104 protein-coding genes, 5 pseudogenes, 3 riboswitches and 1 other annotated feature (1 of these 113 running past the window's edge) are annotated in these 115,343 nt (G+C 42.4%); of the genes and pseudogenes, 92 read left to right on the top strand and 17 right to left on the bottom strand.

The annotated features are described in order from the left end of the window. From recG to WMO28_RS09825, 3 genes are all read left to right on the top strand, one after another. Positions 1-558, top strand: partial view of an ATP-dependent DNA helicase RecG gene (gene recG / locus WMO28_RS09835; RefSeq protein WP_349056850.1) — the 3' end only. 1,503 nt of this gene lie to the left of the window's left edge; 558 of the gene's 2,061 nt are visible here — the last part of the coding sequence; its start codon lies off the left edge, out of view; its stop codon occupies positions 556-558. An 81-nt stretch (positions 559-639) separates the two neighbouring features. After that, a complete protein-coding gene (locus WMO28_RS09830) occupies positions 640-1,200 on the top strand; it encodes a DUF6465 family protein (RefSeq protein ID WP_349056849.1) in 561 nt (186 codons plus the stop codon). Positions 1,201-1,357: 157 nt separating this feature from the next. After that, positions 1,358-1,981: a GDSL-type esterase/lipase family protein gene (locus WMO28_RS09825; RefSeq protein WP_349056848.1), complete on the top strand. Its 624-nt coding sequence runs from the start codon at positions 1,358-1,360 to the stop codon at positions 1,979-1,981. A gap of 122 nt (positions 1,982-2,103) precedes the next feature. On the opposite strand, the gene WMO28_RS09820 is transcribed toward WMO28_RS09825, so the two are convergent. Further along, positions 2,104-2,340 carry an alpha/beta-type small acid-soluble spore protein gene (locus tag WMO28_RS09820; protein ID WP_349056847.1) on the bottom strand — a complete coding sequence of 79 codons (237 nt, stop codon included), beginning with the start codon at positions 2,338-2,340 and terminating at the stop codon, positions 2,104-2,106. Between the two features lie 399 nt (positions 2,341-2,739). Between WMO28_RS09820 and WMO28_RS09815 the strand changes: the two are divergent. The 5 genes and pseudogenes from WMO28_RS09815 to WMO28_RS09795 all read left to right on the top strand — a co-directional run. Beyond that, a pseudogene (locus tag WMO28_RS09815) lies at positions 2,740-3,381 on the top strand (DNA/RNA non-specific endonuclease); the annotation flags it as partial. Between the two features lie 176 nt (positions 3,382-3,557). Then, a complete protein-coding gene (locus tag WMO28_RS09810) occupies positions 3,558-3,953 on the top strand; it encodes a methylglyoxal synthase (protein ID WP_349056846.1) in 396 nt (131 codons plus the stop codon). Then, positions 3,950-4,498: a 16S rRNA (guanine(966)-N(2))-methyltransferase RsmD gene (gene rsmD / locus WMO28_RS09805; RefSeq protein ID WP_349056845.1), complete on the top strand. Its 549-nt coding sequence runs from the start codon at positions 3,950-3,952 to the stop codon at positions 4,496-4,498. Before WMO28_RS09810 ends, rsmD begins: the two co-directional genes overlap by 4 nt. 15 nt (positions 4,499-4,513) lie before the next feature. Then, positions 4,514-5,008, top strand: coding sequence for a pantetheine-phosphate adenylyltransferase (gene coaD / locus WMO28_RS09800; RefSeq protein WP_349056844.1), 495 nt, complete (start codon positions 4,514-4,516; stop codon positions 5,006-5,008). Between the two features lie 12 nt (positions 5,009-5,020). Then, positions 5,021-5,659 carry an ATPase gene (locus WMO28_RS09795; protein ID WP_349056843.1) on the top strand — a complete coding sequence of 213 codons (639 nt, stop codon included), beginning with the start codon at positions 5,021-5,023 and terminating at the stop codon, positions 5,657-5,659. On the opposite strand, the gene WMO28_RS09790 is transcribed toward WMO28_RS09795, so the two are convergent. Then, the gene (locus WMO28_RS09790; protein WP_349056842.1) at positions 5,636-6,571 is read right to left on the bottom strand and encodes a hypothetical protein; all 936 of its coding nucleotides are present in this window, start codon (positions 6,569-6,571) and stop codon (positions 5,636-5,638) included. The two genes, WMO28_RS09795 and WMO28_RS09790, sit on opposite strands and share 24 nt — an antisense overlap. 82 nt (positions 6,572-6,653) lie before the next feature. Here WMO28_RS09790 and WMO28_RS09785 point away from each other — a divergent pair, with 82 nt between their 5' ends. The 20 genes from WMO28_RS09785 to putP all read left to right on the top strand — a co-directional run bounded on the left by WMO28_RS09785 (position 6,654) and on the right by putP (position 28,905). Beyond that, the gene (locus WMO28_RS09785; RefSeq protein WP_349056841.1) at positions 6,654-8,099 is read left to right on the top strand and encodes an aminoacyl-histidine dipeptidase; all 1,446 of its coding nucleotides are present in this window, start codon (positions 6,654-6,656) and stop codon (positions 8,097-8,099) included. 289 nt (positions 8,100-8,388) lie between these two features. After that, positions 8,389-9,201, top strand: coding sequence for a GTP pyrophosphokinase family protein (locus WMO28_RS09780; protein ID WP_178645509.1), 813 nt, complete (start codon positions 8,389-8,391; stop codon positions 9,199-9,201). 64 nt (positions 9,202-9,265) lie between these two features. After that, a complete protein-coding gene (locus tag WMO28_RS09775) occupies positions 9,266-11,230 on the top strand; it encodes a YgiQ family radical SAM protein (RefSeq protein ID WP_349056840.1) in 1,965 nt (654 codons plus the stop codon). Beyond that, positions 11,193-11,813 carry a hypothetical protein gene (locus tag WMO28_RS09770; protein ID WP_349056838.1) on the top strand — a complete coding sequence of 207 codons (621 nt, stop codon included), beginning with the start codon at positions 11,193-11,195 and terminating at the stop codon, positions 11,811-11,813. The genes WMO28_RS09775 and WMO28_RS09770 overlap by 38 nt, the downstream gene beginning before the upstream one ends. A gap of 12 nt (positions 11,814-11,825) precedes the next feature. Next, on the top strand, positions 11,826-12,794 hold the full coding sequence (locus tag WMO28_RS09765; RefSeq protein ID WP_349056837.1) for an RluA family pseudouridine synthase: 969 nt from the start codon (positions 11,826-11,828) through the stop codon (positions 12,792-12,794). Continuing rightward, complete coding sequence (gene lepB / locus WMO28_RS09760; protein ID WP_349056836.1) at positions 12,778-13,335, top strand: signal peptidase I; 558 nt, start codon at positions 12,778-12,780, stop codon at positions 13,333-13,335. The genes WMO28_RS09765 and lepB overlap by 17 nt, the downstream gene beginning before the upstream one ends. Positions 13,336-13,350: 15 nt before the next feature. After that, a complete protein-coding gene (locus WMO28_RS09755; RefSeq protein ID WP_349056835.1) occupies positions 13,351-13,884 on the top strand; it encodes a Holliday junction resolvase RecU in 534 nt (177 codons plus the stop codon). Between the two features lie 111 nt (positions 13,885-13,995). Next, positions 13,996-15,117 carry an ATP phosphoribosyltransferase regulatory subunit gene (hisZ, locus tag WMO28_RS09750; RefSeq protein ID WP_349056834.1) on the top strand — a complete coding sequence of 374 codons (1,122 nt, stop codon included), beginning with the start codon at positions 13,996-13,998 and terminating at the stop codon, positions 15,115-15,117. Next, positions 15,117-15,755, top strand: a complete 639-nt coding sequence (hisG, locus tag WMO28_RS09745; protein ID WP_148447866.1) for an ATP phosphoribosyltransferase — start codon at positions 15,117-15,119, stop codon at positions 15,753-15,755. Before hisZ ends, hisG begins: the two co-directional genes overlap by 1 nt. Positions 15,756-15,804: 49 nt before the next feature. Further along, positions 15,805-17,115, top strand: a complete 1,311-nt coding sequence (hisD, locus tag WMO28_RS09740; protein ID WP_178643505.1) for a histidinol dehydrogenase — start codon at positions 15,805-15,807, stop codon at positions 17,113-17,115. Next, positions 17,115-17,702 (top strand): imidazoleglycerol-phosphate dehydratase HisB, encoded by a 588-nt coding sequence (gene hisB, locus WMO28_RS09735; RefSeq protein WP_178643507.1) that lies wholly within the window; start codon positions 17,115-17,117, stop codon positions 17,700-17,702. The genes hisD and hisB overlap by 1 nt, the downstream gene beginning before the upstream one ends. A 15-nt stretch (positions 17,703-17,717) precedes the next feature. Beyond that, positions 17,718-18,998 (top strand): bifunctional phosphoribosyl-AMP cyclohydrolase/phosphoribosyl-ATP diphosphatase HisIE, encoded by a 1,281-nt coding sequence (gene hisIE / locus WMO28_RS09730; RefSeq protein WP_349056833.1) that lies wholly within the window; start codon positions 17,718-17,720, stop codon positions 18,996-18,998. A 136-nt stretch (positions 18,999-19,134) separates the two neighbouring features. After that, positions 19,135-20,094 (top strand): M14 family metallopeptidase, encoded by a 960-nt coding sequence (locus tag WMO28_RS09725; RefSeq protein ID WP_349056832.1) that lies wholly within the window; start codon positions 19,135-19,137, stop codon positions 20,092-20,094. A gap of 269 nt (positions 20,095-20,363) precedes the next feature. Beyond that, a riboswitch (cobalamin riboswitch) is annotated at positions 20,364-20,550 on the top strand. A gap of 189 nt (positions 20,551-20,739) precedes the next feature. After that, positions 20,740-21,678, top strand: a complete 939-nt coding sequence (gene nikB / locus WMO28_RS09720) for a nickel ABC transporter permease (RefSeq protein ID WP_349056831.1) — start codon at positions 20,740-20,742, stop codon at positions 21,676-21,678. Then, positions 21,679-22,506, top strand: coding sequence for a nickel transporter permease (gene nikC, locus WMO28_RS09715; RefSeq protein WP_349056830.1), 828 nt, complete (start codon positions 21,679-21,681; stop codon positions 22,504-22,506). It abuts the gene before it with no gap. A 70-nt stretch (positions 22,507-22,576) separates the two neighbouring features. Then, complete coding sequence (locus WMO28_RS09710; protein ID WP_178643517.1) at positions 22,577-24,145, top strand: ABC transporter substrate-binding protein; 1,569 nt, start codon at positions 22,577-22,579, stop codon at positions 24,143-24,145. A 14-nt stretch (positions 24,146-24,159) separates the two neighbouring features. After that, positions 24,160-24,945, top strand: coding sequence for an ATP-binding cassette domain-containing protein (locus tag WMO28_RS09705; RefSeq protein ID WP_178643519.1), 786 nt, complete (start codon positions 24,160-24,162; stop codon positions 24,943-24,945). Next, positions 24,938-25,903, top strand: coding sequence for an oligopeptide/dipeptide ABC transporter ATP-binding protein (locus tag WMO28_RS09700; RefSeq protein ID WP_349056829.1), 966 nt, complete (start codon positions 24,938-24,940; stop codon positions 25,901-25,903). Before WMO28_RS09705 ends, WMO28_RS09700 begins: the two co-directional genes overlap by 8 nt. Positions 25,904-25,919: 16 nt before the next feature. After that, complete coding sequence (locus WMO28_RS09695; protein WP_349056828.1) at positions 25,920-27,167, top strand: hypothetical protein; 1,248 nt, start codon at positions 25,920-25,922, stop codon at positions 27,165-27,167. 205 nt (positions 27,168-27,372) lie between these two features. Beyond that, positions 27,373-28,905 (top strand): sodium/proline symporter PutP, encoded by a 1,533-nt coding sequence (putP, locus tag WMO28_RS09690; RefSeq protein ID WP_349056827.1) that lies wholly within the window; start codon positions 27,373-27,375, stop codon positions 28,903-28,905. A 249-nt stretch (positions 28,906-29,154) separates the two neighbouring features. Here the strand turns inward: putP and folK are convergent, their stop codons facing one another. From folK to WMO28_RS09660, 6 genes are all read right to left on the bottom strand, one after another. After that, a complete protein-coding gene (gene folK / locus WMO28_RS09685; RefSeq protein WP_349056826.1) occupies positions 29,155-29,976 on the bottom strand; it encodes a 2-amino-4-hydroxy-6-hydroxymethyldihydropteridine diphosphokinase in 822 nt (273 codons plus the stop codon). Positions 29,977-29,987: 11 nt separating this feature from the next. Continuing rightward, on the bottom strand, positions 29,988-30,794 hold the full coding sequence (folP, locus tag WMO28_RS09680; RefSeq protein ID WP_178645336.1) for a dihydropteroate synthase: 807 nt from the start codon (positions 30,792-30,794) through the stop codon (positions 29,988-29,990). 11 nt (positions 30,795-30,805) lie between these two features. After that, positions 30,806-31,282 (bottom strand): HD domain-containing protein, encoded by a 477-nt coding sequence (locus WMO28_RS09675; protein WP_178645337.1) that lies wholly within the window; start codon positions 31,280-31,282, stop codon positions 30,806-30,808. Then, a complete protein-coding gene (gene folE, locus WMO28_RS09670; protein ID WP_178645338.1) occupies positions 31,282-31,839 on the bottom strand; it encodes a GTP cyclohydrolase I FolE in 558 nt (185 codons plus the stop codon). The genes WMO28_RS09675 and folE overlap by 1 nt, the downstream gene beginning before the upstream one ends. Before the next feature lie 145 nt (positions 31,840-31,984). Beyond that, a riboswitch (THF riboswitch) is annotated at positions 31,985-32,081 on the bottom strand. Between the two features lie 185 nt (positions 32,082-32,266). After that, the gene (locus WMO28_RS09665; RefSeq protein WP_349056824.1) at positions 32,267-32,542 is read right to left on the bottom strand and encodes a hypothetical protein; all 276 of its coding nucleotides are present in this window, start codon (positions 32,540-32,542) and stop codon (positions 32,267-32,269) included. Beyond that, positions 32,539-32,895: a hypothetical protein gene (locus tag WMO28_RS09660; protein WP_349056823.1), complete on the bottom strand. Its 357-nt coding sequence runs from the start codon at positions 32,893-32,895 to the stop codon at positions 32,539-32,541. The genes WMO28_RS09665 and WMO28_RS09660 overlap by 4 nt, the downstream gene beginning before the upstream one ends. Before the next feature lie 144 nt (positions 32,896-33,039). Here WMO28_RS09660 and WMO28_RS09655 point away from each other — a divergent pair, with 144 nt between their 5' ends. Next, positions 33,040-33,198 (top strand): hypothetical protein, encoded by a 159-nt coding sequence (locus tag WMO28_RS09655; protein WP_178643608.1) that lies wholly within the window; start codon positions 33,040-33,042, stop codon positions 33,196-33,198. A gap of 81 nt (positions 33,199-33,279) precedes the next feature. On the opposite strand, the gene WMO28_RS09650 is transcribed toward WMO28_RS09655, so the two are convergent. Further along, a complete protein-coding gene (locus WMO28_RS09650) occupies positions 33,280-33,588 on the bottom strand; it encodes a hypothetical protein (RefSeq protein ID WP_349056822.1) in 309 nt (102 codons plus the stop codon). Positions 33,589-33,770: 182 nt separating this feature from the next. On the opposite strand from WMO28_RS09650, the gene WMO28_RS09645 reads away from it, so the two are divergent. From WMO28_RS09645 to miaB, 7 genes are all read left to right on the top strand, one after another. Next, entirely contained in the window at positions 33,771-35,048 is a 1,278-nt protein-coding gene (locus WMO28_RS09645) for a cell wall hydrolase (RefSeq protein WP_349056821.1), read from the top strand. A gap of 35 nt (positions 35,049-35,083) precedes the next feature. Continuing rightward, positions 35,084-35,563 carry a ribonuclease HI gene (gene rnhA, locus WMO28_RS09640; RefSeq protein WP_349056820.1) on the top strand — a complete coding sequence of 160 codons (480 nt, stop codon included), beginning with the start codon at positions 35,084-35,086 and terminating at the stop codon, positions 35,561-35,563. An 81-nt stretch (positions 35,564-35,644) separates the two neighbouring features. Then, positions 35,645-35,914: a binding site (T-box leader), on the top strand. 48 nt (positions 35,915-35,962) lie between these two features. Beyond that, entirely contained in the window at positions 35,963-37,189 is a 1,227-nt protein-coding gene (gene tyrS / locus WMO28_RS09635) for a tyrosine--tRNA ligase (RefSeq protein ID WP_349056819.1), read from the top strand. Positions 37,190-37,201: 12 nt separating this feature from the next. Then, complete coding sequence (gene alaS, locus WMO28_RS09630) at positions 37,202-39,844, top strand: alanine--tRNA ligase (protein ID WP_349056818.1); 2,643 nt, start codon at positions 37,202-37,204, stop codon at positions 39,842-39,844. A 166-nt stretch (positions 39,845-40,010) separates the two neighbouring features. Beyond that, a complete protein-coding gene (rpsU, locus tag WMO28_RS09625; protein ID WP_004222305.1) occupies positions 40,011-40,187 on the top strand; it encodes a 30S ribosomal protein S21 in 177 nt (58 codons plus the stop codon). A gap of 83 nt (positions 40,188-40,270) precedes the next feature. Then, on the top strand, positions 40,271-41,833 hold the full coding sequence (gene cls, locus WMO28_RS09620) for a cardiolipin synthase (protein ID WP_349056817.1): 1,563 nt from the start codon (positions 40,271-40,273) through the stop codon (positions 41,831-41,833). 128 nt (positions 41,834-41,961) lie between these two features. Next, positions 41,962-43,359, top strand: a complete 1,398-nt coding sequence (gene miaB, locus WMO28_RS09615) for a tRNA (N6-isopentenyl adenosine(37)-C2)-methylthiotransferase MiaB (RefSeq protein WP_349056816.1) — start codon at positions 41,962-41,964, stop codon at positions 43,357-43,359. Positions 43,360-43,441: 82 nt separating this feature from the next. On the opposite strand, the gene WMO28_RS09610 is transcribed toward miaB, so the two are convergent. Beyond that, complete coding sequence (locus tag WMO28_RS09610) at positions 43,442-44,452, bottom strand: uroporphyrinogen decarboxylase family protein (RefSeq protein ID WP_119240025.1); 1,011 nt, start codon at positions 44,450-44,452, stop codon at positions 43,442-43,444. Positions 44,453-44,517: 65 nt separating this feature from the next. After that, a complete protein-coding gene (locus WMO28_RS09605) occupies positions 44,518-45,912 on the bottom strand; it encodes an MFS transporter (protein ID WP_349056814.1) in 1,395 nt (464 codons plus the stop codon). A gap of 297 nt (positions 45,913-46,209) precedes the next feature. On the opposite strand from WMO28_RS09605, the gene WMO28_RS09600 reads away from it, so the two are divergent. From WMO28_RS09600 to WMO28_RS09550, 11 genes are all read left to right on the top strand, one after another. Further along, positions 46,210-47,790 (top strand): PucR family transcriptional regulator, encoded by a 1,581-nt coding sequence (locus tag WMO28_RS09600; protein ID WP_349056812.1) that lies wholly within the window; start codon positions 46,210-46,212, stop codon positions 47,788-47,790. Positions 47,791-47,884: 94 nt separating this feature from the next. Continuing rightward, positions 47,885-48,196, top strand: coding sequence for a metal-sensing transcriptional repressor (locus WMO28_RS09595; RefSeq protein ID WP_178642606.1), 312 nt, complete (start codon positions 47,885-47,887; stop codon positions 48,194-48,196). Positions 48,197-48,229: 33 nt separating this feature from the next. Then, positions 48,230-50,797, top strand: a complete 2,568-nt coding sequence (locus tag WMO28_RS09590; protein WP_349056811.1) for a heavy metal translocating P-type ATPase — start codon at positions 48,230-48,232, stop codon at positions 50,795-50,797. A gap of 178 nt (positions 50,798-50,975) precedes the next feature. Further along, positions 50,976-51,443: a TspO/MBR family protein gene (locus WMO28_RS09585; RefSeq protein WP_349056810.1), complete on the top strand. Its 468-nt coding sequence runs from the start codon at positions 50,976-50,978 to the stop codon at positions 51,441-51,443. 176 nt (positions 51,444-51,619) lie between these two features. Further along, positions 51,620-53,032, top strand: coding sequence for an amidophosphoribosyltransferase (locus WMO28_RS09580; protein WP_349056809.1), 1,413 nt, complete (start codon positions 51,620-51,622; stop codon positions 53,030-53,032). Positions 53,033-53,165: 133 nt separating this feature from the next. Further along, positions 53,166-53,822, top strand: a complete 657-nt coding sequence (locus WMO28_RS09575) for an HAD hydrolase-like protein (RefSeq protein WP_178643177.1) — start codon at positions 53,166-53,168, stop codon at positions 53,820-53,822. Positions 53,823-53,849: 27 nt separating this feature from the next. Next, positions 53,850-54,662: a bifunctional hydroxymethylpyrimidine kinase/phosphomethylpyrimidine kinase gene (gene thiD, locus WMO28_RS09570; protein ID WP_178643175.1), complete on the top strand. Its 813-nt coding sequence runs from the start codon at positions 53,850-53,852 to the stop codon at positions 54,660-54,662. Next, complete coding sequence (locus WMO28_RS09565; protein ID WP_349056808.1) at positions 54,659-56,449, top strand: aminopeptidase P family protein; 1,791 nt, start codon at positions 54,659-54,661, stop codon at positions 56,447-56,449. The genes thiD and WMO28_RS09565 overlap by 4 nt, the downstream gene beginning before the upstream one ends. A gap of 100 nt (positions 56,450-56,549) precedes the next feature. Beyond that, positions 56,550-57,551, top strand: coding sequence for a DUF362 domain-containing protein (locus tag WMO28_RS09560; protein ID WP_349056807.1), 1,002 nt, complete (start codon positions 56,550-56,552; stop codon positions 57,549-57,551). A 66-nt stretch (positions 57,552-57,617) separates the two neighbouring features. Continuing rightward, the gene (add, locus tag WMO28_RS09555) at positions 57,618-58,619 is read left to right on the top strand and encodes an adenosine deaminase (protein WP_349056806.1); all 1,002 of its coding nucleotides are present in this window, start codon (positions 57,618-57,620) and stop codon (positions 58,617-58,619) included. A gap of 20 nt (positions 58,620-58,639) precedes the next feature. Further along, positions 58,640-59,554 (top strand): LysR substrate-binding domain-containing protein, encoded by a 915-nt coding sequence (locus tag WMO28_RS09550; protein WP_178645557.1) that lies wholly within the window; start codon positions 58,640-58,642, stop codon positions 59,552-59,554. A 129-nt stretch (positions 59,555-59,683) separates the two neighbouring features. On the opposite strand, the gene WMO28_RS09545 is transcribed toward WMO28_RS09550, so the two are convergent. Further along, a complete protein-coding gene (locus tag WMO28_RS09545; protein WP_349056805.1) occupies positions 59,684-62,059 on the bottom strand; it encodes a phosphoketolase family protein in 2,376 nt (791 codons plus the stop codon). 575 nt (positions 62,060-62,634) lie between these two features. Beyond that, a riboswitch (cyclic di-GMP riboswitch) is annotated at positions 62,635-62,710 on the top strand. A gap of 79 nt (positions 62,711-62,789) precedes the next feature. Between WMO28_RS09545 and WMO28_RS09540 the strand changes: the two are divergent. From WMO28_RS09540 to WMO28_RS09400, 28 genes and pseudogenes are all read left to right on the top strand, one after another. Beyond that, positions 62,790-63,604: pseudogene (locus WMO28_RS09540) on the top strand (substrate-binding periplasmic protein). After that, entirely contained in the window at positions 63,588-65,750 is a 2,163-nt protein-coding gene (locus tag WMO28_RS09535) for an ATP-binding protein (RefSeq protein WP_349056804.1), read from the top strand. The pseudogene WMO28_RS09540 and the gene WMO28_RS09535 overlap by 17 nt, the downstream one beginning before the upstream one ends. 7 nt (positions 65,751-65,757) lie before the next feature. Beyond that, positions 65,758-67,266, top strand: a complete 1,509-nt coding sequence (locus WMO28_RS09530; RefSeq protein WP_349056803.1) for a response regulator — start codon at positions 65,758-65,760, stop codon at positions 67,264-67,266. Between the two features lie 26 nt (positions 67,267-67,292). Next, the gene (locus WMO28_RS09525; RefSeq protein WP_349056802.1) at positions 67,293-69,143 is read left to right on the top strand and encodes an extracellular solute-binding protein; all 1,851 of its coding nucleotides are present in this window, start codon (positions 67,293-67,295) and stop codon (positions 69,141-69,143) included. Positions 69,144-69,148: 5 nt separating this feature from the next. Further along, positions 69,149-72,112 (top strand): hybrid sensor histidine kinase/response regulator, encoded by a 2,964-nt coding sequence (locus tag WMO28_RS09520; protein ID WP_349056801.1) that lies wholly within the window; start codon positions 69,149-69,151, stop codon positions 72,110-72,112. A 31-nt stretch (positions 72,113-72,143) separates the two neighbouring features. Then, positions 72,144-75,032 carry a transporter substrate-binding domain-containing protein gene (locus WMO28_RS09515; RefSeq protein WP_349056799.1) on the top strand — a complete coding sequence of 963 codons (2,889 nt, stop codon included), beginning with the start codon at positions 72,144-72,146 and terminating at the stop codon, positions 75,030-75,032. A gap of 329 nt (positions 75,033-75,361) precedes the next feature. Continuing rightward, positions 75,362-76,519, top strand: a complete 1,158-nt coding sequence (locus WMO28_RS09510; RefSeq protein WP_349056798.1) for a glycoside hydrolase family 3 protein — start codon at positions 75,362-75,364, stop codon at positions 76,517-76,519. 487 nt (positions 76,520-77,006) lie between these two features. Continuing rightward, positions 77,007-78,344, top strand: coding sequence for a TrkH family potassium uptake protein (locus tag WMO28_RS09500; protein WP_349056796.1), 1,338 nt, complete (start codon positions 77,007-77,009; stop codon positions 78,342-78,344). Positions 78,345-78,357: 13 nt separating this feature from the next. Next, positions 78,358-79,005 (top strand): potassium channel family protein, encoded by a 648-nt coding sequence (locus tag WMO28_RS09495; RefSeq protein WP_349056795.1) that lies wholly within the window; start codon positions 78,358-78,360, stop codon positions 79,003-79,005. Positions 79,006-79,050: 45 nt separating this feature from the next. Continuing rightward, positions 79,051-79,329 carry a hypothetical protein gene (locus tag WMO28_RS09490; protein WP_349056794.1) on the top strand — a complete coding sequence of 93 codons (279 nt, stop codon included), beginning with the start codon at positions 79,051-79,053 and terminating at the stop codon, positions 79,327-79,329. A gap of 72 nt (positions 79,330-79,401) precedes the next feature. Then, positions 79,402-81,375, top strand: a complete 1,974-nt coding sequence (locus tag WMO28_RS09485; RefSeq protein ID WP_349056793.1) for an ATP-binding protein — start codon at positions 79,402-79,404, stop codon at positions 81,373-81,375. Then, positions 81,368-82,075 (top strand): response regulator, encoded by a 708-nt coding sequence (locus tag WMO28_RS09480; protein ID WP_349056792.1) that lies wholly within the window; start codon positions 81,368-81,370, stop codon positions 82,073-82,075. Before WMO28_RS09485 ends, WMO28_RS09480 begins: the two co-directional genes overlap by 8 nt. Positions 82,076-82,174: 99 nt before the next feature. Next, positions 82,175-82,621 (top strand): annotated as a pseudogene (gene tnpA / locus WMO28_RS09475) (IS200/IS605 family transposase). 157 nt (positions 82,622-82,778) lie between these two features. Next, positions 82,779-83,975 (top strand): IS200/IS605 family accessory protein TnpB-related protein, encoded by a 1,197-nt coding sequence (locus WMO28_RS09470; RefSeq protein ID WP_349056791.1) that lies wholly within the window; start codon positions 82,779-82,781, stop codon positions 83,973-83,975. 162 nt (positions 83,976-84,137) lie between these two features. After that, a complete protein-coding gene (locus WMO28_RS09465) occupies positions 84,138-84,671 on the top strand; it encodes a PBECR4 domain-containing protein (protein WP_349056879.1) in 534 nt (177 codons plus the stop codon). A 289-nt stretch (positions 84,672-84,960) separates the two neighbouring features. Then, on the top strand, positions 84,961-85,476 hold the full coding sequence (locus tag WMO28_RS09460) for a sigma-70 family RNA polymerase sigma factor (protein WP_114002663.1): 516 nt from the start codon (positions 84,961-84,963) through the stop codon (positions 85,474-85,476). Continuing rightward, positions 85,476-86,903 carry a DUF4179 domain-containing protein gene (locus tag WMO28_RS09455; RefSeq protein ID WP_349056790.1) on the top strand — a complete coding sequence of 476 codons (1,428 nt, stop codon included), beginning with the start codon at positions 85,476-85,478 and terminating at the stop codon, positions 86,901-86,903. The genes WMO28_RS09460 and WMO28_RS09455 overlap by 1 nt, the downstream gene beginning before the upstream one ends. 361 nt (positions 86,904-87,264) lie before the next feature. After that, positions 87,265-88,467, top strand: a complete 1,203-nt coding sequence (locus WMO28_RS09450) for a L,D-transpeptidase family protein (protein WP_349056789.1) — start codon at positions 87,265-87,267, stop codon at positions 88,465-88,467. 102 nt (positions 88,468-88,569) lie between these two features. Continuing rightward, on the top strand, positions 88,570-89,121 hold the full coding sequence (locus WMO28_RS09445) for a hypothetical protein (protein ID WP_227235009.1): 552 nt from the start codon (positions 88,570-88,572) through the stop codon (positions 89,119-89,121). Between the two features lie 77 nt (positions 89,122-89,198). Continuing rightward, the gene (locus WMO28_RS09440) at positions 89,199-91,085 is read left to right on the top strand and encodes a beta-N-acetylhexosaminidase (protein WP_349056788.1); all 1,887 of its coding nucleotides are present in this window, start codon (positions 89,199-89,201) and stop codon (positions 91,083-91,085) included. A gap of 299 nt (positions 91,086-91,384) precedes the next feature. Further along, complete coding sequence (locus WMO28_RS09435; protein WP_349056786.1) at positions 91,385-92,050, top strand: response regulator transcription factor; 666 nt, start codon at positions 91,385-91,387, stop codon at positions 92,048-92,050. Between the two features lie 281 nt (positions 92,051-92,331). Continuing rightward, complete coding sequence (locus WMO28_RS09430; protein WP_349056785.1) at positions 92,332-93,468, top strand: sensor histidine kinase; 1,137 nt, start codon at positions 92,332-92,334, stop codon at positions 93,466-93,468. A gap of 99 nt (positions 93,469-93,567) precedes the next feature. Further along, on the top strand, positions 93,568-95,052 hold the full coding sequence (locus WMO28_RS09425) for a DUF6034 family protein (protein ID WP_349056784.1): 1,485 nt from the start codon (positions 93,568-93,570) through the stop codon (positions 95,050-95,052). A 118-nt stretch (positions 95,053-95,170) separates the two neighbouring features. Then, the gene (locus WMO28_RS09420; protein WP_227574037.1) at positions 95,171-95,944 is read left to right on the top strand and encodes a hypothetical protein; all 774 of its coding nucleotides are present in this window, start codon (positions 95,171-95,173) and stop codon (positions 95,942-95,944) included. Between the two features lie 18 nt (positions 95,945-95,962). After that, complete coding sequence (locus tag WMO28_RS09415) at positions 95,963-96,691, top strand: ABC transporter permease (protein WP_349056783.1); 729 nt, start codon at positions 95,963-95,965, stop codon at positions 96,689-96,691. Between the two features lie 46 nt (positions 96,692-96,737). Continuing rightward, a complete protein-coding gene (locus tag WMO28_RS09410) occupies positions 96,738-97,385 on the top strand; it encodes an ATP-binding cassette domain-containing protein (RefSeq protein ID WP_167515474.1) in 648 nt (215 codons plus the stop codon). 2 nt (positions 97,386-97,387) lie between these two features. Beyond that, positions 97,388-98,698, top strand: coding sequence for a COG1361 family protein (locus tag WMO28_RS09405; RefSeq protein ID WP_349056782.1), 1,311 nt, complete (start codon positions 97,388-97,390; stop codon positions 98,696-98,698). Next, positions 98,695-99,402 carry a hypothetical protein gene (locus tag WMO28_RS09400; RefSeq protein WP_242982004.1) on the top strand — a complete coding sequence of 236 codons (708 nt, stop codon included), beginning with the start codon at positions 98,695-98,697 and terminating at the stop codon, positions 99,400-99,402. The genes WMO28_RS09405 and WMO28_RS09400 overlap by 4 nt, the downstream gene beginning before the upstream one ends. Here WMO28_RS09400 and WMO28_RS09395 read toward each other — a convergent pair. The 4 genes from WMO28_RS09395 to WMO28_RS09380 all read right to left on the bottom strand — a co-directional run bounded on the left by WMO28_RS09395 (position 99,391) and on the right by WMO28_RS09380 (position 102,567). Next, positions 99,391-99,639, bottom strand: a complete 249-nt coding sequence (locus WMO28_RS09395) for a hypothetical protein (protein ID WP_435376241.1) — start codon at positions 99,637-99,639, stop codon at positions 99,391-99,393. The two genes, WMO28_RS09400 and WMO28_RS09395, sit on opposite strands and share 12 nt — an antisense overlap. Before the next feature lie 199 nt (positions 99,640-99,838). Beyond that, complete coding sequence (locus WMO28_RS09390) at positions 99,839-100,369, bottom strand: hypothetical protein (RefSeq protein ID WP_118071963.1); 531 nt, start codon at positions 100,367-100,369, stop codon at positions 99,839-99,841. 97 nt (positions 100,370-100,466) lie between these two features. Next, on the bottom strand, positions 100,467-101,918 hold the full coding sequence (locus WMO28_RS09385; RefSeq protein WP_349056781.1) for a sensor histidine kinase: 1,452 nt from the start codon (positions 101,916-101,918) through the stop codon (positions 100,467-100,469). Beyond that, positions 101,902-102,567, bottom strand: a complete 666-nt coding sequence (locus WMO28_RS09380) for a response regulator transcription factor (RefSeq protein ID WP_349056780.1) — start codon at positions 102,565-102,567, stop codon at positions 101,902-101,904. The genes WMO28_RS09385 and WMO28_RS09380 overlap by 17 nt, the downstream gene beginning before the upstream one ends. A gap of 173 nt (positions 102,568-102,740) precedes the next feature. Between WMO28_RS09380 and WMO28_RS09375 the strand changes: the two are divergent. The 14 genes and pseudogenes from WMO28_RS09375 to WMO28_RS09310 form a co-directional block, all read left to right on the top strand. Further along, a pseudogene (locus WMO28_RS09375) lies at positions 102,741-102,986 on the top strand (hypothetical protein); the annotation flags it as partial. A 522-nt stretch (positions 102,987-103,508) separates the two neighbouring features. Further along, on the top strand, positions 103,509-103,763 hold the full coding sequence (locus WMO28_RS09370) for a hypothetical protein (RefSeq protein WP_349056779.1): 255 nt from the start codon (positions 103,509-103,511) through the stop codon (positions 103,761-103,763). 228 nt (positions 103,764-103,991) lie between these two features. After that, the gene (locus WMO28_RS09365; protein WP_349056777.1) at positions 103,992-104,366 is read left to right on the top strand and encodes a hypothetical protein; all 375 of its coding nucleotides are present in this window, start codon (positions 103,992-103,994) and stop codon (positions 104,364-104,366) included. Positions 104,367-104,668: 302 nt separating this feature from the next. Further along, positions 104,669-106,762 (top strand): two-component system response regulator, encoded by a 2,094-nt coding sequence (locus WMO28_RS09360; protein WP_349056776.1) that lies wholly within the window; start codon positions 104,669-104,671, stop codon positions 106,760-106,762. A 173-nt stretch (positions 106,763-106,935) separates the two neighbouring features. Further along, positions 106,936-107,121 carry a hypothetical protein gene (locus WMO28_RS09355; RefSeq protein ID WP_349056775.1) on the top strand — a complete coding sequence of 62 codons (186 nt, stop codon included), beginning with the start codon at positions 106,936-106,938 and terminating at the stop codon, positions 107,119-107,121. 228 nt (positions 107,122-107,349) lie between these two features. After that, a complete protein-coding gene (locus tag WMO28_RS09350) occupies positions 107,350-107,721 on the top strand; it encodes a GntR family transcriptional regulator (RefSeq protein ID WP_055066322.1) in 372 nt (123 codons plus the stop codon). An 80-nt stretch (positions 107,722-107,801) separates the two neighbouring features. Then, a complete protein-coding gene (locus WMO28_RS09345) occupies positions 107,802-108,617 on the top strand; it encodes an ABC transporter ATP-binding protein (protein WP_294414585.1) in 816 nt (271 codons plus the stop codon). After that, positions 108,598-109,230, top strand: coding sequence for an ABC-2 transporter permease (locus WMO28_RS09340; RefSeq protein ID WP_161284356.1), 633 nt, complete (start codon positions 108,598-108,600; stop codon positions 109,228-109,230). Before WMO28_RS09345 ends, WMO28_RS09340 begins: the two co-directional genes overlap by 20 nt. Positions 109,231-109,387: 157 nt before the next feature. Continuing rightward, positions 109,388-109,831, top strand: a pseudogene (locus WMO28_RS09335) (RNA polymerase sigma factor). Beyond that, positions 109,824-110,024: a helix-turn-helix domain-containing protein gene (locus WMO28_RS09330; protein ID WP_148462122.1), complete on the top strand. Its 201-nt coding sequence runs from the start codon at positions 109,824-109,826 to the stop codon at positions 110,022-110,024. Before WMO28_RS09335 ends, WMO28_RS09330 begins: the two are co-directional and overlap by 8 nt. A 436-nt stretch (positions 110,025-110,460) precedes the next feature. Continuing rightward, positions 110,461-110,739: a type II toxin-antitoxin system RelB/DinJ family antitoxin gene (locus tag WMO28_RS09325; RefSeq protein ID WP_349056774.1), complete on the top strand. Its 279-nt coding sequence runs from the start codon at positions 110,461-110,463 to the stop codon at positions 110,737-110,739. Then, complete coding sequence (locus WMO28_RS09320) at positions 110,736-111,026, top strand: type II toxin-antitoxin system YafQ family toxin (protein WP_118252846.1); 291 nt, start codon at positions 110,736-110,738, stop codon at positions 111,024-111,026. Before WMO28_RS09325 ends, WMO28_RS09320 begins: the two co-directional genes overlap by 4 nt. Positions 111,027-111,364: 338 nt before the next feature. Further along, positions 111,365-112,327 (top strand): S1 RNA-binding domain-containing protein, encoded by a 963-nt coding sequence (locus tag WMO28_RS09315; protein ID WP_349056773.1) that lies wholly within the window; start codon positions 111,365-111,367, stop codon positions 112,325-112,327. Between the two features lie 91 nt (positions 112,328-112,418). After that, positions 112,419-112,757, top strand: coding sequence for a zinc-finger-containing protein (locus tag WMO28_RS09310; RefSeq protein ID WP_349056772.1), 339 nt, complete (start codon positions 112,419-112,421; stop codon positions 112,755-112,757). Between the two features lie 99 nt (positions 112,758-112,856). Here WMO28_RS09310 and WMO28_RS09305 read toward each other — a convergent pair whose 3' ends face one another. Then, a complete protein-coding gene (locus WMO28_RS09305; protein ID WP_349056771.1) occupies positions 112,857-113,213 on the bottom strand; it encodes a helix-turn-helix transcriptional regulator in 357 nt (118 codons plus the stop codon). A 164-nt stretch (positions 113,214-113,377) separates the two neighbouring features. On the opposite strand from WMO28_RS09305, the gene WMO28_RS09300 reads away from it, so the two are divergent. Genes WMO28_RS09300 through WMO28_RS09290 form a run of 3 tightly spaced genes read left to right on the top strand, consistent with a single transcriptional unit; the run spans position 113,378 to position 115,282 of the window. After that, positions 113,378-113,566 carry a helix-turn-helix domain-containing protein gene (locus tag WMO28_RS09300; RefSeq protein ID WP_014080203.1) on the top strand — a complete coding sequence of 63 codons (189 nt, stop codon included), beginning with the start codon at positions 113,378-113,380 and terminating at the stop codon, positions 113,564-113,566. Beyond that, a complete protein-coding gene (locus tag WMO28_RS09295; RefSeq protein ID WP_349056770.1) occupies positions 113,559-114,245 on the top strand; it encodes a response regulator transcription factor in 687 nt (228 codons plus the stop codon). The genes WMO28_RS09300 and WMO28_RS09295 overlap by 8 nt, the downstream gene beginning before the upstream one ends. An 8-nt stretch (positions 114,246-114,253) precedes the next feature. Continuing rightward, positions 114,254-115,282 carry a sensor histidine kinase gene (locus WMO28_RS09290; protein WP_349056769.1) on the top strand — a complete coding sequence of 343 codons (1,029 nt, stop codon included), beginning with the start codon at positions 114,254-114,256 and terminating at the stop codon, positions 115,280-115,282. Positions 115,283-115,343: the final 61 nt, after the last annotated feature.

Below are 115,343 nucleotides of genomic sequence, written 5' to 3'. Positions count from 1 at the left end.
CCGGGAGAGATCCGGGTGGATATTCTTCATGGAAAAATGAAGCCAAAAGAAAAGAATAAGATCATGGAAGCATTTGCTTCCGGTGAGATTCAGGTTCTGGTGTCTACAACGGTAGTGGAAGTTGGTGTGAACGTGCCCAATGCAACAGTTATGATGGTGGAAAATGCAGAACGGTTCGGGCTTGCACAGCTGCATCAGCTCAGAGGACGGGTCGGCCGTGGAGAGCATCAGTCATACTGCATTTTTATTCAGGGAAACAATGAGGAAGATACCTCAAAGCGTCTGAAGATCCTTAACGAGTCCAATGACGGATTTTATATTGCAGGAGAGGATCTGAAGCTTCGTGGTCCGGGAGATCTTTTTGGCATCCGCCAGAGCGGACTTATGGAATTTAAGATCGGTGATATTTACAATGATGCGGGGATTCTCAAGAATGCCAGTGAGGCAGCAGGAGAGATCCTGGCACTGGATTTTGATCTCCGTCTGCCGCAGCATGAGGCTCTGAAAGAACGCCTGATGGGATACATGAGCGAAGATCTGGAGAATCTGGGTATATAATTTTTTCTTTACAAAATTTTCAAATCGTAGTATCATTGCATGAGAAAAGATTAACAAAATCCCTTGTAAGGAGGCTATCAAATGGCTAGAACAAAGAAAGCTGCAACCAAGACAACTGTAAAAACGGCTTCAGTAAGCGAGACTCCTGCAAAATCTGTAGTAACCGCATCCGAAGAGAAAGCCGTTAAGGCTGAGACACCGAAGACAGACGATGCAAAAGCTTCTTTAGAGACAAAAGCAGCTGAGAAACCAGTAGAGACCAAGAACGCAGAGGTGAAACCTGTTGAAGAGAAACCGGCAGCTGCCAAGGCAGAAGAACCGGCAAAGAAGACAACAGCTAAGAAAACCACAGCAAGAAAAACGGCTGCTAAAAAAACCACAGCAAAAACAACCACAGCGAAGACAACTGCAACCAGAAGAACTGCTACGAAGAAAGCTGAACCAGCTACAGAGGTATATGTTCAGTACTGGGGCAAAGAAATACATACATCTGAGGTTGCTGACAGAATCAAAAAGATCTGGACAGATGATATGGGCAAAAAAGCTTCTGATCTTAAAGATCTCAAGATCTATATCAAACCAGAAGATAATGGCGCTCATTATGTGATCAATGGAGAGGTTACAGGCTTTATCGGACTGTAATCTAAAAAATTATATCCGTTTCTGACGGCATATGAAATAGCCTGCTATAGTATTAAGCTATAGCAGGCTATTTCTTTTGTGTATTTGACCAATACGCCCATACATGTTATGATTCAATCAACTAATAAACATATAAAACAGATAGGAATAAAAGTATATGAAACAGATATTGTGCTTTGGGGATTCGAATACATGGGGATATGACGGAGAAAGCAAAACAAGACTTCCATGGGGAGTGCGCTGGACAAGCCTTCTTCAGAAAAAACTGAACAGAGATGAATGCAGAGTGATCGAGGAAGGTCTGTGCGGAAGGACAACAGTTTTTGAAGATCCGCTTCGGGATGGCAGAAGAGGCACTGCACTGCTTCCCACTTTGCTGGAAACACATGCACAGGTTGATGTCATAACACTGATGCTGGGAACTAATGACTGCAAAACTGTTTTTGGTGCGTCTGCAGATGTGATCGGAAAAGGAATCATAAGACTTCTGGATCAGATCCAGGAATATGCACCAAAGGCGAAGGTGCTTCTGATGTCTCCAATCTATCTTGGAGAAAAAGTCTGGCAGGAAGGCTACGACCAGAAATTTTCCAGGGAATCTGTAGCTGTTTCCAGAAATCTCCAGGGAGTTTATGAAAAAATAGCGAAGGAACGCCAGATCAGTTTTTTGCCGGCAGCCTCTTATGTGCATTGCTGTGAGGCAGATCAGGAGCATTTAAATGCGGAAGGTCACAGGAAATTTGCGGAAGTAGTATACCGGAAAATTCAGGAACTGCTGTAAAAAAATATTTTTCAGAAATAAAAAAGATGTTGTCCGGCAGCTTTATAAGTACTGTCAGACAGCATCTTTTTTTGCATAAGCTTTGATTAGCTTTGCATGGCAATGGATTTACTTAAAATGGATTAATACTGCTGGCCACCCTGGGAACCGGAACCGCTGGACATCTGGCGCTCCTGCGCTTCAATCATCTTTTTGACCATATAGCCACCTACGGATCCGTTCTGTTTGGAAGTCAGGTTTCCGTTGTATCCGTCTGTAAGCGGAACACCCAGCTCGTTTGCTACCTCATATTTGAAACGGTCAAGTGCGCCCTTTGCTTCCGGTACAACTGCTTTGTTAGAAGAAGTGTTACTTGGCATAATTCATTTCCTCCTTAGTTGTGTTTTGTTTGATGTTACAGTGCTAGTATATGAAAAAACGAAAATAATACACTGGCAGTTAAAGGAAATCAGGATAACAAAAAATCGAATGTATGGTTGCTTTTTTGAAGACAAACGTTATAATGATTTTTACAGCATATAGAATATCGGACATAAAGCGCAAAGGGGGATCCTGTGAAAAAGAAACGTTATCCGACTTACAGACGAAAGACAAAAAAGAAAAAACAACTTATGAAGAAAGTTCTGACAGCCATAGTCCTCTGCGTTGTGCTTGCATTAAGTAATGGCTGGATTCCACCGCGCAGCATTAAGGAAGCGAAAGAACAGGGACAGATTTTTGGCGAGGTACTTTTTTCATATATAGAAGAGAATGCATCGATTCTCTGGGAAGATACGGTCGAAGCTGTTTCGAATGCGATTTCTGATACCTGGAAGAATTCCGAAGATACGATTTCACTGGCACAGATACCGAAATACAGCGGAAATCCGTATGTGGAGCTTGACGGAAATGTTCCGGAGTTTTCGGATGAAAAGAAGAATGGTCCGGCCTATGAATTTTATAGTGAGCTGGATTCCTTAGAACGTTGCGGCTATGCAGAAGCGAAGATCACGACGGAACTGATGCCAACACAAGAGCGTGGAGCAATCGGAATGGTAAAGCCTACGGGATGGCATACGGTGAAATATGACAATGTAGATGGCAGATATCTTTATAATCGTTGTCATCTGATCGGTTATCAGCTTACCGGGGAAAATGCAAACAGAAAAAATTTAATTACAGGAACCAGGTACCTTAATGTAACAGGTATGCTGCCCTTCGAAAATGAAGTGGCTGATTATGTGCGAAACACGGGGAATCCATGCATGTACCGTGTGACACCGGTTTTTGAAGGAGATGACCTGGTTGCAAAAGGTGTGGAGATGGAAGCAGAATCTGTGAAAGATTCCGAAATTTCTTTTCATGTTTTTGTATACAACGTACAACCTGGAATCGGGATCGATTACAGCACAGGAAACAGCTGGAAAGAATGATTGGCTATCGGAGTACTATGAAAATATTAATTTTTCATGAATTTACATGAATTAAATTGCACTTTTTTGGGCGATATGCTAAAATTAGATACAGAGTTACTGGGTTTTAATGATTTACAAGGATAGAAAGGGAAATACCCGAGGGCAGAATGGAGAGGTGAACTATGAATTTAGGAATTATTGCACATAACAGTAAGAAAGTTCTGATTGAAGATTTCTGTATTGCATATAAGAATATCCTTGCCAAACATGAAGTATATGCAACAGGAACAACAGGAAGAAGGATTGAGGAAGCGACCAGCCTCCATGTCCATAAATTTCTTGCCGGAAGTATTGGCGGAGACAAGCAGTTTATGGAGATGGTAGAGCGGCAGGATCTGGATATGGTGATCCTGTTTTATAATCCGGTTATGATTGACCCGGCAGAACCGGACATCATGAGTATTGTTAAACGCTGCGACCAGTATAATATTCCGGTCGCTACGAATATAGCAACTGCGGAGCTCCTGATACTTGGACTGGCCCGCGGTGATCTGGATTGGAGACTGAATCTGAAATGAGAGTAATAGCAGGAAAAGCACGTAGATTAAACTTAAAAACTATTCCCGGAAATGATACAAGACCTACAACAGACCGTATTAAGGAAACTCTTTTTAACATTCTCCAGCCTGAAATACCGGGCTGCAGGTTCCTGGATCTGTTTTCCGGAAGCGGTGCCATTGGAATTGAGGCACTGAGCCGCGGAGCCGAATATGCAGTGTTTGTGGAGAAGAATCCCAAAGCCTGTGCATGTATCCGCGAAAATCTTTCATTTACAAAACTTGCAGAAGGTGGTAAACTGCTGAACATGGATGTGCTGCAGGCTTTACGTTCTCTGGAAGGCGGAGAAACTTTTGATTGTATTTTTATGGATGCGCCGTATGAACAGAATCTGGAACAACCGGTTCTTGAATATCTGTTAGACAGTTCGCTGGCGGATGAGAATACGTTGATCATAATCGAGGAAGAGCTTCACACAGATTTTTCCTATGTTGAAGAAATGGGTTATCATCTGGTTCGCTCCAAGGAATATAAGACCAATAAGCATGTTTTCTTAAAAAAATGAAAGAGAGACAGACATATGATAACAGCAGTATACCCGGGAAGCTTTGACCCGGCAACTTATGGACATCTTGACGTTATCAGACGGGCAAGCGTTTCTTTTGACCGGGTTGTCGTAGGAGTTTTGAATAATTCTGCAAAAAGTCCGTTGTTTTCTGTGGAAGAACGTGTTAAGATACTAGCAAAGGCGACAAAAGATATCCCGAATGTGGAGGTGAAAGCATTCGAAGGTCTGTCAGTGAACTTTGCCAGGGAGAATCATGCCCAGGTGATTGTTCGCGGACTTCGTGCTGTCACGGATTTTGAATACGAGCTTCAGATGGCGCAGACTAACCGTGTTCTTGCGCCGGATGTGGATACTGTTTTTCTCACGACAAGCCTGGAATATGCATACTTGAGCTCCACGATCATGAAAGAGGTTGCTAATTTCGGAGGCGATTTGAGCAAATTTGCTCCGCGTGAGATTATAGAAGCAGTTGAAGAAAAATTGAAAAAAAGAGAAACAGAGAAATAAGGAGAGTGTATTATGAGCAGCAGAATTGAACAGATTATTCAGGAGATTGAAGAGTATGTAGACAGCTGTAAATTCCAGCCTCTTTCTACTACCAAGATTGTAGTGAACAAGGAAGAGATCGAGGAGCTTTTACGTGAACTTCGTCTGAAAACTCCGGATGAGATTAAACGTTATCAGAAGATCATTAGCAATAAGGATGCGATCCTTGAGGATGCACAGTCCAAGGCTGACAGTCTGATCGCAGATGCACAGACCAAGGCTCAGGAGCTGGTTACACAGCATGAGATCATGCAGAAGGCCTATGCACAGGCGAATGAGACGATCAATGCTGCCAACAAGCAGGCTCAGGAGATTCTTGATTCTGCAACACAGGATGCAAACAGCATTCGTCTCAGCGCGATCACATATACAGATGATATGATGGCTAATATCGGTTCTGTCCTGAATCAGACACTGGAAGATGCGGGCGGTAAATATAAGGCATTTATCGATGCTCTGCAGAGTTGTCTTGAGGTTGTAAATCATAACCGTCAGGAGCTGGCTCCTCAGACTGCACAGGCAGCGGCAATTTCCAATACATTCCAGGATGATGACAGCTCCTCTGTAACAAAAGAAGATGAGGATCTGTTAGAGGATATCGGAGAGAACTAAGATCAGAAGTACCACCGCAGCGTTCAGACATTTGGAAATAATGTAGGGAAGCAGGGATAAGCTGTTTTGCAGAACACTTTTGGTCTGAGCCATGATGCAGAGACCGCCGAAGGCTGTCAGCATCATAGAGGAACAGTACTGTATTTTCCACGGGAGCTCTGTAAGAGCGATTCTGTGCAGACCTGTTGTTAATTCAATGGGGGCTGTTAACAGGATTCCGGTCAGAGGCTTGAATGGCCAGTAATAACTGATGCCTGCGAAGATCAGTGAGAACATCAGAATATAGCCCCCGAGACGTGTGATGGTTTCGAAACCGTTCATGATCGAGACATCCAGGATGGCTCCTGCGGAGTCCTGCTGGGATGTCTCTTTTTTTCTCTTTTTGGGTTTGACAGGATTAACTGTATGCCCGCGATATACAAAAAAGCGAAAGAAAAGCATACAGAACACATCGGCAGCAAGAAGAAGGCCTATGATTTTGTCAGGGGGAATACGCTCATCAAGACAATCTCGGGATAAATAAGAGAGAATGAATGCAGGGCTTGCATTACAGGAGAAGGTGAGAAGATATTCTCCCTCTCTTCGGGAAATCTGCTGCTCTATGTAAAGGTCATGTGCAAGTTTGGCGCCCATAGGATAACCGCATAGAAGCCCCAGGATCAGCACATAGAGTCCGGCCGGGGACAGTCCCAGGAGAATTTTTCCAGCGGGAGACAGTGGACGCAGCAGTTTTTGTATGTTGCCGGTTTTTAATAGGATCCCTGTAAGGATCAGAAAAGGCAGAAGTGTCGGGATCATAACGTTTAGCCAGAGACTTAGTCCGTCTTTTGCGGCAGCCAGTGCGTCCTGGGGATGAAGAAGCAGAAAAATCATAAGGCAGAGGCAGAAGAATAAAATTATTTTTTGTTTCATGAAAGCCTGACCTTGCTTTTTTTACAGTATATGATTATTATAGGAATAAATGAATTTAAGAAGTAGAAGGAGGCAGATATTTATGCCAGTATTAGAGAATTGTGAGCCAAAGAGAGTTTTTCATTATTTTGAAGAGATCTGCAAAATCCCGCATGGCTCAGGAAATACGAAACAGATCAGTGATTATCTTGTGAAATTTGCAGAGGATCACGGACTTAAATATGTGCAGGATGAGATGAACAATGTGATCATCTATAAGGCAGGAACGCCTGGATACGAGAATTCACCGACAGTTATCGTCCAGGGCCATATGGATATGGTATGTGAGAAGCGCCCGGATGTATATCATGATTTTACAAAGGACGGACTGAATCTTTCTGTGAAAGACGGTTATGTAACTGCTAACGGAACCACTCTTGGAGGTGACGACGGTATTGCTGTTGCATATGGTCTTGCGCTCCTTGACAGCACAGATATCCCTCATCCACCGCTTGAAGTACTTTTTACAGTTGATGAGGAGATCGGACTTCTTGGCGCGGTAGGACTTGACTGCAGTGCTCTGAAGGGAAGAAGATTCATCAATCTTGATTCAGAGGCTGAGGGAAGCCTGTGGATCAGCTGTGCAGGCGGTCTTTCCGGAATCAGCCATATTCCGGTTCAGCGCGTGGAAGGAGAAGGCGATAAGGTTCAGGTTCGAATCTGCGGACTTATGGGCGGACATTCCGGAGCTGAGATCAATAAGAACAGAGCCAACGCCAATAAGCTTATGGGACGTTTCCTGTATGGCCTTAAGAAAAAAGCAGATTATGCTATTATCTCCCTTGCAGGCGGACAGAAGGATAATGCCATTACAAGAGACTGTACCGTAGAATTTCTCACAGATGCAGCAGAAGAAGTAAAGGCTTACGCGAAAGAGCTTCAGGAGCAGCTCCGTGAAGAGTATGCAGGCTCTGACGAAAACATCACGATTGAAGTGGCAGAAGAAGGAACAGCTTGTGCTCAGATACTTCATCCTACAAGTCAGGAGAAAATCGTATTCTATCTTCAGAACATACTGTTTGGTATTCAGAAGATGAGTGGAACCATCGCTGGTCTTGTGGAAAGCTCCAGCAATATCGGAATTCTCCACCTGGATGAGGATGAGCTTTTTGCAAGCTCCAGCGTAAGAAGCTCTGTAGACGCAGCATGCAAAGCCCTGTCTGACAAGCTTGAATATCTGACCGAATTCCTTGGCGGCGAGTATGAGATCCAGGGAGCATATCCGGCATGGGAATATCGCAAGGAGTCTCCGCTGCGAGATAAGATGGTTGTGATCTTTGAAGAAATGTATGGACATAAGCCGGAGGTTGTTGCAATTCATGCAGGACTTGAGTGCGGTCTCTTCTATAAGAAGATGGAAGGACTTGACTGTGTATCTCTGGGACCGGATATGAAAGATATTCATACTTCTGAGGAAGTGTTAAGTATCGCTTCCACAGAGAGAGTATGGAATTATCTTGTAAAAGTTCTTGAAAATCTGAAAGACTGATATTTTTGATTAAGGGTTATAATGCTCCGAAGTGGATGAAAAAGCATCTGCTTCGGAGCGTTTTGCTTTATGAAAAATAAATGATATAAAAATATTCATAAAATACGGCCCCCTGCATATATATAGATTTGTGGATGCATCACACAATAAGAAAATTTTTCTATGATTTTTTAATAAAAAAATTATAAAGAATCCCTATTTTTTCGAAACATATGTTATAATAAAAAATGTATGCCGCTGTCAACAGGGACAAAATACGGCTGACAGCAGATTATAAGGAGCGAGCAACATGGAAATACAGTTATGGAGAAGTATCCTATGCCCTTACGAGCTGGCTGTCAAGGAACTGACAGTCAAATTTGAACATATGATAGAAGAGTATCGTGAAAATGATCGCTATTCGCCCATTGAGCAGGTCAGTGGAAGAGTAAAAAGTGTCTCCAGTATTCTGGAGAAGATGCAGCGCAAGCATATTCCGATCGAACAGATGGAGACCGAAGTGGAGGATCTGGCAGGTGTAAGGATCATCTGCCAGTTTGAGGAAGATATTGATACTGTAGCAGCGATTATCCGTCGAAGAACAGATATGGAGGTCAAGAGTGAGAAAAATTATCTGACACATATCAAGCAGAGCGGATATCGAAGCTATCACATGATACTTTATTATACCGTAGAGACGATCGATGGACCCAAGAAGCTGCAGGTAGAGATTCAAATCCGTACCATGGCAATGAATTTCTGGGCAACGATTGAGCATTCTCTGCAGTACAAATATAAAGGCGACATGCCGCCTCATGTGGCAGAACGTCTCAGCAAGGCTTCGGATGCGATCATCTCTCTGGATCATGAGATGTCTTCTGTCCGGAATGAGATCATGGATGCACAGAACTCATCACAGATGCAGTCTAATCTGGTGAAAGATATCCTGAATAATATTGAGAATCTTTATCGCGTTTCCAGCGAGCGGGAGGTCAGCAAGATCCAGGATGAGTTTCTGCGGGTATTCAAGACCAAGGATCTCCGGCAGCTGGAGAGATTCCACAGACAGCTGGATATCATTGCCGAAGGTTATCGCGCGCAGGCTGTACATCACAGTATGTGAGCATTTCACAGCGGTATTAACCATTCAGAAATCTGAAAATATACATACATATGAGGAATTATAAATGCAGGATTTTTTACCGGTTACAAGGGAAGATATGGAGTCAAGAGGCTGGGAAGAGGTTGATTTTGTCTATGTGACAGGCGATGCCTATGTAGATCATCCCTCTTTTGGATCTGCCATCATCGGACGGCTTCTGGAAAGCAGAGGCTATCGTGTTGGCATGATCCCTCAGCCGGACTGGCGAAAAAAAGAGAGTATCCAGGTGTTCGGGGAACCACGCCTGGGTTTTCTTGTTACAGCCGGAAACATGGATTCCATGGTGAATCACTATACAGTTTCCAGGAAACATCGAAGCACAGATGCCTATTCTCCGGGCGGGAAGATGGGACTAAGACCAGATCGGGCCTGTGTAGTTTACAGTAATCTGATTCGTCAGATTTATAAGCATACACCGATCATTCTCGGCGGAATTGAGGCGAGTCTTCGCCGACTGGCTCATTATGATTACTGGGAAAATAAGGTTAAGCACAGCATACTGATTGATTCCGGCGCAGATCTGATCTCGTATGGAATGGGTGAACACTCTATCCTCGAGATCGCAGAAGCATTGCAGAGCGGAATTCCGGTTCAGGAGATCACATATGTGGCAGGAACCGTTTTTAAAAGTCATGATATTGGCAGAGTTTATGAACCTTTGATCCTTCCGGATTTTGATCAGGTGCAGACAGATAAAAAGGCTTATGCGGACAGCTTTGCAACGCAGTATCGGAATACAGATCCTTTTACAGCGAAGCCTCTGGCGGAATCCTATGGGAACCGTGGATATGTGATACAGAATCCGCCAGCTCTACCGCTGTCGGAGACAGAAATGGATGATGTGTATGATCTTCCCTATACAGGACAGTATCATCCAATGTATCAGAAAGATGGCGGAATTCCGGCACTGAAGGAGATCAAATTCAGCCTGACCAGCAACAGAGGCTGCTTCGGAAGCTGCAATTTCTGTGCGCTGACCTTTCATCAGGGACGGATCCTTCAGACCAGAAGTCATGAATCCATTCTGAAAGAAGCTGCGCGGATGACGGAAGATCCGGATTTTAAAGGATATATCCACGATGTAGGAGGACCTACCGCTGATTTTCGTCATCCTTCCTGTAAAAAGCAGCTTACAAAGGGCGTATGTAAGGACAGGCAGTGCCTGTTTCCATCTCCCTGTAAGAATCTTAACGTTGATCATAAAGATTATCTTCAGCTTCTCCGGAAAGTCCGAAATCTTCCGAAAGTCAAGAAAGTTTTTGTACGCTCCGGAATCCGTTTTGATTATCTCATGGCAGACCCGGATAAGACTTTTCTCAATGAACTTGTGAAATATCATGTAAGCGGACAGCTGAGAGTGGCCCCGGAGCATGTTTCCGATGAAGTTCTCAAATACATGGGAAAACCGAAGCATGCCGTATATGAGGGATTTCTTAAAGAATACGAAAAAGCTAACGCCAGAACAGGGAAGCAACAGTATGCAGTTCCATATTTTATGTCGTCTCATCCGGGCTGTACGATGAAGGAGGCTGTGAAGCTTGCGGAATATGTGCGGGATCTTGGATTTACGCCGGAACAGGTACAGGATTTTTATCCGACGCCATCAACACTGTCTACCTGTATGTACTATACGGGAATTCATCCCCTTACAGGCGAAAAGGTCTATGTACCGAAGAACCCACATGAAAAAGCGATACAGCGTGCTCTGATGCAATATAAAAATCCGGAGAACCGTGAGCTGGTGCTGGAAGGACTTAAGATGACCGGGCGGATGGATCTGGTAGGATTCGGACCGAAATGCCTGATTCGCCCAAGAGAGCTTCGGGGCAAAAATGAGGACGGCAGAACTTCAGGAAAACGTTCCGGTAACGCAAATAGCAGAAAGGCATCGGGAAAAAATACCGGTCATTTTTCAAAACAGGCACCAAAAACACAGGTAAGGAGTTCCACACATGAAAAATACAAAAAAAACAAAAATAAAAAAAGGTGATTTCGGCTATTTCAGCAGTGAAAAAAAGAGACGCCTTCTGATCACTGCAGGCCTTTTTTCCCTGCCTCTTATCATCTTTTTTACAGCATGGGCGGTTAATGGTACGCGAATGACCGTATGGACAGTGCTGACAGTAGTGGGCTGTCTTCCGGGCTGTAAGTCCATGGTAAGCCTGATCATGATCCTGATGCGCCATCCCATGGATGAGAAACTTTACCGGGAGATCCGGGAGCATGCCAAAGATCTGGTGATGTCCTATGAGATGTATATGACCTTTTATGAAAAGAGCGGTTATCTGGATGCGGTTGCCGTATGCGGAAATACGGTGGTAGGCTATACCAGTGATCCGAAGGCTGATATCGCATATCTGGCAGAACAGTCTCAGAAGATCGTACGCAAAAACGGCTATAAGGTTGATGTGAAGATCCTGAAAGACCTGAAACCATATCTGGAACGTCTGGATTCTATGAATGAGCATAAGGAATCTTTAAGAAGCGGAATTAAATTTACACCGGATGACCGCTATCCGGAGCTTTCCAGGGAAGAGCTGATCAAGCATACGATCCTGGCAATCTGTCTGTAGGAGCATTATATAATGAAAGAATTTATCATTAACGATAACGAGGCCGGACAGCGTTTTGACAAATATCTGGCGAAGCTTCTCAGAGAAGCACCGAAGAGCTTTTTTTATAAAATGATGCGTAAGAAAAATATCACTTTGAATGGAAAGAAAGCAACCGGAAATGAGAAGCTGATCTCAGGAGATCATGTGAAATTATTTTTGAGTGATGAAACCTTTGAGAAATTCAGCGGAAGTATTCCGGCACCGAGAGCGAAGCATTCGTTGGATATCATCTATGAGGATGAGAATATCCTGCTGATCAATAAACCTGCTGGAATGCTTTCCCAGCCTGCAGATGACGGAACTCCGTCGCTGGTGGAATATCTGACGGGATATCTTCTGGACAGTGGAAGCCTTACGGAAGATGATCTCAGAACATTCCGGCCATCTGTGTGCAATCGTCTGGACCGGAACACCAGTGGCCTTATTGCCGCAGGAAAAAGTCTTGCAGGGCTTCAGGAGCTTTCGGATATGTTTAAATCAAGAAACCTGCATAAGTATTATCTGTGCCTTGTGGAAGGGGTTCTGAAGCAGGAAAAACATATCCGGGGACATCTGACGAAAGATAAAAAAAGCAATAAAGTAACGATACATAAAGAAGAAAGAGAAGGCGCGCTGCCCATAGAGACGAGATATTTTCCATTGGGAGATAATGGAAAAAGGACGCTTCTGAAGGTGGAGCTGATTACCGGCCGTGCACATCAGATCCGTGCACATCTCGCTTCAGAAGGTCATCCGATCATCGGAGATCCCAAATATGGAAAAACAGCCGGAAGAGTGAAAAGCCAGCTACTTCATTCTTTCCGTATGGAATTTCCGGCCGTGAAGGGTACACTTTCATATCTTACGGGAAAAGCTTTTACAGCACCGGTACCGGAGATCTTTCTTGAAGTATTAAAAAAGGAACAGTTGGAGGAAAGCTATTATGAAAATCTGGAATGAAATATGGGATTATGTGAAGATGATCATCATTGTGGTGGTCGTAGTCCTGGTTATTAACAATGTGGTGCTGATCAATGCGAAGATTCCGTCTGAATCTATGGAGAATACGATCATGACAGGCGACCGTATCTTTGGTTTCCGGCTGGCCTATGGTTTTAATATGGATCTGTTCGGAAATGAGATTTCCAAGAAATGGAAAGATCCGGAGCGTTTTGACATTGTGATCTTCAAGTATCCGGATGATGAATCCCAGCTTTTCATCAAACGAATCATTGGTCTCCCGGGAGACAAGGTGGAGATCAAAAACGGTAAAGTTTATATTAATGATTCGGAGACTCCGCTGGATGATTCTTTTGTGGCGGAAACGCCGTTTGGAAGCTTTGGCCCATATGAGGTTCCGGAGGACTGCTATTTTATGATGGGTGATAACCGGAACAATTCCAAGGATTCCAGGTACTGGGAAAATACCTTTGTGCGGTTTGACCAGATCGTTGGAAAAGCAGAGATACGATATTTCCCATCGATCAAATTACTGAATTAGAAGGCGGGCTAAGTTATGGCAACATGGAACAGCAGAGGACTAAGAGGTTCCACACTTGAGGAGCTGATCAACCGTACCAATGACCAGTACCGTGAAAAAGGCCTGGCCCTGATCCAGAAGATTCCAACCCCCATCACGCCGGTGAAAATGGACAAGAACAGCCGTCACATTACACTGGCCTATTTTGAACAGAAAAGTACAGTAGACTACATCGGAGCAGTACAGGGCATTCCTGTCTGCTTCGATGCAAAGGAATGCTGTGTAAAGACCTTTCCCCTTGCGAACATTCATCCTCACCAGGTAGCTTTTATGGAAGAGTTTGAAAAGCAGAAGGGGATTGCTTTTTTTCTGATCTATTTCAGCGCAGACAATGTTTTTTACTATCTTACCCTTCGTAAACTGAAGGAATTCTGGAACCGGATGGAAGCAGGCGGAAGAAAAAGTTTTCGCAGGGAAGAGCTGGATGATGAATTTTATCTCCCCGGGAGAAGTGGGTTTCTGGTACCTTATCTGGAGGGAGTCCAGAAAGATCTGCAATTACGGGATTGACTTTTGGAAAAGTTTCCTATATAATCTAATTTAAGTTTTTCCTGTGGTAGCATGGTAGCGAACTAAAGTAAACCACATGGAATTTCAAAATGTTTTACGGAGGAGATCATCATGCAGCGTATTTTTCATACACCTGAAGGTGTGCGGGACATTTATGGAGAGGAATGCAGCCGCAAGAAACGGCTCCAGAAGGAGCTGCACCAGGTGTTTTCAAGATATGGATATGAAGATATAGAGACACCAGGTTTTGAATATTTTGAAGTTTTCAGCAATGAAGTCGGAACGATTCCATCCAAGGATCTTTATAAATTTTTTGACAGAGAGGGTAATACACTTGTCCTCAGACCGGACTTCACACCGTCTGTTTCCAGAGCGTGTGCAACTTATTTTGATCCGGAGAACGGACCGGTGAGTCTCTGCTATACCGGAAATACTTTTATCAATAATTCCAGTTACAGAGGTCAGATGAAAGAGAGCACCCAGATGGGTGTGGAACATATCGGCGATGATTCCGCAGCAGCAGATGCAGAGATTCTTGCCATGACTGTAGAATGTCTGAAGGCAGCAGGCCTTACGGAATTTCAGGTCAGTGTGGGACAGGTAGACTATTACAAGTCTCTTCTTGCTGAGGCTGATCTGGAACCGGAGATGGAAGAACATCTTCGTGAACTGATCTCACAGAAGAATTATTTTGGTGTGGAGGAGCTTCTTAAGGGACAGAATTTAGGTGAGAGCCTTTCCGAAGTTTTTGCAGAGCTTCCACAGATGTTTGGTTCCGCTGAGGTTCTTGAAAAGGCCAGAAAGCTTACCACCAATCCGGAGGCACTGGCAGCTGTCAAGCGTCTGGAAGAAATCTATGAGATACTGAAGATTTATGGCTGCGAGAAATATATTGCTTTTGATTTCGGTATGCTCAGTAAATTCCGCTATTATACAGGAATTATTTTCCAGGCTTATACATATGGAACCGGCGAACCTCTGATCAAAGGTGGTCGTTACAATGAGCTGATGAAGCATTTCGGTAAACCGGCTTCTTCTATCGGTTTTGCTATTGTGGTGGATAACCTGATGCTTGCGCTTTCCAGACAGAAGATTTCTGTTCCGGCTGAAGGCAAAACCGTCGTGATCACATATGGAAAAGATGAACTGAAGGAAGCCATCGAAGAAGCAATGAAGCTTCGAAGCGAAGGGAAAAATGTGGCATTACGCCAGGCAAAGGAGGAGCAGGACTGATGAGATATCTTACATTTGCCCTCACAAAAGGGCGTCTGGCTAATAAGACACTGGATATGTTTGAGAAGATCGGAATCACATGTGAAGAGATGCGCGACAAGGATTCCCGTAAGCTTATTTTTACCAACGAGGAACTGAAACTGAAATTTTTCCTTGCAAAAGGACCGGATGTACCAACCTATGTTGAGTATGGTGCAGCAGATATCGGTATTGTAGGTAAAGATACGATCTTGGAGGAAGGACGTAAACTTTACGAGGTCATGGATCTTGGATTCGGAGCCTGCCGCATGTGTGTATGCGGACCGGAGAGTGCAAGAGAGGTTCTTAACAACAATCAGCTGATCCGTGTGGCAACCAAATATCCGAACATTGCCAAAGATTATTTCTATAATAAAAAGCACCAGACTGTTGAGATCATCAAGCTGAACGGTTCCATTGAGCTGGCGCCTATCGTAGGGCTTTCCGAGGTGATCGTGGATATCGTGGAAACAGGAAGTACGCTTCGTGAAAATGGTCTGAAGGTTCTGGAAGAGGTCTGCCCGCTGTCTGCACGCATGGTAGTCAACCAGGTGAGCATGAAGATGGAAGATGAGCGTATCCGCAAGCTGATCACAGAGCTTCGAAATGTGGTAAAATAATCTCCTATCATACGGAGGATCAAATACAGAAAGAAGGCAGAGATTTATTATGCGTAAGGTAAAACTGACCAAAGAATCCACAAAAGATATTCTGGAGAATCTTTTAAAGAGAAGTCCGAATAATTACGGCAAATTTGAAGATGCAGTAGCTGATATCCTCACAAAGGTAAGAGCCGAGGGAGATGCAGCACTCTTTGAGTATACAAAAGAGTTTGATAAAGTTGAAGTAACAAAAGAAACGATCCGTGTCACACAGGAGGAGATCGATGAGGCTTATACTCTGGTTGATCCATCCCTGATCGATGTGATCCGCAAGGCACTTGTCAATATCCGGAGCTTCCATGAGAAACAGCTTCAGAACAGCTGGTTTACAAGCACAACAGACGGAACCATGCTTGGACAGAAGGTAACAGCACTGAACCGGGTTGGTGTTTATGTTCCGGGTGGAAAAGCAGTGTATCCATCTTCTGTTCTGATGAACATCGTACCGGCCAAAGTGGCAGGTGTTGACCGGATCGTCATGACAACACCTCCTGGAAAAGACGGCAAAGTGAATCCAAGTACACTGGTAGCTGCCAATGAGGCTGGTGCAGATGAGATCTACAAGGTCGGAGGTGCACAGGCAATCGGTGCGCTTGCATATGGAACGGAGAGCATTCAGAAAGTTGATAAGATCGTAGGTCCGGGAAATATTTTTGTTGCCCTGGCAAAAAAAGCAGTTTACGGTCACGTAAGCATTGATTCCATTGCAGGTCCAAGTGAGATTCTGGTTCTTGCAGATGAGACAGCAAATCCGCATTATATTGCAGCGGATCTTCTTTCCCAGGCTGAGCATGATGAGATGGCATCAGCGATCCTGATCACCACAAGTGAGGAATTTGCAGATCAGGTAGATGCAGAAGTAAAAGGCTTCGTGGAGAAGCTTTCCCGAAAAGCGATCATTGAGAAATCTCTGGAGAATTTTGGCTATATCCTGATCGCAGAGGATATGGATGAGGCGATCGAGGCTGCCAATGAGATCGCTTCTGAGCATATGGAGATTGTTACGAAGAATCCATTTGAGGATATGATGAAGGTACGGAATGCAGGTGCTATTTTTATCGGTCAGTACAGCTCTGAACCGCTGGGAGATTACTTTGCAGGACCGAACCATGTACTTCCGACCAACGGAACTGCGAAATTTTTCTCCGCACTTTCTGTAGATGATTTTATTAAAAAGTCCAGCATTGTATACTATTCCAGAGAAGCACTGAAAAAGATTCACAAGGATATTGTTCAGTTTGCCACATCTGAGCAGCTGACTGCACATGCGAATTCCATTGCTGTTCGTTTCGAGGACGAGGATAAGGAGAACGACTGATGCCAAGAGAAGCATTGATTGAGAGAAATACAAAAGAAACCCAGATCAGGCTGAAATTAAATATTGACGGAACCGGAACTTCTGACATTGAGACAGGAATCGGATTTTTCGATCACATGCTGGATGGTTTTACCCGCCATGGCCTTTATGATCTTGATCTGAAAGTTAACGGAGATCTGCATGTGGACGATCATCATACCATAGAGGATACAGGTATTGTTCTTGGAAATGCGATCCGGGAAGCTGTGGGCGATAAAAAAGGTATTAAACGTTACGGCAGCTGTATTCTTCCTATGGATGAGGTACTGGTACTTTGTGCGGTAGACCTTTCCGGCAGACCGTATCTTGGATGGGATGCTGAATTTTCCACAGAGAAGATGGGAGATATGGCAACGGAGATGGTAAAAGAATTCTTCTATGCGGTATCTTACTCTGCTGCTATGAACCTTCATATCAAGGTTCTGTCCGGCGGAAACAGCCATCATGTGGCAGAGGCTATGTTTAAGAGCTTTGCAAAGGCTCTTGATGCGGCTACACAGTATGATTCCCGAATCACAGATGTACTTTCCACAAAGGGAAGTCTCTGATACAAAGGAGAGGTTATGAATAAACAGTTGATTCCCTGCCTGTATCTTCACTCTGAGAAGGCAGTGACAGGATTTGGACAGAGAAATCTTTTCGGCGACGGTGATGTAGAGACCCTTGCAAAGTTTTACAGGGATAACGGAGCAGATGAGCTTCTTGTCTTTGACTTTTCTTCGGCAGATGCAGAGCATGATCGTGCCATCGGAAAAATCCGTGATATCTGTAAAAGTGCGGAGATTCCAGTGATCGCAGCCGGAAATATCAAACGTGTGGAAGATGTAAAGAAACTGATCTATGCAGGATGTGCCCGGGTTGTTCTGAATTTTTCAAAAGAAAGCAATATTGAACTTCTGGAAGAGGTATCCAGACGTTTCGGAAAAGACCGTATGGTGATCAGCATTTCAGATTTTAAAGAATTCACAGAGAATCAACAGCTGATCGAAGAATATGCAGACCGTATCCTGGCACTGGATACACTGCAGGGAGAAATTGCAGCGATCTCAAATATACCGATTATTCTTCATACAGATGAAAGCTCCAACGATAAGATCATGAAGCTTCTGGAAGATCTGGCCGTTTCCGGACTCTGCGGTGCATATGTGAGCAGCATGGAAGTTGATCTCCATGCACTGAAAGAAAGCTGTGAGAAAGCAGGAATCCCGGTCAATACCTTTAAAAGTAATATTGCATGGTCAGACTTCAAGCTGAACAGTGCTGGAATGGTTCCGGTCATTGTTCAGGATTACCGGACAGATGAAGTACTGATGCTGGCGTACATGAATGAGCTGGCTTTCAATACCACACTGAAGCTTGGGAAAATGACCTACTGGAGCCGCAGCAGGAATGAACTCTGGACAAAGGGACTGACCTCCGGGCATGTACAGTATGTGAAATCTCTGACTATTGACTGTGATAATGACACCATCCTTGCAAAGGTGGATCAGATTGGTGCTGCCTGCCATACCGGAAACCGTACCTGCTTCTTTAAGCCTCTGGTGCAGAAGGAATACAATGATACCAATCCTCTTCATGTATTCCAGAAGGTATACGATGTGATCGCAGACCGAAGGGAAAATCCGAAGGAAGGTTCCTATACGAGTTATCTTTTTGACAAGGGAATCGATAAGATCCTCAAAAAAGTCGGAGAGGAATGCACAGAGATCGTCATTGCGGCTAAGAATCCGGATAAAGAAGAAGTAAAATATGAGATTTCGGATTTTCTTTATCATATGATGGTTCTTATGGTAGAAAAGGGCGTCAGCTGGGAAGACATTACCAGTGAGCTTTCCAAGAGATAAAAAATGTTCCTTTTAAAAGTATTTTCGCGAATTCAGAGAAATTCTGGAAGGTTTTCATGTACAAGTTCGGTTAGGCATGATATACTTACTCAAAATGAGTGCGGAAATACAGAGATAAAAGAAAGGAAAACGGCCAATGATCAAAATTGATGACTGGGTGATAGAAAAGGGAGAGAAAGCACAGGGTGAGATCAAAATCACAGGAGGTGGCATGAGCATGCCGGCAACTGTGATCTGCGGAGTGGAGGATGGACCGACGATTCTGATCACAGCAGGTGTACATAGTGCGGAATACGTAGGAATTCAGGCTGCCATGGAACTGGCTAAAGAGTTTCAGCCAGAGGATCTGAAGGGAAATGTGATCGTGATTCCTCTTGTCAATGTCAGCGGATTTGAGCACAGGACCATGAGTATGGTTTACGAGGATGGCAAGAATCTGAACCGTGTATTCCCGGGAGACCCGAACGGAACAGCTGCTGACCGTATCGCCCATACAATGGTAACGAAGCTTTTTTCTATAACAGATTATTATATTGATCTTCACAGTGGTGACGGATATGAACAGCTGCATCCATATGTATATTATGTAGGTGTTGTGGATGATGAAACAGCAGATGCTTCCCTCCATATGGCAAGACACATTGGCGTGAAATATGTAGTTCGCTCTACAACTGCGACAGGTGGTGCTTACAATTACGCAGCTTCTCTTGGAATCCCTAGTATTCTCATTGAACGTGGCGGGCAGAGCTATTGGACCTGGGAAGAGGTGGAACAGGATAAGCGGGATGTACGCCATCTGGTGCTTCACCTTCAGGGAAAAAAATGTCACGGTCTGAAACATTATCGTCAGATGCTTCTTGAGAATGTTGTTTACGAATATGCGCCGTATACCGGATGCTGGTATCCGTCCAAGAAGCCGGGTGAATATTTCTTCAAGGGAGAAGATTTAGGAGAGCTGAGAGATTATCATGGAAACATTCTTTATACTTCCATTGCTACTGAGAATGGAGTAGTACTTTATCAGACAGCAAGTTTAAATATTATCGAGGACGGTCCAATGATCGCATATGCCGCGATCACAGAAACTTTGACCTGATCTTAACCCAAAAACCTATGTTTAACTTTGAAATTCTGTTGAGAATTGAACGCAGTTAAACATAGGCTTTTTTGCTCAGACAGGATATTTTGTGCAATATACATAATGGGGTATCTGTATTTTATGTAAAATACCCAACAGGGTATAGGTATATTTCCGAAAATTCAACGAAAAAGTTAAAAGATTTAAAAAAAATTAACATTTTTCTATAGACAGGAAACATTCTCTATAATATAATAAATCCGTAATTTAATAGCATTTGCTGATTTTTCATATCAGTCGTTGCAAGTTCCGCAAGGATTAATAGGGAAACCGGTGTAAATCCGGTACGATCCCGTCACTGTAATGGGGAATCCTCAGATGAATGCCACTGGCCTGGTGCGCGTAATAGAGCCGGGAAGGTGTCTGAGGGTAAGGAGCCTTAGTCAGGAGACCTGCTTGCAATTGTCCAGGAATGATTCTTACGGAAGATAGGAAGCATGCTTTTTGTGCCCGTTATTTCGTCACGGGCTTTTTTTGTGCGTATTTCTTAATTTTTCATGCAAATTCTGCATATTAGAGTCCCCTATATTTACTGATCTGATACTTACTTTTCGACAGAACGGCTGTGTTAAAAATCGCAACAAATGAGGAAAGGAGTAAAACGTGACAAAGAAACAAGTAGGAAAAAGATTTCTCCAGATCATCATCGTATTATTTGGAATCAGCTTTTTCACATTTGGACTGACCTACCTGTCACCTGGTGATCCTGCGGAGATCATGCTGACAGAGTGTGGTAATCTTCCGACACCGGAGCTTCTGGAGCAAACGAGACATGAGCTTGGTCTTGACCAGCCGTTTCTTGTACAGTATGGTTCCTGGCTGAAAGGTGTTGTTACAGGAGATATGGGACAGTCCTATTCTTTCAAAATGCCGGTAACAGATAAGCTGGTATCCTGTTTCTGGCCAACACTTAAGATGTCGCTTCTGGCACTTCTTATGATGGTCATCATTTCCATACCACTGGGAATTCTGGCAGCTGTATATCAGAATAAATTCCCGGACTATTTTGTAAGAGGTATCACTTTCGTCGGAGTATCCGTACCAAGCTTCTGGCTGGGACTTATTCTTCTCAGTATTTTTGGTGTGCAGCTTCGATGGATCAATGTAGCAGGAGGAAGTACCGATTTTAAATCCATGATCCTTCCGGCGCTGACTCTTGCACTTGCCATGTCTGCGAAATATACCCGTCAGGTAAGAAGTGCTGTGCTTGAGGAACTTCATCAGGATTATGTAACTGGTGCCAGAATGCGTGGAATCAAAGAAAGTGTGATTCTCTGGAAGCATGTTCTTCCGAATGTAATGCTTCCGCTGGTAACGCTTCTGGGACTTTCCCTTGGAAGTCTTCTTGGAGGTACTGCAGTTGTAGAGATCATTTACAACTGGCCTGGAATGGGAAATATGGCTGTAAAAGCTATTTCCTGCAGAGACTATCCTCTTGTACAGGGCTATGTACTGTGGATCGCAATTCTCTACATGTGCATTAACCTGCTTGTGGATCTGTCCTATACTTATCTCGATCCAAGACTTAAGGAGGATAGATAATTGAAAAAGGTATTACAAGTATTTAAAGAAAATAAGCAGTTTACTCTTTTCTTTATTCTGGGTCTTGTGGTGATCGGCGTTGCGATTTTTGCTCCGCAGCTTGCCCCGTATGATCCGCTGGATGCAGTTATGACCGAATCACTGCAGGAACCAAGCTCTGCACATCCTTTTGGAACAGATAAGCTTGGCCGAGATCTTCTGTCCCGTGTTATCTTCGGAACAAGAACTTCTCTTATCATGACCTTATGCCTGGTTGCAGTGATTTTTGTGATCGGTACATTTTTAGGAGTCATCGCCGGATATTTCGGCGGCGTTGTTGACGCAGTTATCATGCGTATCGCAGATATGATGATCTCCTTCCCGGGTCTTGTACTGGCTATCGCCATTGCCGGTATGCTTGGACCGAACCTTGTGAATGCCGTTATCTCCATCGCGGCTGTAAGCTGGACAAAGTATGCCCGTCTTGCAAGAAGTATGGTTTTAAAAGTCAAGAAGAGTCTTTATATAGAGGCAGCAGTTGTAAACGGAACGAAAACATGGAAAATTCTTCTTGTTCACGTTCTTCCGAACATGGTTACACAGATGGTGGTAACTGCGGCAGCAGATATCGGAACCATGATGCTGGAGCTGGCTTCCCTTTCATTCCTGGGATTTGGTGCAACAGCACCGACACCGGAGTGGGGACTGATGCTTAACGAAGGAAGAACCTACATGGCAAAAGCGCCATGGCTTATGATCTATCCTGGTATCGCAATCGTGATCTGTGTTGTTGTTTTCAACATGCTTGGAGACAGCATCCGTGATGTACTGGATCCGCGTCAGGATTAAATAAACCAAACCGTAATTTTATGTAACAAACCAACACCCAATAGTTAGTATTTATCTTTAGGAGGATGAAATGAGAAATAACGTAGTAAAAAAAGTGCTGGCTGCTACACTTGCATGCATGATGACTTTTTCCATGACAACAATGGCTCAGGCGAAAGGTGACAAAAACAGTGATAAAGAGATCACTATCGGAGTAACAAGCTTCGCAGATACACTGGAGCCGACAGAGCAGTATTTCAGCTGGGTAGTTTCCCGTTATGCGATCGGTGAGTGCCTCACAAAATTCGATGAAAACGGTGAGATCGTTCCATGTCTTGCAGAAGAGTGGGAGAACAGTGACGATGGAAAAACATGGACATTTAAGATTCGTGAGGGTGTAAAATTCTCCAATGGAGATGACATGACACCAGAGATGGTTAAGGCTTCCATCGAGCGTACTGCTGAGAAGAGCGATCGTGTTCCAGAGTTCTTTGATCTTGACAGTATCGAAGTTGACGGACAGAACCTTGTGTTCCATCTTAACAGAGCCAATGCAAACATGGCAGGATGTCTTGCAGACCCGTTGTTCCTGATCGTTGATACAAATGTAGATGACTCCACATTTGCAATGGAGGGACCAATCTGTACAGGTCCTTACGCAGTAGAGTCTTTCAGCCCGACAGATTCCTGTGTTGTAGTAAAAAATGAGAATTACTGGGATGGCGAAGTCCCACTTGACAAAGTTACACTGAAATGTGTTGATGACCAGACAACACGTTCTATGGCTCTTCAGACAGGCGAGATCGATATCGCTTACAACCTGAAAACAGAGAACCTGGTAGAGTTCGAGGGAAATGATAACTATGAGATCCAGGAGCTTCAGTCTCTTCGTTCCACATATGCATTTATGAACCAGAGTGAGGGACGTGCTCTCAGCGACAAAGCACTTCGCCAGGCACTTCTTCGCGGTCTTGACAAAGAAACATACTGTAACACTCTTCTTGAGGGTGGCGCAACAGCTGGTAAAGCTCCGGTTCCGCCAACACTTGATTTTGGTTTTGATGAGCTGAATGATGAGAATGCTTATGATCCGGATGGCGCTAAGAAGATTCTTGAGGAGGCTGGATACAAAGATGTTGATGGTGACGGATTTGTAGAGACTCCGGACGGAGATCCGCTTGTTCTTGATTTCGTTATTTATACAAGCCGTGCGGAGCTTGGTGTATATGCACAGGCAGCACAGGCCAGCCTGAAAGAGATCGGTATCAACGTAAACCTTAACACTGTAAGTTACGAGACACTTCTTGACATGAGAGATTCCGGTCAGTATGACCTTCTTATCTGGAACGTACTTGTTGCAAATACAGGTGATCCTGAGAACTACTTAAGAGAGAACTGGTACAGCTCTTCTGCAAACAACACAGCCGGCTACAACAATCCGGATGTAGACAAGCTTCTCGATGAGCTTGCACAGACTTTCGATGAGGACAAGAGAAAAGATCTGATCGTTGACATCCAGCAGGATATCATGGACGATGCAGCAACTGTATTCTTTGGTTATGAGACAACTTACCTCTTCTCCAACAAGAAGGTAACCGGTGTCAAGATGTATCCGATGGATTACTACTGGCTGACAAAGGATATCACTCTTGCTGAGTAAAGGAGCGCTTATTTATGCTTGAAATCAAGGATCTTTCAATCCGGTATGGAAAGCAGACACCTACTGTTGAGCATTTCAACCTTTCTATGAAAAAAGGTGAGATCATTAGTGTGGTAGGAGAGAGTGGAAGTGGAAAAACAACCGTTATCCGTGCTGTTCTCGGCGCACTTGCCGGGGGCGGCCGGGTAAGTGCCGGAGATATTCAGTTTAACGGACATTCCCTGCTTTCCAATACAAAGGATGAATGGAGAAATTTAAGAGGTACCCGCATTTCCATGATTTTCCAGGACTGCGGTGGAACCCTGAATCCGATCCGTAAAATCGGAAGTCAGTATGTGGAGTATATCTGTACACATACTGATGTATCCAAAGCAGAGGCATGGAAAAAAGGATGTACCATGCTTCAGAAAATGCGTCTTCCTGACGCAGAAAATATCATGAAAAGTTATCCGCACCAGCTTTCCGGTGGTATGCGCCAGCGAGTTGGTATTGCGATGGCTATGACCTTTAATCCGGAACTTCTTCTGGCTGATGAGCCGACCAGTGCTCTGGATGTTACCACACAGGCACAGATCGTCCGTCAGATGATGGAGCTTCGCGATGATTTCGGAACCGGTATCATCATTGTTACTCATAATATCGGTGTGGCTGCATACATGGCAGATCAGCTGGTGGTTATGCAGCATGGTAAGGTTGTAGACCAGGGAACAAGGGATGAGGTCATGAATCATCCGACAAGTGATTACACCAAGAAACTGCTGGCTGCAGTTCCGGAGATGGGAGGACAGCGCTATGTTTAAAGAATCCGATATCGTACTCAGTGCGAAACATATCGTTAAGCAGTTCCCTGCATCCGGCGGAAGAACCTTAACAGCCTGCAATGATGTAAACTTAAATGTTTATAAAGGAAAGACCCTCGGAATCGTAGGAGAAAGTGGATGTGGAAAATCAACATTTGTCCGCATGGTCATTTCCCTGGACAAGCCAACCAGCGGTGAGATCCTTTACCATGGAAAAAATCTTGCAGATCTTTCCAAAAAAGAAACCTGGCTGAACCGCCAGAACATGCAGATGGTATTCCAGGATCCGCAGGCATCCTTTGACCCGAAAAAGAAGATCGTGGATATCCTCACAGAGCCGCTTATCAACTATGGTAAACTGAAAAGAAGTGAGAAAGAGGTGAAAGCCAGAGAGCTTCTTGAGATGGTTGAGCTTCCGGGCGATTTTGTAGATCGTTTTCCGCATAACATGAGTGGTGGACAGAGACAGCGTATCAGCATCGCCAGAGCACTTTCTCTGAAGCCGGAGATTCTGGTCTGCGATGAGGCGACATCCGCACTTGATGTTTCCGTGCAGGAATCCGTTATCCGTCTTCTTGTACGTCTCCAGAAGGAAAAAAATATCAGCATGCTGTTTATCTGCCATGACCTGGCATTGATCCGTTCTTTTGCCCATCAGATCGCAGTTATGTATCTTGGAAATATCGTAGAGGTAATTCCGGGAGAGGATGTTGCGGAGCATTCCCTGCATCCTTATACACAGGCACTTCTCGGTGCACAGTTTTCCATTCATATGGATCAGCACAAAAAGATCGAGAGCATCGAAAGTGAGGCACCAAGTCCTCTGGATGTTCCGCACGGATGTCCGTTCCAGAACCGCTGTGAGCATTGTATGGAGAAATGTAAAACCACACGTCCTGTACTCAAAGAAGTGGAGCTGGGACATGAAGTGGCCTGCCATTATGTAACAGAGAAATAAAGAAAGGCAATACAGTATGAAATTGAAAACTTTTAAAGTTCTGGGCTTTTTGCTTTTAGTGCTTGCTGTTTTTGCTGTGGGCGGAAAAAAAGTTTCCGCCGGGGCAGAAGATGGGGATATCCAGTATACAATAGGAGTTGTGGTATATAACCAGGACAGCCCGGAAATGAATATGTTTATGAACTATTACAGGGATTATATCCAGCAGGGATTTCCGGTAAAGTTCTATTTTTCAGGCAGCATCAGTTCTGCGGATGACGAGATCGCTTTTATCCGTGCGATGAAGCTGCAGGGAGTAAAGGGAATCATTTCTTTTTACGGACAGGATATCCAGAAGATCGTTGAAGCATGTGATGAAGAAGAAATGTATTACGTGCTGGGTTCCGGTAGTATCAGCGATGAAGATTATGAGAAGGTAAAAAACAGCTTTTATTTTCTTGGCAGTGTAGGCCCGGATGCAAAGGCAGATTATGAAGCTGGATATAATATGGCAGATTATTTTGCAGATGCAGATACCAGCTCCTACATTGTTCTTACAGGCGGAGCTTCTGTGGGAAACTACATGCACCTTCAGAGAAGCATCGGTGTTCTGGAAGGACTTGCAGAAAAAGAAGGATTAAGTTATTCCGAAGATGTAGAAAAGCTTGCAGCATCTGAAGAGACAACGGTTGTAGATAGCGGAAAAGATGATATCAGTATTACCATCTGCCCGGGTTATATGACAACTCCTAAGGGAATCAACAATCTGAAGCATGCTTTTGTGGACGGTAATTATGATGCAGTTCTCTGCACCTTCAATGTTGATGAGATCATGAAAACGATCACCTCAAAAGAAGAGGAACAGAACTCCAATATCAAGGTTGGAACTGTTGACTGTTTTTCTCAGGAAAATCATGATGCTGTAAATTCCGAAGATTCTTTTGAAAATCCAAAGATCGATTATGTCGCAGGAAAATATGCATCCATGGGCGGCCCTGCATTTGCGATCCTGTATAATGCCATGAGCGGATATCCTGAGGCGAATACAGATGATGCAGATTCCAATACGGTTCGTCTGTACCAGGGCTTCTGGAGTGCATCCGACAAGGATACGTTCAATGAGCTTTACGGTTACACACAGGATATCTATGAGAACGCATACAGCTGTGCAGATCTTATGGAAGTGATCAAGGCTTATACGACAGATACTACACCGGATAAGCTGAAAGTACTGACAGAGGCTTATAAAGTAGAGGATGTAGAAAAGCGAATCACTGAAAATTAAAGATTAAGATAGTAAAAGAGCTGGAATTCTTAAGAAATCCGGCTCTTTTCTTGACTTATAACGTATTTTTATACAAAAAAATGCAAAATCCTCTTTACTTTCTAAAGTTAATATAATAAAATTTATAAATATGTGTATACCTGTGGTGAGATAGAGAATTTTATTGTTTCTCTGTTTCCAGCGGGAACATGGAAGGGAGAGAATTATGACAACAGCACATATTTGTATAATGGCAGCTATCATCGTTTACCTGGGCGCAATGATCTTTGTGGGTTATCTGTGTTCCAAGAACAATAATGACAGCTCTGATTTTTATCTTGGAGGAAGAAAGCTTGGACCGCTGGTAACGGCTATGAGTGCAGAGGCCTCTGATATGAGCAGCTGGCTTCTGATGGGATTGCCGGGACTTGCATATCTTACCGGTATCGCAGATGCCGGCTGGACAGCAATCGGCCTTGCAATTGGAACCTATGTAAACTGGAGAATCGTGGCAAAGAGAATCCGTCGTTACACACATGTAGCAGGCAACTCCATTACATTGCCATCTTTCTTCAGCAACCGTTATCGTGATGAGAAGAAGATTCTGCAATCCATCGGAGCTATTTTCATTGTGATCTTTTTTATTCCATATACAGCATCGGGCTTTGCAGCATGTGGTAAGTTGTTCTCCAGCCTTTTCGGAGTAAAATATCTGCCGGCCATGATCATCAGTGCACTGGTTATCGTTGGATATACTACGTTAGGCGGTTTCCTTGCGGCTTCTACCACAGACTTTATCCAGAGTATTATTATGTCTATCGCGCTTGTGATCGTGTTTGTATTTGGAATCAGCACAGCAGGTGGTATTGAGACAGTTGCAGACCATGCAAGATCCCTGCCTGGCTATCTGACTATGTTTACTACATATGATCCCACAACAGGAACCGAACAGGCTTATCCGCTTCTGAACATCATTTCCATGCTTGCCTGGGGACTTGGATACTTCGGTATGCCACATATCCTGCTTCGCTTTATGGCAATCGAGAATGAGGAGAAGCTTACACTTTCCAGAAGAGTAGCAACTACATGGGTTGTGATCTCTCTGGCAGTAGCAGTACTGATCGGTGTGGTAGGTCTCGGAATGACAGCAGCCGGAGAGTTTACTCTTCTGGAAGGCTCTGCATCAGAAACGATCATCGTACAGATCGCAAATCTTTTAAGTCAGCATGGTGTACTTGCTGCAATCCTTGCAGGTCTTATTCTTGCGGGAATCCTGGCTTCAACCATGTCAACAGCAGATTCACAGCTCCTTGCAGCTTCCAGTGCCGTTTCCTCCGATCTTCTCGGAAGCATCCTGAAAGACAAGGAAACAAAGAAAGAAAGCATGATGGCAGACAAGATCACCCTGCTTCTGATCGCAGTAGTAGCCATGTTCATCGCCCGTGACCCGAACAGCTCCGTCTTCACGATCGTATCCTTCGCCTGGGCCGGCTTCGGCGCCGTATTCGGTCCCGTAGTACTCCTGGCATTGTTCTGGAGACGGTCCAACTGGCAGGGCGCACTGGCAGGAATGATCTGCGGCGGTTCCATGGTATTCATCTGGAAATACGGAATCAGCAAACTAGGCGGAGCTTGGGGAATCTACGAACTCCTCCCAGCCTTCCTGATCGCCATCGCTGCAAACATCATAGTAAGCCTTTTAACCAAGGCCCCCTCAAAAGAAATCACCGACGAATTCGATTTAGTAAATAGTAAATAAAATTAGAAATTTTATTTACTAGAAAGATTGATTATCTGACGTTATCAACATCTACCGTCAAACACCAAAAGCCCGATACAGATCGCAGTCAAGGACATCTGTATCGGGCTTTTGATATTATTTACCAACAAATTACCACGCTCAAATGTTTTAAGCGTGGCCAGAGGGAAGGGGTGTGGGGAAGGGAAATGGCCTTCGCAACTATGAATGCCTCCCTTCCCCATGGTTTTATTTTTTTTCAAAAAAACACTAATTTTTTTCCTCAAGTTTTTTTAACAACTGCTCCATCGTCAGGTTCAGCACCGGATGTCTCAAATACGGAGCAATCTCCACCATAGGCTTCAGCACAAAATCACGGTTCTCCATATCGATATGAGGCACATGAAGCTCCTCCGTATCGATCACCAGATCATCATAAAACAGGATATCCAGATCCAGAGTCCGGGGACCCCAGTGAACAATCCGTTTCCTGTCAGCAGCCTGTTCTAACACATGCAGTCTGTCAAGCAGCTCCTCCGGTGAAAGAAGTGTACGCACACGTAATGCACCATTCAGGAATTTATCCTGTTCCACACCGCCATAAGGTTCTGTTACAAGATAGTCAGAAACTTTCTCGACAACGATCTCTTTCATATCACGAAGTCCCTGGATCGCATCATCCAGATATTTTTTCTTATCTCCCATATTGGACCCAAAAGCAATATAAGCAGTGTGCCATTCCCGGGTGATCTCCACAGCTACGGTTTTAAGCGGAAGACCGACAGGCGCCCACGGTTTCTCAATACGGACCGTAACTTTTTTCAGAAGCGGAAGAGAGAGAAGCAGCATTTCTGCCAGCTTCTCAGAAGCTGTTTCAAGAAGTTTGTAAGTGTTTTTCTGAAGAAACTCTGTGATCATATGGCTGACCTCTCCATAATTGATTGACAGAGAAAGATCGTCCTTAAGACCGGCCGGACGCGTTTCTGTATACATGACAGTAGAAACTACAAATTTCTGTCCAAGTGCGGTTTCTTCAGGAAATACACCATGATTTGCAAAAATTTCCAGATCTCTGATTTCGATTTTATCCATCCAAAGACCTCCTAACGTCCAAGGATTGCTTCTGTCATCTTGATCACGCGTTTGTTTTCTTTGATGTCGTGAACACGGACAAAAGCACAGCCTTTCATGATTCCGATCACAGTTGTGGCAAGAGTTCCCTCTACACGCTGGTCAACCGGAAGGTCAAGAGCAAGACCAATCATGGATTTTCTGGAGGTACCAAGAAGTACCGGATAGCCAAGCTTCTGGAAAAGCTCCAGATTATCCATAGTCCTCAGATTCATCTCGTAGGTTTTTCCAAAGCCGACACCCGGATCAAGAATAATCTTATCGTCAGCAATACCTGCACGTTTGGCAATGTTGACACATTCCTGCGTTTCTGCAAGCATGTCCACAATGAAGTTATTGTAATCTGTATTGTCTTTATTGTGCATCAGACAGCACGGAGCCTGATATTTTGCAATAACAGGAGCCATCTCAGGATCATATTTCAGTCCCCAGATATCGTTGATAAGATCAGCACCATGTTTCAGGGATTCCTCCGCAACACAGCCCTTGTATGTATCCACAGAGATCGGGATATCAAAACGGCTCTTTACAGCCTCGATCACTGGCAGTACACGCTCGATCTCTTCCTGGGCACTTACCGGAGTATGTCCCGGACGGGTAGATTCGCCGCCGATATCCAGAATGTCCGCACCCTCTGCGATCATGGCCTCTGTGTGTTTCAGGGCATGGTCCATATCATTCCATTTGCCGCCGTCTGAAAAAGAGTCCGGTGTGACATTCAAGATACCCATGATATATGTTTTATTTTTTACATCAAATTCACGATTTCCGATTTTCATGGAAAAACCTCCTAATATTGGATCGTCATATTTTTTTTCACAGGAGCCCAGTAGCATTCCGGCTCCGACTTACAGGAAAAACAGTTTCTGGATCTTTTGTCTGCTGTATAGATCATTTTTCCCAGAAGAGACTGTTCCGTCTGTGCGCGGTGTCCACGGATCGCTGAGACAATAGCCTCTGTTTCTTCAGAGGAAAAGCCGATCTCTGAAAGAATCTGCTGGGCAATAACAGCACCGGCTTCATCATGAGGAGTACCATCCTCATATTGTCTGGCACGGCCGATATCATGAAGAAGAGCAGTACAGTAGATCATTTCTTTTGTGACAGAATATCCATGTTCAAGAGCTTCGATATAAGCAAGCCTTGCAACATCCAGAAAATGCTCCGGTGTATGTCTGCAGAATTCTCTGTCCTTTTCCAGAATCTGAAGCTTCTGAAGCTCTTGCTGGTATAAAGGATGGTTCCAGATCTGATTCACTCTGTCCATCAGTCTTTGACCATGGCGAGGAACTGTTTCTGAAGTTCCATGTTTTCTTTGAATTCACCACGGGTAACCGTGGTGATCGTCTTACTTCCCGGTTTTTTGATTCCACGCATGGTCATACAGGTATGTTCAGCCTCCAGCATGATCATGATGCCCTTCGGATCAAGAACTCTTTCCAGTGCATCTGCAATCTGAACGGTAAGGCGCTCCTGAATCTGAGGTCTTCTTGCATAAAGATCAACGGTGCGGGCCAGTTTGCTCAGTCCGGTAACTTTTCCGTTTGGAATATATGCGACATGGGCTTTTCCGTAAAAAGGCATCAGATGGTGCTCACACATGGAATAAAAAGTAATATCTTTTTCAAGAACCATTTCATTGTTTTCTACATGGAACTGTTTCTGAAGATATTCATCCGCCTCTTTGTCAAGTCCGCCGTAAATTTCCTCGCACATACGGGCGATGCGCTCAGGAGTACCCTGCAGACCTTCTCTGTCAACATCTTCACCGATTCCCTCGAGAAGAAGCTTGATTGCCTCTTCAACCTTTGCTTTGTCTACCATAAATAACAACCTCCATTTGTTAAATAAATCACAGCTTTCGGAGACTGTCTTTTTTATTTTTGAGCATAAAAAAAGATATCTCCAATTGTAATAGAACGTATGTCGAAAAAAGCCCTACACAATATGAGATATTCTCTTATATTGCTGCAACGGGTGCGAGCTTCATACCGTAAGACGTACTTTTCGTTCTGGCGACAACTCCCCATTCGCCAAACACTTGACGCATAAAGCCCTATTTTGCATATCATTCATTTCACGGACAAGTATATCATATACTGATATAATAAGAAAGAGAAAAAATGATAAAAAATTGTCAAAAAGTGCACAAAAAGAATGGGTATATTTTATAAATTTTGACGTGATTTCTATAGAATTTGAGATGAAAATATTCCCGGAACAAATACAATCTGTTCCGGGAAAGAAAAAATTACCGCTGTATCATTTTCATCAGATTTACGATACGGTCAAGCCTTGCTGCTTCAGCCGGACTTTTTCCGGCTTTGATCACATCGATGATCGTGGAAATCTCCTCAGAACTGAAATTTAATCCTGCATTTTTTCCCCGGGATGCTGCACTCATAATAAATGGCAGAAGCTCAGAGGGATTTTTTCCAAGTCCCTGATCTGCAAGATTTTGAAGCATGGCAAGCTTCCGGGAATCCATTTGGGACAGTTTTGGATCGTTTTTCCAGTCATCACTCATGGATTTTCACCTCCTGGAGGATCTTCGTTCATGATCTTCATCATCTGTATGGTGGCGATAAGACTTGTAATGTGATCGATTTGCCTGCGGCTTTCTCCGCCACAACATTTACGTATATCCTGAAGCATGGAAAGCGGATCTGTTCCCGAAACACCGGCCGCCTGCATATCGGCACGATTTTTTTGTCCATGAAAAAGTGCCATGGTGTTCATAAGCTCACGGGTTTTTGCATACACTGACAAGAACTGCTGTCCGGAAGCTGGCAGATATGGAACCATAGCTTTTATGATCTGATCCTGGTCACTTTCTACCAGTTCATCAAGAGCAGTTCTTGCGATAAAATCCTGTTCCATAAAAAAGTCCTTTTTCCTGAAATCTATGATTTTTTTGAAACAAATATGACAGAAATCTAGGTATTGCCATATTATAAAACAGGAGTGAAAGATTCCGAGATCCGCAGCATTTTATATAGAAAGAAAAATTTAAGGAGATCAGATATGGAAAAAGAAAAGAATCAGAAGCTTGTGATAGATGGAAATGCTTTTTATGAAATCGATCTGGATTGTATGGAGGAAAAGAAAAAAAAACTTCAGGCGAAGTCCCAAAAGTCATTTCCGAAAAAACGCCAGCAGAATATAGACAATAACAGGAAATAGAAGCAGATGGATCAAATTTTCGTAATTTTAAGAAAAGGGCCGCCACGATCTGGCAGCCCTTTTTTGAGCAGTTCAGAAATTTCAGCAGCAGTTATTGCATCCGCCCCAGCCATTATTTCCGCAGCAGAGCAGAAGAAGGATGATGATCCAGCAACTGTCATTACATCCATTGTTGCAGCCACAGGAATTGTTTCCGTTTCCGCAGCAGCACAGAAGACAGATGATCCAGAGAATGCAGGAGCAGGAATTTCCTCCATTATTAAAAGCAGGAAATCCGCCATTGCCACATCCACATCCATTGTTGCAGCCGCAGGAATTGCCGCATCCACAGCCAGAATCACATCCGCAATCATTTGCACATCCGCAGTTTGTAGCAGCTAAGTCACTCATCAATAAGTCCTCCGCAAATTTTGTTTTACACTTTCATAATACGGACATGAGTTGTCCCGGGTTACAAAAAAGTTGACAGCATTTATTCGTTACGATATAATAAACGCAATGTAACAATTTTGTAATTTTTTAGAAACAGAGCCGGTTATTTCGATATCTGTAAAAAAGAAATGGGGAAAATTATGAAAAACTTCAAAAATAAAAAATGGCTGAAAGGGCTTTTGCTGACTGCACTTTTGATCATGGGATGTACTTTTCTTCTGCATTCTGAAACAGAGGTTCAGGCTGCTACAGCCGGTTTTAAGACGATCAGCGGAAAAACCTATTACATAAAAAGTGACGGAAGTAAGCAGAAAGGCTGGCTGACATTAGGAAAATATAAGTATTATTTCAGTAAGACAACAGGAGTTCAGGTTAAAGGCTGGCTTAAGGTGAGTGGCAAGAAAACCTATTATTTCACAAGTAAAAAAGGCGTCATGGTAACTGGCTGGCTGACAGATTCCAAGAATCACAAACGATATTTTAATACGAAAACCGGTAAGCTGACGAGAGGCTGGATGACAGACAGTAAAGGTAATAAATATTACTTTACAAGTGGTGAAGGAGTAATGGCTACCGGCTGGATGACAAACAGCAAAGGACAGAAACGGTACTTCTACAGTAAATCTGGAGTAATGGCTACTGGATGGCTTAATAACACATCAAAAAAAATCACATATTATTTTGACAAAACCACCGGATTCATGAGTACCGGCCTGAAGACCATTGACGGCAAGAAATATTATTTTAAATCAAATGGAGCAATGGCTGTCAGCACAACTGTAACGGTCAGCGGTGTGACTTATACGATCGCTTCCGATGGTGTCGCGACTGTTAAGGGCAGCAGCACTTCACGTCCGAATCAGACGCTGAGTAATGGAAACATTAAAGTATATGATACCAAAAACAGCCGTTATTATACCATGGTCAAGGAATATAAGAGCCATTCGGGAATCGCCAATGGCAAGGTAACAGATGAAGCACTTCTGGCTGCCCTGTGCGAGTCAGAAGCGGGAAATCAGGGAAAGATCGGTATGGAAGCGGTAGCACTTTGCGTTCTGAACCGTACGATCAAATCTGATAAGGAATTTCCGTCAACGATCCGTGGCGTGATCTATGAGAGTATTCCGGGAACTACAACGGCACAGTATTCAGTAGTCCGTGACGGTGCACTGTTGAAACGCCTCAATGGAAATTTTGAGAACCGTACCCTTGCATATCAGGCTGCAAGAGAGGCTATGACTATTTTTAAAAATCATGTAAAAAATGGAAAACCTAGAACATTGAGTGGTTTTAAACAGAAAGATTTTAATTATATGTACTTCATGATGAACAGCTACTTCAAGAAACAGCCGCTGAATTTCAGCAAGGTGAAGTATGAAGTATATAAAGATCATACCTTTTTTGTAGACTGGGTATAAAATCCACAAAACATAAATAAGGAGAAAAAGAGAAAATGCAGGTAAAAATCTATACCGACGGTGCAGCTAGGGGAAACCCGGACGGACCAGGAGGATACGGAGCCATACTCCAGTATATTGACACCAAAGGACAGCTCCACGAGAGAGAGCTGTTCAGGGGTTATAAAAAAACTACCAACAATCGAATGGAGCTGATGGCTGCGATTGTTGCACTGGAGGCACTTACACGCCCCTGTCAGGTGGAGCTTTATTCCGATTCCAAATATCTGGTGGATGCTTTTAACCAGCACTGGATCGATTCCTGGCTGAAGAAGAACTGGAAACGTGGAAAAAACGAAGATGTCAAGAATCAGGATCTCTGGAAGCGGCTTCTGAAAGCAAAAGAACAGCACCAGGTAAGTTTTCACTGGGTGAAAGGCCATGCGGATAACCCGTTAAATGAACGTTGTGACCAGCTTGCAACTTCGGCCGCTGATGGAAGCGAGCTTTATACAGATGAAGGCCTAAATGGGTAATTTTGTCACTTTAAGTTGTCAAAGCACATCCAAAATTCCTTGACAAACAAAAAGGCAGTTTGTATACTTCATATAGTATAGTAAAAGGCTTGGAAGGGAAGAAGTAGCCTGAGGGAAACCTACAGAGAGCAGCCGGAAGGTGAGAGGCGCAGGGCAGAACTTTTGTGAATACATCCCGGAGCTGCGCACCGAAGTTTTTTGAGTAGGCTGCGACGGAATGGCGTCCGTTATCGTGCTGAAGTGATTTTATATCGTATTAGATAACAGGATATAGGCTCACTTGATGAGGCAGGAAATGCGAGTTTTCTGTAAATTTAGGTGGTAACACGGGACCCGGTTCTCGTCCTAAACGGACAGAAACCGGGCTTTTTTATATCGACTATACAGGAGGAAAGAATAATGACAGTTTGGGAAGAACTGAAAGCACGTGGCCTGATCGCGCAGGTTACAGACGAAGAAGAGATCAAGGATCTGGTTAACAACGGTAAGGCCACATTTTATATCGGCTTTGATCCTACCGCAGACAGCCTTCATGTTGGACACTTCATGGCTCTCTGCCTGATGAAGAGACTGCAGATGGCAGGCAACCGTCCGATCGCACTGTTAGGCGGTGGGACCGGAATGATCGGAGATCCATCCGGAAGAACAGATATGCGTCAGATGCTGACGAAAGAGACAATCCAGCACAATATCGACTGTTTCAAACAGCAGATGAGCCGTTTTATCGATTTTTCCGATGGAAAAGCACTTATGGTAAACAATGCTGACTGGCTTATGAATCTTAATTATGTAGAGCTTCTCCGTGAGGTAGGTGCTCACTTTTCCGTAAACCGTATGCTTACAGCTGAGTGTTACAAGCAGCGTATGGAGAGAGGCTTAAGCTTCCTGGAATTCAACTATATGATCATGCAGAGCTATGATTTCTACATGCTGTATCAGAAATACGGCTGTAATATGCAGTTCGGTGGAGACGATCAGTGGAGTAACATGCTTGGCGGTACAGAACTGATCCGTCGTAAACTTGGCAAGGACGCATATGCCATGACGATCACCCTGCTTCTCAATTCCGAGGGCAAAAAAATGGGAAAAACCCAGTCCGGTGCTGTATGGCTTGATCCGAATAAGACTTCTCCGTTTGATTTCTATCAGTACTGGAGAAATGTTGATGATGCAGACGTTATCAAATGTATGCGTCTTCTCACCTTCCTTCCGCTTGAGGAGATCGACGAGATGGCTAAATGGGAAGGCAGTGAGCTGAACAAGGCAAAAGAAGTTCTTGCTTACCAGCTTACCGAGCTTGTTCATGGTGAGGAAGAAGCCAAGAAAGCTCAGGAAGGTGCCCGTGCACTTTTCTCAGGAGTGGATACTTCTCATATGCCGACAACTGAGCTTGCAGAGGAAGATTTTAATGAAGAAGGAAAGATCGATCTGATCACACTTCTCGTAAAAGCTGAGCTTGTACCAAGCCGTTCTGAGGGTCGCCGTGCGATCCAGCAGGGTGGAGTATCTCTTGATGGAGAGAAGATCACAGATATCTACCACGCAGTTGAGAAAGATGCTTTCGCAGGCGAAGGAATCGTTCTTAAACGAGGTAAAAAGAAATTTAAAAAAATCTGTGTAAAATAGGAGGATAACAACATGAAAAAGTACGGAGTGAATGAGCTTCGTAAGATGTTCCTTGATTTTATGGAGAGCAAGGGACATCTTGTAATGAAAAGCTTTTCCCTGGTTCCACAGGGAGACAAGAGCCTTCTGCTGATCAATGCAGGTATGGCTCCGCTGAAACCATATTTTACAGGTGCTGAGAAACCGCCGAGAACAAGAGTTTCTACCTGCCAGAAATGTATCCGTACAGGTGACATCGAGAACGTAGGTAAGACTGCCCGCCATGGTACTTTCTTTGAGATGCTTGGTAACTTCTCTTTTGGAGATTACTTTAAGACAGAAGCAATTCACTGGTCATGGGAATTTCTTACAGAGGTAGTCGGACTTGATCCAAATCGTCTTTATCCGTCCATTTATCTGGATGATGATGAAGCATTTGCTATCTGGAACAAAGAAATCGGTATTCCGGAAGACCGTATTTTCCGTTTCGGAAAAGAAGACAACTTCTGGGAACACGGTGCAGGTCCATGTGGTCCATGTTCCGAGATCTACTATGACCGTGGTGAGAAATACGGCTGTGGCAAACCTGGCTGTACAGTAGGCTGTGACTGCGACCGTTATATGGAAGTATGGAACAACGTTTTCACACAGTTTGAGAACGACGGAAACGGAAATTACACTACACTGAAACAGAAAAACATTGATACAGGTATGGGACTTGAACGACTTGCTGTAATTGTTCAGGACGTAGATTCTATTTTTGATGTAGATACAATTTGTGCACTTCGTAATCTTGTATGCGAGATCGCACATAAAGAATATGAGAAAAATTATGCAGATGATGTTTCCATCCGTCTGATTACAGACCATATCCGTTCTGCAACATTTATGATCTCTGACGGAATCATGCCGACTAATGAGGGACGTGGATATGTTCTCCGCCGTCTGATCCGTCGCGCTGCCCGCCACGGACGTCTTCTTGGCATAGAGGGAACCTTCCTTGCCAGATTAAGTGAGCAGGTGATTGAGAGCTCCAAGTCAGGTTATCCGGAGCTTGAGGAGAAGAAGGAATTCATCTTCCGTGTTCTGACCAATGAGGAGAACCAGTTCAACAAGACGATCGACCAGGGACTTCGTATTCTCGCAGATATGGAAGAGAATATGAAGAAAGCAGGCGAGAAGACTCTTTCCGGAGACAATGCGTTCAAACTTTATGATACTTACGGATTCCCGCTTGATCTTACAAAGGAGATCCTTGAGGAGAAGGGCTACGGCATTGACGAGGATGGCTTCCAGAAGGCTATGGAAGAGCAGAGAGTCAAAGCCCGCAGCGCACGTGAAGTAACCAACTATATGGGGGCAGATGCAACCGTATACGATGAGATCGATGTGAATGTAACAACAGAATTTGTCGGATATGATCATCTCACATTTGATTCTAAAGTGACGGTTCTTACTACAGAGACAGAGATTGCAGACTCTCTTACAGAAGGACAGAAGGGAACTGTATTTGTAGAGCAGACTCCGTTCTATGCAACTATGGGTGGTCAGGAAGGTGATACCGGTGTGATCGAGACTGCAAACGGTAAATTTATCGTTGAGGACACCATCAAGCTTCGTGGCGGTAAATTCGGTCATGTTGGCCATATGGAATCCGGAATGATCTCCACAGGAGAGACTGTTTCCCTCAAAGTAAATGAAGAAGCAAGAAAAGATACTGAGAAGAACCACAGTGCAACACATCTTCTTCAGAAAGCACTCAAGACAGTTCTTGGTTCCCATGTAGAGCAAAAGGGCTCTCTTGTAACACCGGACAGACTTCGTTTTGACTTTACTCATTTCCAGGCTATGACAGCTGAGGAGATCCAGGCAGCAGAGGATCTTGTAAACAAGGAGATCCAGGCAGGCCTTGAGGTACGCACAGATATCATGGATGTAGAAGAGGCAAAGAAATCCGGAGCAATGGCTCTTTTCGGTGAGAAATACGACCAGAAGGTACGTGTGGTATCCATGGGAGACTTTTCCAAAGAGCTCTGCGGTGGTACACATGTAAAGAACACAAGCTCCATCTTGCTGTTCAAGATCGTTTCTGAATCCGGTATCGCAGCAGGTGTCCGCCGTATCGAGGCACTTACCGGCAAAGCAGTTATCGACTATTACAGAAAACAGGAAGAGCTTCTTCATGAAGCTGCAAAAGCTTTAAAGGCAAACACTTCAGAAGTAGTAGAAAAGATTGGTCATCTTCAGGCAGAGGTAAAAGCTCTTCAGAGCGAAAACGAATCCCTCAAGAGCAAAGCTGCACAGAGCGCACTTGGCGATGTTATGGACAAAGTCGCTGAAGTAAACGGTGTGAAGCTTCTGGCTGCAAAAGTTGACGGTGTGGATATGAACGGTCTCCGAGACCTTGGTGATAAGCTGAAAGAGCAGATTGGAGAGGGTGTTGTTCTTCTTGCTGCTGTAAACGGAGGAAAGGTAAACCTTCTCGCAATGGCAACAGATGCCGCACAGAAAGCAGGTGCTCATGCAGGTAACCTGATAAAAGCTGTGGCAGCTATCGTTGGCGGTGGCGGCGGTGGACGTCCGAACATGGCACAGGCCGGCGGCAAGAATCCGGAGAAAGCTCAGGAAGCCATGGACGCAGCAGCAGGTATCCTCGAAAAACAGCTTACAAAATAAGCAAAATATTCGAAACTTACATTTTTGACAAATTTTTCATAAAAATCGCGAAAAGTTGTTGACGAAACCTTGTGTTATGATATATAATAACAGTCGTGCAAGAAAAATACCCAGACAGTTGTATTTTAGCACAATCTACAACTGGAGGGAGGTTAGGTGTGAGTCTATGTCAAACGTTATCGTAAAAGAGAACGAGACTTTAGATAGCGCTCTTCGCAGATTCAAGAGAAGCTGTGCAAAGGCGGGAATCCAGCAGGAAATCCGTAAGAGAGAGCATTACGAGAAGCCAAGCGTTCGTCGTAAGAAAAAATCTGAAGCCGCAAGAAAACGTAAATATAATTAATTGTGCGCAAAAATCCCTGGCTGTGTAGTCAGGGATTTTTAATTAAAAGCGGACTTAAACAGTTTGACAAAAAAGGAAAAAGTATGAATTTAATTATCAAACCGTTACGATCACTGCTGAAATTGCTGTTTAATCGAATTTTTTATGTAGCCCTTGCCCTGATCGTACAGCTGGCGTGGCTGCTGATTGCATTATTCCGGCTGATGGAATACTCCAGATGGGTCACGATCGGGATGCAGATCATAGGAGCATTTGTTGTTCTGTGGATCGTAAACAGACAGATCAATCCTTATTATAAGCTGGCATGGACAATGCTGATCCTTGTTTTTCCGGTATTTGGTGTTTCTCTGTATCTTCTGTTTGGTAAATCACGACTGGGAACCGTAATGGAACAGCAATACCAGAAACTGATCGATGAGACCTCGGAATTTCTGGATGGTTCAGAATCTACCAGACAGCATCTGGAAGAAGATGACAGGTCCATGGCTTTGCAATCGGATTATATATGGCATTATTCGCGCTATCCCGTTCACGAAAATACTTCTGCCGAATATTTCCAGGTAGGCGATGACATGTTTCCGGTTCTTGTGCATGAACTGGAGCAGGCGAAGCATTTTATATTTATCGAATATTTCATTATTAATGACGGAGTCATGTGGCAGACGATCCTGAATATCCTCGAGCGAAAAGCAAAAGAGGGCGTGGATGTCCGGCTGATCTATGATGGATTTGGCTGTCTTACCACATTACCTTATAAATATTACGAGGAAATGCGTGAACGTGGGATCAAATGTCAGGTGTTCAATCCTTTCCGTCCGATCCTGAACATTATCCAGAATAACCGTGATCACCGGAAAATCTGTGTGATCGATGGCTGGACAGGTTTTACCGGCGGGATCAATCTCGCAGACGAATATATCAACCAGAGGAAACGGTTCGGTCACTGGAAGGATACGGCTGTAATGCTGAAAGGCGAAGGCGTCTGGAATATGACGGCTATGTTTCTGTATATGTGGGGAATTGTTTCCAGGACGGATACTTCGGCTGATTTTGGAGAATATGTACCTCACAAATGGCATCCGGAAGCATTCGAGGGAAATGGCTATGTACAGCCGTTTTGCGATTCCCCGCTGGACGATGAGGTCGTAGGAGAGAACGTCTACCTTAATATCATTAACCGGGCAAAAAGATATGTTTATATCTGTACGCCATATCTGATCATCGACAACGAGATGATGACCGCACTCTGCCTTGCGGCAAAAAGCGGCGTGGATGTCAGGATCATGACACCGGGAATTCCGGATAAAAAAATGGTTTTTCTTCTGACACAGTCTTATTATAAACAGCTTCTGGAGGCCGGAGTGAAGATCTATGAGTATCAGCCGGGTTTTCTCCATGCGAAATCCTTTGTCTGTGACGATAAGGTCGGCGTTGTGGGAACCATTAACCTGGATTATCGTAGTCTTTACCTTCATTTTGAAGATGGCGTGTGGATGTATAAGAATGATGTAGTCCTGGATATCCGCAATGATTTTCTGGAAACCCTGGACTACTGTAGCAGCGTCAGTCTGGAGTTCTGCCTGAAGAGAAACATTGCAGTACGGTTCATGCAGAATGTGCTGAGAGTTTTTGCACCATTACTGTAAAAACTCTTTGACAGACAACCGTAATTTCTGTATGATATATCAGACGGGAGCTCAACGAACTCCCGTCTGATATTGTCTGACAAAAAAATTACATAAAAATAAATAATAAATTTATTGGAGGAATCGATTTGAGCCAGAATAAAGAATCAGAGATCCAGCTTCAGTACATTGAGAAATGTAAAGAGCTCCTTTCAGAGAACAGTACACGATGTCCTACTTTCCACATTCAGAATGAAGGATGTCAGATGAATTCCATACAGACAGAATCCATTGCAGCCATCATGCAGAAGATGGGATATGAGATGGTAGATACCGAGGATGCGGATGCTGTTGTATTTAATACCTGCACAGTCCGCGAGAATGCCAACCAGAAGATTTACGGACATCTGGGCCATCTCAAGAGCATCAAGCGTAATCATCCGAATATGAAGATCGTACTGTTTGGCTGCATGATGCAGGAGCATCACGTAGTAGAAAAGATCCGCAAAGATTACAAATATGTCAATCTTGTATTCGGAACTCATAACATTCATAAATTCCCGGAGCTTTTTTACAGAGCCCTGCAGACAGATGACCAGATCATTGATATCTGGAAGGAATCCGATGAGATCGTAGAGGGAATGCCAACTTCACGTAAGTATCCGTTCAAGACCGGTGTCAGCGTTATGTTCGGCTGTAATAACTTCTGCAGCTACTGTATCGTGCCGTATGTACGTGGCCGTGAGAAGAGCCGTGAGCCGCAGGCAATCCTTCGCGAGATTGAGGAACTGGTTGCCGATGGTGTCACAGAGATCATGCTTCTTGGCCAGAACGTAAACTCCTATGGAAAAACACTGGAAACACCGGTGACATTCGCCCAGTTACTTAAAGAAGTGGAGAAGATCGACGGTCTGAAGAGGATCCGTTTCATGACTTCCCATCCGAAGGATCTTTCAGATGAGCTGATCCAGACAATGGCTGAAAGCCAGAAGATCTGCCATCACCTGCATCTTCCTCTGCAGTCCGGAAGCAGCAGAGTCTTAAAAGAGATGAACCGCCGTTATGATAAAGAGAAATACCTTGAGCTTGTAGAGAATATCCGAAAGGCCATTCCGGATATTTCCCTGACAACAGATATCATGGTAGGTTTCCCGGGTGAGACAGAAGAGGACTTCCAGGAAACTTTGGATGTTGTAAGAAAAGCCAACTACGATACAGCATTTACCTTTATCTATTCTAGACGAAGCGGAACACCAGCAGCAGGAATGGAGAATCAGGTACCGGAAGACATTGTGAAAGACCGTTTCAGCCGTCTGCTTGCCCTGGTACAGGAGAAGGGACGCGAAAATTCAGCGCGTTTTACAGGAACAGTACAGGAGATTCTGGTGGAAGATGAGAACCGTGAGAAGGGAACACTTACAGGGCGTACCCAGCACAACCTGCTTGTACATTTCCCGGGAGATAAAGAGCTTATCGGCAAATATGTCAATGTAAGCCTGGATACCTGCAAAGGATTTTATTACTTCGGCCATATGGTAGAGGAATAAGAACAGAAAATAAAAAAAGAGGAGACTGACCATATACGGATCAGTCTCCTTTTTTTATTTGCCTTTTTTATTTGACATCTGGTTAAACACCATAAACTTCTTTGTTGTATTTATCAATCTCGTCATCAATGATCGGGTCCACATGCTTATACAGGCATCCCGGACCGCCATAAGTGATACACGGGATGAAATGACCACCAGGGCCATAGCTCTGGCAGGCTCTTCTTACTTCCTTGCGGATTTCTTCTTCTGTGGAATCAGCGCGGTCAACGATGGCAGCATCAATACCGCCCATCAGAGTCATTCTGCCGTTCAGTTGTTTCTGAAGCTTCGGAATATCATTTTCCGGCAAAGCTCCCTGCCATATATCAATGCCAAGATCTACCATATCTTCAATGATCGGCTCCAGGAAAGAATCAGCGTGATGCATGACGATCACACCATGATCCTTCATGTATTTATAGGTTTTTGCATACTGTGGCTTGATAAATTCACGCCAGGTTTCCGGGCTGATAAAGAGAGAATGCTTGGAGCCCCAGTCATCATGGGACAGCATTACATCCGGTTTGATATAATCAACGATCAGCTTCATATACTGGAAACGGTATTCGCCGATGGCATTACAGAGATCCATCATATCTTCCGGTTCCAGAAGATAATTCATCAGCATATCCTCGAAGCCCATAAGAAAATGAAGTCTTTCGAATACACCGGTAGGCATGAAGGCCATAACAAGGTCACCGTTTGCGCGGATTTCATCAGCCTTTTTGATAAAAGGCTCCCAGAGAGCAGGATCGGAGCAGTTTGCCTGAAGATCCGGCATCACAAGCTGTTCCTTCCATTCGGTGATGTCGCTGATCACCTTGTTTTTGTCAGTAACATGTGGCATGGCAGCAACCTGATTTGCAGGCCACAGGATTTCAGTACCAAAACGGTCGATCAGAGGATCCATACCCGGATGACGGTTGCCACGAATATAGGATGCTGCTGGGTTAGGCGGATAAAAAACAGCACCTTCATATTGTTTTACAAGACGATCCGGTTTTCCGTCCGGTTTGATCGTTTCCAGAAAATTCTCTTTTGCTGATAACATAAACAATTCCTCCTTTATAAAAACGTCTTAAAATTTATGTCTTATGTTTAACATCCTGTTAAATATCAATTTTTTCTTGCATCAATCTCTGACTGATAAAAAGCAACCTTATCCTTGGTGATCCGGAATCCTACAAGAAGAAGGATCATTCCCACAAGGCAGAAGATAGCAGGAACCAGTGCGAAAGCAATGGTCATTCCCTGGCGTGCTGCGCCTTCCAGGACAACACCGGATTTCCAGCCTACTGCGACCAGGCAGGCACTTAAGATAGTTCCTCGAAGGAAAACAGCAACCTTAAGTGGAAGATTCTGAAGTCCCATGATCCATCCGGAAGCATCCTTACCGCTTTTCCATGTGGCATAGACAACCGTATCTGCATACAGAGCAGGAGAAGCTGCAAAAGCCATTCCATAAAATACCTGTGCCAGAGTCATAAGACCGATAACTGTATAGGCATTTCCATAGAAAAGATAGATCATAAACAATGCTGCCGCCATACCGCCGTAAGCCACGATCATGGTTGTACGAGAAGAAAGTGCTTTTGCGATAAAACGCATGGTAAATGCTCCGATGATCGCACCGAGAGAGATACAGAAGGTATAAGTCACCATTAATCCCGGATTTCCCATGGCATCGCGGAAATAGTAGATTGCAGATGCGGCAGTTACGAATTTTACACACCATTTAGCCAGGTCAGCCAGCATCAGGACCATAAGAGGTGGATTCTGGAAAAGAGAAGCAAACATTTCCGGAATGGAAACCTTGGTCTTGTCATTTGCTTTTCCTGTAGCTGCTGTTTCGATCTCTTCATATCCTTCGGTCATTTTGAAATGTGCAAAATAGGTGACTACCATAAGTACGCCCAGACAGAACGCGGCAGCTGCAAATTTGTTTTTCTCGCCTACGTAGCCTGCCAGCAGTGTTGCAAAAGGAAGTCCCAGATAGGAGAACAGAAGTCCGCCTACATTATTCCAGGTTGCACGGGAAGAAGCAAGAATTGCTCTTTCCTCAGGAGTTTTTCCTACAACGCTGATCAGTGTTGCGTTTGCAACATAACTGAAATTCCATACAACGTGTGAAGAAATGGATGCGATAATGATCACGATTGCGGATAAGATCTCGTTATCACTGATGCGGATGAACATGAATGCGTACAGGAACGGGACCATCCACGGAACCAGGATCAGCCAGGAACGGTAGCGTCCCCATTTTTTTGCTTTCGTGCCGTTGATAATTCCTCCGTACAGCCAGGAAAGACAGGCATCTACAATAGTAAAAACAGAATTGATCACACCTGCGATTCCGGCACTGAACTGAGCCAGGTCAGTAAGGAATGTCATAAAGTAAAAAGTTTCGATATTACTCATCAGGACAAAGCCTGCGTCTCCGACTCCGAAAAAGTACTTCAGTGCGTTGCTGAGACCTTTTTTGCGTCCGGTTTCTTTTTTTTCATTTCCCATAAAAATCCCCCCTGTTATCCAAAAAAACAGTTTCCGGTTTCATAATAAAGCACATAAAGCACGTCGCGAGTACTTGCGGATCACTTTCCCGTGATCCTGGATTTCTTTTGATGGGACAAGTATACAGCAGAATAAATGGTCCGTAAATCCGCAGAGGGTTTCATTTTTTATGAATGTATTCAGACGTTTTGTACAATCAGAGATGTAAACTTATACAAAAAACAATACTGTATTTCATAAATATTTATGTTATAATTGTACAAATGATCGAAATGACAGGAAGTAAAAGGAGAAAAAATGCACAATAACAGTAATGATTATGACAATATATCCGAAAGGTTTCTTTTGAATGGCCAGATTCTAATTGACGAATTTGCGGATTCTTTTGCAGAGACTGCCCTGTTTGGAAGAGAAGATCCTTACCGGCTGACAGGTGTCCGTTTGTTTCAGAAAGAAATCACTTTATCCGAAAATTATATTTATCTTGCGACTGCCTCACAGGTTACAGAAGAATTCTGTCATTATGAAAACAGAACGTTTCTTATTGCAGGACAGACAGACTATCACAATTTTCATGAAAGCTGTGTTGTACTTATGGTAGGTCGGCAGGAACAGTTTGCCGGAATCATGAATTCTGCACAGCAGGTCTTTGAGAAATACAGAGAATGGGACAGAAAGCTGCAGCTTTCCCTGAATAGTGAAGCGCCTCTGGACAATATGCTGGAAGCAAGTGTTCCCATATTTAAGAATCCTCTTTTTGCTCATGATACGAATTTCTATATTCTGGCCTGTCCTTACAGAACAGGTCCCATGTCTGTATGGGAGAGAGACTCCAGAACCGGAAGGATGATGGTTCCTCTGAATCTGATCCATGAGTTTAAAGTGGATCTGGAATACTTAAGAACACTTTCCACAAAAGGACCTGATATTTACAATGAGGATCTCAGGGGGTATCGCATCCTGTATAGGAATCTCTGGGTAAATGGAAGCTATGAGGGGCGGCTGTGCGTAAATGAGATCCAGACCGCGTTTCATCCTGGGAATTTTGCGGCATTACAGTATCTTGGTAATTTTATTGAGCTTTGCATTCAGCACCACAATCTGTTTCATCTGAATCTGGGAACAGATACCCGACGCTTTTTTACGGATTTTCTGGATGGAAAGATCTCAGATCCGGCCAAGGTTCAGGACTTTCTGTATTTTCTTAACTGGAACAGAACGGACCGTTATCTCTGCCTGCGGCTGGAGGCAGAACAGCTGGATGAAAAAATGCATTCCTCGGTTGCAACACTGGGACATATTGAATCCCAGATTCCGGAAGGCAGGGCCTTTATCTATCAGCAGGGAATCGTGGTGATCGTCAATCTTTCTTTTGAGAATTCCAGTGTTGCTCAGGTGATCAGCGGACTGGCGATTATTTTAAGAGAAGGACTATTTAAAATGGGGGCAAGTGCAGAACTTGCAGATTTTTTTCAGCTTCCCCAGGGGTATTTTCAGGCAAAAACAGCGCTTTATCTTGGCGAAAAATACGACAGCATGATCTGGTGTCACCGCTTTGACGAATATTTTCTGGAATACATTCTGGAAGAAGCGGGTGAAAATCTTTCGCCGAAGCTTTTGTGTTCCCATGCTCTGCATGTGCTGAAGGATTATGACAGCAAAAATAATACGGAGCTGTATAAAACCCTGAAGATCTATCTCAAGCTGGAACGAAATGCACTTCAGACAGCAAAAGCTCTTTTCATACACAGAAGTTCTCTTTTCTACAGGATAGAGAGGATCACCCAATTGACAAAGATCAATCTTGACGATCCCAAAGAACGGCTGATCCTTCAGCTGTCCTATTGTCTGATGGAAGGTACAAAAACTTTTTCCTGACAGGTATTGACAAATACCCCATGAGGGTATATATTGTTCCATGTAAAGCGAATACCCCATGAGGGTATTTTGAAAGAGAAAGGAGTGACAGCCTGTGACTGAAAAAAAAGCCTGTCCCTGCTGCAGTGAGAAACACACTGTACGTTCCGAGGAGGAGAAGAAGAAGCTGATCAACCGTCTGAAACGTATTGAAGGACAGATCAGGGGCATCATAGGAATGATGGAGAATGATGCTTACTGCAACGATATCCTGATCCAGTCCGCAGCGGTCAATGCCGCAGTCAATGCTTTTAATAAAGAGCTGCTTGCCACCCATATCCGTACCTGCGTTGCCAGAGATATCCGGGAAGGTAAGGACGAGACGATCGATGAGCTTGTAGCAACCCTCCAGAAGCTGATGAAATAGGGATAATATATTTTAGGAGGATATTAAGAGAGAATGGAACAATATAACGTAACTGGTATGAGCTGTGCAGCCTGCTCTGCCCGGGTAGAAAAAGCCGTATCCAAAGTTCCCGGTGTGGCCAGCTGTTCGGTGAGCCTTCTTACCAACTCCATGGGAGTGGAGGGAAGCGCATCTGCACAGGACATCATAAAGGCAGTGGAAGCGGCAGGCTACGGAGCTTCCCTGAAAGGTGCCGCCGGCGAAAAAATTTCCATGTCAGCGGCCGAGGAAGCACTGGAAGATCATGAGACACCTGTTTTGAAAAGGCGTCTTATTGCATCAGTAGGTTTTTTGCTTGTTCTGATGTACTTTTCCATGGGACATATGATGTGGGGATGGCCGTTGCCGAAATGGTTTGATGATAATCATGTAGCCATGGGACTGGTACAGCTGCTTCTTGCAGGAATTATCATGGTGATCAACCAGAAATTCTTTATCAGCGGTTTTAAGAGTCTCTGGCATCGTTCCCCGAACATGGATACCCTGGTAGCACTTGGCTCCATGGCATCCTTTGTATGGAGTGTTTATGCACTGTTTGCCATGACGAGAGCACAGGTAGATGGAGATTCTGCAGCAGTCATGAATTACATGATGGATTTCTATTTTGAATCCGCAGCCATGATCCTGACACTGATCACTGTAGGAAAAATGCTGGAAGCCCGCTCAAAGGGTAAGACCACCGATGCCCTGAAAAGCCTGATGAAGCTGGCACCGAAAACAGCAGTTGTAGTACGAAACGGGCAGGAACTTAACGTCCCTATTGAACAGGTACAGAAAGGTGAGATCTTTGTTGTACGTCCGGGTGAGAACATTCCTGTGGATGGTGTGATCCTGGAAGGTACTACCGCAGTCAATGAATCTGCACTGACCGGTGAGAGTATTCCGGTAGATAAAGAAACCGGAGATATGGTTTCCGCGGCAACAGTCAACCAGTCTGGATTCATTAAATGTGAAGCTACCCGTGTGGGAGAGGATACCACACTTTCCCAGATCATAAAAATGGTCAGTGATGCAGCCGCTACAAAAGCTCCTATTGCCAAGATTGCAGACCGTGTTTCCGGAGTGTTCGTTCCGGCCGTAATTACCATTGCCGTGATCACGACGATCATTTGGCTTCTGGTCGGACAGAGCTTTGGTTATGCGCTGGCAAGAGGCATTTCTGTTCTGGTTATCAGCTGCCCGTGTGCACTTGGTCTTGCAACGCCGGTTGCTATTATGGTAGGAAACGGTATGGGCGCCAAAAACGGAATCCTCTTTAAAACAGCGGTTTCCCTTGAAGAAGCGGGAAAAGTCCAGATCGTTGCGCTGGATAAAACAGGAACGATCACAAGCGGTCAGCCGGAAGTGACAGATATTCTGCCTGCACAGAGCATTATAGAGAAAGAACTTCTCACACTTGCCTGTGCCCTGGAGAAAAAAAGCGAGCATCCCCTTGCAAAAGCTGTTCTGAAAAAAGCCGAGGAAGAGAAGCTGGTTCCGGAAGAGGTTACCGGATTCCAGGCACTTCCGGGTAACGGTCTTTCAGCAGTGCTTGGAAATGACACGCTGACAGGCGGAAGTATGAAATTTATCAGCAGCCAGACCCGTGTTCCGTCAGATCTTCAGGCAAAAGCCGAAGCACTTGCGGAACAGGGAAAAACGCCGCTTCTTTTTACCAGAAACGGAAAGCTTCTGGGAATCATCGCAGTGGCAGATGTGATCAAGGAGGACAGCCCGCGTGCGGTAAAAGAGCTTCAGAATATGGGAATCCGTGTGGTGATGCTGACCGGTGATAATGAGCGGACAGCAAGAGCTATCGGGGCGCAGGCTGGCGTTGACGATGTGATCGCAGGAGTTCTTCCTGACGGAAAGGAGAGCGTGATCCGCTCACTGAAAGAACAGGGTAAGGTTGCCATGGTAGGCGATGGTATCAACGATGCACCTGCACTTACAAGGGCAGATATCGGAATCGCCATCGGAGCAGGAACAGACATTGCCATTGATGCGGCCGATGTTGTTCTGATGAAGAGTCGCTTAAGTGATGTTCCGGCTGCAGTTCGTCTGAGCCGTGCCACACTTCGGAATATCCACGAGAATCTTTTCTGGGCATTTTTCTACAATGTGATCGGTATTCCCCTAGCAGCAGGTGTATGGATCCCGATCTTCGGCTGGACACTGAATCCGATGTTCGGTGCTGCGGCAATGAGTCTGTCAAGCTTCTGTGTGGTAACCAATGCACTTCGACTGAATCTGTTCAAGGTTCACAGCACAGCCCGTGATAAGGCACTGAAAAATCCGGTAGCTTTAAACATCAGTCATGATGAAAATAAAGAAAATAAAAAACAGGAAAAGGAGACAAAAACTATGGTAAAAGTAACAGTTAATGTAGAAGGAATGATGTGCGGTCACTGTGAGGCACATGTAAACAAAGCAATCCAGGCAGCTTTTGGTGCTGAGGATGTGGTATCTTCCCACGAGAGCGGAACAACCGTATTCACTGCACCGGAGAAGGTTAATGAGGCCAGGGTTGAAGAAGTGATCAAAGAAGCCGGCTACGAGTTCAAAGGCATCACACAGGAATAAGTGAATCCCAATCCCTTTAATAAATTTTTTGTAAAGAAGCAGCTCTGTGTAAAAAGCAGGGCTGTTTCTTTATGTATAAAAATCCGGTTCCGGAAATATACTAAATCAAAAAATAACAGGCTGTTAAATAACCCTTTTACATGAAACTCATTGGATGAGAGGAAAGGAAGGATGTTTTTTGAAGAAAGAAACCAAAAAGCTGATAACCTGTATAGCAGTGCCGTTGGCTACAGGTGCAGTTTCGGGATTTTTTACAAGAAATGGAATGAAGGTATTTGCCAGGCTTGACAAACCACCTTTATCTCCGCCGGGATGGTTGTTCCTTGTTGTGTGGACGATCTTGTTTATCATGATGGGAACTGCATCCTGGCTGGTCGCGTCCAGACCGGAAAGCAAAGCCAGAAACCAGGCACTTACTTTATATGGGATTCAGCTTGCGGTAAACTTTTTATGGCCGTTTTTCTTTTTTGGTGCCGGCTGGTATACATTTGCCTTGTTGTGGCTGCTTCTTCTGTGGGGACTGGTATATTGGTGTATTCGTGTATTTGCAGGATTTTCCAAAAAAGCTGTCTATCTGATGATTCCGTATATTATATGGCTGACGTTTGCCGGATATCTGAATCTTTTTATTGCACTGTGGAATTAGAAAAAGCAGAAATCTTTTATAAATATGGCTAATATCCTTATGATTTATTTTGAAAAAGACGAAATATCCTCTGAATTAATTGTTATTTTTCTGTACCGTATGCTATACTGAAAAACGATTATGGATGTACGAAAAATAAAGAATCGTTAAACTATGGAAGCAGAGAGGAGCACATTATGAGCGGATTTTTTGGAGTAGCATCAAAAGAAGACTGCGTACTGGAACTTTTTTACGGAGTAGATTATCACTCCCATCTGGGAACACGTCGTGGCGGAATGGCAGTTTACGGTGAAAATGGATTCGACCGTGCCATTCACAACATTGAGAACACACCTTTCCGTACGAAATTTGACGGCGATGTAGGTTCCATGAAAGGAAATATGGGAATCGGATGTATTTCTGATTATGAACCGCAGCCACTTCTTTTCAGCTCCCGGATCGGAAGCTTTGCCCTCACATTTGTGGGAAAGATTAACAATTATGATGAGCTTTTACAGAGAATGTATGACACTACTAAGGTACATTTCCAGGAAATGACAAACGGAACCGTCAATGTAACAGAACTCATCGCTGCCCTGATCTGTGAAAAAGACAATTTCGTGGAAGGTATCCAGTATGTGCAGGGTCTGATCGATGGCTCCATGACACTGCTTCTTATGACGCAAGACGGAATCTATGCTGCCCGTGACAAGATGGGACGTACCCCTGTGGAGATCGGCCATAAAGAAGGCTCGTACTGCCTCTCCTTCGAGAGTCATGCGTACATTAATTTGGGATATGAGGACTATAAAGAGCTGGGACCTGGTGAGATCGTTTTTGTTACAGCAGATGGCGTAAAAACGCTGGTAGAGCCCGGAAAGAAAATGAAGATCTGTTCCTTCCTCTGGGTATATTACGGCTATCCCACTGCAGCCTATGAAGGCGTTAATGTAGAGGAAATGCGCTACCGCTGTGGAAGCATGCTTGCAAAAAGAGATGGCGATTCTGTTCATCCGGATATTGTAGCCGGTGTTCCGGATTCCGGTATCGCTCATGCTATCGGTTATGCTAATGAATCCGGAATTCCTTACGCAAGACCGTTTATCAAATATACACCGACCTGGCCAAGATCCTTCATGCCCACCAATCAGAACCAGAGAAATCTGATCGCACGTATGAAGCTGATCCCTGTTCGTGCCCTTATCAAAGGAAAAAAACTTCTGCTCATCGATGATTCCATCGTCCGTGGAACACAGCTTCGTGAGACAACGGAATTCCTGTATCGCAGCGGCGCGAAGGAAGTCCATGTACGTCCGGCCTGCCCGCCGATCATGTACGGCTGCAAATACCTGAATTTCTCCCGTTCAAAATCTGAGATGGAGCTGATCGCGCGCCAGGTGATTGAAAAGAGAGAGGGTCCGAACTGCCCACAGGAGATCCTGGATGAATATGCAGATCCACATACTGAGAGATATGAGCAGATGGTACAGGATATCTGTAAGATGCAGAACTTTACCACCCTCCGTTATCACAGACTGGATGATCTTCTGGAGTCTATTGGTATCGATCCATGTAATGTATGTACATACTGTTTTAACGGAAAAGAATAAAACGGTGCCGCAAACTTCCCGTTGCATTTCATTTTCTGACAGCTTATAATAAAACCATAAAAAAATAAGATGCGGATATGTCTTTGGGGGCATATCCGTGTTTTTGTTGTCGTATATAAATGAGGAGTTAAAAATGCTATACCCCATAAAAGCAGTTATTTTTGACGTAGATGGAGTACTTCTGGATTCACTTTCTATATGGAGGGAGCTTGGAAGGCGCTATATCACAAAGCTCGGATATCAGCCGGTTCCGGATATGGACGAGATCCTTTTTCCCATGAGTATGGAACAGGGAGCTGCCTGGCTGAAGGATATATTTTCTATGGAAGCTTCGGAAGAAACGATCATGCAGGCACTGATGCAGCAGATAGAGAGCTACTATTTTGAGGAAGTACAGGCAAAATCCAGTGCAGAGGAGCTTTTGCGTGAGCTGAATATGCTTGGAATTCCGGCAGCAGCAGCCACCTCCAGTCCCAGGGAGCATGTGAGAAGAGCTCTGGAAAGAAATCATCTGCTTCCTTATTTACAAAAGATCTATACAACAAGTGAGATTAACGCGAGCAAGTACTCACCGGAAATATACTTTACTGCAGCCGAGTTTTTGAAGACCAGGCCACAGGATACCCTTGTTGTTGAGGATTCCTTATATGCTTTAAATACAGCAAAAAATGCCGGATTCCAGACTGCCGGGATCTTTGATCCTTTTGGCGAACCGAATCAGGCTCAGTTAAAAGAAAAGGCAGATGTTTACTGCAGTTCTTTAAATGAGCTTTTGAATTACTTTGGATAAATTTTATAAAAAACGGAGGATACGAACATGAAAAAAGCATTAACCATAGCAGGCAGTGATTCCAGCGGCGGTGCCGGGATTCAGGCCGATATCAAGACCATGATGGCCAACGGTGTTTATGCCATGAGTGTCGTTACAGCTCTGACCGCGCAGAACACAACGGGTGTCTCTGCCATTTTAAATGCAACACCGGAGTTCTTAAGTCAGGAGCTGGACAGCATTTTTACAGATATTTTCCCGGATGCAGTGAAGATCGGAATGGTATCCGAGAGTGGACTGATCCGTGTGATCGCAGAGAAGCTTGGTCAGTATAAGGCTGCAAATATCGTTGTGGATCCGGTTATGGTAGCGACCAGCGGAGCGAGACTGATCAGTGAAAATGCCGTGGAAGTTCTGAAGAACGAACTGTTTCCTCTGGCAGATCTTCTCACACCCAATATTCCGGAAACAGAAGTTCTTACCGGAATGCAGATAAAAAGTGCGGAAGATATGATCGAAGCAGCCAGGAGAGTTTCCGAAAAATACAACTGTGCAGTGCTCTGTAAGGGTGGACATAAGCTGAACGATGCCAATGATCTTCTCTACGAAAATGGAAGCTACCGGTGGTTTGAAGGAAAACGTATTGACAATCCAAACACTCACGGAACAGGATGTACCCTTTCTTCCGCGATCGCATCCAACCTTGCCAAAGGCTTTTCCATGGAAGAATCTGTGAACCGGGCGAAAGATTACATATCCGGTGCGCTTGCCGCCATGCTGGATCTTGGTAGGGGAAGCGGCCCTATGGATCATGGATTTGCAATAAAAAACAGCTATACAGAGGAGGCAGAAAACTTATGACAGTTACAGAACGGATCGCAGCACTTCGGACGCTGATGAAAGAAAAAAAGATAGACGCCTATCTTGTTCCTACTGATGATTTTCACGGTTCGGAATATGTAGGAGATTATTTTAAATGTCGTAAATACATTACAGGTTTCACAGGCTCAGCAGGAACTGCTGTGATCATGCAGGATATGGCAGGACTGTGGACGGATGGACGGTATTTTATCCAGGCAGCAGCACAGCTTGAGGGCACACCGGTCACCCTTTTTAAAATGGGAGAACCGGATGTTCCGACCATTTACAAGTTTCTGGAAGAGCATCTGAAAGAGGGGATGTGCCTTGGATTCGACGGTCGGACTGTCAGTGCAGCAGAAGCAGACGAGCTGAAAAAAATTCTTCAGAAGAAACAGATCCGTTTTTCTGTAAATGAGGATCTGATCGGCGAGATCTGGAACGACCGTCCGGCGATTTCCTGTGAACCGGTAATGGAACTGGAAAAGAAATGGACCGGACGCTCCAGAGCAGATAAATGCCGGGAAATCCGTGAAAAAATGAAAGAAAAGGGAGCAGATCTTTTTGTTCTCACCTCCCTTGACGATATTGCCTGGCTTTTAAATATCCGTGGCAATGATATCCACTGCTGTCCGGTAGTGCTTTCCTATCTTGTGATGGATGAAAAAGAGATCCGTCTTTTTGCAGGTGAGAGTGCTTTTTCCCAGGAAATAAAGGATTCTCTGGCAGCCGATGGTGTTACGATCTATCCGTACAACGATATTTACACTTATGTACAGACGATTCCGGAAAATCAAAAAATATATCTTTCCAGAGCACAGGTGAACAGCCGACTTGTTGACAATATCCCGGAAAAAGTAACGATTCTGGATGGTGAAAATATGACGCTTCTTCCAAAAGCGGTCAAGAATGAGACAGAAGTAAGAAATGAAAAAGCAGCTCACATCAAAGACGGTGTAGCAATGACAAAATTTATCTATTGGCTCAAAAAAAATATCGGCAGCCAGACGATCACCGAGCTTTCCGCAGCAGACAAGCTCTATGAATTCCGGAGCGGACAGGAAAATTTTCAGGGAAACAGCTTTGATCCGATCATAGCCTATGGAACACACGGGGCGATCGTTCATTACAGCGCAACCGAAGAAACCAATATTCCTTTGGAGCCGAAGGGATTGGTTCTGATGGATACCGGCGGTCATTATCTGGAAGGAACTACCGATATCACACGTACCGTTGTGCTGGGTGATCTCACAGAAAAAGAAAAGAAATATTTTACAGCAGTGCTCCGTGGTCACTTAAACCTGGCAGCTGCGAAATTCCGTTATGGCTGCACAGGGCTGAACCTGGATGCCATTGCAAGAGAACCGCTCTGGGCAATGGGAGAGGACTATAACCATGGAACCGGTCACGGTGTCGGTTATCTTCTCAATGTACATGAGGGACCACAAAGCTTCCGCTGGAAAAATCTTGCGAACCATCCGGCACCTGTACTGGAAGAGGGCATGATCACCTCCGATGAGCCCGGATATTATGCGGAAAACGAGTTCGGAATCCGACACGAAAACCTTATCGTGTGCAGAAAATCCGCAAAAACAGCATATGGCCAGTTTATGGAATTCGAACCTCTGACCATGGTTCCCTTTGATCTGGACGGCATTGATCCCCTTCAGATGGAAACAGGAGAACGTCATCTGCTCAATCAGTATCATGCACTGGTATACAGGAATATCTCTCCGTATCTGAACGAGGAAGAGAAGCAGTGGCTGAAAGAAGTCACCAGAGAAATATAAATTTTAGCCATTCCTGCTAAAAGAACTTGACCTAAACCTGGGTTCAGGTTGTATGCTAAAAGTAGTAAATTTTTTTATAAACAATGCAGGAGGTATTGAAATGGCACATAAAAAAATGGTACCAGGAACAGGCGGAGAACACTATATTCCATATAAAGAGCGTTTAGGCGAGAAGTCTACGGTATATTTTACAGAAGACCTTTCCGCAGAGGGAGTGAAGAAGATCTTTGAGCGCATAAGCGCAAACATTCAGGGAAAAATTGGTGTTAAGCTCCACACGGGAGAACAGCACGGGCCGAATATCATCCCGGCTCAATGGGTAAAAGAACTGATCGAGGACAAGCTTCCGGATGCCCACATCGTAGAAACCAATACTTACTACGAGGGCGACCGCTATACTACAGAGCTGCACCGTGAGACTCTGAAGGTAAACGGCTGGACTTTCTGCCCGGTGGATATTCTGGATGAAGAAGGAACCACCAAGTTTCCGGTAAAAGATGGTAAATGGTTCACTGAGATGAGCGTTGGAAAGAATCTTGCTGATTATGATTCCCTTCTTGTGCTGACACATTTTAAGGGGCACACAATGGGTGGTTTCGGTGGCTCTAATAAAAATATCGGTATTGGCTGTGCAGACGGACGTATCGGTAAGGGAATGATTCATACAGTAAAAGGTTCCGATAATCTGTGGAGCATCGCAGAAGAGGAGCTTATGGAGCGTATCACAGAATCCACCAAATCCGTAGTCGATCATTTCGGAAAAAATATCGTATTTATCAATGTTCTCCGGAATATGTCTGTTTCCTGTGACTGTGAGGGAACCGCAGCAGCACCGGTTGTAACGCCGAACATCGGCATTGTAGCTTCTACAGATATCCTTGCAGCAGACCAGGCTTCCGTAGATCTTGTCTATGCACTGAAAGATGCAGACCACAAGGATCTGGTAGAAAGAATTGAAACCCGTCATGGCCTCCGCCAGCTCAGCTATATGAAGGAACTTCATATGGGTAATGACAGATATCATCTGATCGATATCGACCAGGATGATAAGGAGATCCTTCCGGCAGATGCGGTAGCGAATGTAAAACCATTCCAGAAATAATAAGAGTAAAGATCAGAGGATTTTCCCGAAATGTAAAAAATAATTATACAGTGAGGTAACGGAATTATGAATAAAGAACAAAAGTCTGCTGACAAATATATTGACCTCCATGCACATCTTGACGGCTGTATTACCGGAGATATTGCCAGGAAACTGGCGGCATTACAACAGAGAACTCTTCCGACAGAGGATGACGGGGAACTGCTTTCCCTTCTTTCTGTACCGGATTCCTGTGAGAATCTTAATGATTTCCTGAAATGCTTTGATCTGCCTCTTTCTCTTCTTCAGACAGAAGAAGCACTGGAGGAGGCGGTGTATCTTATTCTCTCTGATATGAAAGAAAACGGTGTGATCTATGCAGAGCTTCGTTTTGCACCGCAGTTCCATACACGGAAAGGAATGTCACAGGAAATGGCGGTACAGGCTGCTTTGAAAGGTCTGAAAAGATCACCGATTCCCGGTAATCTGATCCTGTGCTGTATGCGGGGAGATTCTAACGAAAAAGAAAATCTGGAAACCCTTGAGCTTACACGTCGGTATCTTACAGAAGACGGAGGCGTTGTTGCGGCAGATCTTGCAGGAGCAGAGGCACTTTTCCCGACGGAGGATTTTGAGATGCTTTTTGCGAAAGCAGGAGAATATAATATCCCGTTTACGATCCATGCCGGAGAAGCCGGGGATGCAGACGATGTGAGAACAGCCATTTCGATGGGTGCAAAAAGAATAGGTCACGGCGTACGGATTGCAGGACATGAGGATGTGATCGCCCTTGTAAAAAACAAGGGAATATTCCTGGAAATGTGCCCTACAAGCAACCGCCAGACAAAAGCTGTTGACGATATGAGCAAATACCCGTTGAAGGATTTTCTGGAAAAAGGAATTAAGGTAACGCTGAATACCGACGATCCTGCGATCGAACGCACAACGCTTGCCCGGGAATTCACTTATATGGAACAGCTTGTAGAGCTCTCGCCAGAACAGGAGAAACAGCTTCTTCTGAATTCTGTGAAAGCAGCGTTTACATCTGATGCCAGAAAAGAAGACCTGCGCAGACAGATCCTTTCCTGAGTGGCAGAGGATAAACTGGTATGAACGCAAATTTCGAATACTACAAAGTATTTTATTATGTTTCAAAATACGAGAATCTTACAAAAGCAGCAACAGTACTGAAAACCAGCCAGCCGGCTGTGACAAGAACGATTCATAATCTTGAGAATATTTTGGGATGCCGGCTTTTTATCCGAAGCAAGAGTGGAATGAAGCTGACGCCCGAAGGCAGGATCTTTTATGAATACATATCAGCCGGCTGTGCACAGTTTTTTAAAGCAGAAAGTAACTTGAGTAACCTGATCAGCCTGGAAAACGGCACGATCTATATCAGCGCAACGGAAACGGCACTTCACTGTTATCTGTTTGAAGCTGTCCGTGATTTTAACATTTTATATCCGAATGTACATTTCAAAATTCTGAATAACAGTACAACAGATTCGGTAAATGCGCTGAAAGAAGGAAAAGTAGACCTGGCTGTGGTATCTGCATCCCTTCAGGTGTCCAAGCCACTGAAAATGAAGGTAGTAAAAAAATATCGTGATATTCTGATCGCAGGAAGCCGATTTGAAGATCTGAAGGATAAAAAAATTTCCCTTGGAGAGCTTTCCTCTTATCCATGGATCAGTCTTACCTCTGAAGCCATTACAAGAAACTTTCTGGATGCGTACTTTGACAGCAACGGACTGCAGTTTTCGCCGGATGTAGAGCTGGCCACAACGGATATGATCCTTCCAGCTGTGCGCTATAATCTGGGACTTGGATTTATTCCGCGGGAATTCGCCCGGGATGATCTGGAATCCGGAAAGGTTTTTGAAGTTCACGTAAATGAAGCACTTCCGGAAAGAAATATTCTTCTGATCCACGATATCGAATATCCACAGAGTATTGCTTCCAAGGCATTTCAGAAATTCCTTATGGACCGGGAAGCAGAAAAAGAAACAAATTCCATATAATATCCTGATCAGATAAATCTCTGGTCAAAAAAATAAAAAACAGGGCAGGCACATCTGTGATCTCACAGTGTGTCTGCCCTGTATCTGGTTATTTCGAGGATTATGATTAATTAATATAAACTGGATTTTTTATTTATGCCATTCCCAGTTTCTGATCTCTTCCAGATCCTGACCATACTCAGCAATGTACTGTTTATGCTCAACAAGCTTGTCGTTCATCTTCTGGATCAGGAAAGAGCCCTTGTTGCCAAGCTGTGGCAGATGCATGATCGCATCTTTTACAAGGTTGAAACGGTCGATCTGGTTCTGCACACGCATATCGAACGGAGTAGTAATAGTACCTTCCTCCTGGTATCCATGAACGGAAACATTGTGGTTGTGACGGCCGTAAGTAAGCTCATGGATCAGAGTCGGATATCCGTGGAATGCAAAGATAACAGGTTTGTCTTTTGTGAAGATCGCATCATACTCTGCATCGCTTAAGCCATGTGGATGCTTGTGGTCGGACTCCAGTTTGAACAGGTCGACAACGTTTACAACACGGATCTTAAGCTCCGGCATTTCATCACGAAGGATAGTAACAGCAGCCATGATCTCAAGGGTAGGTGTGTCACCACAGCAGGCCATAACAACATCCGGCTCCTCGCCGCAGTCATTACTTGCCCACTCCCAGATACCGATACCCTGTGTGCAGTGCTTAACAGCCTGCTCCATGGTCAGCCACTGGCAGCTCGGATGTTTGGAAGCTACGATCGCGTTTACATAGTTCTTACTCTTGATACAGTGGTCGAAGCAGGAGAGTAAGCAGTTCGCGTCTGGTGGGAGATACATACGTACCACATCTGCCTTCTTGTTGGCGATGTGATCCAGGAATCCAGGATCCTGATGTGTAAATCCGTTATGATCCTGCTGCCATACGTTGGATGTCAGGATGAAGTTTAAGGATGCGATCGGCTGTCTCCAGGAAAGCTGATTGCAGACTTTCAGCCATTTTGCGTGCTGTGCTGCCATGGAGTCAACGATACGGATGAATGCCTCGTAGCTTGCAAAGAAGCCATGACGGCCTGTAAGAAGATAACCTTCCAGCCATCCCTCACACATATGCTCGCTGAGCATACTGTCCATGATACGTCCGTCTCTTGCAAGGCAGTCATCGGATTCAACCATCTCTGCATTCCAGTCACGTTTCTGATACTCGAATACTTTGTACAGACGGTTGGACATACTTTCGTCCGGTCCAAAGATACGGAAGTTTTTGTTCTCCTCATTCAGCTTGAAGATATCACGGATATATCCGCCAAGTTCGATCATATCCTGAGCTTTTGTTTTTCCAGGCTGAACATCAATGCCATACTCGCGGAAATCCGGGAGACGAAGATCTTTAAGAAGAAGACCGCCGTTTGCATGTGGGTTTGCACCAAGACGTGCATTTCCCTTAGGAGCAAGCTCTGCAAGCTCAGGGATCAGGCGTCCATTCTCATCGAAAAGCTCCTGAGGACGATAGCTTTCCAGCCACTCCTTGAGAAGGTCAAGATGCTCCGGAGATTCCATGGAAAGCGGAACCTGATGAGCACGGAAAGAACCTTCAATCTGAAGTCCGTCAACAACTTTTGGGCCGGTCCATCCTTTCGGAGTACGGAGAATGATCATTGGCCATACCGGACGCTCCGGATCGTTGTTTTCACGTGCGTTCTTCTGGATTGCTTTGATCTCTTCGATAACAGTGTCCATGGTCTCGGCCATCTTTTTGTGCATGGTCATCGGATCGTCGCCTTCAATGAAGTATGGCTTCCATCCACAGCCCTTGAAGAAGCACTCAAGCTCCTCATGGGAAAGACGTGCAAAGATTGTCGGATTGCTGATCTTATATCCGTTTAAGTGAAGAATCGGAAGTACAGCACCATCTGTGATCGGGTTCAGGAACTTGTTGGACTGCCAGGATGTTGCAAGTGGGCCAGTTTCAGCTTCACCGTCACCGACAACAGTTGTTGCGATCAGGTCAGGATTATCGAATACGGCACCAAATGCGTGTGCGATGGAATATCCAAGCTCACCGCCCTCGTTGATGGAACCAGGTGTTTCCGGTGCACAGTGACTCGGAACTCCGCATGGGAAGGAGAACTGCTTGAACATTTTCTTCATACCTTCTTCATCCTGGCTGATGTTCGGATATACCTCGCTGTAGGAGCCCTCCAGATAAGTGTTTGCGATCATGAAGTTTCCGCCATGTCCAGGACCGGAAAGAAGAATCATATCCAGATCATAACGTTTGATGACACGGTTGCAGTGTGCATAAACAAAGTTCTGTCCAGGTACGGTTCCCCAGTGTCCAACGATTTTTTTCTTGATCTGGTCCATAGTCAGTGGCTCTTTCAGCAGCGGATTATCAAGAAGATAAAGCTGTCCGGCGGACAGGTAGTTGGCAGCACGCCAGTAAGCATCGATCTTGTCAAGCATTTCCTGATTCAAAGGCTGCTTTTCCAGACATAATTTGTTGTCTTCCATTTTCTTACCTCTTTCTTTTGTCATTACTCATAAATGGTTGAATGGTTGTTGATAAGATGATTTTTGTTATTTTTTTAACCAGGAATATCCTATCATAACGAAAATATTCCGTAAAATAGCAATATTGCATTGTAATTATAACTTTTTGATATGGATAATCTTAAAAAAATATGGATTACCATAAAAACAGCAGGTTTCTGAGTCGAAAATTGAAGATGTTATTAATGAGAAGTTTTATCTAATTGTTTCACACCAGAAAAAGTGCTATACCAAAAATATTCTTGAATAACGTAAAATGGAATCATAAAAGAAAAGGGAGAGATGACTTATGTTAATGTCCGGTATTTTGGGAGAACAGAAATTTTATATGATTTAAAAATGTGATAGTTTGAACATGAAAGAAAGATAAAGATACTTTTGCTGAATTATAAGGGATGGAGGTGAAGATGGTCAGAACAAACAAGATAATAAATGAAGGATTACCTGAAAGCGTTAAGACGGTGAGGTTTTTCTTGTGTACAATAGAGTATTAGGGTATAATAAAATCAGCTTTTTGCACACGTTAAAAGTTATAATACGGAAATCGGCAAACCAGATGAAAGTCTGGGACGCAAAGCTACAGGGCCTGTAAAATGGCAGCCAGTTGCATAAAACGAGGTGCACTGTCTGCTTGGCAGTGTTTTTTTTGAGTTAAAAACAACTTAAATTATCAACAGGAGATAGAAGGAAAATGAAAGGAAAAAGAGTGATTGCAGGCATTCTGCTTGTGGGAATTTTAGCAGTCACCCTGACAGGGTGTAAAAACACAGGGAGCGGTAAAAAAGAAACAGAAAAGCCTGTTATTACCCTCGGCAGTGATAACTATCCACCATACAATTATCTGAATGAGGATGGTGTACCAACGGGAATAGATGTAGAACTGGCTACAGAAGCATTCAAAAGAATGGGATATCAGGTGGATGTTGTCCAGATTGACTGGGAGGAGAAAAAAGAACTGGTGGAGAGCGGAGAGATTGACTGTATCATGGGCTGCTTTTCCATGGAAGGACGCCTTGACGATTACCGCTGGCAGGACCATACATAGCAAGCCGTCAGGTGGTTGCTGTAAATGAGAACAGTGATATCTATAAACTGAGTGACCTGGCGGGAAAGAACCTGGCTGTCCAGTCCACAACCAAACCAGAAGGTATCTTTCTGAAGCGGACAGATGAAAGAATCCCAAAACTGGGAAATCTGATCAGCCTGGGACACAGGGAGCTGATCTATACATTTCTGGGAAAAGGATATGTGGATGCAGTCGCCGCACATGAGGAATCTGTTGTCCAGTATATGAAGGATTATGATACAAGTTTCCGTATTCTGGAAGAACCTTTGATGATCACCGGAATAGGTGTTGCTTTTGCAAAAGATGATGACAGGGGAATCTGTGAGCAGATGAGCCAGACTCTGGAAGAAATGCGTCAGGATGGCACATCCCTGAAAATCATTGAAAAATATCTGGATGCTCCCCAGAAGTATCTGGAGGTGGATGATCTTGGATATTAAGAGAAAGAAAAAAGAAAAACGAAACCAGCTATTCGGTGGTCTGATTGGAATCTGTGTGGCTGTAGTTTTTCTGTTTTATTTCTTTCATGCGGAGAAAGCGGAAGCAGAGAAAAGAATGGTAGAGATTGTAAATTATGTCAAAGTGCAGTGTTCCACCTACACCCATTATAATGAATCTTCGGAATCCAAAAGTCTTCTCCGTGCCATTGAAAGTGCCCGACAGATGAGTACAAATATTAACATGGAAATGGAAAACGGCGGCCAGCTAAGCGAGGATTTTCTGAAAGAAAATCTGCAGACTCTCTGGGTGGATGGCATCCTTGTGCTGGATACAGAAGGAAAGACAGACTGTGAATACAGCACGGACGAGTCTCTGGCTAATGAGATTACGGAGTATCTGCAAAAAGAAATTATCATGGATTTTGCCGGATATGAAGAAAGATCTTATTCGGAACGGTTTACCAGGGGAGATGGATCCTTTATTGACATTGCAGCCTGCGCCAGAAAAGATGCACCGGGTATTGTTGCAATCTACTATTACACATCTCCTGAATTTGCCAGAAACTATACACTGACGATACAGGGGCTTTTAAACGGTTATAGTATCCAGAAAGATGGAACGATTATTGTTGCAGACAAAGGAACCGTAGTTGCCAGCAATGATGAGAAACTGCTGGGACAGAATACAGCCAACAACGAGGTTGTTCAGGCAATGAAAAAACATACAGACAGTCAGCATATTTTTCATTTGAAGAATGGAGGAACCGGATGTTACGGAATCATGCTGAAGCAGCGGGATTATTATATCTATGCATATCTTCCAGATACGGAAGTGTTTCATGATCTTCCATTAAGCGTGATAAGCGTTATTTTTCTTTATTTTCTGGTGTTCAGTGTATTCTGGTTCTGGGCATACAGAACCAATCTGGCGCACCGGAGACAAGAATTTGAAAAAGATGAAAAATATAAAGCAGAACTTCTGACAGCAGCAAAAAAGGCAGAAGCCGCCAACGAGGCAAAAACAGAGTTCCTTCATCGTATGAGCCACGATATCAGGACTCCGATTAATGGAATCTACGGTTTGATCAATATGGCAGAGTATTATGCAGATGATATGGAGAAGCAGAAGGAATACAGGACAAAGGTTAAAGCGGCATCCAATCTGTTGCTGGAACTGGTAAATGATGTTCTGGACATGAGTAAGCTGGAGTCGGGTGAAGTTGTTCTGGAAGAGAGACCATTTAACCTGAGTAAAATTTCTGAGGAAGTGCTTGTTGTGATTGAACAGATTGCTGCAGAACAGAATATCCGGATTGTATGGGAGAAAAAAGAAATCATACACCGTGATCTTATTGGAAGTCCGGGGTATGTGAAACGTGTGATGATGAATATCCTGTCCAATGCAGTGAAATATAACAGAGAAAACGGACATATTTATCTTAGCTGCATGGAAATACCATCCGAACAGCCAGGAATGACGACAATGGAATTTGTCTGCCGGGATACAGGAATCGGAATGACTGAGGAGTTCCAGAAACATATTTTTGAACCATTTGCACAGGAATATACGGGAAGCCGCACAAAGTTTGCCGGAACCGGATTGGGAATGGCTATTGCAAAGAAACTGGTCGAGAAAATGGGTGGAACCATTACTTTTGAAAGCGAAAAAGGCGTAGGGTCGACATTTGTGATCCAGGTTTCATTTAAAATAGATCCGGATGCGGATAAACGTGAAGAACAGAAGGATGTATCCGAAAAATCTATAAAGGGGCTGCATATTCTTCTGACAGAAGATAATGAGCTGAATATGGAAATCGCTGAATTTGTGCTTCAGAATGAGGGCGCGGACGTGATCAAAGCGTGGAATGGGCAGGAAGCGGTTGAACTGTTCAGAAAAAGTGAACCTGGTGAATTTGATGTCATTCTTATGGACATTATGATGCCGGTAATGAATGGTTATGAAGCTACAAAGATGATCAGGTCTCTGGACAGAGAGGATGCAAAGGAGGTACCGATCATTGCAATGACAGCAAATGCGTTCACGGAGGACAGAATAAGAGCAAAAGAAGCAGGAATGGATGAACATATCGCCAAGCCTGTTGATGTGGAAGTACTGATAAAAGTAATTCATAAATTGGTAGGGTGATAAAAATATGGATAAAAGGCAAAGAATACTGATTGTTGATGATGCAAAGCTCAACAGGGATATGTTGAAGGAGATTCTCGGAGATACTTATAATTATCTGGAAGCCGAAAATGGAAATCAGGCAATCCAGATGATAGGAGAAAATATTGGAATTGATCTGATGCTTTTAGATATCAATATGCCACAGATGAATGGTTTTGAAGTCCTGGAAATAATGAAAAGAAGCCAGTGTATTGCTGAAACTCCTGTAATCATGATATCTTCTGAAGATGCTGTTGATACTATGCGTAAGGCATATGAGCTGGGAATCACAGATTATATCACACGACCGTTTGATTCTGTGATCGTAAAGAAAAGAGTTCAGAATACCTTGGGCCTCTATATGAATCAAAAGCATCTGATAAATGTGGTTTATGATCAGGTTTACGAAAAAGAAGAAAATAATAATATCATGATCCGGATTATGAGTAATATATTGGGATCCCGTAACAGCGAGAGCAGAGAACACATCCTGCATATTAAAACAGCAACGGAGATGATGCTGAGACAACTGGTAAAAGTAACAGATGCTTATCCTTTGACAGAGGCAGATATTGCTTTGACCACAACTGCTTCGTCCCTTCATGATATTGGTAAGATCCGTATTCCGGAAGAAATACTGAATAAACCAGGCAGACTTACCGATGAAGAATTTAAGATTATGAAAACACATAGTGAGCTTGGCGCAGCTATAATTAAGGATATGGACTTTCCACAAGATCATCCACTGGTACATACCGCATGGGAAATCAGCAGGTGGCACCATGAAAGATGGGATGGAAAGGGCTATCCGGATGGATTGAAAGGTGAAGAAATACCAATCTGTGCACAGGTGGTATCGATTGCTGATGTTTATGATGCACTTACAAGTGAAAGATGCTATAAGAAAGCATTTGATCACGACACAGCGATTCAAATGATCCTGGATGGACAGTGCGGACAATTTAATCCCCTCCTTCTTAAGTGCCTGAAAGAACTGAGTCTTCAGCTTTCAAAAATGTCTGGTAAAGAGATGGACGATAATAAATATTCTCATGAAATACAGAGACTTTCGAATGAAATACTCCGTGATAAATCCTTACCGAACCAGATTTATTCACAGAGTCTTGTCAAGGTCATGCAGGAAAAAATCGATTTTTTCAAATCGAACAGTGGCATGAATTCGATTGATTACAATGCGGTTTCAGGTCAGCTTACTATATTAAACGGAAAACAGCAGATATTATGTCAGAGGGATGATCCGAAATTTGATCTGTTCAAAGAATTTGGAGTAATTGAAGAAGATGTTCAATATATTCGGGGTTTGTTACACCAGACATCTGTACAAAATAAAGAAATCTCTGTGCAGATAAAAGCGACGGTGGAAAATAACAGTCAGATGTATAAACTGAAATTGCATACATTGTGGTCGCCTGTGAAGAAAGACGTATATATAGGAATTATCGGGTATTTTGACACTGTAAAACAGAAGAAATGAAAAGGAAACTCAGAGGAGGATTCATAATGAAAAAGAAAAAATGGAACAGAGTTTTGGCTGTGCTTTTGGCGATGGTGACAGTCATAACACTTTTTTCAGGCTGTGGCGGGAAGAGTGCGGAAAAAGGAGATGCAGAAACAATCACGGTGTATTTATGGACCACAAACCTGTATGAGAAATATGCACCATACATTCAGGAACAGCTCCCGGATATCAATGTTGAATTTGTAGTAGGGAACAATGACCTGGATTTCTACAGGTTTCTTAAGGAAAACGGTGGACTGCCGGATATTATAACCTGCTGTCGTTTTTCACTGCATGATGCAAGTCCGCTGAAAGATAGTCTGATGGATCTTTCCACAACCAATGTGGCAGGAGCTGTCTATGATACATATCTCAGTAGTTTTATGAATGAAGATGGAAGCGTAAACTGGCTTCCGGTGTGTGCAGATGCGCATGGCTTTGTAGTGAATAAAGACCTTTTTGAAAAATACGATATCCCGTTGCCAACAGATTATGAAAGCTTTGTCTCTGCCTGCGAGGCATTTGAAGAGGTGGGAATCCGTGGGTTTACCGCAGACTATTATTATGATTATACCTGTATGGAAACACTGCAGGGTCTGTCAGCATCAGAGCTGTCTTCTGTAGACGGACGCAAGTGGCGTACCACCTACAGTGACCCGGATAATACAAAGAGAGAAGGCCTGGACAGTACTGTCTGGACGAAGGCTTTTGAACGTATGGAGCAGTTCATCCAGGATACAGGGCTTAGCCAGGATGATCTGGATATGAATTATGACGATATAGTTGAGATGTATCAAAGCGGCAAGCTTGCCATGTACTTTGGCAGTTCTGCCGGTGTAAAAATGTTTCAGGATCAGGGCATAAACACGACATTTCTTCCATTCTTTCAGGAGAACGGTGAAAAGTGGATTATGACTACGCCATATTTCCAGGTGGCTTTAAACCGTGATCTGACAAAAGATGAAACACGCAGAAAGAAAGCAATGAAGGTGCTGAACACAATGCTTTCAGCGGATGCGCAGAACAGGATTGTTTATGATGGACAGGATCTGTTAAGCTACAGTCAGGATGTGGATCTTAAGCTTACAGAATATCTGAAGGATGTGAAACCTGTGATCGAAGAAAACCATATGTATATCCGCATTGCGTCAAATGATTTCTTCTCTGTTTCCCAGGATGTGGTTTCCAAAATGATCTCTGGAGAATACGATGCAGAGCAGGCGTATCAGTCATTTAATTCTCAGCTTCTTGAGGAAGAATCTGCTTCTGAGGATATCGTGCTGGATTCGCAGAAATCCTATTCCAACCGCTTTCACAGCAGTGGAGGAAATGCAGCATATTCTGTTATGGCAAACACTCTGCGTGGCATCTATGGGACAGATGTGCTGATCGCGACCGGAAACAGCTTTACGGGAAACGTACTGAAAGCCGGTTACACAGAAAAAATGGCGGGAGACATGATCATGCCAAATGGTCTTTCGGCTTACAGCAGTAAGATGAGCGGTGCTGAACTGAAAGAGACAGTTAAAAATTTTGTAGAAGGCTATGAGGGAGGCTTTATTCCGTTTAACTGTGGTTCTCTGCCTGTAGTCAGTGGTATTTCTGTGGAAATTAAGAAAACAGATGATGGTTACACATTGAGCAAAGTTACAAAGGACGGAAAACAAATTCAGGAAGATGATACTTTTACAGTAACTTGCCTGGCGACACCACAACACATGGAGGCCTATCCGACAGATGAGAATATAGTGTTTGACGGAGGAGATACTTCTGTGAAGGATACCTGGACAGGATATATTTCAAATGGTGATGCCGTTCTTGCAGAGCCAGAAGATTACATTAATGTGAGATGAGAAGAATGAATATTAAAAATCATAATACAAACAGAGAAAAGACTGTTATGAGAAAACAGTTAAGGATTGCGGTCTTCATAGCTGTTTTGGTGGGAATTGTTTTGATGGTTTTCCAGTATTTCAGATTTGTGTCGAAAACTATTTATGAGGAAAGTGTTTCTCATCTGACAGAAGTTTTTCATCAGTCTGATAACATGCTGAGAGAACTGACAGATAAGAATCTGACATATCTTCATATGTGGGGCGAGAATCTGCAGGATATTTCCAACGAAGATGAAATCCGTGATTATATAAAGAAAGCGCAGAAAGATGCCGGCTTTATGGAATTCTTTTTTCTGTCTGCTGAGGGGAACTATAAGATGGCAACAGGGGAAACCGGATACCTTGGATTACAGGAAGATATTGGAGAGGATATCCGGCAGGGAAATGATGTGATAGCGAATGCGGCACTTCCCGGGAAATCCCAGCTGCTTGTTTTTGCCACACCTGAGGCTCATGGAATATATCAGGGATTTGAATATGATGCGATTGCCATTGCCTATGAAAATTCTGATATCGTAGAAGTGCTGGATATTTCTGCTTTCAATGGAAATGCCCAGAGTTTAATTGTTCATCCGAATGGTCGTGTTGTGATTGATCATTCTTCTGAGTCATGGGGGAACGTGTATAATTTTTTTGGTCTTCTGAGAGAGCATTCTGATATGTCTGAAAAAGAGCTCAATGAACTTTTGGAGAAGTTTAAAGCGGGACGTACCGATGCGATGCTGCTGAATCTGGATGGAGGAAATTATTATCTGGTCTATGAAAAATCGAATATTCAGGACTGGATGTTCCTGGGACTTGTCCAGGCGGATATTGTCAATGCCAGTATGAACAGTCTGCAGCGTAGTACAATGCTTCTTGTTGGTGCGGTGGTGCTCTGTATTGCTGCTTTTCTTATCAGTCTTATTATTCAAACAAACAGGACCAATCTCAGAAGAAAGGATACGGAGATCCTGTACCGTGATGAGCTATTTCAAAAACTTTCAATGAACGTGGATGACGTGTTTCTGATGCTGGATGCCAAAACATATCAGGCAGATTACGTCAGCCCAAATGCGGAAAAGCTGCTGGGTATTACGGCAGAACAGATTCGTAAAGATATTCGTGTTCTGGGAAAACTGCATCCGGCAGAACATGAAGATCCGGAGAAGAATTATCTGGAGGAGATCCAGGTTCATGAACAGAGGGAAGGGGATTTTAAATATGTTCATCTGAAGACAGGGGAAAAACGCTGGTTCCATAATATTGCAATGGGCAGTGAGGTAAGCGGGAAAAAGAAATATATCCTGGTTATGTCAGACCGTACCTCTGACTGGAAAATGAACCAGGCACTTTCTGAGGCAGTACGTGCGGCAGAGACAGCAAACAAGGCAAAGAGTACTTTCCTTTCCAACATGTCTCACGATATCCGGACACCAATGAATGCGATCATCGGTTTTACCACACTGGCAGTAAGCAATATTGATGATAAAAAAAGGGTTCAGGATTATCTGGGTAAGATACTTTCATCCAGCAACCATCTACTCTCACTGATCAACGATATACTGGATATGAGCCGGATTGAGAGTGGAAAGATCCATCTGGAAGAAACGGAGGTCAGTCTGTCGGAGGTGCTTCATGACCTGAAGACGATCATCAGTGGTCAGATCCATGCAAAGCAGCTGGAACTTTATATGGATGCAATGGATGTTACAAATGAGGATGTCTATTGTGATAAGACGCGGCTGAACCAGGTGCTGCTGAATCTTTTGTCCAATGCAGTTAAGTTTACACCTGCAGGAGGAACCGTTTCTGTTCGGATCAGACAGTGTCATGGAACACAGAAAGGCAGTGAGCTGTACGAAATCCGGGTTAAGGATAATGGAATCGGTATGAGTCAGGAATTTGTACAGAAGATTTTTTCTCCTTTTGAGAGGGAGCGTACTTCCACAGTCAGCAGGACTCAGGGTACAGGACTTGGAATGGCCATTACCAAGAATATTGTGGATATGATGGGCGGTACTATTGAGGTTCAGACAGAGCAGGGCAAAGGCACCGAATTTATAGTCCGTCTGCCATTTCGAACTCAGCCTGAGCATCAACGCACAGAGAAGATCGCAGAACTGGAAGGACTTAAGGCACTGGTTGTAGATGACGATTTTAATACCTGCGACAGTGTAACAAAAATGCTTGTGAGGGTTGGAATGCGTTCGGAATGGACACTTTCCGGTAAGGAGGCTGTTCTCCGTGCACGACAGTCTATGGAACTGGGAGATGCATTCCACGCTTATATCATCGACTGGCGTCTGCCGGATATGAATGGCATTGAGGTAACCCGTCAGATCCGCAGTCTTGGGGATGATACACCGATTATTATCCTGACTGCTTACGACTGGTCTGATATTGAGGCAGAAGCCAGGGCAGCAGGAGTGACTGCATTCTGTGCGAAACCTCTGTTCATGTCGGATATCAGAGAAACTTTGATGACTGCCATCGGCCAGAGTCAGTCTGAACCAGAAGATTCGGTTCTTCCGGCAGCAGGTTCAGATTTCAGAGGCAGATGTATACTGCTTGTGGAAGATAATGAACTGAACAGAGAAATTGCGGTGGAGCTCCTTAATGAATATGGATTCCTGATTGATAGCGCAGAAAATGGAGCAGAGGCAGTGGAGAAAGTTAAGAATTCGGAGCCAGGTAATTATGATCTGGTGCTGATGGATGTGCAGATGCCGGTAATGAACGGATATGAAGCTACGAAGCAGATCCGTGCGCTGGATGATCCGGCGCTGGCGGGAATTACAATCCTTGCCATGACTGCCAATGCTTTTGATGAGGACAGAAAGAAAGCCCTGAAATGTGGTATGGATGGATTCTTATCCAAGCCAATAGTTATTGAGGAATTGATCAGTACATTACAGAAGAATCTGGATCAGGTGTCAGGAGTATAAGAAAAGCCACATAAATAAAGGAAATAGAAGAATGAATAAAAGTAAAAAAAACTTAGCTGTATTATGCACAGCTATATTTGTAATCCTGGGAATGTGGGTGATGTTATCAGTACACTGCCAGGCTGCTGAGACGAATAATGATGAAAAACAACAGCCACAGACCATCCGTATCGGGTCGTTTGAGGATACCTTCAATTATGTCGACAAAAATGGTGTCAGACGGGGTTATGGATACGAGCTCATGCAGGCTCTGGCAGGTTATACCGGATGGAAATTCGAGTATGTGAAATGTGACTGGTCCAACTGTTTTGATAAGCTTGAAAATGGTGAGATTGATATCATGGGTGATATCTCTTACACCGATGAACGTGCACAAAAGATGCTTTTCCCGGATGAACCGATGGGTGAGGAAAAATATATCCTTTATGCTGATTTATCGGATATGGATATTGAAACCTCTGATTTTAAGTCGCTGGATGGAAAACGTGTAGGCGTGCTCTTAGGCACAGAACCTGAAATCATGCTGACAGAATGGGAAAATAAGAATGGCATACATACAGAACATGTAAATGTGAATAATAATGATGATGTCGAAAAGAAATTAGCAAATCATGAGATCGACTGTTTTGTATCTCTGGAGGAATCTATCTGGTCTGAACAGGGAATATCATCCGTTACCACGATTGGTAAATCTGGCATATATTTTGCAATAAATAAAGGACGCAGCGATATCAAGACGAAGCTGGACTATGCTATGCGTCAGCTTGATCAGGATAGTCCTTTTTTTAAAGTAGATCTGTATAAGAAGTATTTTACGCTTGATTATATTCAGGTACTTACAGGTAAAGAAAAGGTCTGGGTGGAAGAGCATGGAGGTATCCAGATAGGATTTTTGAACAATGATCCGGCAATCTTTTCCATGGATAAAGAGACTGGAAAACTTACCGGTATGCTGGCGGAATATATCTCCTATGCCAAAGATTGTCTGGGAAATCAGACACTGGAATTTAATATACAGGCATATGATAATTATGATGAAATAATTCAGGCGTTGCAGAATCGTGAGATTGACATGATTTTTTATGCCGGCAGGAATCCATATTTTGCAGAAAAAAATGGCTATGCACTTACAAACACAGCCTGGACCTATAGCCTGATGGCGGTAACTGATGAGAAAAATTTTGACGAGAATAAGGCGTATACTGTAGCTGTGCCAAAGGAAAAATATGCTTTAAAACAGCATATTGCATTTAATTATCCCCAATGGAAGATTGTAGATTGTGATTCGCTTGACGATGCTGCAGATATGGTCATACAGGAAAAAGCAGACTGTTTTCTCATGGGAGCAAGCCAGGCGCTGATATATGATAACAGACAAAATTTCAAGAGTTTTCCACTTACAAAAACAATGGAGGCATGCTTTGCAGTAAGAGGCGGAGAAGGAAGCCTTTTATCAATACTGAATAAAACCTTAAAGGCTATGCCATCTGATATGCTTACAAGTGCACTTGCTATCTATGACAGTACACCAGATAAGGTTACATTTTTGGATTTTATAAATGACAATATGCTTGCTTTTATTGTCACGGCAGGATTTTTGTCACTTGTCATCATTGGCATTATCCTGGTACTTTTACGGAAGGCAAGAAAAGCAGAAGCTGCCGCAAAGCTTGCTGCAAATGATACACAAAAGCTTAATGACAAATTGGAAATCGCTCTGAAAAAAGCAAAAGATGCCAGTTTCGCAAAGACCCGTTTCCTTAACAATATGTCCCATGACATCCGTACTCCTATGAATGCGATTTTGGGATATGCACAGCTTATGGAGGATGAACTGAAAGAAAAGGATTTGCCTGAAACTTCAGAATACTTAAAAAAAATGCAGCAGTCAGGAAATCTTCTTCTGTCAATCATAAATAATGTACTTGATATGGCTCGGATTGAAAGTGGAAGAATGGAGATTGATGAGAACTATGGCATGATTGAAGATATCTGGCAGACCTTATTTGAAATATTTGATGATGAAGCAAAGAAAAAGAATATTGCACTTCATTATACGATAAATGTAGAACATGAGCACATATTGACAGATGCTACAAAGATAAAAGAAATATTTGTTAATATTCTGAGTAATGCCATGAAGTATACTCCATCCGGTGGTTCTGTTATGATAAACGTAGATGAATTACCATGCAATGAGCCTGGATATATGATGGTGAGGACCAGGGTGAGTGATACAGGAATTGGTATGAGTCAGGAGTATCTGACAAATATTTTTGAGGCATTCACGCGTGAGCGGAATACTACAAAGAGCAAAATTGCAGGAACCGGACTGGGAATGTCAATTGTCAAGAAATATGTTGAACTGCTTGGTGGAACAATAGATGTAGAGAGTGAGCTTGGAAAGGGCAGTACTTTTACAGTTACACTGAAACATAAGATAGCGGATGAAAACTATTATGTAAAAAATTATGCTGAAAATCCAGAAACATATAGTGAAATCCTTAAAGACAGGAAAATCCTCCTGGCAGAGGATAATGATCTGAATGCAGAGATTGCTGAGGCAATACTTGAACGTGACGGTCTTAAGACAGAGCGTGTGGAGGATGGCATTCAGTGTGTAAATAAGATAGAAAAAATGCCGGCAGGCACATATGATATGATCCTAATGGATATTCAGATGCCGAAAATGAACGGTTATAAAGCAACACAGGTAATCCGACGCCTGCCAGATAAGGATAAAGCATGCATACCGATCGTTGCAATGACAGCAAATGCATTTGAAGAAGATAAGAGAGATGCTTTTGCAGCCGGAATGAATGGTCATATCGTGAAGCCAATCCAGGTTGATAAACTGCTCTCGACATTGGCGGAAGTCTGGGGAAAGAAGATGACAGATGAAACGGATTGCCATATGTGATGACAATTTCATACTGTTTTGTTATAATATTTTTTATCACATAATGTTTTTTATGCAATACAATAGTATAAGTACGCGTCTTTCTTTGTTCTTGCAGAAAGACATTTTCGTATATAACGAACAAAATGTCACCGGGAATGCTTGAAGGACCTATGATTCAGTTCGCATATGGAATGACACTGGCTGAGCTTCTTGGAGCCGCACCGGAGGCGAGACCAATGTATGAAGCAGTTGTAAATGCACTGAATCAGAATAGTGCCAATTAAGAAAGAGAGGAAGGAGGACTTAAGATTATTAGCGGAATCTGTCAGCTTGGACCACATAGAGCGATGGTAACCGGTATCTGTGTCCAGCCATATCTGACAGAATATGAGAAAGAGTATATGCTTCACATCGAGGGTGTAGAGGATGTGGACGGAAATGTGATGAAACCAATGGAGTTTAAGATTCATACGCTTCCTAAAAGTCAAATCGATCCAGAGCACCAGGAGCGGGACGAAGTGACACTGGAAGTAGCAAGAGAAGGAATTGTTCTTTTAAAGAATGAAGGGAATATACTTCCGCTTGGAGAAAATGCAAAGATAAACGTATTCGGAAGTGGATTTGCCAAGTTCCGTGTGGGATGTTCAGGGGCAGGAAGAATTAATCCGAGATATATGATTCGTCTTTTTGATGGAATTGAAAAGTATAGTTCTATTCAGATGAATGAAGAGCTGAAGACAATTTATCGGACGGCAACAGATAACATTCCGGAGGAAGATATCCTAACACGCGCAAAGAAATGGTCAGAGACTGCTGTCATTGCGATTACCAGAGGAACCAGTGAAAACTTTGATAATCTGGCAGTGAAGGGAGAATTCTATCTGACAGATGAGGAAGATAATCTGCTCCGTCAGGTGAGTGAGACATTTGAAAATACAGTTCTTCTGATCAACAGTGGTTACCCAATGGATGTGCGTTGCGTAGAAAAATATGGAATCAAAGCGGTTCTGTGGACCGGACTGTGTGGTATGAATGGGGGAAGAGCAGTTGCGGAGATTCTGGAAGGAACGGTGAACCCATCTGGAAAACTCCCGGATACGTGGAGTCTTACATGGGAAGAAATCCCATCTTCTGCGAACTTTTATCAACCGGAGTCAGTGGAAACACGAATTAATGGAGGCTGTGAGAAATACATCAACACTGTTTACGAAGAAGGTCTGTATGTAGGGTACCGTTACTTTGACACATTCTCCAAATTTGCCTGTGAGTACAAGTCGTCAAAGTGTGAGACGCCAGAAACATTGGATACCATTGTGGCAGAAGTAGAAGCAATTGTGACAAATACAGGAAAACACACCGGAAAGGAAGTCATTCGTTATAACAGCAACGAAAGAGAAGCTAAACGGGGGTTCCAATCACGGTCACAATTGATGATTGCGAGGCCTTGGAAGATATGGACAGCACCATGTAGACCTGGTCTTATGAACATCTTTATTTCTATGTAGATAAAGATGGAATCGTAAGCATGTACTATTCCAATCCTTATACGATTGGAGAAACTAAAATAGACAAACTAAGCTTGCTTCCATTTTCTGAAATTATGGAAACCTATGAAAAAATGATGGTCAAACCTATTCCGACACCACGGATAATCCTACTTGAAGTTTTCTTACCATTAATACGGTAGATGGAAGCATTATCAACCGCGACCTGGGCTACTGATATGAAACAGATACTTAGAATCGTACATTACAAAGAGCAATTAGTTTTTCGCTTTACAACGGATTAAATAGAACGGTAAAGACCAGATTCCTTTTTAACAGGCAGAAAAGAAATTGTGATTTCACAGTTTCTTTTCTGTCTGTTTTATTTCTTTATACAATCTTAATACAAAATCAGATACTTTTATACCATCTTATGAAGCAGACAGATATAATAAAAAGCAACGTTAAGGAAATGCTAGGAAAGTGATTAATAGGGAGTTGAGTTCTTATGCTTGAAAATAAACGCAGGAAAAAACATTTGACATCATTTCAAGTAATTATTCTAGGATTTGCAGGAGTCATACTTATAGGAACACTATTGCTAATGCTGCCGGTTTCTTCGGAAGAAGGTCTGTTCACACCCTTTGATGAGGCTCTTTTTACGGCAACCTCGGCAGTCTGCGTGACAGGACTGATTCTAAAGGATACTGGCAGTTATTGGTCAGTTGCGGGTCAGACGATTATTTTGCTTTTAATACAAATTGGAGGACTTGGTGTGGTGACGGTTGCCGCATCAGTTTCTCTACTTTCCGGTAAAAAGATATCTCTGATGCAGCGAAGTACACTCCAGGATGCCATTTCAGCACCAAAGGTTGGCGGTATCGTACGACTGACCAGATTTATCCTTAAAGGCACTTTTCTGATTGAAGCAGTCGGCGCAGTCATGCTTTTTCCAGTTTTTTTTCATGATTATGGTCGAAAAGGGATCTGGATGGCAGTTTTTCATTCAATATCAGCCTTTTGCAATGCCGGATTTGACCTTTTGGGGACAGCCAGCCATAAATTTTCCTCACTTGTAAATTATGCCTGGAATCCAGTAGTAAATCTTGTGATCATGCTTTTAATTGTCATTGGTGGAATAGGATTTCTGACCTGGGATGATATTTATACGAATAAATGGAACTTTAGACGATACCGGCTGCAAAGCAAGCTGATTCTTATGACCACAGCAGGTCTGATTCTGTTGCCGGCTATTTTTTTCTTTTTCTGTGATTTTAAAAACCTAACCATAGGAAAAAGATTACTGGCTTCTTTTTTCCAGTCTGTGACTACCAGAACCGCGGGTTTTAATACCGTTGAGATATCGGATATGACAGAAGCTTCCAAAGCGGTTATGATCCTGCTTATGCTGGTTGGCGGTTCCCCAGGCTCCACAGCCGGTGGAATAAAAACAACTACTTTCACAGTGTTGCTTTTAAATGCAGTGGCAACTTTTCGTAATCAGGAGAGTGCAGGGGCTTTTGGCAGAAGATTGGAGTATCATGTAATTAAAAATGCAGCAACGATAGCGATGCTTTACTTCGTGCTTTTTTTCTGCGGAGGAATCGCAATCAGTGTCAGGGAAGGACTTCCGCTTCTGGATTGCCTTTTTGAAGCAGCCTCCGCAGCAGGAACGGTAGGATTGACACTTGGAATTACACCAGGTCTTCATTTATTTTCAAGGATGATCCTGGTTCTGCTTATGTATCTGGGGCGTGTAGGCGGGCTGACATTAATTTATGCCGTATATCAGGGCCGGAATAAAGGAAACGCAAAATTGCCTCTGGAAAAAATTACAGTTGGATAGGAGAAAATGACTTATGAAAAATGTATTGTTAATTGGTCTTGGCAGATTTGGAAGACACATTGCCATGCAGCTTAGTCAGATGGGACATGAAATTATGGCCGTCGACTGGAATGAGGAACGTGTGGATAAGGCACTTCCCTTTGTAACCAATGCCCAGATCGGGGACAGCACGAATGCAGAATTTTTAAGATCCCTTGGAATTGGAAATTACGATATCTGCTTTGTAACTATTGGCGGAAACTTCCAAAATTCCCTGGAAACTACTTCTTTATTAAAAGAGTTGGGTGCAAAGCTTGTCATATCCAGGGCAGAGCGTGATGTTCAGGAAAAATTTCTGCTGCGCAACGGGGCAGATAAAGTTGTATATCCGGAAAAGCAGGTGGCAAAATGGGCATCCATTCGTTATACGGACGATCATATCCTGGATTATATGGAAGTGGATGCCTCCCATGCCATTTTTGAAGTGGGGGTTCCGGAAGAATGGACAGGAAAAACGGTGGAAGAGCTGGATATCAGAAAGAGGTATAACATTAATATCCTTGCGGTAAAAAACGAAGAAGATTTTAGTATCGCCATTTCTCCGGATACTTATCTTTCAGAAAATATGAAGCTGCTGGTGCTGGGGGAATATAAAGAACTGCAAAAATGCTTCCGTGTTTGAGCTTACTGTAGATATGAAGTTGAGATAAGAATCGGGGTGTTTGATATGGCAGATATAATACTTGTGCTTACGGTATTGGCCCTGTTTTGTTTTGGTGGTTATTTTGTAAATCTGGCAGACCGCTTTTTTGGTGAAATAGCAGATACGTCCCAGATAAAAAAAGAAGAGCCCAAAATGGCAAAGGTCTTGGTTTTAAATACGGTGTCTGATGAAGAAATATTAAAAGCAATCCATCAATACCAAAAGGAGTATCAGGATGCAGAAATCTTTCTGTACCGCAGAAAAGATAAAAAACAAATTTTTGACCATGACTCGGTTGCGTGATACAATGAACAATGTAACTTTGGGAGAAATCTATGGTTCAGAAAAAAGACAAAAAAAGGATAACAGAAAAAAATGAGATTGCAGCCAGAACATATGGAGCCAAAAACAGAGGAACACATTCTCGTTTGTCTGTCAGCGGCTCCGTCCAATGAAAAAATTGTCAGTACAGCAGCCAAAATGGCAAGTGCCTTGCAGGCACGTTTTACCGCATTATATGTACAGACCGGGAAAAATATGGATGGGACAGATAAAGAAAAGCTAGATGAACACATCCGGTATGCGGAAGAATTGGGCGCAGAAATTGTGATGACCCATGGGGAAAGTGTGCCGGTACAGATTGCAGAATATGCCAGGTTATCTAATGTGACCGAAATTGTCATTGGACAAAGTAATGCGCGCCGCAACCATTTTTTTAGTAAATCGTCCTTAACAGAAAAACTGATTGAAATTGTTCCGGAAATTGATATTCACATCATTCCAGATGTAATCAAAACCGGAAAATATTATAAAAAGCCTTTTACCTGGTATGCACAAAGGCCGTCTGCCAGGGATTGTCTTCTGACAGTATTTATTTTTGCAGTGTGTACCCTGATCGGTCTTTGGTTCCAAAAACTGAACTTTACGGATACGAATATTGTTACCATATATATTCTGGGTGTATTGCTTACTTCCATTGTGACAGATGGTTATCTTTGCAGCGTGGCAGGATCTTTTTTGAGTGTATTCCTGTTCTGTTTCTTTCTTACAGAACCAAGGATGTCCTTTCAGACCTATACAGTCGGATATCCAGTGACTTTTTTGATTATGCTGATTTCCTCTGTGCTGACAGGAGCACTTGCTGCAAAGTTAAAGGCACATGCAAAGATTTCTGCCCAGCTTGCTTTTCGGACGCAGATCTTGTTTGATACAGACCGACAGCTACAAAAAGCAAAAGGAAAAAAAGAAATCCTGGATGTTACCTGTACCCAGCTGGTTCGCCTTTTGAACCGGAATCTTACCGCATATGTGGTTGAAAATGGAACTTTGTCAGAAGGACAGTTTTTTACAGGAGAAACACAGGATACAGGAGATTTATTAACTGCAAAAGAGCAGGAAATTGCCAGATGGGTATATGAAAACCGTCAGCGTGCAGGGGCAACCACCCATCATTTCCCAAATGCCAAATGTTTGTACCTGGCAATCCGAAGCGGGGATCATGTCTACGGTGTAATCGGAATTCCAGTACGAAAGGAATCTCTTGATTCGTTTGAATACAGCATTTTGATTTCTGTGATCAATGAGTGCGCATTGGCAATGGAGAATTCACAAAATGCCATAGAAAAAGAACAAAATGCGGTCCTTGCAAAAAATGAACAGCTCCGGGCAGATCTTCTTCGGGCAATTTCCCATGATCTTCGTACTCCGCTTTGTTCCATTTCCGGTAATGCCGACATGCTGCTAAATAGCGGTGACCGTCTGGATGAAACTACCAGGCAGCAGATTTACACAGATATTTATGATGATTCGGAATGGCTGATCGGGGTGGTGGAAAATCTTCTTTCCATTACCCGGTTAAATGATGGCAGACTGAAGTTTAAATTTTCAGACCAGCTGCTGGATGAAGTGATCGCGGAGTCCCTGCGCCATATTAACCGGAAGCATGATGCATACAAAATAACGGTGGATTGTGAGGAACTTATCCTTGCACGAATGGATGTGCGGTTAATTATACAGGTACTTGTAAACTTAATTGATAATGCCATTAAATACACTCCGCCTGGTTCTGTGATCTGCATCCGGGGTTCCAAACAGGAGGGCATGGCGCAACTACGGGTAGAGGATAATGGCGCTGGGATTGCAGATGAAATGAAACCTCATATTTTTGAAATGTTCTATACCGGTAAGACCACCGTTGCAGACAGCCACCGGAGCCTTGGCCTTGGACTGGCACTCTGTCATTCCATTATAGAGGCACATGAGGGAACCTTACAGCTTACAGATAACAAGCCCCATGGCTGTATTTTTACATTTACTTTACCGTTAAGTGAGGTGACTTTAAATGAATAAAGCTTTAATTCTGGTGGTAGAGGATGACCGCCCCATCAGAAACTTAATTGTAACCACATTAAAAACCCACGATTATAAATATCTGGCTGCGGAGAATGGGGCATCTGCCATTTTGGAGGCTTCTTCCCACAATCCGGATATTGTGCTGCTGGATCTTGGACTTCCGGATATGGAGGGCGTGGATGTGATAAAAAAGATCCGCTCCTGGTCAAACATGCCAATTATTGTGATCAGTGCCAGAAGTGAAGATACGGATAAAATAGAAGCGCTTGATGCAGGGGCAGATGATTACATTACCAAACCATTTTCTGTGGAAGAACTACTTGCCCGTATCCGAGTTACCCAGCGAAGACTTTCCTTTACCCAGGCTGGTATGCAGCAGGAAACTTCTGTTTTTACGAATGGGGATCTGAAAATAGATTATACTGCCGGGTGTACTTATCTTGGGGAAAACGAATTGCATCTGACTCCCATTGAATATAAACTGTTATGTCTTTTATCCCGCAATGTAGGGAAAGTACTGACTCACACTTATATCACGCAACAGATCTGGGGAAGATGTTCGGAAAACGATGTTGCGTCCCTTCGGGTTTTCATGGCAACCTTGCGGAAAAAACTGGAGCCGGAAAAGAATGGGGTGCAATATATTCAAACACATATTGGGATTGGGTATCGGATGATCCGGATTGAAAAACTGTGAGTCGCATTCTCGTTACTTCAGTGATGAGTTAGACGCACTATTTTTTGAAATAGGGAACAAATGTTTGCAAATTCTTCTCGCATATGGTATAATAAAAACATGGATAAAAATATGTTTAATATCAATAATAATGAGCTTTCATATGGTAGAGGATATGTGTATTCCCTGCAGTACCATCTGGTATGAAAATACCGGAAGAAGGTTTTAAAGGATGGTATTGATGCAGAATGCAAGGAAATGCTCTATGACCTTGCAGAAGAATATAAATTTCAGACCCTGGCAATGGAGGTTATGCCGGATCATATCCATCTGCTTGTAGATTGCAGACCGCAGTTTTATATCTCTGATATGATCAAGATCATGAAGGGGAACATTGCCCGGCAGATGTTTCTTGCGCATCCGGAACTGAAGAAGGAACTTTGGGGAGGGCATCCGTGGAATCCATCTTATTGTGCAGTAACGGTAAGTGACAGGAGCAGGGAACAGGTATGTTCTTACATCGAAGGGCAAAAAGAAAAACAGAAACCTGAAAGAAGCAGTTTTTAAAACTGTAAGCAGAAAGAGGAAAAAGATGAAGACAGTATCCAGTTATGGCGTAGAACTGCGAAAACAGAATATCCCGATCCGCCAGACACTGGATATCTATCGTTCTGCGGTCAGCTGTCTGACGGAGACCTATGCCCAGATATGAGATGAACTGGCAGTGATCACGGAACCTAAAAAACGTTTCAATACTGCAGAACATCTGGTGCATACCACAAAAAAGAATCAGGCAAGGTTTGATTTTAACCTGCGATTTCCAAAGATGCCTTCTTATCTCAGAAGGGCAGCTATCCAGCATTCCCTGGGAAGCGTATCCTCATATAAGACGAGGCTGGAACTGTGGAAAAAAATGGATAAGAAAGGCGGCACGCCGAAGCTGGTGTGTGGTAATCATGCCATGCCGGTATTTTACCGTGATGTGATGTACCGTGAAGATACTGAGGAAAAAGATGGAGCGTACCTGAAACTTTATGACGGCCATGACTGGAAATGGTTCCGGGTCAGTCTCAGCCATACAGATATGGAATATCTGAGGAAATACTGGGCGGGAAAAAGAGCAGCAGCTCCCGTGCTGGAAAAAAGGCATCGTAAATACTTCCTGCGTTTTTCTTATACAGAAGAGGTGCCGCTTACAAAGGCACCTGTAAAAGAACAGATCATCTGCAGTGTGGATTTAGGAATCAATACGGATGCAGTCTGCACCATTATGCGGTCAGATGGAACTGTCCTGGGAAGAAAATTTATTGATTTTCCCAGTGAAAAAGACCGGATGTACCGTGTGCTGGGACGGATACGCAGATTCCAGCGGGAACATGGTTCTGTACAGGTAAAAAGCAGATGGGCTTATGCGAAGCGTCTTAACACAGAACTTGGAAGAAAGATCGCAGGAGCAGTTGCAGGATATGCGGAAGAAAACCACGCGGATGTGATCGTGTTTGAGTATCTGGAAACAAAAGGAAAGATATCCGGAAGAAAGAAACAGAAGCTGCATTTGTGGAGAAAAAGAGATATCCAGATAAGATGTGAACATCAGGTACATCGCAGAGGGATGCGGATATCCAGGATCTGTGCATGGAATACCAGTAGGTTTGCCTATGATGGGTCGGGAACAGTTGTCCGTGATCCAGGCAATCACAGTTTATGTACATTCCAGAATGGAAAAAGATATAACTGTGATCTTTCGGCGTCCTATAATATTGGAGCAAGATATTTTATACGGGAACTCTTAAAACCCCTTCCGGCAACGGAAAGGTCTTTGCTGGAGGTAAAAGTCCCTTCAGTAAAGCGTAGGATTTCATGTGTATATGCAGACTTAAGAGAACTATTTTCAGAAATGGAACTCTTAAGAGCAGCATAAACACAGGCAGATATACAGCGGATTACCTGCAGTGTGGGAACTTGCTATATCTGGTATGGAAAAAGCGCATGACTACGCATATCCTAAGCTACAGGCGTATCCGCCGATATTTAACCTTGTCGCTTAAAGCGACTGAGGAGCATGTGACTTTAGTCATGTGAGATCCACGGCAGATATATTGAGGTGCTTTATAAAGCTGCCAATTTCAGGCACTTAACAGGTGTGGCCACAAACCTTTCCGCAAAAAAGTTTTATAGTTATGCAGCAAAAAAGCTGCTTCAGGCTTCGCAGATATTTTTTACACCGCAGCACCCTTTTTCATTGTGTAAGCGTAAAATTAAGCATATCGGACAGATTGCAATGCTGGCTGGCTCAGAAGGCTTTATGTTGGAAGAGATTGTTACAGATACGAGAACTTATAAGTTTGGCACAACAGATCTCAATTTTACTCTATGCTTAAATAAAGAGTATGATGATCAGGGACAGCAAAAAGGCGATTGCTTTGTAGTAGAATCACTGCGAGATGAAGATTGTTTTTCTAAAAGTACAACAGCATATACAGTAACTCATATTTTCTCAGCACCGAATGATGCGAAAAAATATACAACTTTACTGTTTTTAGATGAAAATGCAATGATAGACAGTCTTCCGGATGAAATTAAAAACATGCTGGATCAAACTTTATTACATAAATAAAAATGGAGAGTCTTAGTTGGCGATTCAATTAATCTATCCTGAGGGTATGAGAATTATTGACAGCCGTATCATGTAAAAAGCACATGGTACGGCTGTTTTTCTACCCTAATAGGACCTGATGATCATAAAAATTCTGAACGATTTCGGGGGTGTTTTTATCTGAGATAATTTTTTTAAAATATTTGCAACCTTTTTAGGGATTCGCACGTCTAATAAGTAGGAGCACATAAATGAAGCTTCTATAGTATACTCCGGATGACTAGTCTGAGATAGGAGAGCTGGAACTACAATGAATGAGGTTTTGATACGAAAAGCGAAGAAAGGCGACAAGGATGCTTTTTGCAGGCTTATGGATGAAAATGTACAGAGTATGTACAAGATTGCAGCAGCATATCTGAAAAATGATGAAGATGTTGCAGATGCAATACAAGATACGATCCTTTCCTGCTATGAAAATCTAAGAAGTCTAAGAAAGAACAGATACTTTAAAACATGGCTGATACGCATCCTGATCAATAAATGTAAAGATGTCATACAAAAGAATAAACTGGTTACTTTTATGGATCAAATTCCAGAAACACCTTTTCATGAAGAATATGAGACAATAGAATGCTTACAGGCATTAGAACCATTGGATAGTAAATATCGTTTGGTTGTTATTCTGTACTACATGGAGGAATTTAATATCCGGGAAATCAGTAATATCCTGGATTTGCCAGAAAACACAGTGAAATCCCGCCTTCATCGTGGAAGAAAAAAAATCGCAGAGATATATGGATATAAAATTAAGGAGGAACGTGCCTAATGATGACTCTAAATAATAATGAGAAAGATTTCCAGAAAAAAATGCAAAAGGATACTGAGATTCCGGCGATTGTACATGAGCATATCAATCAGGCATATCATTTGATTGAGAATAATACGGTTACTCAGAAAAAAGCACCAAGGGATCCATTCCACTGGATGAAAATCGGAGGCAGGGTAGCAGGAGGTATGGCAGCGGTACTGGCAGTCGGATTCATATTCTGTGCAACCAATCCAGTAATGGCAAAGAATATCCCGGTTGTAGGAGGGCTTTTTGAACTCTTGCAGGATAATGTAAGTTTCTTTGGTGATTTTTCGGATTATGCAACAGCCTTGGAATCCGTTGATGGAACAACGGCAGATGGCAGTGAAGCAGATGGGGACAAGACAGGTAATGCCACTAGTGAGAATGCTTACATTAAAACAGCAGATGGGCTGACAATTACATGTTCTGAGGTATATGCCAACAGCCAGGCAGTCTATATAACTATGCAGTTTAAGAGTGATAAGCCATTTCCAGAAACGGAAACCAGGGCGGAAAGTGGAACACCGGTCATTGATCTGGATATGACTGGTGGTGTGGACTTTAATCCAGAGGCTAGTCCGGTGATCGACGGTCAGGTGGAAGGACAGTTTCTGGATGACAACACCTATGCATGCATTTTCCGTTATGATCTTGCTGAGGCGGCAAAAGACTATACGGAATATAATGAGAAATACGATGAAATGACACAGCAGGTAATGGATGAGATGGGAATAACTCAGGCGGACTTAGATGATCAGACGGATGAAGGTTATGCGCTGCTGGAAGAGTTTATCAATAAATTGTCTGAACGTGGTGGAGAATATCAGAAGTACATTAAAGAAATTGATATTCCAGATACCTTTAACCTGCATCTGGATATCACGAAGGTAAGAGGGCTGGAAGCAGACTATGAGTGGTCAGAAGCAGATGATGAAAAATATGGAAGGGATGCCGGTTACTACAAATATAAAGGTGACTGGAGTTTCGATATCCCGGTTACGGTAGATGATACCCGGACAGAAGTAATGGAACTCAATGATACAAACGATGCAGGTATCGGACTCAAATCCGTAATTCGTTCTCCGTATGAACTGACGGTAAATGAACTTTATAAGGAAGGATCCAACAGTGACTGCTTCATGGTAGCTCTTGATGCCAACGGAAACACACTTCCATATAATGAGTCTACTGGAAACTGTAATAACTTCGCAATTCAGGACAGGGATATTTCGACAGTAGATATTTATTTCCTGGATTATATCCAGTATATGGATGAATTGAAGGGGCAGCAGAATTTTGATAATCCTACGAAAGAAGACGGACAGAAATGGAAAAAACTTCTGGAGGAAAATGCAAAGTACCATAAGACATTACATTTTGACAGTGACAATGCAAAAAACTAATTGCTTCAAAGAAAGATAAATAAGACATGAGACCAAAAGAAGTGATAGGGCAATCAATGAGAACCACAAAATCGGCAAGACCAGGTTCAGTTGTTTATGTGCCGATGGATAAATCGGAATTCAGATCCATTATATTTTCAGAAAAGAAGAAAAATAAATTAAGAAAATTGTAATATTGATTATATTGATGATTTTTGTTATAGGCTGTTGTATATATGCAGGTATATCTTATTATTACTCATATCACTTCTTTTATGGGACGACCATCAATGGGATTGACAGTTCAAATAAGACAGCATATGAGGTTGAGCAGGAGATTGCTGGGAAAAAGGATAACTATACTATTCAGGTAAGGTCAAGAATGCAGGACCCGCAGGCCATTACAGGAAAAGATATTGATTATAAATACGTATCCAGCGGTGCGGTTCTCCAGCTGCTGAAAACTCAGAAATCATGGGAATGGATCGGCAGTCTTTTTGAAACAAAAAACTATATGGTTCAAGAAGAGACTTTTTTCAGCCGGGAGAAACTGGAAGAACAGGTAAATTCATTAAATTGTGCGAAAAAAGAGAATCAGATAGCACCGGAAAATGCGTATGTAAGTTTTGTTAACTCAGAATTCACTATTGTGCCAGAAACGGAAGGCAATGAATTAAATACCAAAGAAGCTTATCAGATGATATGCAGGGCAATCGATAACGATGCGGCAGAGGTAGATCTGGAAAGTGATCCAAAGGCTTATAAGAAAGCAGATGTGACGAAAGAAAGTTCAGAGCTTCAGAATATGGTAAATACATATAAGAACCTGACAAAAGTAAATATCACATATACATTTGGAGATGAAACGGTAACACTCGATGGGAATACCATCAAAAACTGGCTGCAGTTTGACGAGAAAGGGCAGCTGCTCCAGAATGATGAAGCCTTCCGGCAGCATGTAGTGGATTATGTGGCACAGCTTGCAGCAGATCATGATACAGTTGGCACTGAAAGACAATTCCAGACCACGAGCGGAAGGACGGTGTATGTATATGGCTCAGCTTATGGATGGAAGATTGATCAGGACAAGGAAGTAGCACAGCTCATGCAGGAAATTCAGTCAGGAACCCAGACAACCAGGGAACCGGTATATTCTATGAGGGCAAATGCACACGGGATCAATGATCTTGGAGATACATATATAGAGGTAGATCTTACAGAGCAGTATATGTGGTATTATCAGAATAGAAATATTATTTTTCAATCAGAAATCGTATCCGGACTGCCAAGCGATCCGGATAGGAAAACACCCCCTGGAATATTCACACTGAATTCAAAGAGCAGTCCATCCGTGCTGCGAGGTGAAATGACAGCAAATGGAACCTATTCTTATGAACAGCCGGTAACGTACTGGATGCCATTCAATGGAGGAATTGGCTTTCATGATGCAGACTGGCAGCCGTACTTTGGTGGTGACAGATATCTTACAGGTGGTTCTCATGGATGTATCAATCTTCCACCAGAAAATGCCGGACAGCTTTATAGTCTTATTCAGTATGATGTCCCGATAATCTGTTTTTACTAATATTTTGTTTATATATTCCCTTATTTTGTACATGGACTCTTTTATATGGAAGGTGTATAGTGGATAAAAACTATATGATAAAGATTATGGAGGCATAAGATCATGGCTGACTTGATAAATTTTGTTACGCTGTTGAATGGAAAATTTGATAATAAGGATCAATTTGAGAAAATAAGTAAGACAAATCCACAGTATCCATATGCAAAGCATATCAATACAATATGTAATTCCAAAATTGCAAATCTCCCAAATGGTTTCGAAGGCGTATTTATGATTGAAGAGAGCTATTATTCTGTACAGGGAACTACCCGCTCTTCTTCACATTTGTTTCTTTTCATGGAAGAAAGCAATTCAATAAAACTTATTTCTTATGAGATACCGGAAGGATATGATAAAAAGAATTTTACTTACAAAATGTTCAAAGGTGCCGACTATGATCAGCTAAAGTGTTCTGCAAAATTTACTCCTGCATTTTTCAGAAAATCAGGTGATATATGGGAAGGCGGAAGTGTAAGTATGTTTTCTCCCGTATTGAAATTTTCTCTGCATGAAAAGTTCACTGAAAATCAATTGGAAGTATCAGAGTCCATGGAAGTAAATGGGAAAAGAACTTTTGGTTATGATGAGCCGATTATTTACAAACGAATAAAATAGAACATTGACAGGGGATGCTCTGCTAAAAAGATTGATTTGTTGAGAAGAGCAGAATTCCTAAAGAAAGAGGAATACGTATGAACATTGTTTTTTCATCTGATAAGAAAGAATATAATACTATTAAAAAAGGTACTGAAATACTTCTGGCTGAAAATGACGGTTTCAACCAAAACATAGAATTGTTTGTTAAATTTCAGGACAGACCAGAAATATTGATCAATAAAAGAAAAAACCAGATTCATATCATCTGTCGGGAAATATCTCATTATTACCGCGCACTTAATTATGCCATACATCATATGGAAGAGGATGAATTTCAATATCAAGAGCATGTCTGCTTTGAAAGAAACGGTCTTATGCTGGATTGTTCCAGAAATGCTGTATTTACAGTTGAAAAGGTGAAATTCCTGATCAAGACACTGGCAAAACTTGGAATGAATGTACTCATGCTTTATACAGAAGATACCTATGAAGTAGAGGGGCAGCCTTATTTTGGGGCTTATCGAGGAAAATACACCAAGGACGAAATAAAAGAACTGGATGCTTACGCTTCCATGTTTGGGGTAGAGCTTGTTCCGTGTATTCAGACCCTGGCTCATCTGCACAATGCGCTAAAGTGGCCGGGAATGGATAAGATTCGTGATTCTGCGGACATTCTCCAGCCTGAAAAAGAGGAAACTTATCAGTTTATTGAAAAGCTGCTCCGCTCAGTAAAAGAGAGTTTTTCTACTAGCAGGGTACATCTTGGAATGGATGAGGCTGTCATGCTGGGACTTGGAAATTATCTAAAAGAAAATGGATATAAAAAAGGGTCACTGATAATCAGGGAACATTGTAACAGGGTCGTAGATATTTGCAGAAAATTAGAATTAAAGCCTATGATATGGAGTGACATGTACATTACAGCAAATTCTACAGGCGGATACTATGATCTGCCCGAAAATACGGACTGCTCCAAATGGGAAAAACCGAAAAAAGATTTAGGATTAGTGTATTGGGACTATTATCATGATGATACCAGAACCTATGAAAAAATGCTGGATATCCATGCGCAGCTTTCGGATAACGTTATTTTTGCAGGAGGTTCTTGGATTTGGAACGGAATTTCCCCCAATTATTCTAAGACCTATGCGTGTACCAAAGCAGCTCTTTCTACTTGTAAAAAATACAATATAAAAGAGGTTCTCTGTACAGCATGGATGGATAATGGTGCAGAAACCCCGATGGATGCTTTGCTTCCGGGACTTGTACTTTTTGCACACCTTGATTTTCACAGAGACTATGACGAAACAATCCTTAAGCAGGAGTTCAGGAACTGCACAGGCGGAGAATTTGATGATTTTATGGCACTTGACAATTTTGATTCCTTATTCTTAAATGCGAAAGAGAATAAAGAGGCTCAAAATCCTTCAAAATATCTGTTATACCAGGATCCAATGTTAGGCATTTTTGATTATCATGTGAAAGAATCAGGTGTCAATACAAAATCTTACTACCAAAACATACAGAAATGTATGAAGGAATGTGCAAAAAAAGCAGGAAAATATCAGCCTTTATTTTCATTTTATGAAAAACTGGCGGCAGTATTAGCTGATAAAGCCGATTTGGGCATGTGTATAAAATCAGCATATGACAGATCGGATAGGGCAGCGTTGAAAGATATCAGTCAGAATGTTATTCCTGGAATCATCTGTAATCTGACAGATATGAAATCATCAAGAGAAAAAATCTGGATGAACGATGCAAAGCCATTTGGTTATGAGATCCTGGATATAAAAATTGGTGGCGTGATTACAAGGCTTAAAAGTACAGGATCCCGGATTGACAATTATCTGAACGGAAATGTGCTTCGTCTGGAAGAACTGGAAGAGGAAAGACTTCCCTATTTTACCAAAGGAATGGACAAGCGGGAGAATTTATGGAATCGCATCATCAGTGGATGTGATTTGAATGACACGATCTGATAAAGGTAAATGAAAGGAATCAGGCTACGTATGAAAATTCTAGTGTTCTTAATAATTTTTGTATTTGCATTGTCTCTCTTTCGAATGATTCTGGAATGGAGTAAAAATAATAATAAATGTTCTCACCAGCGTTATAAACGATCAGAAAATAACGGTTTATACAGGAAATCAAAACTATTCTCACAGAATGGTTTTGGTTTCCTTTTTTGTTGTTACAAATCAGTTACAACTGCATTATAGAATTTAATGTATAATTAACCTGTGAAAAGATAGTTATAAAAACATGTGAGGTAATAATTATGAAGGCAAGAATTCTTGTGATAGAAGACGAAATGTCAATCAATGACCTGCTATGTATGAATTTGGAGATTGCAGGGTATGAAACAGTGGGATATCTGGATGGAAATGAGGCATATGAAGCAATTATTCAAGATCATGCGTTTCAGTGTGCACTTGTAGATATCATGCTTCCCGGAAGAGACGGATATAGCCTGTTACCGAAACTGAAGCAGTATGAAATCCCCGTAATATTTCTTACCGCAAAGGGAGATATCGCGAGCAAGATAAAGGGATTAAAAGACGGTGCAGAAGATTATATTGTAAAACCATTTGAAATGCTGGAAGTGATGGTCCGTCTTGAAAAAGTACTGGAACGTAATGGCACTGTACAAGAACAGATTCAAATTGGTGATGTCATCATTGATACTGCTAGTCGTACTGTTACAAAAATTGGCATGGAAATCTATTTAAAGCCAATGGAATATAACTGCCTCATGGTGTTCGCCAAAAATCCGAATAAAGCACTGACCAGGAATCAGATTCTGCAGGAACTGTGGAACGAAGAGTTCTGCGGAGAAACAAGAACTGTGGATGCACATGTGGGTCGTATCAGGAAAAAGCTTGGCTGGCAGGATAAGATTAAAACAATTCCCAGAATCGGTTACAGACTTGAGGTGGATTTATGAAACTCTTAATAAAGATCTTTTCTCAGACTACATGTATCATTTTGTTGGTATCGTCAGGGATCTTTCTCTATACCACTTATTGTTGGAAAAATCAGAGTATACAGAATATCAACAGTTATGAAAGCAGTATATTCAGAACAAATATCTTACAGTTTGAAAATAAAACAAGCCTTTCTGACAATCAGAAACAGAATGCCGACAACGAAATGCGCCCCCAAATAGTTACTTATGCTTTTCGGCAGGTTTTTCATGACAGCGCGGTTTTATATCTTGATGGAAAAATGATCTATAATGGAACTGTTTATGAATTCGATGTAAAAAAGTTAAGAGAATTATGTGAAAGTAAGGCAAACATGGTGGATCATGGCATCAACAGTGACGGTCATGGCCCTATGATCAGTCAGATAAATGGAAGGACACTTTTGTTATTTTACTATGGCAATGTAAATATGGGATATCAGATTGTTACTTATAAAGATATAACAGATGTAATAGAAAAAAGTCATCTGCTGTTTTTTCAGACGGGTGGATTTACTTTATCTTTGATCGTGGTGATGGGAATTATCCTTTATTTGAGCCTTCGAAAAATCACAACACCGCTTACAAGCCTAAGAGAAGCTACGCTTCTTGTTTCTGAAGGTATTTATGATTTTAAAGTACCGTCAGAGGGCAATACAGAACTTGCGCAGGTAGGTGCAACCTTTAATTTTATGACAGGTAAAATAAAAGAACAAATTGAAAGTCTTTCTAACATAAACCGGACACAAAAACAGCTTATTGGAAGTCTGGCTCATGAGCTGAAGACCCCAATGACTGCAATCATAGGCTATGCAGATACATTGCTTACTGTGCGCCTAACCCCGGAAAGGCAGGAGAAGGCTCTGATTTATATTGAAAATGAATGTCGCAGGCTGTCAAGACTTTCTATGAAAATGCTGGAATTAACCGGACTCTACGAAGCTTCGGAAGACTCATTCAATCCAGTGGAAATACAGGTGGATAATTTCCTGAAAGAAGTAAAAGAACTTATTGATTGCAGGCTTCAAGAAAAAAACATCTCTCTTGATGTATTTTGTGAACCAAAAGAATTGGTAAAGAAGTTTGATCAGGACTTAATGATAAGTGTAGTGACAAATCTAATTGATAATGCAGTCAAAGCTTCCAGGAAAGAATCTAAAATTGTGCTTGAGGCAACCCCAGACCATCTGATGGTTCAGGATTTTGGAAAGGGAATACCGAAAGAGGATCTGGAAATGGTGACGGAACCATTTTATATGGTAGACAAATCTCGTTCCAGGGCAAAAGGAAGTGTAGGGCTCGGTCTTTCTTTATGTCAGAAAATTATAGAACTGCACGATTTCCAACTGAAGATTGAAAGCAATCCGGGAAAAGGAACTACCGTCTCTGTTTTCTGGTAATCACACTAACGTTTACATATCAGTTACAAATCGCGAAAGATTTGGTGTAATGCTCGATGATATACTTATAACAACCTTAGAAAGGAGATATTACCAGAAATGAGAAAAAACATAAAAAAGTTTGCAGGAATAGTGCTTTGTATTGGAATGTTTACAGGATGCGCACAGACCCCGGATTCTTCTTTGGTAAAGCCGAAGGGGAGCAAGGCTGTAGATGCTTATACGGAAGCGGATGATGTTAGCGGTTCTAAAGGAGAAGCATCTGAAAGCAAGAACGATGACGGTTCAGAGTCAAAGACAACCATCAGGAATCTCATTGATGCTCCTCAAAATTATAAAAGCCATGTGGAAGATGACAGTGCCAAGCTCGTGGTAAATACAGATGCAGGCGTAGAAATTCCGGAAGTGGAAAAGATATCTGCTATTTCTGTCACCGCGGCAGAAGTTACCCAGGAGCTTCTAGACCGTATTACAAACGCATTCTTCTCAGAGGCAAAACTTTATACCATGGATAGTTATTATGTGAAGACAAAGGATGAAATTAAAAAAACTCTGGATGAACTAAAAGAAGATGTTGCAACCGGAAACCTGGATCCGTATAACTATGGAACAGATGATGATGGGAATTATGTCTATGATATCTATGAAGATATTGAGACATGGGAACAGGAATACGAAACTGCTCCGGAAAAGAAAACCCTGACAGAGGCAAAACCTGTTGCCGGAAATTCTTTCGATTGTATTGCACAAATGCCAGACGATTCACAATACTATTATAAAACATCTTACACTGGCTCCGATACCTTGTCAGTCAAGATCAAGAAAGTAGCAAACAAGGGCGGGGAAAAAATACCGGAGGATGCAATGTGGTGTGATTACGGATATTCTGAAGAGGAAGAAAAACCCACAGAAGAATCTATCGGGCTGTCCCTGGATGAAGCAAAAAAACTTGTAAAGGAAAAAGTTGAAAAAATGGGCATCACAGATTTGCAGTTTTCTAACTGGAATTACGCGGTGTGCAAAAGTTTTGAAGACGATAATAGTTCAGGTGATTTTGGAAATGGATATAGAATTGATTATGCACGTACCATAAATGGTGTGCCGGTCACTCAGACAATTGCAGACGGTGGGGCATTGGAAGATATGGACAGCACAATGGAAACATGGTCTTATGAAAGTCTCTGTTTCTATGTCGATAAAGATGGTATAGAAAGCATGACTTATTCAAATCCCTACACAATCGGTAAAATAAAGACAGAGAATTTAAATCTTCTTTCGTTCAGCGAGGTTATGAAAATTTATGAAAAAATGATGGTGGTAACAAACGCTGATAATATGCAATATGAAAATTCCAGGGTCTATAATATTGATCGGATCGTTCTTGGTTATGCCAGAATATATGAGCCGTCTACTGACGCACACACAGGTATTCTGATCCCCGTCTGGGATTTTTTCGGCAGCATGACTTCAGAAAGTGAATATAACGGAGAAACAGAATCAAATACCAGTAAAGATCCGAATGAAAGTTTCCTTACCATTAATGCCGTGGATGGCAGTATCATAGACCGGAATCTGGGTTACTGACATGAGACAGGTATTTGGAATTGTAAGGTACAATTTCTTCGGATTTCTACGCAATCCCAAAGTTATTTTTATATTTCTGTTAGAATTTGTACTTAGTTTCCTGCTTACAGGCAGAATCATGGTTGTAATGGAGACCTACGATACACCGGTACAGGCCATTGAACCATTTATCTGGACATTTGGGGATGGGATAGCAGTACTGTCCAGTTCGCTGCTCTTGCTTCTTATGTTTTCTGACCTGCCGAAGATGACACCTATTACTCCATACCAGCTGACCCGGACAACCAAGAGGAAATGGCTTTTAGGTCAATTCATTTATGTTATTCTTGTAACTGTTTTATATACGGTTTTGATGCTGCTGTTTACGGCCGTGCTGTGTATGAAAAAGAGTTATCCAGGTAACCTGTGGAGCGAAACTGCGGCCATGCTTGGTTATTCAGAATTAGGAAAAAACCTGCAGGTCCCTTCTACAGTAAGGGTCATGGAAAGTATCTCACCCTATGGCTGTATGCTGCAGGTTTTCTTCCTTCTGTTTTGTTATTCGCTGACCTTAAGCTTTGTAATCCTTGTAGGAAATCTCTATAAAGGGAAGACTAAGGGGATGATTTTTGGCCTTCTTTACAGTGTCTTTGGTTTTTTATTGGACCCGAAAGTACTGGCTGCAATTTTACATAAAGAAAAATACGAAATGTATCAGGTAAATGTATTAATCTGCTGGATCAGTCCTCTGAACCAGGCAGTATACGGAAAACATAACTTGGGTTATGACCCATTGCTTCCGAAAATCTCGCATTCCTACATGTTTTTTCTGGGTATTTTAGTTCTTCTTGCAGTTTTTGCAATTAACCGGATGAAAAAATATACCTTTGAATTTCTTGGAGAAAAGACATGATCGGAAGGGGGAAAACCTATGTGGGGTGAAACAAAACGTATGTTTTTTAATAAGAATTTTCTGGCAGCATGGCTGATAGCCTGCATTTCCATCGCCATTGGACAGACTTATCCCAGCTTAAAAAAAGCACTGACATGTGGTACTTTTATCAGTATACTGGAAGGTTCCTTAAAAAGTCAGGCAGTATCTTTTGCCATTCCGGTAGCAGCCGTATTGCCATGGAGTGATTCCATTCTGCAAGAATATAAAAGTGGATTTTTAAAGGAGATACTTCCCAGAACGACTCGCAGACAGTATATCGAAGGTAAAGTCTTTTCCATTATGGTATCTGGTTTTATGGTCTGGACGTTATCTATACTAACGGTACTTTTTATCAATTTTATTGTGTTCTATCCGCTGGAGATAAAGGGTGCTATTCAGAAAGAAGCACTTCTGGACTTATTCATGAAGGCATTTCGGACAGGGCTTATCGGAAGTATCATAAGTACTTTCGGTGGAAGCTGCGGGATTTTATGGGATTCTGCTTACATGGCATATGGAATCCCTTTTGTAAGCTTTTATTTCGGAATTATCCTTCATGACCGCTATTTTAAGAATCAGATATGGTTTTATCCAGTAGAATGGATACTGGCTGATGAAAATTGGGGACCGGACAAAATAGGAGTTTGGCTATTTCTACTGTTGTTTTTATTAGTAATGCTGGGAATTCTGGGAGGTGTTTTATATGGAAGATTGGAAGAAATCTGAAAAGACATTTAGTCTGGCCTGTAATCTGGAAAGAGCAAGTGGAACGATGCAGAACACCTGCGTAAAAATAGAACACGTGACCAAACGTTTCGGTGAAGACATCGTGTTACAGGAAGTAAATCTTTCCTTGAAAACAGGGAACGTCTATGGGATTGTTGGAAATAACGGTTCAGGGAAGACCGTTCTTATGAAATGCATCTGTGGGTTTCTTCCTGTAACTACGGGCACTATTTTTGTATTCGGGAAAAAAATAGGTCATGATGTGGATTTTCCTGAAAGTCTTGGAGTTATTATCGAGACTCCCGGTTTTCTTACACAATATACGGGCTTTAAAAACCTGGAGATCCTGGCAGACATGAATGGCCGGATTTCGAAGGCCGATATCCGCATAGTCTTAAAAAGGGTAGGATTGGATCCGGACATGAAGAAACCAGTCGGAAAATATTCCCTTGGAATGCGTCAACGCCTTGGTATTGCACAGGCCATTATGGAAGATCCTCTGTTTTTGATCCTGGATGAGCCGTTTAATGGACTGGATAAACATGGCGTGGAAGAAATAAGAGAACTGCTGCTGGATTTAAAAGCAGCAGGAAAAACCATTTTGCTGGCAAGCCATAATGAAGAGGACATCAGAATCTTATGTGACCACGTATATGAAATGGATGGAGGAATCTTAAGAGAAAGGACTGCCTGATAATGAGAAATTTATTTGTAAAAACGGCATTAGTATTGTGTACGACAATAATATTTCTTCCAGCTACCGTTTTTGCCACAGAGCCTCAAAACACGGAGATTACATCTGCTGAAGAAGGATTTACGGACTCAGATCCGTCCGTATCTTATGAGAATGACAACTCGTTAACCCTTGATGAAAAAGAGGATGATTCTACGAGTACCGAACCTCCGAGTACCGAACCTCCGGCAGAGGATGAAAAGACTCCTGATAAAGCTGATACCGATAAAGAAAATCCGGATCCGGATATTTTTACATCAGGAGATGACTTTGGTGATGGTTCTAAATCGAATCCTTTTCATGTTGTAATAGACAGTGATAATCCGGAAGACGGTGACGCCCCGCAGATAACAGATCCGGTTATAGACAACGGGTATTCGGGCGGTGGGGGAGGAGGTAATTCAACATCAGACTCATCAAGTGAAAAAATATTACATAAACCGCAGGTATTATTAGAAGACAGCAATCTTTCAGGTGGACGATTGGAGGCTGGTTCTACAACAGAAATGTCGCTGACATTTCGAAATAAAAGCTGCAGTCAAAATGTATTTGGTTTAAAAATTTCCCTTTCTACAGAGAACAAAGGAATTGAATTTGAGAAAAACTCTTTTTATGTACAAGTCCTGGCTCCTGGTGAAGCAATTACTTTGGAACAGATGATTACTATAACAGAAAACTGTGATCCTGGCCAGGCTGTCATTACTTTTTCTCTGGATTATGAAGATTCGAAAGCAACGGCAACTACCGGTACAGAATTACTGTCTTTTCAGATCATCCAACCGGTTCGTGTTAAGCTGGAAGCTTCAGATATTCCATCTGTTTTATACACTATGGATACAGTAGAGATCCCGGTAAAAGCAATGAATCTAGGAAGAGACAAAATATACAATGCAAATGTCAGCTTAAAGGCTGATGAATTAAGCTCAAACGATACTGCATTCTTAGGGACCATAGAGGCCGGAGATTTATCCCAAGGAAGTCTTCGCATATATGTAAAAGGAAAAACAGGAAAATGTGCAGGACAATTAATTCTTACGTATGAGGATGCAGATGGCAAATCATATGAGGAAGAAATAAAATTTGATTCTGAAATCAAAGAAACCCAGATAAAGTCTTTAAAGGTTGAAGATGACCAGGAGAAAACCAATAACTGGTGGTATTCCATAGCTGCAGTTGTTGCAGTACTGCTTATTTCCATAATCCTGATTCTGGTCAGAAAGCTTCATAAGAAAAATATCCTTCTCGAAGAAGTGAGAAAGGCGGATTCTCATTGAAAAGAAAAAAAATAGACAGCTTTACCTTATTAGTCATACTTCTGCTGGCATTGATACTTACATTATTAGGAATGCTGCTGGCAGGCATGAAAGAAGAAAAACGGCAATTTACTGTGCTGCTCCCACTTGGAGATCTGGCTTATGATGAAGATTTTTTGCAGAAAGCGAAGAAGATAAAAGGTATAAAAGAAATCTGGCCAGTCATAGAAGTCCCGGTTGTCATCAAAATTGAAGATTATACGGAAACAACGACTTTTTCAGGAATTGATATGAATGCGTTTGGAAAAAATCCAACTCAGAATGAACTGGGGAAGATGCCGTTGTTATTGCTGGGAAATGGTTCCCTACGGGATATGAAAGACTATAATAATCATGCCATTTCAAAAAAACAACAGGAAAAATTTTTAGAGATGGGTGAAAACCTGAATATTTTTTATTCCCTGGATGAAAAAGAGAAAGATACTTCCAAAGCCACAGATGATCTTACTACCTTATCCAGCAATTCCGCAAGAGGACCGCAAACCTCATATATGCCCTGTAAAGCCGCTGTAGTAATAGAAGGCAACGAAATCTACATCCCCATTTCCCAGGCACAGGATCTCTGCAGAGAAATAGGAGAGCCTTCTGAAATCAGTAAAGTATATCTAAAAATAAATGGAAAGAATAACCTGGAGAACGCAAAGAAAATACTTTCAGGAATTTAACATAATATATAGCAATTCGGCGATCGCCTTCGAAATGGTCTGGCGGCGGGTGTCCGGTTCTTCAAATTTTTTTGTTGCCATAGGCAAGCAAAGTCGCATTGGCCTGGTCAGCGTATCCAGCAGCTTTTCAATTTCTGCTTCCACCTGTGCCAGCTCCACTTGATAGGCGGTCAGTTTTGGATTGACTTTTTCCTCCCTGCTGTGGAGTATCTGAAAGTCTTTGAACTTCTCCTGCATGGCAGAGAAAATGAATTGCTCAAATTCTTCTTTGTGGATTTTTCCGTAGCCCGGGCAGTTCTTGCTTTTTGCCCGTTTGGTACAGCGGCTCTGAAAATCAATGCCGCTGCTTTAAATGGGCGTATCAATTTGTCTGCTGTACGACGGCTTTTTTTCTTTTGCCGTCGTGCGGCAGTTTCTAAATCAATATGATAGGCTGTTAATCGGTAGTGCTGCCTACCCAATTAGGACTGAAAGTTGTCATGCACTCCGTATCTCCATCCACGGATTTTGACACGAGAAGTCCGTTCTTGATGTCTTTCAGTGTCTGCTCATATTCAGCAATGCTCTGATCTGTCATTTCCTGCGTCCACTCGAAAGATCCCTCGCTGGTTTCAACCATTGTGTGGTCATCGGCCATTTCCTGAAGATTTTTCTTTTCCTGCTCCAGCCATTCCTTGTACTCGTCATAAGTCCACCACTCATAGCTGATTGCGGGATGGCTGTTATTATAATCTTCTTCGGACACCCAGCTTGCGCCATTGTCCTCGCTGACAAAGGTCTTTCCGCTCTCCTTGTAGCTCATAACGCCATCAGAATCATCCGTTGTGGACACGACCGTTTTCTGTTGTGCAGAATTGGCAGCAGGTGCGTTCAGCGCATGAGCCTCAGCGACCCCATGTAAGGGACTCACTGCCCCCAGTCCCATCAATACCGTCAGAGCCAATGCTCCGAATTTAGCTTTTACCATTTTGTTTTACCTCGCTTTCAAGAATTATAGCTGTCCTTTTGAGGACAGCTATAAGATAACAAAATCATTTGGATATAGTTTGCAAGGAATATGGAGTTTAGATGGAGTTGATAGCACCTCTTTTTTGCGGCATTTCAAGCCAGAACATCACACCTCTGCTTGTATTCTTGATGCCGTATTTTGCATGGTGCAGCTCCATGATCTTGCGGACGATATAAAGCCCTAAGCCAGTGCCCCCGGTATTACGATTGCGGGAGGTATCTGCTCTGTAAAACGCTTCAAACAGATGGGGGATCATTTCCTCTGGAATATGGACGCCTGTATTTTCAACTTTACAGAAAACGGTATTTTTATCGTTCAACAAGGATATATAGATTGCCTCTCCATTCGGTGAATAGCGAATGGCATTTACCAAAACATTTTGAATGGCTCGTTCCATCTGCGCCGGGTCTGCTTCACACAGGATTTTGTCAGGAATATCCACAGAAAGGGAGATTTCTTTTTCAGACAGCAAATCGGTCACATCAGCTATTTGTACCCGGAGAAGCTCCGCAAAGTCAATCGTCTTATATTCCGATCTCTGCTTTCCGTCTGTTTTAGATACATAGAGCAGTTCTTTCACTAATGTTTCCATTTTTTCGACAACGGCCAGTGAACGCTCCATATACGCCTCTTGATTTTCATATCCTTTGACCTTATTGAGCATCCCCATTAAATGGCCTTTCAGAATTGTCAAAGGCGTTTTTAGTTCATGTGATGCCGCCGAGAAAAATTCTTGTTGCTTTTTTTCAAGTTTTCGTTCTTTTGATATTTCGGCCTCTAACTCGGAATTGCTTTTTTTCAGTTCTGCCAATGTGTGCTGTAAATTATCTGACAAAGTATTCAAGCTGTCTGCGAGTATTCCTATCTCGTCTGAACGGTTAGAATTTCCGTGCGGCTCAAAATCGAGCTGGGCCATTTTTTGCGATGTACTGCTTAATTCAATAATCGGTTTTGTTATATAGCGTGAGTAAATGACGGAAAACAAGATGGACATGAAGAAAATTCCCAATATAACCAGCGGAACGGTTTGCCAAATCGCTTCTGTTGCCTGATTGACGGACACCGTATCACTTTGCACATAAAGAGTATAGTCCTGCCCTAACAGGCTGAACACATAACCGGCCTCTGTCAGCAGCTCGTCATCTGTGACGATTCCGCTATCAGAATGTTCTTGAATTGTAGCAACAGAATCCTTGTCCGTTGTTATCGTCAATTCATCGCTTGAATATAAAATATCTCCATGCCCATCTTCAATATAGGCAGTTGCTTTCGTCTGTGCGGCAAATTGCTGAACAAGGGAATAACATTCCTCTAAGGAATCAGCCTGTTCCAATACTGGCACTAAATCATTTGCTTGCTTTTGCAATTCTGCGCTAAGACGATTGCTATATGTTTGGGGAATATATCTCGCCATACTGAAAACAGAAAGCAAACATACCAAAATCAAAAGAACCGTTGTCGCTAAAAAGAGCTTTGCCGTTAGGCTCGTTTTAATTTTCCTTATCAATTCTGTATCCCACTCCTCTGATTGTTTTTATATAGTCAGCATTTAATTTTTTGCGAATGTTCTTTATGTGACTGTCAACGATCCGATCTTCGACCTCCAAATCGGCCGCCCACAATCGGTCAAGTAGCATTTGCCGAGTAAAGACCTTTCCCTGATTTTCAAGCATAAGCCTAAGAAGAGCAAACTCTTTGCTGGTTAAAACAACTTCGTTTCCGCCTTGATATACATGGAATCCGTCAACGTCCATACTCAGCTCTTTATAAGTAAGCAGGGATTGATTTTGATTTCCCACAGTCCTACGGCGAAGAATAGCCGCAATCTTGCACAGTAGGATTTTGGGCGAAAAGGGCTTTGGAATGTAATCGTCAATCTGCTGTTCAAAACCCCGCAACTGGTTTTCTTCATCCGAAAGCGCAGTAAGCATAATAATAGGGACTTGTGACCGCTTACGAATGACCTCACATACACCATAGCCGTCGATTTTAGGGAGCATGATGTCTAACAGCACAAGGTCGATGGTATCCCCAAACATTGCAATGCCCGCCACACCGTCAGAAGCAACAGCGACTTCATATCCCGCATCAATCAGATGGTTCTTTAATATATCCTGAATGTCAATATCATCTTCGACAATTAAAATCTTCTGCATTGTTCCACCTCCAACTTTTTAAGTATAGCAGAGAAATATGTATCTATTATGGAGTCTCAAATTTTATCCGCATTTATTTTACCGCCATTCTTTCAATCTATCAATGTTGTCATCGAGTATGTAGATAAAATACTACTAAAACATAAAACTGCGTATCGTCCTCATAATCAAACCTGAATACCTTTTACCAAATCGTCACCTTGCTGGACATTTCCGTAGACCAGTTCTTTTATCCTGACAGGCAGAACAGCGAAAGTTACTGCTGCCAGCACATTGATGTCCTTTTAAACTCTATGAATGAAAAAGAATTTGTCGTGATAGAAGCCACAGCCGGAGGCATTAAGAAAGCCAGAGAAACGGAGATTCTAGGAAAATCTACCTACCCATTTCCCAGGCACAGGATCTCTGCAGAGAAATAGGAGAGCCTTCTGAAATCAGTAAAGTATATCCAAAAATAAATGGAAAAAATAACCTGGAGAAAGCAAAGAAAATACTTTCAGGAATTTAACATAATATATAGCAAGAAGTCTCTTTCCTTTACAGATGTGCAATGAATTGTAAAAGCACTGTACGAACGCTGTAAAAGCAAAAAAGAACACTTGGTTGGTGATGCAGTTCATGGTATAATAGTATCAGTTGATAACATAAATGATAAAAAAGCTTATTTTGTTAAAAAAAGGATCACAATGTACATTTGAATATCAGATTTACTGCTTTTTGATCATGTGGTTGTAATGTTCCGTGCATAGCCCAGAATGGAACTAAGTAAATTTATCAATGTCTATTCCTTTTTCAAAATCTGAGATTTAAATGGCAGAAGTATATCACATGATAATGCTTATGGTATGGAAAAAGGCTTTCGTTGTAGCCTATGGTTCTGCATGGAAAGTTATTGGATAAAAGATACTGATTAATACTTGGTAAAATGAGGGAGCTCACAAATGAAAAAAATTACAATTGCCTTAATTATGGTTATATCATTAATAGCACCAATTCAGACAATGGCGGAGAGTGTTACCCAGAACGGTACAATAATAGAGCCTTTGGAACAGAATATTGAACAGATCATCGATGAAATCACTTCTGAACCGCGTCCAATAAATTCTGATGCAATACAGAATGTAAAAGAATATATTAGTGAATATCCCGGCAGTATCTATTGTCCAGGACTGGTAAGATGGTTTGAACGTGAATGATAGTTCTGATGTAAAAGAAAATATGGATATACAGAGAATTGTGGAAGTGATTGATCAGGTTATGGAAGTACTTCCAACGATCAATTAAATCTATATTAAAAATCTCCCACTAATGGTAGTGCCAGATAAAAAACATTGTAGAAGTCAGTAATATTAATGTTTTTCATGGTGCTAGCACGGTGTGAAGTCGAAATAATCAAATACTGACAGAGACTAGGAGGTGGAATAATGAAAAAATGGATCGTGATGCTGGCGGTACTTGTTATGTTCTGTCTGGCGGGATGCGGGGAAAAGCCGATGACAGCAGTGTATTTTCATATAGATGATAACAGCTGGTATTTTGCGGATCTGGACACGGACACGATTTTCTCCGGAACGATACCGGATAAGCTTACGGATGAGAATGGAAAGAAGCTGACAGAGGAAGATATGACATACGGAGATGTTTACCTGATCTATGGAGATGGTATCATGCTGCAAAGCTTCCCAGGACAGTATCCGGGAATCACAAAGATGGTACGGAAAGAACAGGGCAATCAGGAAAAGGCCGATCATTACCGGAAGGAGCTGCTTTCCATGATGCGTCCGGTGACTGGAGAGTGATAAAATAAAGCTTTTTTAGAAAAATATTAAAAGAAAATATATATCCATTTCTTCTATATTTTGATAAACTATATATTAAGACCACTGAGAAGAATAAATTTTAATTGCTTTGTGGAACAGATTGGTATTTACAGGGAGGAATCGTATTTCAGATTCTTCAAGTACATAAGGATTCACTTTTCGTTGTATTTTAAAGAAAGAGAGACATGGAAACTTTGGAACAACAGCGAAAGTATCTTTGAAAAAGATCAAGGGATTACGATAAAATGATATGTAAATGAAGGTTAAGGGGAAGGGGAAAAATGCTGATTACGGATATTATTAACATTTTGGGGAATGAGTTTAGTAGTATATATTGCGTAAATCGTCAAGATCAGTACATTCAGATTTATAGACATCTAAATGAAAACACAGAGTTAGATGAATTAATGAACGAGAAGAAAACATATGAAACCGTAATACAAAAGTATATAGAGACCAATGTATTTGAAGAAGACAGAAATAAAATGCTGGTTGCTACGGATTTTAATAATATATGCAAACAACTGCAACTGGTCTCACAGTTCACAATACATTACAGGATAAAAAATGGTAATGATATTTTGCGTTATCGTATGAAATGTGCAAGAATTGGAAATGCAGATACATTCAAAAAAATAGTGTTTGCGTTTGCAAGTGAGGATTCAGATATAAGATTAGATGAGTTAGGCATTATGAACTTGAGCAGCACCGGTGAGAAAAGAAAAATATTAATCGTGGAAAATGATGTCTCCAATCTGAAATTTTTAATTTCTCTGCTTGAAGATCGATATGAAATAATTACAGCATGTGATGGAAAAATCGGTTTGAGATTACTGGAAGAGAATCATAAAGACTTGGCACTAGTTCTGATAAATTTTCAGATACCTGTATTGAGTGGATTCGATTTTCTGAGAAAAGTGCAAGAGGACACCTTCCTTTCTTTAATACCGATTATTGTAATGACAGCAAATGATACACCAAAAACAGAAGTAATATGCCTGAATTTAGGTGCGACTGATTATATACGAAAGCCTTATAATGCAGAACTGATTAGAAAGAGACTGGAAAATGTAATTAAATTGAGAGAGTCCTCGGTGTCGCTCAGAGAAATAGAGAAAGATTCGTTGACAGGTTTATATACGGAGCAGGCTTTTTTTCATTATTCCAGGAGAATTATGCAATTTAAACCCGATAAAAAAATGCATGTGATAGTAGGAAGAATTAAAGACTTCGAATTGATTATTAGCATTTATGGAAGGAAAAAAGCAAACGAATTACTGTGCTATATGGCTTCGGTATATAACAAAAATTTTAAATATGGGTTATTAGCTAAAAAAGAAAAAGCATCTTTTCTCTGCTTATTAAGTGATGATTGTGAGCTGGATCATCGGAGAATGGACAATGTTATTAATGAGTTTGTAGAGAATGCTCCGATTAAAGGAATAAAGATTAAATATGGTATTTACAAAAATATAGATAAGAATCTTTCAATAGCTACCATATGTGATTATGCATCTATGGCGGCAGAAACAGTTATGGAAGATTATAATCATGACTATGCGTATTATACAGATGAACTGGCGCAGAAGAGACTTTATAATCAAATGATAGAAAACGATTTTACAGATGCTTTGAAAAATAAGGAGTTTATAATTTATTATCAACCAAAGATAGATGTAGTCACAGAAAAAGTAATCGGTGCGGAAGCTTTGGTTAGGTGGCAAAGAACGGATGGCTCCATGATATCTCCTGAAAACTTTATTCCGATATATGAAAAAAATGGACAGATTCAAAAATTAGATGCTTATGTTTTTCGACAGGTGTGTAGATTACAAAAAAGGATACTTGATGAATCAAAAAAATTGTTGTCCGTGTCAGTAAATCTTTCAAGGTCCAGTATTCTTTGCGAAGGAGTTGTAGAGCAATACACCGAAATTGTAAGAGAATATGATATTCCGGTAACGTGTGTTCCTTTAGAGATTACAGAATCAGCATCTGTATATGGACAAAAGGTTGTAACAGTAGCAGAGCGTTTATTACAAGCAGGATTCAAATTGCACATAGATGACTTTGGATCCGGGTATTCTTCAATGGAAAGCATAAGCAGACTGCCATTTAGTGTTCTCAAGATAGATAAGTGTCTGATCGATCACGTATGTGAGACGAGAGTGAAAATTCTTGTGGATCATATAATAAAATTATCAAAAGCCCTAAATATGAGGGTACTTGCTGAAGGTGTTGAAACAACAGAACAACTGGATGTATTACGAAAAATCAAGTGCGATGAGATACAGGGATTTTATTATGCACGACCAATGCCAGAAGCTCAGTTTATAGAATATGTAAGAAAAAGCGATAACCACAAGAAACTCTAGCAAAGAGACACCGAAAAGACGATATACAAAAAGTAAAAGTAGATAAGAGGTTTTACGGAAAATTGAAACTGTTTGTTAAGATAAGATATCCATAACAAGTCTATGTTGTCCGTTATCATTTCAATGAAATGTCATGTGAGTAACAAATCTGGAGTTGACGAGGAGGTGATTTTATGAAAAAATTTATGTCCATTATCTATGTTATAGCATTCGTTATTGGTATTATCTTCATCATAACAGCAGATACAGGAGTGATTACAAGTTATTATCCTGCTTTGATTGCAGGCATAATCATTAGTTGCTTTGCGGGAGTGTTCCTTGCTATCTACTTATATGCTTGGCATAAGCAATCTAAGTGAGTTATGTCAATTCAAGTTTGTAGAATTCAAAGTCTAATATGAAATGTGAGATAGAGCGTATGGAAATAATCTATACGTTCTATTTTTTTGCCTTTATTTGATAGACAGCCACTCACTTTTCCGAATGTATTTACATCTTTTCTCTTGACAGGTTCACACAAATTGCCTATACTGTGCTTATCGAATAAGTACGCTTATTACGATAAGTACACATGGCGAGGTGAGAAAGTGGAGATTATCATAAGTAATAGCAGTGATAAGCCTATTTACGAACAAATCTGTATGCAAGTAAAAAGTTTTATTATGGACGGCACATTATCTGCTGGCGAAGCCCTCCCTTCTATGAGAGCTTTAGCAAAAGATTTACATATCAGTGTTATTACCGTTCAGAGAGCATATGAAGATTTAACGAGAGATGGATTTATAGAAACTGTATCTGGAAAAGGCAGTTTTGTAGCATCACAGAATAGGGAATTTATTCAAGAGGAACAGTTACGAATTGCTGAAGAACTTTTGCAAAAAGTCGCAGAAATTGGTCGGGCGCATGGCATTAGTCTTGAGCAAATGACGAATATCCTAAAACTATTTTACGAGGAGTAACGAGAGGTGACAGGCATGGATAATAACATTTTGGTGCAGAATTTATGCAAGCAATTTGAGGGATTTTCTAGGGATTTTCTTTGGACAATGTTTCGTTCAAAGTCCCAAAAGGTAGGATTGTAGGCTTTATTGGCGAGAATGGTGCAGGAAAAAGCACTACTATCAATCTGATATTAAATGAACTAAACAAAGATAGCGGACAGATACAGGTCTTTGGAATAGACCACACAATTCCAACAGTCAAAGAAAATATTGGCGTTGTTTTTGATGAATGTAATTTTCATGATGTGTTTACAGCCACAGATATTGAAAAAATCTTGAAAGGCATTTATAAGACATGGGATAGTAACCTCTTTTTGCAATACTTGAAAAAATTCAAAATCCCAACCAAGAAAATGATTGGTGCTTTTTCAAAAGGAATGAAGATGAAACTTTCCATTATCTGCGCTATGGCACATAGACCTAAACTGTTGATTTTAGACGAAGCGACAACGGGTCTTGACCCCGTTGTGCGTGATGAAGTGTTAGACCTATTTTTGGAATTTATCCAAGATGAAGATTGCTCTATCTTCTTTTCATCGCATATCACTTCGGACATACAAAAAATTGCAGACTATGTGATTTTAATTCATCAGGGAAAAATCATTTTCGAGGAACAGAAAGATAATCTTGTTTATAATTATGGCGTGGCAAAGTGCGGAAAAGAAAAATTTGCACAGCTTTCCGCTGATGATTATATCATACACCGAACTACAAATATGAGCGTGGAGTGTCTTGTTCATGACAAAGATGCATTCAAACGAAAATACAAAAACATCATTGTGGATAATGCCACATTAGAAGATATTATGCTTTTCTATGTAAAGGAGGTACATCATGCGAGGATTGATATATAAAGACATATCCATTTTCTTCAAGAGTATTGATAAGAAACTTATTCTGATTGCAGCAGCAGCTATTGTTCTGCTTATTTTCAATGCTGGAATTTATGCTGGCTTATTTGCTTCCGTTATGTTTGCCATGACAATCGGTATGCAAAATATTATGAGTTTCGCAAGTGATGAAAAGGCAAGCTGGAAAAAATATCAATTAGCTATGCCGATAAGCAATTTTACTGTTGTTGCAAGTAAATATGTTTCCGTAATATATACTGTTGCAATCAGCATTTTGGGAAGCATTGCGTTCAATAGTTTATCCAGCATAATTTTTCAAAACTTTGATATGCTTATCTGGTTATTTTCGATTGCAGCAGCAATTATTATCCCATTATTATGGACAGGAATTTGCTTGCCATTAACTTATTGGTTTGGTTTTCGTTCTGCGCAAACTATGGGATTGATTGTGGTAATTCCAATGTTTTACTTTGTAAAATATTTTGAAGATGGGCCGGGAATGGCTACTATGGTAAATTCTGTTCATTCATATGTGCTAATCACAGGGATAGCGGCAATTTTGATTTTTGGAATTTCCCTCATAATAAGCACCATTGGATATAGTCGCAAGAATTAAATCTGCAATTACCATTCAAAAATATCAAACCCAGCCGAGCCAGTCAACGGCAAGTGAATGGGCGGTGCCCACCGTTGACAGCCCCGTCTGTCCCTGCTGGTGGGTAATCAAGGGGCGACAGCAAAAAGTGCTGACGTCGAAGAAAGGGGGAGTTTCCATGACCGAACAGGAAGCCTATCAAGAACATATCCGCTATACCCATGATACCTATTGTCGGATTGTTATTCGTCATGCGTCCTTTGACGCTGCCCGTATGTTGGCGGCAAGGTGGAAACGGGAAATCTCCCTTGAATATTTGACCGAAGAAAAGTTTGTCCCGCTAAGCACCACAGACGAGTATTTCTAAGTGCCGGACTATGGCGAAACTTATCTGTTCTCTGTCCGGGGGCAGACGATACTTTTAGACAGCCGTTCCCTTGCAGCGGCTCTTGCCCGGCTGCCGGAACAGACGCAGGAGGAAATCTTTTTGTATTACTTCCAGCACTTGACGCAGAAAGAAATCGGAGAACAAAGCGGCTGGACACGCAGCACAATCGGGCGGCATATCCAGCTTGCCTTGAAGCGGCTGAAGGAGGAAATGGAGGTGTTGTCCCATGAGTAACCGGCTTCTCCCCTATGACACGATTATAGAGGCACATGAGGGCGACCCGGAAGCGGTAAAAGCCGTCCTTGACCGTTACACCGGATATATCCGCTATTTCTCTAAGATGAACGGTTATTATAACTCTGATATGGAGGACTACATCAGAACAAAGCTGATTGAAAGCCTGTTTAAGTTTCGGCTTGACCGATAGCATAAAGCTAAAGGACAATTGATCTTTACATCACATAACTTACGCCCATTGGAAATCCTTGAAAACGATGCTCTGCTTTATACGACTGTGAATCCTGAGAATTGCTATATAAAATCTACTTATATCAAAAATACGCAAAATACCCGGTTATCTTATTTGCGGACAATTAAGCTTGGCGGGCAAAAAGAAAAACTCTACAATGAAACAAATATATATGAGATGGAGCTTGCTATGAGGCGGGCAGGAAGGGACTACAAATAACTAAAAGGCCACAGGAATCAGGCAATTATTATCACCACCAAATCCTTCTGTTATACAGGCTTCATAGTGCAGCTAACCTCATTGAATAAATTTATTGTTAAATATTCGTGCAAAGTATTGTTTTCTTCGTGCAAATGGCATATACTATAATTGCCAGCAGAAAGGGGTTGATCGTATGGCTAGAAATACCACAAACATCAGTATCCGCATGGACGCAGATTTGAAAGCGCAGGCGGACGCACTGTTTACTGAACTTGGCATGAACCTGACTACGGCGTTTAACATCTTTGTGCGCCAGTCGCTTCGTGAAGGCGGCATTCCCTTTGAAATAAGGCTGGAACAGCCGAACAAAGAAACGGTTGCTGCCATGCTGGAAGCGGAAAGGATTGCAAAAGACCCGTCTGTAAAGGGCTTCAATGACCTTGACGAGTTGTTTGCTGACCTGAAAAGATGAAAGAAACCAAATATACCGTCAAGTACACGACCAGTTTCAAAAAAGACTACAAACGAGCCATAAAGCGTGGCTTGAAGATCGAGCTGCTGGAGCAGGTCGTAGCAATGCTGGCAATGGGCGAACCGCTGCCAGATAAGAACCGCGACCATGATCTGTCCGGCGATTGGGCAGGTCATCGGGAATGTCATATTCTCCCGGACTGGCTGCTTGTCTACCGCATAGAGGATGATGTTCTGGTGCTGACGCTGGCCCGCACCGGTACACACAGCGACTTGTTCGGCAAATAAACATTCTGCCGCCGTATGGGGAAACCTGTACGGCGGTTTTTCTGTATGCAAAAGGGTGTCGTGAAACGCGACGACCTTGATAGTGGTACGCCAAAACGCGGTAGCCCTTACCGCTTCGATAAAAGGAATCAATATGCGACACTATTGCAATCGAGGTAATATTGACATAGAATTCCATGTATTATAGAATGGTATCTGTAAAAAGAAGGCATGAAGAAAGCAGCTTTAAACGGGCTGCTTTTTTTGTGTCTTCTTTTGTCTTTCCTGAGTACCGGAGGAAAAGGAGTTTTCTGGATGGAGCAGAGAAGACAAAAATAAATAAGAACAGGAGGAAGTATATGGAGGATACCAAAAAAACAGTTTTGGCGGGAAACGAGGAAAAAGATGTTCCGCGTGCAGTCTACGATGGTGTTTTGACAATCGATGTAGACGCGCAGGTTGAAAGCATGGAGGAACAGGAAGAAGCCAGATGGCATCAGCTTTTGAATGCACATCGTACCAGAAAGATCCTGACGGGCCAGCTTGGGGGCATTGAAAAACTGGAGAGTGGATGGATGGTTGCTGTTACATACTTTAATGGTTTCCGGATCATTATCCCAATGAATGAAATGATGATCAACCTTCAGGGAGACGGGCGTGAAAACGCGGATACCTTAAACCGTCAGGTCCGTATTGCTAACAACATGCTCGGCTGTGACATTGATTTCATCATCAAAGATCTGGATAACAAGAGCCGGAGTGTTGTAGCATCCAGAAAAGATGCAATGCTTAAAAAGAGGCAGACTTTTTACCTTGGGGAAGATACAGAAAAACCAATGCTCTATGAAGACAGGATCGTAGAAGCAAGGGTGATCGCGGTAGCTCCCAAAGCAGTCCGCCTGGAAGTCTTTGGTGTAGAAGTATCTGTCCGGGCCAGAGACATGGCCTGGGAGTGGATGGTAGATGCCGGAGAAAAATTCCAGGTAGGTGATCTGGTGCTGGTCATGGTCAATAAGGTGGAAGCAAGCTCTGTTGACCAGATCATTATAGAAGTGGATGCAAAGAGTCCGACAGCCAATATCAATAAAGATAACCTCCGGAAATGCCATAAACAGGGAAAATATACAGGGATCATTACGGAAGTCTATAAGGGAACCTATTTTATCCGCCTTGATATCGGAGTCAATGCCGTGGCACATTCCTGCAATATGTCCGCACTTCCGGGAAAGAAAGATAAGATCGGATTTGTGGTGACCCGCATCAACGACAACTATGAAGTGGCAGAAGGCATTATCACAAGGCTTATCAAAAGAGCTTCCTGAAAATGTTTTTATGATTTTCAAAGAATTCTGTTGACACAGAAGAAGAGAATTCTTTAACATCGGAGATAAAGATGGAAAGGAGTGACGTCAGATGGCAAAAAAGAAGAAAAAACAGATGAGGGAAACCTTGTACTGTCCATATTGCAAAAGACCCGGGGTACTTAGGCCTGCAGCCTATGTCTATGGGGATAACAACCTGGATCCGGAAAAATACCTGTATGTATGCAGCGGCTATCCTTCCTGTGATTCATACATTGGGGTACACAAAAAGAGTATGCGTCCTATGGGAACCATGGCTGACAGCAATCTGCGTAATAAGCGTATCGAAGCACACAGAGCTTTGGATGCAATCTGGAAAAATGGTTATATGACCAAACACAGCACATATATCTGGCTTCAGAACCGTTTGAATCAAAACTCCTGGAAATGATGATGTATGGATAACAAGTTATGAAAGAAAACCGATCAGAAGCAGAGATTAGAAAGAGTGAAAATGACAAGGAGGAAAGGCTAAACTTTACTCATTGGTTCAATTCGTTTCGAATTTTTTGGATAACTCTGTCAGTTCTTTCGTAGTTTCCTGGGTGTGATGCAGCAGGGTATCGCGCATTTCTGGCGGACAGCTGGAATAAAGCATTTTCATCTGATTGACACACTCATCCTCCAGAGAAACATCTGGATTTATAAGCGTATCTAAAAAGATGTGTAGAACCTTTGCCAATGCTCTTAAAATTAAATAAGAAGGATTCATTTTCCCCTTTTCGATATTGGCGATTTGCTTTACAGAAACATGGCTCAGATCCGCAAGCTCCTGCTGTGTCAGGTCTTTTTTCTTTCGGGCTTCCCGCATTTTTTGCCCCAAAGCAGTCAAATCATCAATCGGCATAATCGTTCACCTCAATAATATTGTATCGTTCCGGTTTATATGATTGAATGACCTTATTATACCTAACAATCAGTATGATTATGCCGATTTTATAGAGCTACGATTGGTGATAAACTTGTATTGTTCGAGACAAAGAACTATAATGTACTCTGTGGAGGTGCAGAATGGATTATATGACACTAAAAGAGGCCGCCGAAAAATGGGGCGTGACACCTCGTAGAGTTAATTACTATTGCGCTGCTGGGCGTATCCCCGGCGCTGTGAAGATGGCAACTATCTGGCTAATTCCAAAGGATGCGGAAAAGCCGATTGATGGTCGAACAAAACAAGGAAAGGCAGAAAAGTATGAGTAATATATTACTTCTTGAAGATGATCTAAGCCTGATTAACGGGCTTTCTTTTGCTTTCAAAAAGCAGGGATTTGAATTAAATATCGCCAGAACGCTCAAAGAAGCGAAGGAATTGTGGACAGACGGAAAATATGATTTGTTGGTGTTGGACGTATCTCTGCCAGATGGGTCTGGCTTTGAATTTTGCAAAAGAGTTCGACTTACATCAAAGGTGCCAATTACTTTTCTGACGGCTTCGGATGAGGAAACAAGTATTATTATGGGGCTGGATATTGGAGGTGATGACTATATCACAAAACCGTTCAAACTGGGGGTTCTCGTGTCAAGGATTAACGCCTTACTTCGACGTGCAAATTCTTTTCAAGCAGCAGACACAGAATTGCATTCGAATGGCATCAAAGTTCTTTTGCTGCAAGGACAGGTTTTCAAAAATGGGGAGCTGTTGGATTTGACTGCCGCGGAATACAAGCTACTGTGCCTGTTTATGAGAAACCCAAGCATGGTGCTGACAAAGGGACAAATTTTAGATAAGCTATGGGATTGCGACGGGAATTATATCGACAGTAGTACCCTTACGGTCTATATGCGTCGGCTTCGTATGAAGATCGAGGATAATCCAAGTGAACCACAAATGCTCCTGACTGTTCGAGGTATGGGATATAAATGGAATATTATCGGGTGAGGTGCAGAATGAAGATACTGGCAAATAAAGAAATCAAAAATCTATTTCTTTCGCTTTCACTGGTTTTTGGGGTTACATTTCTCTTAGCCGAGGTTTTTCTATGGCTGTCATATCGCCGGCTTTCTCTGTTATTGCTAATCCTTTTTCTATTGGCTGGCGGTGCTGTATGGGCAGTCTGCTTTGTATATTTTAATCGACAAAATCAGATCATGGAGCAGGCGATATTACAAATCAATGCGTATCTTGATGGTGATCGCAATGCCCGTATTGAATGTGACAATGAGGGCGAATTGTACCGACTGTTTCATTCCATCAATTCTTTAGCGGCAGTGTTAAATGCCCATGCAGATAACGAGTTACGAGAGAAAGAGTTTTTGAAAAATACAATCTCCGACATTTCACACCAACTGAAAACACCACTGGCGGCTCTGAACATTTATAACGGACTGCTTCAGGACGAGGATATAGAAGTGTCATCTGTGAAAGAATTTGCTAATCTGTCCGAGCAGGAGTTGGACCGTATTGAAGTGCTGGTGCAAAACCTTCTCAAAATCACAAAGTTGGACGCTGGTTCTATTGCATTTGAAAAGAAAATAGAAAATGTAGCGGATATGATGCAGGATTTGGAGCTACACTTTGCATATCGTGCCAAGCAGGAACAGAAAGAGATTGTATTATCTGGTGCAGATGATATTTCTCTTTTCTGTGACCGTGATTGGTTGGGCGAAGCGATTGGCAATATTGTAAAAAATGCACTTGACCATACAGGAAAGGGCGATACCATTTACATCAAATGGACGGCACTACCCTCCGCTGTTCAAATCACAATAAAGGATAACGGGTGCGGAATTCATCCAGAAGATTTACACCATATCTTCAAAAGGTTTTATCGCAGCCGTTTTTCAAAGGATACACAGGGGATCGGGCTTGGTCTGCCGTTGGCAAAAGCGATTATCGAAGCTCATGGGGGCCTAATAGAAGTGGAAAGTGAATTAGGAATTGGAACGAGTTTTATAATGAATGTTGCTAGAATATAAATAGTACAAGCCAAAATGAGAAATTCCAAATACACATAAGCATGGTACAATAGAAACATGC

The organism is Blautia aquisgranensis (assembly GCF_040096615.1).
Taxonomy (GTDB): domain Bacteria; phylum Bacillota; class Clostridia; order Lachnospirales; family Lachnospiraceae; genus Blautia_A; species Blautia_A aquisgranensis.
This window is presented reverse-complemented; position numbering and strand designations above follow the sequence as displayed.

Bases quoted from the DNA above. Each gene is read 5' to 3' on its own strand.
- WMO28_RS09830 (WP_349056849.1), top strand. From the start codon at position 640: ATGGCTAGAACAAAGAAAGCTGCAACCAAGACAACTGTAAAAACGGCT.
- WMO28_RS09825 (WP_349056848.1), top strand. From the start codon at position 1,358: ATGAAACAGATATTGTGCTTTGGGGATTCGAATACATGGGGATATGAC.
- WMO28_RS09820 (WP_349056847.1), bottom strand. From the start codon at position 2,340: ATGCCAAGTAACACTTCTTCTAACAAAGCAGTTGTACCGGAAGCAAAG.
- WMO28_RS09810 (WP_349056846.1), top strand. From the start codon at position 3,558: ATGAATTTAGGAATTATTGCACATAACAGTAAGAAAGTTCTGATTGAA.
- rsmD (WP_349056845.1), top strand. From the start codon at position 3,950: ATGAGAGTAATAGCAGGAAAAGCACGTAGATTAAACTTAAAAACTATT.
- coaD (WP_349056844.1), top strand. From the start codon at position 4,514: ATGATAACAGCAGTATACCCGGGAAGCTTTGACCCGGCAACTTATGGA.
- WMO28_RS09795 (WP_349056843.1), top strand. From the start codon at position 5,021: ATGAGCAGCAGAATTGAACAGATTATTCAGGAGATTGAAGAGTATGTA.
- WMO28_RS09790 (WP_349056842.1), bottom strand. From the start codon at position 6,571: ATGAAACAAAAAATAATTTTATTCTTCTGCCTCTGCCTTATGATTTTT.
- WMO28_RS09785 (WP_349056841.1), top strand. From the start codon at position 6,654: ATGCCAGTATTAGAGAATTGTGAGCCAAAGAGAGTTTTTCATTATTTT.
- WMO28_RS09780 (WP_178645509.1), top strand. From the start codon at position 8,389: ATGGAAATACAGTTATGGAGAAGTATCCTATGCCCTTACGAGCTGGCT.
- WMO28_RS09775 (WP_349056840.1), top strand. From the start codon at position 9,266: ATGCAGGATTTTTTACCGGTTACAAGGGAAGATATGGAGTCAAGAGGC.
- WMO28_RS09770 (WP_349056838.1), top strand. From the start codon at position 11,193: ATGAAAAATACAAAAAAAACAAAAATAAAAAAAGGTGATTTCGGCTAT.
- WMO28_RS09765 (WP_349056837.1), top strand. From the start codon at position 11,826: ATGAAAGAATTTATCATTAACGATAACGAGGCCGGACAGCGTTTTGAC.
- lepB (WP_349056836.1), top strand. From the start codon at position 12,778: ATGAAAATCTGGAATGAAATATGGGATTATGTGAAGATGATCATCATT.
- WMO28_RS09755 (WP_349056835.1), top strand. From the start codon at position 13,351: ATGGCAACATGGAACAGCAGAGGACTAAGAGGTTCCACACTTGAGGAG.
- hisZ (WP_349056834.1), top strand. From the start codon at position 13,996: ATGCAGCGTATTTTTCATACACCTGAAGGTGTGCGGGACATTTATGGA.
- hisG (WP_148447866.1), top strand. From the start codon at position 15,117: ATGAGATATCTTACATTTGCCCTCACAAAAGGGCGTCTGGCTAATAAG.
- hisD (WP_178643505.1), top strand. From the start codon at position 15,805: ATGCGTAAGGTAAAACTGACCAAAGAATCCACAAAAGATATTCTGGAG.
- hisB (WP_178643507.1), top strand. From the start codon at position 17,115: ATGCCAAGAGAAGCATTGATTGAGAGAAATACAAAAGAAACCCAGATC.
- hisIE (WP_349056833.1), top strand. From the start codon at position 17,718: ATGAATAAACAGTTGATTCCCTGCCTGTATCTTCACTCTGAGAAGGCA.
- WMO28_RS09725 (WP_349056832.1), top strand. From the start codon at position 19,135: ATGATCAAAATTGATGACTGGGTGATAGAAAAGGGAGAGAAAGCACAG.
- WMO28_RS09710 (WP_178643517.1), top strand. From the start codon at position 22,577: ATGAGAAATAACGTAGTAAAAAAAGTGCTGGCTGCTACACTTGCATGC.
- WMO28_RS09705 (WP_178643519.1), top strand. From the start codon at position 24,160: ATGCTTGAAATCAAGGATCTTTCAATCCGGTATGGAAAGCAGACACCT.
- WMO28_RS09700 (WP_349056829.1), top strand. From the start codon at position 24,938: ATGTTTAAAGAATCCGATATCGTACTCAGTGCGAAACATATCGTTAAG.
- WMO28_RS09695 (WP_349056828.1), top strand. From the start codon at position 25,920: ATGAAATTGAAAACTTTTAAAGTTCTGGGCTTTTTGCTTTTAGTGCTT.
- putP (WP_349056827.1), top strand. From the start codon at position 27,373: ATGACAACAGCACATATTTGTATAATGGCAGCTATCATCGTTTACCTG.
- folK (WP_349056826.1), bottom strand. From the start codon at position 29,976: ATGGATAAAATCGAAATCAGAGATCTGGAAATTTTTGCAAATCATGGT.
- folP (WP_178645336.1), bottom strand. From the start codon at position 30,794: ATGAAAATCGGAAATCGTGAATTTGATGTAAAAAATAAAACATATATC.
- WMO28_RS09675 (WP_178645337.1), bottom strand. From the start codon at position 31,282: ATGGACAGAGTGAATCAGATCTGGAACCATCCTTTATACCAGCAAGAG.
- folE (WP_178645338.1), bottom strand. From the start codon at position 31,839: ATGGTAGACAAAGCAAAGGTTGAAGAGGCAATCAAGCTTCTTCTCGAG.
- WMO28_RS09665 (WP_349056824.1), bottom strand. From the start codon at position 32,542: ATGAGTGATGACTGGAAAAACGATCCAAAACTGTCCCAAATGGATTCC.
- WMO28_RS09660 (WP_349056823.1), bottom strand. From the start codon at position 32,895: ATGGAACAGGATTTTATCGCAAGAACTGCTCTTGATGAACTGGTAGAA.
- WMO28_RS09655 (WP_178643608.1), top strand. From the start codon at position 33,040: ATGGAAAAAGAAAAGAATCAGAAGCTTGTGATAGATGGAAATGCTTTT.
- WMO28_RS09650 (WP_349056822.1), bottom strand. From the start codon at position 33,588: ATGAGTGACTTAGCTGCTACAAACTGCGGATGTGCAAATGATTGCGGA.
- WMO28_RS09645 (WP_349056821.1), top strand. From the start codon at position 33,771: ATGAAAAACTTCAAAAATAAAAAATGGCTGAAAGGGCTTTTGCTGACT.
- rnhA (WP_349056820.1), top strand. From the start codon at position 35,084: ATGCAGGTAAAAATCTATACCGACGGTGCAGCTAGGGGAAACCCGGAC.
- tyrS (WP_349056819.1), top strand. From the start codon at position 35,963: ATGACAGTTTGGGAAGAACTGAAAGCACGTGGCCTGATCGCGCAGGTT.
- alaS (WP_349056818.1), top strand. From the start codon at position 37,202: ATGAAAAAGTACGGAGTGAATGAGCTTCGTAAGATGTTCCTTGATTTT.
- rpsU (WP_004222305.1), top strand. From the start codon at position 40,011: ATGTCAAACGTTATCGTAAAAGAGAACGAGACTTTAGATAGCGCTCTT.
- cls (WP_349056817.1), top strand. From the start codon at position 40,271: ATGAATTTAATTATCAAACCGTTACGATCACTGCTGAAATTGCTGTTT.
- WMO28_RS09610 (WP_119240025.1), bottom strand. From the start codon at position 44,452: ATGTTATCAGCAAAAGAGAATTTTCTGGAAACGATCAAACCGGACGGA.
- WMO28_RS09605 (WP_349056814.1), bottom strand. From the start codon at position 45,912: ATGGGAAATGAAAAAAAAGAAACCGGACGCAAAAAAGGTCTCAGCAAC.
- WMO28_RS09600 (WP_349056812.1), top strand. From the start codon at position 46,210: ATGCACAATAACAGTAATGATTATGACAATATATCCGAAAGGTTTCTT.
- WMO28_RS09590 (WP_349056811.1), top strand. From the start codon at position 48,230: ATGGAACAATATAACGTAACTGGTATGAGCTGTGCAGCCTGCTCTGCC.
- WMO28_RS09580 (WP_349056809.1), top strand. From the start codon at position 51,620: ATGAGCGGATTTTTTGGAGTAGCATCAAAAGAAGACTGCGTACTGGAA.
- WMO28_RS09575 (WP_178643177.1), top strand. From the start codon at position 53,166: ATGCTATACCCCATAAAAGCAGTTATTTTTGACGTAGATGGAGTACTT.
- thiD (WP_178643175.1), top strand. From the start codon at position 53,850: ATGAAAAAAGCATTAACCATAGCAGGCAGTGATTCCAGCGGCGGTGCC.
- WMO28_RS09565 (WP_349056808.1), top strand. From the start codon at position 54,659: ATGACAGTTACAGAACGGATCGCAGCACTTCGGACGCTGATGAAAGAA.
- WMO28_RS09560 (WP_349056807.1), top strand. From the start codon at position 56,550: ATGGCACATAAAAAAATGGTACCAGGAACAGGCGGAGAACACTATATT.
- add (WP_349056806.1), top strand. From the start codon at position 57,618: ATGAATAAAGAACAAAAGTCTGCTGACAAATATATTGACCTCCATGCA.
- WMO28_RS09550 (WP_178645557.1), top strand. From the start codon at position 58,640: ATGAACGCAAATTTCGAATACTACAAAGTATTTTATTATGTTTCAAAA.
- WMO28_RS09545 (WP_349056805.1), bottom strand. From the start codon at position 62,059: ATGGAAGACAACAAATTATGTCTGGAAAAGCAGCCTTTGAATCAGGAA.
- WMO28_RS09535 (WP_349056804.1), top strand. From the start codon at position 63,588: ATGATCTTGGATATTAAGAGAAAGAAAAAAGAAAAACGAAACCAGCTA.
- WMO28_RS09530 (WP_349056803.1), top strand. From the start codon at position 65,758: ATGGATAAAAGGCAAAGAATACTGATTGTTGATGATGCAAAGCTCAAC.
- WMO28_RS09525 (WP_349056802.1), top strand. From the start codon at position 67,293: ATGAAAAAGAAAAAATGGAACAGAGTTTTGGCTGTGCTTTTGGCGATG.
- WMO28_RS09520 (WP_349056801.1), top strand. From the start codon at position 69,149: ATGAATATTAAAAATCATAATACAAACAGAGAAAAGACTGTTATGAGA.
- WMO28_RS09515 (WP_349056799.1), top strand. From the start codon at position 72,144: ATGAATAAAAGTAAAAAAAACTTAGCTGTATTATGCACAGCTATATTT.
- WMO28_RS09510 (WP_349056798.1), top strand. From the start codon at position 75,362: ATGGTAACCGGTATCTGTGTCCAGCCATATCTGACAGAATATGAGAAA.
- WMO28_RS09500 (WP_349056796.1), top strand. From the start codon at position 77,007: ATGCTTGAAAATAAACGCAGGAAAAAACATTTGACATCATTTCAAGTA.
- WMO28_RS09495 (WP_349056795.1), top strand. From the start codon at position 78,358: ATGAAAAATGTATTGTTAATTGGTCTTGGCAGATTTGGAAGACACATT.
- WMO28_RS09490 (WP_349056794.1), top strand. From the start codon at position 79,051: ATGGCAGATATAATACTTGTGCTTACGGTATTGGCCCTGTTTTGTTTT.
- WMO28_RS09485 (WP_349056793.1), top strand. From the start codon at position 79,402: ATGAGATTGCAGCCAGAACATATGGAGCCAAAAACAGAGGAACACATT.
- WMO28_RS09480 (WP_349056792.1), top strand. From the start codon at position 81,368: ATGAATAAAGCTTTAATTCTGGTGGTAGAGGATGACCGCCCCATCAGA.
- WMO28_RS09460 (WP_114002663.1), top strand. From the start codon at position 84,961: ATGAATGAGGTTTTGATACGAAAAGCGAAGAAAGGCGACAAGGATGCT.
- WMO28_RS09455 (WP_349056790.1), top strand. From the start codon at position 85,476: ATGATGACTCTAAATAATAATGAGAAAGATTTCCAGAAAAAAATGCAA.
- WMO28_RS09450 (WP_349056789.1), top strand. From the start codon at position 87,265: ATGCAGGACCCGCAGGCCATTACAGGAAAAGATATTGATTATAAATAC.
- WMO28_RS09445 (WP_227235009.1), top strand. From the start codon at position 88,570: ATGGCTGACTTGATAAATTTTGTTACGCTGTTGAATGGAAAATTTGAT.
- WMO28_RS09440 (WP_349056788.1), top strand. From the start codon at position 89,199: ATGAACATTGTTTTTTCATCTGATAAGAAAGAATATAATACTATTAAA.
- WMO28_RS09435 (WP_349056786.1), top strand. From the start codon at position 91,385: ATGAAGGCAAGAATTCTTGTGATAGAAGACGAAATGTCAATCAATGAC.
- WMO28_RS09430 (WP_349056785.1), top strand. From the start codon at position 92,332: ATGATCTATAATGGAACTGTTTATGAATTCGATGTAAAAAAGTTAAGA.
- WMO28_RS09425 (WP_349056784.1), top strand. From the start codon at position 93,568: ATGAGAAAAAACATAAAAAAGTTTGCAGGAATAGTGCTTTGTATTGGA.
- WMO28_RS09420 (WP_227574037.1), top strand. From the start codon at position 95,171: ATGGTTGTAATGGAGACCTACGATACACCGGTACAGGCCATTGAACCA.
- WMO28_RS09415 (WP_349056783.1), top strand. From the start codon at position 95,963: ATGTGGGGTGAAACAAAACGTATGTTTTTTAATAAGAATTTTCTGGCA.
- WMO28_RS09410 (WP_167515474.1), top strand. From the start codon at position 96,738: ATGCAGAACACCTGCGTAAAAATAGAACACGTGACCAAACGTTTCGGT.
- WMO28_RS09405 (WP_349056782.1), top strand. From the start codon at position 97,388: ATGAGAAATTTATTTGTAAAAACGGCATTAGTATTGTGTACGACAATA.
- WMO28_RS09395 (WP_435376241.1), bottom strand. From the start codon at position 99,639: ATGCAGGAGAAGTTCAAAGACTTTCAGATACTCCACAGCAGGGAGGAA.
- WMO28_RS09390 (WP_118071963.1), bottom strand. From the start codon at position 100,369: ATGGTAAAAGCTAAATTCGGAGCATTGGCTCTGACGGTATTGATGGGA.
- WMO28_RS09380 (WP_349056780.1), bottom strand. From the start codon at position 102,567: ATGCAGAAGATTTTAATTGTCGAAGATGATATTGACATTCAGGATATA.
- WMO28_RS09370 (WP_349056779.1), top strand. From the start codon at position 103,509: ATGAAAAAAATTACAATTGCCTTAATTATGGTTATATCATTAATAGCA.
- WMO28_RS09365 (WP_349056777.1), top strand. From the start codon at position 103,992: ATGAAAAAATGGATCGTGATGCTGGCGGTACTTGTTATGTTCTGTCTG.
- WMO28_RS09360 (WP_349056776.1), top strand. From the start codon at position 104,669: ATGCTGATTACGGATATTATTAACATTTTGGGGAATGAGTTTAGTAGT.
- WMO28_RS09355 (WP_349056775.1), top strand. From the start codon at position 106,936: ATGAAAAAATTTATGTCCATTATCTATGTTATAGCATTCGTTATTGGT.
- WMO28_RS09340 (WP_161284356.1), top strand. From the start codon at position 108,598: ATGCGAGGATTGATATATAAAGACATATCCATTTTCTTCAAGAGTATT.
- WMO28_RS09330 (WP_148462122.1), top strand. From the start codon at position 109,824: ATGAGTAACCGGCTTCTCCCCTATGACACGATTATAGAGGCACATGAG.
- WMO28_RS09325 (WP_349056774.1), top strand. From the start codon at position 110,461: ATGGCTAGAAATACCACAAACATCAGTATCCGCATGGACGCAGATTTG.
- WMO28_RS09320 (WP_118252846.1), top strand. From the start codon at position 110,736: ATGAAAGAAACCAAATATACCGTCAAGTACACGACCAGTTTCAAAAAA.
- WMO28_RS09315 (WP_349056773.1), top strand. From the start codon at position 111,365: ATGGAGGATACCAAAAAAACAGTTTTGGCGGGAAACGAGGAAAAAGAT.
- WMO28_RS09310 (WP_349056772.1), top strand. From the start codon at position 112,419: ATGGCAAAAAAGAAGAAAAAACAGATGAGGGAAACCTTGTACTGTCCA.
- WMO28_RS09305 (WP_349056771.1), bottom strand. From the start codon at position 113,213: ATGCCGATTGATGATTTGACTGCTTTGGGGCAAAAAATGCGGGAAGCC.
- WMO28_RS09300 (WP_014080203.1), top strand. From the start codon at position 113,378: ATGGATTATATGACACTAAAAGAGGCCGCCGAAAAATGGGGCGTGACA.
- WMO28_RS09295 (WP_349056770.1), top strand. From the start codon at position 113,559: ATGAGTAATATATTACTTCTTGAAGATGATCTAAGCCTGATTAACGGG.
- WMO28_RS09290 (WP_349056769.1), top strand. From the start codon at position 114,254: ATGAAGATACTGGCAAATAAAGAAATCAAAAATCTATTTCTTTCGCTT.